122 protein-coding genes, 1 tRNA gene and 2 pseudogenes (1 of these 125 running past the window's edge) are annotated in these 115,343 nt (G+C 34.0%); 100 read left to right on the forward strand and 25 right to left on the reverse strand.

All coding sequences use genetic code 11. From position 1 onward, the window contains the following. The 7 genes from ABS764_RS13345 to ABS764_RS13375 all read right to left on the reverse strand — a co-directional run. Window positions 1–1,079: hypothetical protein (locus ABS764_RS13345; RefSeq protein WP_408082305.1), on the reverse strand; the 1,079-nt coding region annotated here is incomplete at its 3' end. Between the two features lie 250 nt (window positions 1,080–1,329). Further along, window positions 1,330–1,407, reverse strand: a tRNA-Val gene (locus ABS764_RS13350). Between the two features lie 85 nt (window positions 1,408–1,492). Further along, window positions 1,493–2,713 carry a bifunctional folylpolyglutamate synthase/dihydrofolate synthase gene (locus ABS764_RS13355; protein WP_408082306.1) on the reverse strand — a complete coding sequence of 407 codons (1,221 nt, stop codon included), beginning with the start codon at window positions 2,711–2,713 and terminating at the stop codon, window positions 1,493–1,495. A 25-nt stretch (window positions 2,714–2,738) separates the two neighbouring features. Continuing rightward, window positions 2,739–3,536 carry an energy transducer TonB family protein gene (locus tag ABS764_RS13360; RefSeq protein ID WP_408082307.1) on the reverse strand — a complete coding sequence of 266 codons (798 nt, stop codon included), beginning with the start codon at window positions 3,534–3,536 and terminating at the stop codon, window positions 2,739–2,741. Window positions 3,537–3,574: 38 nt separating this feature from the next. Beyond that, entirely contained in the window at window positions 3,575–3,967 is a 393-nt protein-coding gene (locus ABS764_RS13365; protein ID WP_408082308.1) for an ExbD/TolR family protein, read from the reverse strand. 2 nt (window positions 3,968–3,969) lie between these two features. Continuing rightward, window positions 3,970–4,674 carry a MotA/TolQ/ExbB proton channel family protein gene (locus ABS764_RS13370; RefSeq protein WP_408082309.1) on the reverse strand — a complete coding sequence of 235 codons (705 nt, stop codon included), beginning with the start codon at window positions 4,672–4,674 and terminating at the stop codon, window positions 3,970–3,972. Between the two features lie 94 nt (window positions 4,675–4,768). Further along, window positions 4,769–5,833 carry an anhydro-N-acetylmuramic acid kinase gene (locus ABS764_RS13375; protein WP_408082310.1) on the reverse strand — a complete coding sequence of 355 codons (1,065 nt, stop codon included), beginning with the start codon at window positions 5,831–5,833 and terminating at the stop codon, window positions 4,769–4,771. A 183-nt stretch (window positions 5,834–6,016) separates the two neighbouring features. Between ABS764_RS13375 and ABS764_RS13380 the strand changes: the two genes are divergently transcribed. The 10 genes from ABS764_RS13380 to ABS764_RS13425 all read left to right on the forward strand — a co-directional run bounded on the left by ABS764_RS13380 (window position 6,017) and on the right by ABS764_RS13425 (window position 13,298). Next, a complete protein-coding gene (locus tag ABS764_RS13380) occupies window positions 6,017–7,156 on the forward strand; it encodes an acyl-CoA dehydrogenase (protein WP_408082311.1) in 1,140 nt (379 codons plus the stop codon). Window positions 7,157–7,190: 34 nt separating this feature from the next. Further along, on the forward strand, window positions 7,191–7,868 hold the full coding sequence (locus ABS764_RS13385; protein ID WP_408082312.1) for a Crp/Fnr family transcriptional regulator: 678 nt from the start codon (window positions 7,191–7,193) through the stop codon (window positions 7,866–7,868). Between the two features lie 79 nt (window positions 7,869–7,947). Then, the gene (locus tag ABS764_RS13390) at window positions 7,948–8,547 is read left to right on the forward strand and encodes a peroxiredoxin-like family protein (protein ID WP_408082313.1); all 600 of its coding nucleotides are present in this window, start codon (window positions 7,948–7,950) and stop codon (window positions 8,545–8,547) included. Window positions 8,548–8,549: 2 nt separating this feature from the next. Beyond that, on the forward strand, window positions 8,550–8,939 hold the full coding sequence (locus tag ABS764_RS13395; protein ID WP_408082314.1) for a DoxX family protein: 390 nt from the start codon (window positions 8,550–8,552) through the stop codon (window positions 8,937–8,939). Window position 8,940: 1 nt separating this feature from the next. Then, complete coding sequence (locus ABS764_RS13400) at window positions 8,941–9,429, forward strand: DinB family protein (protein ID WP_408082315.1); 489 nt, start codon at window positions 8,941–8,943, stop codon at window positions 9,427–9,429. Further along, window positions 9,417–10,127, forward strand: a complete 711-nt coding sequence (locus tag ABS764_RS13405) for an NRDE family protein (RefSeq protein WP_408082316.1) — start codon at window positions 9,417–9,419, stop codon at window positions 10,125–10,127. The genes ABS764_RS13400 and ABS764_RS13405 overlap by 13 nt, the downstream gene beginning before the upstream one ends. A 28-nt stretch (window positions 10,128–10,155) precedes the next feature. Continuing rightward, the gene (locus ABS764_RS13410; protein ID WP_408082317.1) at window positions 10,156–11,190 is read left to right on the forward strand and encodes an ATP-grasp domain-containing protein; all 1,035 of its coding nucleotides are present in this window, start codon (window positions 10,156–10,158) and stop codon (window positions 11,188–11,190) included. Then, on the forward strand, window positions 11,190–11,864 hold the full coding sequence (locus ABS764_RS13415; protein WP_408082318.1) for a hypothetical protein: 675 nt from the start codon (window positions 11,190–11,192) through the stop codon (window positions 11,862–11,864). Before ABS764_RS13410 ends, ABS764_RS13415 begins: the two co-directional genes overlap by 1 nt. Before the next feature lie 28 nt (window positions 11,865–11,892). Further along, complete coding sequence (locus ABS764_RS13420; protein ID WP_408082319.1) at window positions 11,893–12,570, forward strand: SDR family NAD(P)-dependent oxidoreductase; 678 nt, start codon at window positions 11,893–11,895, stop codon at window positions 12,568–12,570. A 122-nt stretch (window positions 12,571–12,692) separates the two neighbouring features. Continuing rightward, entirely contained in the window at window positions 12,693–13,298 is a 606-nt protein-coding gene (locus ABS764_RS13425) for a SprT-like domain-containing protein (protein WP_408082320.1), read from the forward strand. A 66-nt stretch (window positions 13,299–13,364) separates the two neighbouring features. Here ABS764_RS13425 and ABS764_RS13430 read toward each other — a convergent pair whose 3' ends face one another. The 6 genes from ABS764_RS13430 to gcvP all read right to left on the reverse strand — a co-directional run bounded on the left by ABS764_RS13430 (window position 13,365) and on the right by gcvP (window position 20,760). Beyond that, window positions 13,365–14,129, reverse strand: coding sequence for an ABC transporter ATP-binding protein (locus ABS764_RS13430; protein ID WP_408082321.1), 765 nt, complete (start codon window positions 14,127–14,129; stop codon window positions 13,365–13,367). Next, the gene (locus ABS764_RS13435) at window positions 14,126–14,875 is read right to left on the reverse strand and encodes an MlaE family ABC transporter permease (RefSeq protein WP_408082322.1); all 750 of its coding nucleotides are present in this window, start codon (window positions 14,873–14,875) and stop codon (window positions 14,126–14,128) included. The genes ABS764_RS13430 and ABS764_RS13435 overlap by 4 nt, the downstream gene beginning before the upstream one ends. A 69-nt stretch (window positions 14,876–14,944) precedes the next feature. Next, window positions 14,945–15,793 carry a glycosyltransferase gene (locus ABS764_RS13440; RefSeq protein WP_408082323.1) on the reverse strand — a complete coding sequence of 283 codons (849 nt, stop codon included), beginning with the start codon at window positions 15,791–15,793 and terminating at the stop codon, window positions 14,945–14,947. Window positions 15,794–15,866: 73 nt separating this feature from the next. Then, window positions 15,867–16,394: a methyltransferase gene (locus ABS764_RS13445; protein WP_408082324.1), complete on the reverse strand. Its 528-nt coding sequence runs from the start codon at window positions 16,392–16,394 to the stop codon at window positions 15,867–15,869. 215 nt (window positions 16,395–16,609) lie between these two features. Then, entirely contained in the window at window positions 16,610–17,668 is a 1,059-nt protein-coding gene (locus tag ABS764_RS13450; RefSeq protein WP_408082325.1) for a 3-oxoacyl-ACP synthase III family protein, read from the reverse strand. A gap of 242 nt (window positions 17,669–17,910) precedes the next feature. After that, on the reverse strand, window positions 17,911–20,760 hold the full coding sequence (gene gcvP / locus ABS764_RS13455; RefSeq protein WP_408082326.1) for an aminomethyl-transferring glycine dehydrogenase: 2,850 nt from the start codon (window positions 20,758–20,760) through the stop codon (window positions 17,911–17,913). Between the two features lie 273 nt (window positions 20,761–21,033). Here gcvP and ABS764_RS13460 point away from each other — a divergent pair, with 273 nt between their 5' ends. Beyond that, window positions 21,034–21,846: a UbiA prenyltransferase family protein gene (locus ABS764_RS13460; protein ID WP_408082327.1), complete on the forward strand. Its 813-nt coding sequence runs from the start codon at window positions 21,034–21,036 to the stop codon at window positions 21,844–21,846. 126 nt (window positions 21,847–21,972) lie between these two features. Further along, window positions 21,973–23,085 (forward strand): ATP-binding protein, encoded by a 1,113-nt coding sequence (locus ABS764_RS13465; protein ID WP_408082328.1) that lies wholly within the window; start codon window positions 21,973–21,975, stop codon window positions 23,083–23,085. 54 nt (window positions 23,086–23,139) lie between these two features. On the opposite strand, the gene ABS764_RS13470 is transcribed toward ABS764_RS13465, so the two are convergent. From ABS764_RS13470 to ABS764_RS13490, 5 genes are all read right to left on the reverse strand, one after another. Beyond that, window positions 23,140–25,167 carry a M3 family metallopeptidase gene (locus ABS764_RS13470; protein ID WP_408082456.1) on the reverse strand — a complete coding sequence of 676 codons (2,028 nt, stop codon included), beginning with the start codon at window positions 25,165–25,167 and terminating at the stop codon, window positions 23,140–23,142. A 110-nt stretch (window positions 25,168–25,277) separates the two neighbouring features. Next, the gene (gene purE / locus ABS764_RS13475) at window positions 25,278–25,760 is read right to left on the reverse strand and encodes a 5-(carboxyamino)imidazole ribonucleotide mutase (protein WP_408082329.1); all 483 of its coding nucleotides are present in this window, start codon (window positions 25,758–25,760) and stop codon (window positions 25,278–25,280) included. An 88-nt stretch (window positions 25,761–25,848) separates the two neighbouring features. Further along, window positions 25,849–27,003, reverse strand: a complete 1,155-nt coding sequence (locus ABS764_RS13480; protein WP_408082330.1) for a 5-(carboxyamino)imidazole ribonucleotide synthase — start codon at window positions 27,001–27,003, stop codon at window positions 25,849–25,851. A 55-nt stretch (window positions 27,004–27,058) separates the two neighbouring features. Then, entirely contained in the window at window positions 27,059–27,610 is a 552-nt protein-coding gene (locus tag ABS764_RS13485) for a hypothetical protein (RefSeq protein WP_408082331.1), read from the reverse strand. Window positions 27,611–27,645: 35 nt separating this feature from the next. After that, the gene (locus tag ABS764_RS13490; RefSeq protein ID WP_408082332.1) at window positions 27,646–28,920 is read right to left on the reverse strand and encodes a PQQ-dependent sugar dehydrogenase; all 1,275 of its coding nucleotides are present in this window, start codon (window positions 28,918–28,920) and stop codon (window positions 27,646–27,648) included. Between the two features lie 180 nt (window positions 28,921–29,100). Between ABS764_RS13490 and hpt the strand changes: the two genes are divergently transcribed. From hpt to obgE, 4 genes are all read left to right on the forward strand, one after another. Then, window positions 29,101–29,631 carry a hypoxanthine phosphoribosyltransferase gene (gene hpt / locus ABS764_RS13495; RefSeq protein WP_408082333.1) on the forward strand — a complete coding sequence of 177 codons (531 nt, stop codon included), beginning with the start codon at window positions 29,101–29,103 and terminating at the stop codon, window positions 29,629–29,631. Between the two features lie 108 nt (window positions 29,632–29,739). After that, a complete protein-coding gene (locus tag ABS764_RS13500; protein WP_408082334.1) occupies window positions 29,740–30,312 on the forward strand; it encodes an adenylate kinase in 573 nt (190 codons plus the stop codon). A gap of 88 nt (window positions 30,313–30,400) precedes the next feature. Beyond that, complete coding sequence (locus tag ABS764_RS13505) at window positions 30,401–31,672, forward strand: hemolysin family protein (protein WP_408082335.1); 1,272 nt, start codon at window positions 30,401–30,403, stop codon at window positions 31,670–31,672. Window positions 31,673–31,755: 83 nt separating this feature from the next. Beyond that, complete coding sequence (gene obgE, locus ABS764_RS13510; RefSeq protein ID WP_408082336.1) at window positions 31,756–32,757, forward strand: GTPase ObgE; 1,002 nt, start codon at window positions 31,756–31,758, stop codon at window positions 32,755–32,757. An 83-nt stretch (window positions 32,758–32,840) separates the two neighbouring features. On the opposite strand, the gene ABS764_RS13515 is transcribed toward obgE, so the two are convergent. Further along, entirely contained in the window at window positions 32,841–33,830 is a 990-nt protein-coding gene (locus tag ABS764_RS13515) for a glycosyltransferase family protein (RefSeq protein WP_408082337.1), read from the reverse strand. A gap of 165 nt (window positions 33,831–33,995) precedes the next feature. On the opposite strand from ABS764_RS13515, the gene ABS764_RS13520 reads away from it, so the two are divergent. The 5 genes from ABS764_RS13520 (at window position 33,996) to ABS764_RS13540 (ending at window position 38,299) form a co-directional block, all read left to right on the forward strand. After that, window positions 33,996–34,709, forward strand: a complete 714-nt coding sequence (locus ABS764_RS13520; RefSeq protein WP_408082338.1) for a tetratricopeptide repeat protein — start codon at window positions 33,996–33,998, stop codon at window positions 34,707–34,709. Next, a complete protein-coding gene (locus tag ABS764_RS13525) occupies window positions 34,706–36,061 on the forward strand; it encodes a UDP-N-acetylmuramate--L-alanine ligase (RefSeq protein ID WP_408082339.1) in 1,356 nt (451 codons plus the stop codon). Before ABS764_RS13520 ends, ABS764_RS13525 begins: the two co-directional genes overlap by 4 nt. A gap of 86 nt (window positions 36,062–36,147) precedes the next feature. Further along, window positions 36,148–36,840, forward strand: coding sequence for a RadC family protein (gene radC, locus ABS764_RS13530; RefSeq protein ID WP_408082340.1), 693 nt, complete (start codon window positions 36,148–36,150; stop codon window positions 36,838–36,840). A gap of 8 nt (window positions 36,841–36,848) precedes the next feature. Beyond that, complete coding sequence (locus ABS764_RS13535) at window positions 36,849–37,538, forward strand: YjjG family noncanonical pyrimidine nucleotidase (RefSeq protein WP_408082341.1); 690 nt, start codon at window positions 36,849–36,851, stop codon at window positions 37,536–37,538. Between the two features lie 2 nt (window positions 37,539–37,540). Then, complete coding sequence (locus ABS764_RS13540; RefSeq protein ID WP_408082342.1) at window positions 37,541–38,299, forward strand: hypothetical protein; 759 nt, start codon at window positions 37,541–37,543, stop codon at window positions 38,297–38,299. 39 nt (window positions 38,300–38,338) lie between these two features. Here the strand turns inward: ABS764_RS13540 and ABS764_RS13545 are convergent, their stop codons facing one another. Further along, window positions 38,339–39,616 carry a replication-associated recombination protein A gene (locus ABS764_RS13545; protein WP_408082343.1) on the reverse strand — a complete coding sequence of 426 codons (1,278 nt, stop codon included), beginning with the start codon at window positions 39,614–39,616 and terminating at the stop codon, window positions 38,339–38,341. A 161-nt stretch (window positions 39,617–39,777) separates the two neighbouring features. On the opposite strand from ABS764_RS13545, the gene ABS764_RS13550 reads away from it, so the two are divergent. Next, complete coding sequence (locus ABS764_RS13550) at window positions 39,778–40,545, forward strand: rhomboid family intramembrane serine protease (protein WP_408082344.1); 768 nt, start codon at window positions 39,778–39,780, stop codon at window positions 40,543–40,545. Between the two features lie 54 nt (window positions 40,546–40,599). Here ABS764_RS13550 and rlmB read toward each other — a convergent pair whose 3' ends face one another. The 3 genes from rlmB to ABS764_RS13565 form a co-directional block, all read right to left on the reverse strand. After that, window positions 40,600–41,334: a 23S rRNA (guanosine(2251)-2'-O)-methyltransferase RlmB gene (gene rlmB / locus ABS764_RS13555; protein ID WP_408082345.1), complete on the reverse strand. Its 735-nt coding sequence runs from the start codon at window positions 41,332–41,334 to the stop codon at window positions 40,600–40,602. A gap of 119 nt (window positions 41,335–41,453) precedes the next feature. After that, the gene (locus ABS764_RS13560) at window positions 41,454–42,944 is read right to left on the reverse strand and encodes a RagB/SusD family nutrient uptake outer membrane protein (RefSeq protein ID WP_408082346.1); all 1,491 of its coding nucleotides are present in this window, start codon (window positions 42,942–42,944) and stop codon (window positions 41,454–41,456) included. Window positions 42,945–42,951: 7 nt separating this feature from the next. Next, window positions 42,952–46,161 carry a SusC/RagA family TonB-linked outer membrane protein gene (locus ABS764_RS13565; protein ID WP_408082347.1) on the reverse strand — a complete coding sequence of 1,070 codons (3,210 nt, stop codon included), beginning with the start codon at window positions 46,159–46,161 and terminating at the stop codon, window positions 42,952–42,954. 289 nt (window positions 46,162–46,450) lie between these two features. Between ABS764_RS13565 and rpsL the strand changes: the two genes are divergently transcribed. The 63 genes and pseudogenes from rpsL (at window position 46,451) to ABS764_RS13880 (ending at window position 98,013) form a co-directional block, all read left to right on the forward strand. Continuing rightward, complete coding sequence (gene rpsL / locus ABS764_RS13570; protein ID WP_007136570.1) at window positions 46,451–46,834, forward strand: 30S ribosomal protein S12; 384 nt, start codon at window positions 46,451–46,453, stop codon at window positions 46,832–46,834. Window positions 46,835–46,951: 117 nt separating this feature from the next. Next, complete coding sequence (gene rpsG / locus ABS764_RS13575) at window positions 46,952–47,428, forward strand: 30S ribosomal protein S7 (protein ID WP_026727879.1); 477 nt, start codon at window positions 46,952–46,954, stop codon at window positions 47,426–47,428. A gap of 10 nt (window positions 47,429–47,438) precedes the next feature. Continuing rightward, on the forward strand, window positions 47,439–49,595 hold the full coding sequence (gene fusA, locus ABS764_RS13580) for an elongation factor G (RefSeq protein ID WP_408082348.1): 2,157 nt from the start codon (window positions 47,439–47,441) through the stop codon (window positions 49,593–49,595). 11 nt (window positions 49,596–49,606) lie between these two features. Next, a complete protein-coding gene (gene rpsJ, locus ABS764_RS13585; protein ID WP_007803605.1) occupies window positions 49,607–49,912 on the forward strand; it encodes a 30S ribosomal protein S10 in 306 nt (101 codons plus the stop codon). 155 nt (window positions 49,913–50,067) lie between these two features. Further along, window positions 50,068–50,685 (forward strand): 50S ribosomal protein L3, encoded by a 618-nt coding sequence (gene rplC, locus ABS764_RS13590; RefSeq protein ID WP_408082349.1) that lies wholly within the window; start codon window positions 50,068–50,070, stop codon window positions 50,683–50,685. After that, window positions 50,685–51,314 carry a 50S ribosomal protein L4 gene (gene rplD / locus ABS764_RS13595; RefSeq protein WP_408082350.1) on the forward strand — a complete coding sequence of 210 codons (630 nt, stop codon included), beginning with the start codon at window positions 50,685–50,687 and terminating at the stop codon, window positions 51,312–51,314. Before rplC ends, rplD begins: the two co-directional genes overlap by 1 nt. Before the next feature lie 7 nt (window positions 51,315–51,321). After that, window positions 51,322–51,612 (forward strand): 50S ribosomal protein L23, encoded by a 291-nt coding sequence (gene rplW, locus ABS764_RS13600; RefSeq protein ID WP_035659234.1) that lies wholly within the window; start codon window positions 51,322–51,324, stop codon window positions 51,610–51,612. 9 nt (window positions 51,613–51,621) lie between these two features. Continuing rightward, window positions 51,622–52,446, forward strand: a complete 825-nt coding sequence (gene rplB / locus ABS764_RS13605; RefSeq protein WP_408082351.1) for a 50S ribosomal protein L2 — start codon at window positions 51,622–51,624, stop codon at window positions 52,444–52,446. A gap of 7 nt (window positions 52,447–52,453) precedes the next feature. Then, a complete protein-coding gene (rpsS, locus tag ABS764_RS13610; RefSeq protein WP_024981511.1) occupies window positions 52,454–52,732 on the forward strand; it encodes a 30S ribosomal protein S19 in 279 nt (92 codons plus the stop codon). Between the two features lie 5 nt (window positions 52,733–52,737). Next, a complete protein-coding gene (gene rplV / locus ABS764_RS13615; protein WP_408082352.1) occupies window positions 52,738–53,151 on the forward strand; it encodes a 50S ribosomal protein L22 in 414 nt (137 codons plus the stop codon). Window positions 53,152–53,155: 4 nt separating this feature from the next. Then, entirely contained in the window at window positions 53,156–53,905 is a 750-nt protein-coding gene (gene rpsC, locus ABS764_RS13620; RefSeq protein ID WP_073245931.1) for a 30S ribosomal protein S3, read from the forward strand. A gap of 18 nt (window positions 53,906–53,923) precedes the next feature. Further along, window positions 53,924–54,349 (forward strand): 50S ribosomal protein L16, encoded by a 426-nt coding sequence (gene rplP / locus ABS764_RS13625; protein WP_008464295.1) that lies wholly within the window; start codon window positions 53,924–53,926, stop codon window positions 54,347–54,349. 11 nt (window positions 54,350–54,360) lie between these two features. Continuing rightward, entirely contained in the window at window positions 54,361–54,552 is a 192-nt protein-coding gene (gene rpmC, locus ABS764_RS13630) for a 50S ribosomal protein L29 (protein WP_073245933.1), read from the forward strand. A 16-nt stretch (window positions 54,553–54,568) separates the two neighbouring features. Further along, window positions 54,569–54,826, forward strand: coding sequence for a 30S ribosomal protein S17 (gene rpsQ / locus ABS764_RS13635; protein ID WP_024981515.1), 258 nt, complete (start codon window positions 54,569–54,571; stop codon window positions 54,824–54,826). A 2-nt stretch (window positions 54,827–54,828) separates the two neighbouring features. Then, on the forward strand, window positions 54,829–55,197 hold the full coding sequence (gene rplN, locus ABS764_RS13640; RefSeq protein ID WP_026714640.1) for a 50S ribosomal protein L14: 369 nt from the start codon (window positions 54,829–54,831) through the stop codon (window positions 55,195–55,197). Between the two features lie 12 nt (window positions 55,198–55,209). Further along, entirely contained in the window at window positions 55,210–55,524 is a 315-nt protein-coding gene (gene rplX, locus ABS764_RS13645; protein ID WP_073245935.1) for a 50S ribosomal protein L24, read from the forward strand. Between the two features lie 2 nt (window positions 55,525–55,526). Then, window positions 55,527–56,078 carry a 50S ribosomal protein L5 gene (rplE, locus tag ABS764_RS13650; protein WP_073245937.1) on the forward strand — a complete coding sequence of 184 codons (552 nt, stop codon included), beginning with the start codon at window positions 55,527–55,529 and terminating at the stop codon, window positions 56,076–56,078. Window positions 56,079–56,081: 3 nt separating this feature from the next. Further along, window positions 56,082–56,351, forward strand: coding sequence for a 30S ribosomal protein S14 (gene rpsN / locus ABS764_RS13655; protein ID WP_026707007.1), 270 nt, complete (start codon window positions 56,082–56,084; stop codon window positions 56,349–56,351). A 75-nt stretch (window positions 56,352–56,426) separates the two neighbouring features. Next, window positions 56,427–56,825, forward strand: a complete 399-nt coding sequence (rpsH, locus tag ABS764_RS13660; protein WP_408082353.1) for a 30S ribosomal protein S8 — start codon at window positions 56,427–56,429, stop codon at window positions 56,823–56,825. A 20-nt stretch (window positions 56,826–56,845) separates the two neighbouring features. Continuing rightward, a complete protein-coding gene (gene rplF, locus ABS764_RS13665; RefSeq protein WP_408082354.1) occupies window positions 56,846–57,388 on the forward strand; it encodes a 50S ribosomal protein L6 in 543 nt (180 codons plus the stop codon). An 11-nt stretch (window positions 57,389–57,399) separates the two neighbouring features. After that, window positions 57,400–57,750 (forward strand): 50S ribosomal protein L18, encoded by a 351-nt coding sequence (rplR, locus tag ABS764_RS13670; RefSeq protein WP_035659219.1) that lies wholly within the window; start codon window positions 57,400–57,402, stop codon window positions 57,748–57,750. Window positions 57,751–57,753: 3 nt separating this feature from the next. Then, a complete protein-coding gene (gene rpsE, locus ABS764_RS13675; protein WP_085950926.1) occupies window positions 57,754–58,278 on the forward strand; it encodes a 30S ribosomal protein S5 in 525 nt (174 codons plus the stop codon). A 12-nt stretch (window positions 58,279–58,290) separates the two neighbouring features. Beyond that, window positions 58,291–58,473: a 50S ribosomal protein L30 gene (gene rpmD / locus ABS764_RS13680; protein ID WP_026707002.1), complete on the forward strand. Its 183-nt coding sequence runs from the start codon at window positions 58,291–58,293 to the stop codon at window positions 58,471–58,473. A gap of 13 nt (window positions 58,474–58,486) precedes the next feature. Further along, entirely contained in the window at window positions 58,487–58,939 is a 453-nt protein-coding gene (gene rplO / locus ABS764_RS13685) for a 50S ribosomal protein L15 (RefSeq protein WP_408082355.1), read from the forward strand. A 14-nt stretch (window positions 58,940–58,953) separates the two neighbouring features. Continuing rightward, a complete protein-coding gene (gene secY / locus ABS764_RS13690) occupies window positions 58,954–60,300 on the forward strand; it encodes a preprotein translocase subunit SecY (RefSeq protein WP_408082356.1) in 1,347 nt (448 codons plus the stop codon). Window positions 60,301–60,304: 4 nt separating this feature from the next. Further along, complete coding sequence (gene infA, locus ABS764_RS13695; protein ID WP_026714631.1) at window positions 60,305–60,520, forward strand: translation initiation factor IF-1; 216 nt, start codon at window positions 60,305–60,307, stop codon at window positions 60,518–60,520. Window positions 60,521–60,531: 11 nt separating this feature from the next. After that, entirely contained in the window at window positions 60,532–60,648 is a 117-nt protein-coding gene (ykgO, locus tag ABS764_RS13700) for a type B 50S ribosomal protein L36 (RefSeq protein ID WP_002987490.1), read from the forward strand. Between the two features lie 2 nt (window positions 60,649–60,650). After that, window positions 60,651–61,025, forward strand: coding sequence for a 30S ribosomal protein S13 (rpsM, locus tag ABS764_RS13705; protein ID WP_035659214.1), 375 nt, complete (start codon window positions 60,651–60,653; stop codon window positions 61,023–61,025). An 8-nt stretch (window positions 61,026–61,033) separates the two neighbouring features. Next, the gene (gene rpsK, locus ABS764_RS13710; RefSeq protein ID WP_026714629.1) at window positions 61,034–61,417 is read left to right on the forward strand and encodes a 30S ribosomal protein S11; all 384 of its coding nucleotides are present in this window, start codon (window positions 61,034–61,036) and stop codon (window positions 61,415–61,417) included. Between the two features lie 90 nt (window positions 61,418–61,507). After that, window positions 61,508–62,113 (forward strand): 30S ribosomal protein S4, encoded by a 606-nt coding sequence (rpsD, locus tag ABS764_RS13715; RefSeq protein ID WP_073245948.1) that lies wholly within the window; start codon window positions 61,508–61,510, stop codon window positions 62,111–62,113. A gap of 21 nt (window positions 62,114–62,134) precedes the next feature. Next, a complete protein-coding gene (locus ABS764_RS13720; protein ID WP_408082357.1) occupies window positions 62,135–63,127 on the forward strand; it encodes a DNA-directed RNA polymerase subunit alpha in 993 nt (330 codons plus the stop codon). Between the two features lie 62 nt (window positions 63,128–63,189). Beyond that, window positions 63,190–63,687, forward strand: a complete 498-nt coding sequence (gene rplQ / locus ABS764_RS13725) for a 50S ribosomal protein L17 (RefSeq protein ID WP_408082358.1) — start codon at window positions 63,190–63,192, stop codon at window positions 63,685–63,687. Window positions 63,688–63,875: 188 nt separating this feature from the next. Next, window positions 63,876–64,976 carry a glutamine-hydrolyzing carbamoyl-phosphate synthase small subunit gene (carA, locus tag ABS764_RS13730; protein WP_408082359.1) on the forward strand — a complete coding sequence of 367 codons (1,101 nt, stop codon included), beginning with the start codon at window positions 63,876–63,878 and terminating at the stop codon, window positions 64,974–64,976. Between the two features lie 212 nt (window positions 64,977–65,188). Beyond that, window positions 65,189–66,481 carry a phosphopyruvate hydratase gene (gene eno / locus ABS764_RS13735; RefSeq protein WP_408082360.1) on the forward strand — a complete coding sequence of 431 codons (1,293 nt, stop codon included), beginning with the start codon at window positions 65,189–65,191 and terminating at the stop codon, window positions 66,479–66,481. A gap of 157 nt (window positions 66,482–66,638) precedes the next feature. Next, a complete protein-coding gene (locus tag ABS764_RS13740) occupies window positions 66,639–67,916 on the forward strand; it encodes a citrate synthase (RefSeq protein ID WP_408082361.1) in 1,278 nt (425 codons plus the stop codon). A gap of 78 nt (window positions 67,917–67,994) precedes the next feature. Continuing rightward, entirely contained in the window at window positions 67,995–68,939 is a 945-nt protein-coding gene (ctlX, locus tag ABS764_RS13745) for a citrulline utilization hydrolase CtlX (RefSeq protein ID WP_408082362.1), read from the forward strand. 65 nt (window positions 68,940–69,004) lie between these two features. Beyond that, on the forward strand, window positions 69,005–69,370 hold the full coding sequence (locus tag ABS764_RS13750) for a CoA-binding protein (protein ID WP_408082363.1): 366 nt from the start codon (window positions 69,005–69,007) through the stop codon (window positions 69,368–69,370). Window positions 69,371–69,539: 169 nt separating this feature from the next. Further along, window positions 69,540–70,160, forward strand: coding sequence for a recombination mediator RecR (recR, locus tag ABS764_RS13755; RefSeq protein WP_408082457.1), 621 nt, complete (start codon window positions 69,540–69,542; stop codon window positions 70,158–70,160). Between the two features lie 68 nt (window positions 70,161–70,228). Beyond that, window positions 70,229–71,017: a polysaccharide biosynthesis/export family protein gene (locus ABS764_RS13760; protein ID WP_408082364.1), complete on the forward strand. Its 789-nt coding sequence runs from the start codon at window positions 70,229–70,231 to the stop codon at window positions 71,015–71,017. A gap of 16 nt (window positions 71,018–71,033) precedes the next feature. Further along, window positions 71,034–73,481: a polysaccharide biosynthesis tyrosine autokinase gene (locus ABS764_RS13765; RefSeq protein ID WP_408082365.1), complete on the forward strand. Its 2,448-nt coding sequence runs from the start codon at window positions 71,034–71,036 to the stop codon at window positions 73,479–73,481. A 94-nt stretch (window positions 73,482–73,575) separates the two neighbouring features. After that, window positions 73,576–74,571, forward strand: a complete 996-nt coding sequence (locus ABS764_RS13770) for an SDR family oxidoreductase (RefSeq protein WP_408082366.1) — start codon at window positions 73,576–73,578, stop codon at window positions 74,569–74,571. A gap of 4 nt (window positions 74,572–74,575) precedes the next feature. Next, window positions 74,576–75,967, forward strand: coding sequence for a UDP-glucose 6-dehydrogenase (locus ABS764_RS13775; RefSeq protein WP_408082367.1), 1,392 nt, complete (start codon window positions 74,576–74,578; stop codon window positions 75,965–75,967). A gap of 126 nt (window positions 75,968–76,093) precedes the next feature. After that, window positions 76,094–76,558, forward strand: a complete 465-nt coding sequence (locus ABS764_RS13780; RefSeq protein WP_408082368.1) for a UpxY family transcription antiterminator — start codon at window positions 76,094–76,096, stop codon at window positions 76,556–76,558. Between the two features lie 282 nt (window positions 76,559–76,840). Further along, complete coding sequence (locus ABS764_RS13785) at window positions 76,841–78,127, forward strand: nucleotide sugar dehydrogenase (RefSeq protein WP_408082369.1); 1,287 nt, start codon at window positions 76,841–76,843, stop codon at window positions 78,125–78,127. 89 nt (window positions 78,128–78,216) lie between these two features. Then, the gene (locus ABS764_RS13790) at window positions 78,217–78,564 is read left to right on the forward strand and encodes a four helix bundle protein (protein WP_408082370.1); all 348 of its coding nucleotides are present in this window, start codon (window positions 78,217–78,219) and stop codon (window positions 78,562–78,564) included. Window positions 78,565–78,613: 49 nt separating this feature from the next. Then, window positions 78,614–79,621: a mannose-1-phosphate guanylyltransferase gene (locus ABS764_RS13795; RefSeq protein WP_408082371.1), complete on the forward strand. Its 1,008-nt coding sequence runs from the start codon at window positions 78,614–78,616 to the stop codon at window positions 79,619–79,621. Window positions 79,622–79,646: 25 nt separating this feature from the next. Beyond that, a complete protein-coding gene (locus ABS764_RS13800; protein WP_408082372.1) occupies window positions 79,647–82,058 on the forward strand; it encodes an SLBB domain-containing protein in 2,412 nt (803 codons plus the stop codon). A gap of 86 nt (window positions 82,059–82,144) precedes the next feature. Continuing rightward, window positions 82,145–83,209, forward strand: coding sequence for a Wzz/FepE/Etk N-terminal domain-containing protein (locus ABS764_RS13805; RefSeq protein ID WP_408082373.1), 1,065 nt, complete (start codon window positions 82,145–82,147; stop codon window positions 83,207–83,209). Between the two features lie 9 nt (window positions 83,210–83,218). Continuing rightward, on the forward strand, window positions 83,219–83,383 hold the full coding sequence (locus ABS764_RS13810) for a hypothetical protein (protein ID WP_408082374.1): 165 nt from the start codon (window positions 83,219–83,221) through the stop codon (window positions 83,381–83,383). Window positions 83,384–83,427: 44 nt separating this feature from the next. After that, window positions 83,428–84,963 (forward strand): aldolase catalytic domain-containing protein, encoded by a 1,536-nt coding sequence (locus ABS764_RS13815; RefSeq protein WP_408082375.1) that lies wholly within the window; start codon window positions 83,428–83,430, stop codon window positions 84,961–84,963. Between the two features lie 6 nt (window positions 84,964–84,969). Continuing rightward, window positions 84,970–85,659, forward strand: coding sequence for an acylneuraminate cytidylyltransferase family protein (locus ABS764_RS13820; RefSeq protein ID WP_408082376.1), 690 nt, complete (start codon window positions 84,970–84,972; stop codon window positions 85,657–85,659). A gap of 7 nt (window positions 85,660–85,666) precedes the next feature. Then, window positions 85,667–86,290, forward strand: a complete 624-nt coding sequence (locus tag ABS764_RS13825; RefSeq protein ID WP_408082377.1) for an HAD family hydrolase — start codon at window positions 85,667–85,669, stop codon at window positions 86,288–86,290. Further along, on the forward strand, window positions 86,287–87,549 hold the full coding sequence (locus tag ABS764_RS13830) for a hypothetical protein (protein ID WP_408082378.1): 1,263 nt from the start codon (window positions 86,287–86,289) through the stop codon (window positions 87,547–87,549). The genes ABS764_RS13825 and ABS764_RS13830 overlap by 4 nt, the downstream gene beginning before the upstream one ends. Before the next feature lie 80 nt (window positions 87,550–87,629). Beyond that, window positions 87,630–89,183 (forward strand): lipopolysaccharide biosynthesis protein, encoded by a 1,554-nt coding sequence (locus ABS764_RS13835; RefSeq protein ID WP_408082379.1) that lies wholly within the window; start codon window positions 87,630–87,632, stop codon window positions 89,181–89,183. Between the two features lie 404 nt (window positions 89,184–89,587). Further along, window positions 89,588–89,677 (forward strand): annotated as a pseudogene (locus ABS764_RS13840) (hypothetical protein); the annotation flags it as partial. Between the two features lie 310 nt (window positions 89,678–89,987). Further along, entirely contained in the window at window positions 89,988–90,620 is a 633-nt protein-coding gene (locus tag ABS764_RS13845; RefSeq protein ID WP_408082380.1) for an acyltransferase, read from the forward strand. Between the two features lies 1 nt (window position 90,621). Then, on the forward strand, window positions 90,622–91,503 hold the full coding sequence (locus ABS764_RS13850; protein WP_408082381.1) for a glycosyltransferase family 2 protein: 882 nt from the start codon (window positions 90,622–90,624) through the stop codon (window positions 91,501–91,503). A gap of 69 nt (window positions 91,504–91,572) precedes the next feature. Then, window positions 91,573–92,904, forward strand: coding sequence for an O-antigen ligase family protein (locus tag ABS764_RS13855; RefSeq protein WP_408082382.1), 1,332 nt, complete (start codon window positions 91,573–91,575; stop codon window positions 92,902–92,904). After that, on the forward strand, window positions 92,876–94,114 hold the full coding sequence (locus ABS764_RS13860; protein WP_408082383.1) for a glycosyltransferase: 1,239 nt from the start codon (window positions 92,876–92,878) through the stop codon (window positions 94,112–94,114). Before ABS764_RS13855 ends, ABS764_RS13860 begins: the two co-directional genes overlap by 29 nt. Then, window positions 94,095–95,306 (forward strand): glycosyltransferase, encoded by a 1,212-nt coding sequence (locus ABS764_RS13865; RefSeq protein ID WP_408082384.1) that lies wholly within the window; start codon window positions 94,095–94,097, stop codon window positions 95,304–95,306. Before ABS764_RS13860 ends, ABS764_RS13865 begins: the two co-directional genes overlap by 20 nt. Next, window positions 95,306–96,316 (forward strand): glycosyltransferase, encoded by a 1,011-nt coding sequence (locus ABS764_RS13870; RefSeq protein ID WP_408082385.1) that lies wholly within the window; start codon window positions 95,306–95,308, stop codon window positions 96,314–96,316. The genes ABS764_RS13865 and ABS764_RS13870 overlap by 1 nt, the downstream gene beginning before the upstream one ends. Next, window positions 96,309–96,806: an acyltransferase gene (locus tag ABS764_RS13875; RefSeq protein WP_408082386.1), complete on the forward strand. Its 498-nt coding sequence runs from the start codon at window positions 96,309–96,311 to the stop codon at window positions 96,804–96,806. The genes ABS764_RS13870 and ABS764_RS13875 overlap by 8 nt, the downstream gene beginning before the upstream one ends. 136 nt (window positions 96,807–96,942) lie before the next feature. Then, a complete protein-coding gene (locus tag ABS764_RS13880; protein WP_408082387.1) occupies window positions 96,943–98,013 on the forward strand; it encodes a glycosyltransferase in 1,071 nt (356 codons plus the stop codon). Between the two features lie 44 nt (window positions 98,014–98,057). On the opposite strand, the gene ABS764_RS13885 is transcribed toward ABS764_RS13880, so the two are convergent. Continuing rightward, window positions 98,058–99,089 (reverse strand): acyltransferase, encoded by a 1,032-nt coding sequence (locus tag ABS764_RS13885; protein ID WP_408082388.1) that lies wholly within the window; start codon window positions 99,087–99,089, stop codon window positions 98,058–98,060. A 96-nt stretch (window positions 99,090–99,185) separates the two neighbouring features. On the opposite strand from ABS764_RS13885, the gene ABS764_RS13890 reads away from it, so the two are divergent. The 12 genes and pseudogenes from ABS764_RS13890 to ABS764_RS13945 all read left to right on the forward strand — a co-directional run bounded on the left by ABS764_RS13890 (window position 99,186) and on the right by ABS764_RS13945 (window position 111,641). Beyond that, window positions 99,186–99,929: a glycosyltransferase family 2 protein gene (locus ABS764_RS13890; protein WP_408082389.1), complete on the forward strand. Its 744-nt coding sequence runs from the start codon at window positions 99,186–99,188 to the stop codon at window positions 99,927–99,929. After that, a complete protein-coding gene (locus ABS764_RS13895) occupies window positions 99,926–100,819 on the forward strand; it encodes an NAD-dependent epimerase/dehydratase family protein (RefSeq protein ID WP_408082390.1) in 894 nt (297 codons plus the stop codon). The genes ABS764_RS13890 and ABS764_RS13895 overlap by 4 nt, the downstream gene beginning before the upstream one ends. A 46-nt stretch (window positions 100,820–100,865) precedes the next feature. After that, window positions 100,866–101,984 (forward strand): GDP-mannose 4,6-dehydratase, encoded by a 1,119-nt coding sequence (gene gmd, locus ABS764_RS13900; protein ID WP_408082391.1) that lies wholly within the window; start codon window positions 100,866–100,868, stop codon window positions 101,982–101,984. Between the two features lie 139 nt (window positions 101,985–102,123). Beyond that, on the forward strand, window positions 102,124–103,056 hold the full coding sequence (locus tag ABS764_RS13905) for a GDP-L-fucose synthase family protein (RefSeq protein ID WP_408082392.1): 933 nt from the start codon (window positions 102,124–102,126) through the stop codon (window positions 103,054–103,056). A gap of 59 nt (window positions 103,057–103,115) precedes the next feature. Then, window positions 103,116–103,664, forward strand: coding sequence for a dTDP-4-dehydrorhamnose 3,5-epimerase (gene rfbC, locus ABS764_RS13910; RefSeq protein ID WP_408082393.1), 549 nt, complete (start codon window positions 103,116–103,118; stop codon window positions 103,662–103,664). 491 nt (window positions 103,665–104,155) lie between these two features. Continuing rightward, window positions 104,156–105,019 (forward strand): dTDP-4-dehydrorhamnose reductase, encoded by an 864-nt coding sequence (gene rfbD, locus ABS764_RS13915; RefSeq protein ID WP_408082394.1) that lies wholly within the window; start codon window positions 104,156–104,158, stop codon window positions 105,017–105,019. A 31-nt stretch (window positions 105,020–105,050) separates the two neighbouring features. Next, on the forward strand, window positions 105,051–106,097 hold the full coding sequence (rfbB, locus tag ABS764_RS13920; protein ID WP_408082395.1) for a dTDP-glucose 4,6-dehydratase: 1,047 nt from the start codon (window positions 105,051–105,053) through the stop codon (window positions 106,095–106,097). A gap of 148 nt (window positions 106,098–106,245) precedes the next feature. Further along, window positions 106,246–106,494 (forward strand): annotated as a pseudogene (locus ABS764_RS13925) (four helix bundle protein); the annotation flags it as partial. A gap of 49 nt (window positions 106,495–106,543) precedes the next feature. Continuing rightward, a complete protein-coding gene (rfbA, locus tag ABS764_RS13930) occupies window positions 106,544–107,416 on the forward strand; it encodes a glucose-1-phosphate thymidylyltransferase RfbA (RefSeq protein ID WP_408082396.1) in 873 nt (290 codons plus the stop codon). A 72-nt stretch (window positions 107,417–107,488) separates the two neighbouring features. Continuing rightward, window positions 107,489–108,442, forward strand: a complete 954-nt coding sequence (locus ABS764_RS13935; RefSeq protein ID WP_408082397.1) for an MraY family glycosyltransferase — start codon at window positions 107,489–107,491, stop codon at window positions 108,440–108,442. A 14-nt stretch (window positions 108,443–108,456) separates the two neighbouring features. Beyond that, a complete protein-coding gene (locus ABS764_RS13940) occupies window positions 108,457–109,608 on the forward strand; it encodes a DegT/DnrJ/EryC1/StrS family aminotransferase (protein WP_408082398.1) in 1,152 nt (383 codons plus the stop codon). Window positions 109,609–109,706: 98 nt separating this feature from the next. Beyond that, window positions 109,707–111,641: a polysaccharide biosynthesis protein gene (locus tag ABS764_RS13945; RefSeq protein ID WP_408082458.1), complete on the forward strand. Its 1,935-nt coding sequence runs from the start codon at window positions 109,707–109,709 to the stop codon at window positions 111,639–111,641. Window positions 111,642–111,901: 260 nt separating this feature from the next. Here ABS764_RS13945 and ABS764_RS13950 read toward each other — a convergent pair whose 3' ends face one another. Further along, window positions 111,902–112,642, reverse strand: a complete 741-nt coding sequence (locus ABS764_RS13950) for a tyrosine-protein phosphatase (RefSeq protein ID WP_408082399.1) — start codon at window positions 112,640–112,642, stop codon at window positions 111,902–111,904. A 335-nt stretch (window positions 112,643–112,977) separates the two neighbouring features. Here ABS764_RS13950 and ABS764_RS13955 point away from each other — a divergent pair, with 335 nt between their 5' ends. From ABS764_RS13955 to ABS764_RS13965, 3 genes are all read left to right on the forward strand, one after another. Beyond that, window positions 112,978–113,847: an ABC transporter permease gene (locus ABS764_RS13955; protein ID WP_408082400.1), complete on the forward strand. Its 870-nt coding sequence runs from the start codon at window positions 112,978–112,980 to the stop codon at window positions 113,845–113,847. Between the two features lie 216 nt (window positions 113,848–114,063). Next, complete coding sequence (locus tag ABS764_RS13960; RefSeq protein ID WP_408082401.1) at window positions 114,064–115,329, forward strand: ABC transporter ATP-binding protein; 1,266 nt, start codon at window positions 114,064–114,066, stop codon at window positions 115,327–115,329. Window positions 115,330–115,331: 2 nt separating this feature from the next. Beyond that, window positions 115,332–115,343, forward strand: the 5' portion of a protein-coding gene (locus ABS764_RS13965) for a TylF/MycF/NovP-related O-methyltransferase (protein ID WP_408082402.1). It continues 756 nt past the right edge of the window; only the first 12 of its 768 coding nucleotides appear in the window; the start codon lies at window positions 115,332–115,334; its stop codon lies beyond the right edge, outside the window.

A 115,343-nucleotide genomic window follows, 5' to 3' on the forward strand; every position in this document is an offset into this window, starting at 1 on the left:
GTGTCATCAAACCAATAAACTTTTTCACCAATAGCGTCTACAGTAATACCTATGGCGCCATAGTTTGTTGCCGAAGTATTCAATACAACATCTTGCCGACTTCCTCCCGAAAGACTTTTTGATTCTATCTTTCTTGCTTCATAGTTTGGCCAGTATAACTGTTGGTATAAAGAAACTGGAATTGAAGAAAGTGTAGTAAAACTAACCTCATTTCCATAGGCTGTTCCTACGCTATTAATGGCATAGGCTCTTACATAATAAGTCGTTCCAGCAGTTAGTCCGGTAATAGCCTCTGAGAAAGTCCCTGTTCCGGTTCCGTCTTGTATTTTTGTATTCGAAGTGGTTGGATTAGTAGAAGTTCCATACACAAAACCTCGTTCTGTTACCGTTGCACCACCATCGGCTGTTACATTACCACTAAAAGTAGCACCAGTTGCGGTGATGGTAGTTGCTGCTGAAGTAGTTACAGTAGGAGAAGTACTAGTCAAAATTGTACCAGCATTTTTAACCCATGTAAAAGCATCAACTCCAAGATATTGAAAATTTCCACCTCCTGTAATCTGCAATTCATCAATTACAATATTACTGTAATTTTGCCCATCTAAATTTGTAAGATCTATTAAAGTATATCCATTTGTAGAACCTAAAGACGTGACAAATCCAGTTGTTTTTGTATGAGTAAATTTAGTTACGCCATCAAGCTTTCCTGTAATTGTAAGAGTTCCGCTTACATTTAAGTTCAGGTTACTAGCAGAGGCATAAACCCAAAATCTATTTACAGTAAATAGATTTGAAGTTGTTTTGATACTAAATGAAGTTCCTACAGATTGATTTGCAGATCCTGTGTTATCAATGTACCTGTTATCATTTGCAGTACCATTCCACCCTGTGTTAGGGTAAGCCCCCTGAATATCGTAGGTATTAACATTTGAAATGATATTAAATATCACTCCGTTATCCGTGAAACTTGAACTTGCATTAGATTCATCTTCAAATTGTTCTATGGAAGTTTGTGCTCTAATATTTAATGAAAATACACAAAGCAACCACAATAAAATAAAAGTAAAGTTGTTTTTCATAAGCAGGTGGGGGTATTTATTAATAAAAATTGTAGCCAAATATACAATAAACAAAATATAAAATTTAAAAAACACTATTGCTGTTTTGGCTTTTTTTATTGCTTCTTAATATTTTAATAACAATCATTTTTGAATTGATTGATTTTAGACAGAAAAATGAATTCAAGTTCAGAAAAAAACGGCTCCCTTTTGAACTTGGTCCATAAAAAAAAACCTCTAAAATCAATGACTTTAGAGGTTTGTAAAAATTTGGTGGGCGATGAGGGGTTCGAACCCCCGACCCCCTCGGTGTAAACGAGGTGCTCTGAACCAGCTGAGCTAATCGCCCTGTTTTATTAGGTTGCTATCAGTTTGTGATTGCGAGTGCAAATATACAATGCTTTTTTGAATGTGCAAACAAAAAAGTAAAATAATTATAAAATTTCTGCAACTACAAATGTGCTTCCGCCTACATAAATAAAATCATTTTTCATGGCTTTATTTTGTGCGGTTGCATAAGCATCTGAAACAGAGTTGAATGTTTGTCCGGTTAGTCTGAATTCATGTGCTTTTGTAGCTAAAACAGATGCTTCTAGTCCGCGCGGAATATCAGGCTTACAGAAATAATAAATTGCATCTTTAGGAAATAAAGGAAGCACTTCGTCTAAATCTTTGTCGTTTACTACACCTAAAACAATGTGTAATTTTTCAAATTTCTCTTTTTGAATTTGATTCAGTACAATCTCAAGTCCGTTTTTATTATGTGCGGTATCGCAAATTACTTTTGGGTTTTCATTGAGCTGTTGCCATCTTCCCAGAAGTCCTGTGTTCTTGACTACGTTTAATAAACCTGATTCGATATTGTCTTGATTAATGCTAAAATCAGTTTGCTCATTCAGAACTTTAATAGTTTGAAGTACTGTTTTTTTATTGTGAATTTGATAATCACCAATTAAATCTGATGGATAATTATTCGAAATTAAATCGGAAGCAAAATAGATTGCAGCATTATTTTCTTTGGCTTTTGCCAAAAAAACATTTTTTGTTTCGGCTGTATATTCTCCAATAATAACCGGGATTTCTTTTTTGATAATTCCAGCTTTTTCAGCGGCTATTAATTCTATAGTGTTTCCTAAAAATTGAGTATGATCTAAGCCGATATTAGTGATTACTGAAGCTAGGGGAGTGATGATATTGGTAGCGTCCAGTCTTCCACCCATACCAACTTCAATAACGGCAATATCTACTTTTTCTTTTTCGAAATAAGCAAAAGCTAATCCAACGCTCATTTCGAAAAAACTGATGTCATTGGCTTCAAAAAAAGTTTTGTTGGAATTAATGAAATCACAAACAAAAACCTCGGTAATTTCTGTTCCGTTTATTTTAATACGTTCTCTAAAATCTTTTAAATGGGGAGAGGTATAAAGACCTACTTTGTAGCCTGCTTCTTGAAGTATTGAAGCTAGCATGTGCGAAGTAGAACCTTTTCCATTAGTGCCCGCAACGTGTATGAAATTTAAATTTTGATGGGGATTACTAAGGTGATTTATCAGTAAATGGGTGTTTGTTAAATCTTTTTTGTATGCAGAAGCTCCCTGTAATTGGTACATTGGAAGTTGGTTAAACATCCAGGCTGTAGTTTCTTGATAATTCATTTTTTAGTGTAAAATTGTTCCAATATTATTCACCCAATTTGAAATTCACTGTGATGAAACCTATTTGGGTTTCCGGAGCATTAGCATCTGGTTGCCATTTGTATTTTCTGGCTGTAGCCAATGCCGGTTCTATTAAACAAGGATTAGTATTGGTAGTTCCTTTAGTGTATTTAGCAGCAATTACATTACCATTACGGTTTACGGTAATTTGAACTACTACGGTACCAAATTCGTTACACTGTTGAACTACTTTCCCCCGGCTGCTAATTTTTCTTCCATTTAATCCCCAACCGCTTCCTGTTCCGCTTCCGCTTCCTGAACCATAGTAAGTGTTTGCATAAGGGTTACCGTTTAAACTGCCTTTGTCTCCGGCTTTATCATCGTTTCCTTCACCGCCTTTAGCTGTTCCGTCTGATTTTGGACCATTAATTAAGCTTGATAAAGCATCCGTAGTGCTTTTGGAAGGTTTTGGACTTTCTTTGGGTTTTTCTTTTACCTCTTCTTTAGCGATTTGTTTGGTCGGCTGAACTTTTTTAGCCTGTTTCATTACGACCGCTTCTTCAATATCCTGCGATAATACATCGTCATTGCTGGCTGTGGCTTGTTTGGCCGCAGTAGCTTTTGGTGCTGATTGGATGGCTTCTGTTGGTTGTATGTTTCCGCTGCCAAATTCGGTTGTACCAAAGTTAATGGCTATTCCGTTTTCTGGTGGAGGATCTAAAGAAGTAAGCCCGAGATATAAAAACAAAACAAATAGTATCACAAAAATGATAGTTGTGATAGCAAATGATTTTTTTTCTTCTTCTGTTTCTAAATATTTCATGTAGAATAAATCTGTTTTTTCTTGAAAGCCAGGTTGAATTATTTAGGTCTTACGGCTAAAACAACTTTAATTTGATTTCTGTTTGCAATGTCTAAAACGTTAACTGCTTTTTCTATTGGAACACCTTCTTCAGCTCTTAGAATAATAGCTTTGTTTTGGTCAGCAGCAACTATTGCTAATAATTTTGCCTCCAATTCGTTTTCCGGAACAGCTTCTTTGTCAATAAAAAACTCTAATTTTTTATTAATACTTACCGCAATATTTTTGTTACTGTCCGTTTTTCCTTTTGCTTTTGGTAACACTAAATCAAGTGCATTAGTGGTTACCATTGTCGAAGTCAGCATGAAAAATATCAATAACAGAAAGACTATATCTGTCATGGATGACATGTTGAATTCGGCGCTAACTTTATTTCTTCCTCTTAAATTCATAATTATGCAGGGTCATTTAATAAGTCTAAAAAGTCAACCGCATTGGCTTCCATTTGGTGTACAATTTTATCGGTTTTTACTACTAGGTGGTTGTAACCTACATAAGCAATAATTCCTATTACAAGTCCAACAACAGTAGTGGTCATTGCTGTATAAATTCCTTCAGAAAGTGCGCCAACTTCAATCTGACCACCGGCAGTAGCCATTTTGTGGAAAGCCTGAATCATTCCCACAACTGTTCCTAAGAAACCTGTCATAGGTCCGGCACCTGAAATAGTAGCCAGTAAACTTACATTTTTTTCCAGCTTGTTTATTTCCAGTTTCCCCGCGTTCTCAATAGCAGTATTGATGTCGTTTAAAGGTTTGCCAATTCGGGAAATTCCTTTTTCAATTAATCGTGCTACAGGAGATTTAGAATGAGCACAAGCCATTTTAGCATTGTCAATACGTCCGTTTTTAATGTTATCTTTAACAAGGCTCATGAAATTGGTGTCGATTTTTGAGGCTGCATTGATGGCCATCAGACGTTCGAAATAAAGATATAAGGCAACAAAAAGCATTAGGAATAATGCTGCCATTATTATTTGACCTGCTAATCCTCCGCTGGTTAGGAGTTCGATGATCGATATGGTTTTTTCAACTGGAACCGCTTCGGCTAAATTTTCACCTGCAACAGATAAGGTATCTGCTTGTAACAATATACTCATATAATTTTTCTTTGTTATTGAAACGCTAAGATATTATAAAAATTGCGATTCTATTGGATAAAATTCGAAACAAATAACACTAAGTTTTTGTTTATTAAGGATAAATATATCCTGCGCTATGGTCTTTTTGGGCACCGGTAACACTGCTCAGAGTATTGATTTCGTTTCTTAATTTTAAAATACCAAGCAGAGCAAAAATCAAAGCTTCCTTAAATTCCAGCATTTTCTTTTCAGGAATGATTAATTTCATTTCAGGTAAATAATGTTGAATTCTCGAAATTAGAAAATCATTATAAGCGCCTCCACCTGTAATTAGAATACTTCCTCTTTTCGCAGGCAAAGCCAATGCTGTTTGAAAAGCAATGTGTTCTGTAAAAGTTCTTAATTTGTCTTCGATAGAAATTGCATAACTTTCGATTATGGGTAAAACCGTTTCTTTTACAAATTCAAATCCCAAGGATTTTGGGTGTTGTTGTTGGTAAAAATCCAATTGATTTAAGGCTTTAAATAATGTGTTATTGATTTTTCCTGTTTTCGAAATGATTCCTTTATCGTCATAATTCAATCCCAATTGATTGGCATAAAAATTCAAAACGGTATTTACTGGCGAGATGTCGAAAGCAATTCTTTGATTGTTTTCTTCGAAAGATACATTCGAAAATCCGCCTAAATTCATGCAGTAATCATAATTAGAAAATAAAATCCGATCGCCAATAGGTACTAACGGAGCGCCTTGTCCTCCTAATTGTACGTCCTGAACTCTAAAGTCGCACACGACTTTTTGATGGGTTAAAGCGGCTATTTTCGGAAGATTTCCTATTTGAAGAGTAAATCCGTTTTGGGGTTGGTGTAAAATGGTATGACCATGAGAACAAACGGCATCCAAATCTTTGATTTGGTGTTTTTCAATAAAATCAACAATAATTTCAGAGAGCAGTTGGGTGTAATTCCGGTTTAGTTTTTCTAATGTTTCCGTAGAGAAATCAACAGCACTTTTTAATTGATTAATCCAATCATTACTGTAAGCTACGGTTTCACACTCCAGAATTTTAAAATGCCATTGATTGTTTTTTATTTCAAAATGGATGTGAGCTAGATCAACTCCGTCAAGCGAAGTGCCTGACATAACACCAATTACATTGTAGAAATCTTTTTTCATCGACAGAGAATCGTAAGCAATTAAAATATTAAAAACTTAAATTGTATTTTTTAAATAAAAGTAAGTAAATTTAGAAAACACAAAATCAATAAACGAAGATTAGGTGTTGAATATTAAAATATTTTTTGGACCCAAATAGTTTTTCAAAACCGATTGAAATAGCTGTTTATAAAAAGTGTTGTTATGGATTTTAATTTGACCGAAGAACAAAAAATGATTCAGCAAGCTGCCAGGGATTTTGCACAAAACGAATTATTGCCGGGAGTTATAGAAAGAGATGAGTTTTCTAAATTCCCAACCGAGCAGGTAAAAAAAATGGCCGAACTGGGTTTTCTGGGAATGATGGTCGATCCTAAATATGGCGGTTCGGGAATGGACAATGTTTCTTATGTTTTAGTGTTGAGCGAAATTGCAAAAGTGGATGCTTCGGCTGCAGTGATTATGTCTGTAAACAATTCACTAGTTTGTGCGGGTATGGAAAAATATTGTAGCGAAGAGCAAAAACAAAAATATTTAGTTCCGCTGGCCAAAGGGGATATTATTGGTGCTTTTTGTCTTTCGGAGCCTAATGCAGGTTCTGATGCTACTTCGCAAAAAACAACCGCCATTGATAAAGGAGATTACTATTTGTTAAATGGAACAAAAAATTGGATAACTAATGGCTCGACAGCTTCTACTTATATTGTTATGGCGCAAACGCATCCTGAAAAAGGACATAAAGGAATCAATGCATTTCTGGTAGAAAAAGGATGGGAAGGTTTTACCATTGGTCCTAAAGAAAAGAAAATGGGAATTCGAGGTTCAGATACGCATTCTTTACATTTTAATGATGTGAAAATTCCCAAAGAAAATCGAATAGGAGAGGATGGTTTTGGATTTCATTTTGCGATGGCGGTTTTAAATGGCGGTCGGATTGGGATTGCTTCTCAGGCTTTAGGAATTGCTACAGGTGCTTATGAATTGGCTCTGAAATATTCGCATGTGCGTGAATCTTTTGGGAAAGAAATTTTTCAACATCAGGCTATCGCATTTAAGTTGGCTGATATGGCTACTCAAATCATGGCTGCCAAAATGCTTTGTTTGAAAGCGGCTTCCGAAAAAGACGAAGGAAAAGATATTACCCAATCCGGAGCGATGGCTAAATTATATGCTTCTCAAACCGCAATGGATGTTACTATTGAAGCCGTGCAAATTCATGGTGGAAATGGGTATGTGTCTGAATATCATGTGGAACGTATGATGCGCGATGCAAAAATTACCCAGATTTATGAAGGTACATCAGAAATTCAGCGAATTGTCATCTCGCGGACATTAACTTCTTAAAATAGCAATTACTTTTATCCCAAAGTTGTCTTTTATGTATGAAGATTTAAAATATTGGTACCTGCGTGATCATAAGTTGTTTCGGACTTTGAGTTTTTCTCAAATCAAACAATTGTGTATCATTACAGGTTTCAGGAAAGCCAGTAAGGGAGAAATTATTTATTTTTCTTCATCAGATGTACCGAGAATATTTTTGCTTAAAAAAGGAAATATCAAAATTGTTGCTGTAGATGAAGAAGGCAATGAAGTCCTAAAAGATATTATCCAGAAAGGAGATTTGTTTGGTGAATTGACTTTAGAAAATGATTCTGAATCTAATGAATATGCTAAAGTGCTCTCTGATGATGTAGTAATTTGTAGTTTTCTAATGTCTGATTTTGAAAATTTATTACTTCAGCATCCTTCTTTAGCGCTTTCTTATACCAAATTTGTTGGTTTAAAAATGAAACGCATTAAAAATAGTTATGCCAATTTGGTTTCTAAAGATGCTAAAACAAGATTGTATCAGTTTCTAAAAGATTGGGCAGAGAAAGAAGGTAAGCAGGAAGGGAATGTGGTGACTCTTGAAAATTATCTTACTCAAAATGAAATCGCTCAGATTATATGTACTTCCAGACAAACGGCAACCCAATTGCTCAATGAAATGGAGTCTCAGGGAATGTTACTGTATAATAGAAGAGAAATAGTGATTACTGATATCAGGCAATTGTAGTTTTTTAATAGAACTGTAAACTAGCCGACAATACGCAGTTCAAAACGATATTACCTTTACATTAAATAAAAATAATATCATGAAAAAAATAATCAGCTTAGTTTTGTTAGTTATCGGATTTGCAGGGAATGCTCAAAGCGGTTTGCCACAAGAAGCAACCGATATTGCTCCTTTATTGATAGGAGAAAAAATCCCAAATAGTACTTTGAAATCCATTGATGGAAATGCTGTTTCTTTAAAAACAGTATTGGGTAGAAAAAGAACCATTTTAGTTTTTTATCGTGGCGGTTGGTGTCCGTATTGTAATTTGCATTTGGCAGCTTTGGGCGAAGCCGAAAAAGAATTATTGGATTTAGGATACCAAATTGTTGCTATAAGTCCTGATGCTCCAAAAAATTTAAAAGTGACAGAAGAAAAAGACAAAGTAAATTATCTTTTGTTATCTGACAGTAATGGAGATCTGGCAAAAGCTATGGGAATTGCTTTTCAGGCACCAGATAAATACAAATCCATTTTGACCAAAGGTTCTGATGGTGTTAATACTAATTTCTTGCCTGTTCCTTCGGTTTTTATTGTAAATTTAGATGGCGAAATTGAATTTGAGCACATTACGCCAGATTATAAGCATCGTATTTCGAATGATTTATTGGTTGCTGCTGCAAAATCTTTAATAAAGTAGTCGTGAAAACTTCGGTAGTTATTTGGGTATTGCGTGTAGTTGTCGCTGTAATTTTATTGCAAACGCTCTATTTTAAATTTACAGCTGCACCAGAGAGTGTGTGTATTTTTTCGAAATTAGGTGTAGAACCTTATGGACGAATTGCAACCGGAATTTTGGAACTCATTGCAGCCGTTTTAATTCTAGTGCCTCGAACGAGTTGGATTGGAGCGCTGTTGGGGTTCGGATTAATGAGTGGTGCTATTGTTTCTCATATTTTTGTTTTGGGAATTGAAGTCCAAAACGATGGCGGGACTCTTTTTCTGTTAGCACTTTTCGTTTGGATAAGTTGTATTGTTTTAATTTATAAAGATAAAAGTAAGTGGTCTAATTTGTTGAATTTAAAATTCTAATATGCTTTTACCATCCATAAATAAAAGTTTAAATGAATTGGTCAATTTGTTACGGCAATTGTCAACTGATGAATTTACAAATCCATGTGCTGAATTGAGCCATGCCAGTATTGGCGAACATTGCAGACACATTATAGAAATGTTTCAATGTTTAGAAAATCAATTGGATTCAGGAATTATTAATTATGACCATAGGGAACGCAATCAATGCATTCAAACTGATGTGGAATATGCTATAGCACAAATTCTAGCTATCCAAAACGGATTGAGAAATGAAAACAAAAATCTCGAATTACAGCAGTTTGTTGAAGGCGAGGAAATCCGAATTCAAAGCAATTATTTTAGGGAATTGCTCTATAATTTAGAACATTGTATTCATCATCAGGCATTGATAAAAGTGGCAATTTTAAAATTTGAAAATATAAGTGTCGATGCTAATTTTGGCGTGGCTCGTTCTACTATCGAATTCAGAAAAAAATGTGTACAGTAAGTTTTGTAAATAGCAATGGCAGAATTTTTATTACGTCTAATCGGGATGAGAAGATTATAAGACCCAGTGCCATTCCTCCAAGAAATTATACCGTAAATGGGAAGAATGTGATCTTTCCAAAAGACCCAAAAGCAGGTGGCACCTGGTATATTGTAGATGAAACCGGAACGGTACTCGTTTTATTGAATGGTGCAGAAGAAAAACACAAACAAAAATCCTTTTACAGAAAAAGTCGCGGATTGATTGTTTTAGAATTGATTAGCGAAAATTCGCCAAAAGATTTTTGGGAACATATAAATTTAGAAAACATCGAACCTTTTACTTTGGTTTTGTTTCAAAATAATCAGTTGTTTCAGCTACGCTGGAATGGAACAGAAAAAGAAAAATTAGTTTTGGATACCAATGAAAAACATATTTGGTCGTCATCTACGTTGTATTCCAGCCAAATTAGAAAAGAAAGAGCCGATTTGTTTTATGCGTTTTTAGAAAATAAAGGATTACTTTCGGAATCCGATATGTATCAATTTCATCGGTATGCCGATGAGGAAAATACCGAAAACGGTTTGGTGATTAATCGCAATGGAGAAACTAAAACCTTGAGTATTACCCAATCGATAATTGAAAAAAATAAAGTAGCAATTGTGCATTATGATTTACTTACCAATGAAGATTTTACCACTTCATTTATCATTGTTTAATATTGTAGGATTGTTAAGAATTAAGAGAATGAAATTACTGCTGCATAAAATTTTTCATTGGGAATATTGGCCTTTTCAAGTGGTTTATATTCCCATTTACTTTCTTTGGGGCTATTATGCCATTAGAGCCAAATCGCTTTTTTTCTTTAATGCATCCAATCCGAGTATAAAAAATGGAGGGTTTATTATGGAATCTAAAAAAGCCATCTACAACTTAATTCCACAACAATATTATCCTAAAACCGAATTGGTAAAAGAAGGAACTTCTATTGCAGAAATTGAAAGCCAATTGGAGCAATCAGGGATTCAATTTCCATTAATTGCTAAACCGGATATAGGTTTGCGTGGTTCCGGCGTGAAAAAAATTAACAGTATTACCGAGTTGAATCAGTATGCACAAAAAGCTAATTTTGATTTTTTATTACAGGATTTGATTCCATATGAAAATGAAGTCGGGATTTTTTATGTGCGTTATCCCAATGAAAATAAAGGCAGAATTACTGGAATTGTTTCTAAGGAATTTTTAATCGTAGTAGGCGATGGAATCTCAACGATTGAAACTTTAATAAAAAAGAATCCACGATTCGAATTGCAATTAGCTACTTTGCAAAAAGAATATGGAACCCAGCTTTTAGAGGTTTTAAAAATAGGAGAGAAGCGCAATTTAGTTCCTTATGGTAATCATGCCCGTGGTGCTAAATTTATCGATGGAAGCCATTGGATTTCTCCAAAATTAGAAGCTACTATTGATGCTATTTGTGTACAAATACCCGAATTCTTTTTTGGAAGATTAGATGTAATGTATACTACTATGGAAGAATTAGAATCGGGTAAAAACTTTGCTATTGTGGAGTTGAACGGTGCTGCCAGCGAGCCTACGCATATTTATGATCCTGTTCATTCGGTGTTTTTTGCCTGGAAAGAATTAGCCCGACATATCACCTATATGTATGAAATTAGTTTGTTGAATAACAAAAAAGGCGTTCCGTTTTTATCACATAAAGAAGGAATGAAAGAATATCGAATGCATTTGGCGCAAAGTCAAAAAATTGTCAATTTCTAATGATGAAGATAATTCAAAATATTGCGGTTGGATTTATAGTTAGCTTTTTAGGTTCCTTACCATTGGGTTATCTTAATATTGTTGGGCTTGAAGTGTATTCTAAATTGGGCTTGGAACCTTTAGTGTTTTATATTTTAGGAGTTGTTTGCATAGAAGCTTTTGTTGCTTATTATACTTTAATATTTGCGCATCAATTGGTTCAAAATAAAAAGCTCATGAAAGGGATTGAGGTTTTTGGAGTATTCTTTTTGTTGCTTGTTGCTTTTATTTTTTACCAAAAATCATCGCACACAGTTCATGGCGAAGGATATTTAAATGCCTATTTGCAATGGCCTGTTTTTGCAGTGGGTGTTTTCTTGAGCTGTCTTAATTTTTTACAAATTCCTTTTTGGCTGGCTTGGAACCTGTATTTTCTTAATGGCAATTATATCAGTATTTATAAGCGATTGAAATTTCATTATGTAGGTGGAACTATGGTGGGGGTTTTCTTTGGAATGCTGTTTATCATTTATTTTTTGGATAAAATTCATAAGCAAATTGCCTTTTTAACTGATTATATGGTACCCGTAATTATTCCTGTTTTCTTTGTTTGTATGTCTGGATTGCAAGGGTATAAAGTGTACAAAAAGTACTTTTATAACAAAATAACATTAGAAGAAAAGGAATCTGAATAGGTTCATTGATTTTGTTTATTTTTGTGGTATGAAGAAAATTATTATCACAGGAACCAGCAGAGGAATCGGATTTGAATTGGCTTTAAAGTTCGCCAATGCAGGACATCAGGTTTTGGCCATTTCGAGAAAAATACCTCAGGAATTAATTGCAAATGAAAATATTACTTGCCTTTCAGTAGATTTAGCAAACGAATCCGATTTAGTGCAAGTAGAACAATTTCTTTCTTCCACCTGGAAACAAGTAGATGCTGTGGTTCATAATGCAGGGAGTTTAATTTGTAAACCCTTCGAAACTCTAACTCAAACTGATTTTGAAAATGTATATAAAGTCAATGTTTTTGCTGTTGCAAATTTGACTCGCATTTGTATTCCGTTTTTGCAAAAAGGAAGCCATGTGGTTACTATCAGTTCTATGGGAGGCGTTCAGGGAAGTTTGAAATTTGCGGGTCTTGCCGCTTATAGTTCCAGTAAAGGAGCTGTAATTACGCTTTCGGAATTATTAGCCGAAGAGTACAAAGAACGCGGTATTGCTTTTAATGTTTTGGCACTTGGAGCCGTACAAACCGAAATGTTAGAAGAAGCTTTCCCAGGTTATCAGGCACCTATTTCGGCGGAAGGAATGGCAACTTATATTTATGATTTTACACTAAATGGAAATAACTATTTTAACGGAAAAGTATTAGAAGTTTCAACGACAAACCCTTAAAGAAGTTATAAGTTAAACGTTAAGAGTTAAGTGAGATTTGATTAATTTTTTTATAGTATTTATTGTTTGAATTTTACTGATACCCCATAACCCATAACTCACAACCCATAACTTAAAAAGAATTGAGCGATACATTAGCTAAATATATTCCAGAACATGCAGTCAAACCTGTTTTTGAATTGATTGTAGAGAACAGGGTGCATTTAAAAATCGTTAACGAACGTTTGACACGTCATGGTGATTATAGAAAAGCGGTGAACGGAAAACATGAAATTACCGTAAACGGAAGTTTGAATAAATACCGTTTTTTAATTACGCTTATTCATGAAATTGCGCATTTAGTGGCTTTTGAAAAATTTGGTCGCAACATCAAACCACATGGAAACGAATGGAAGTATGTTTTTCAGCAACTGATGGTTCCTTACATTCGACCTGAAATTTTTCCCAATCAATTACTTCCTTTATTGGCAAGACATTTTAGAAATCCTAGTGCTAGTAGTGATACAGATACCACTTTGTCGCTTGCTTTAAAACAATTTGATCCCCAAAACGATAAGAATTATGTTTTTGAAATTCCTTATGGAAGTATATTTCGAATCAAAAACGGAAAGGTTTTTAAGAAAATAGCGGTGCGTACCAAGCGTTTTGAATGCTTAGAAATTAGTTCCGGAAAGCTATATTTATTTAACCCAAATGCTGAGGTGGAGTTGCTGAAAAATTCAAATTAAAAAATCCCAAATTCCACTTTATAATAAAACTGGAATTTGGGATTTTTTATTCTGTAAAAGTTGTTTTTAATATCCTTTTAAATAAGCTTCTCTTACTTTTCTAAATAAATTAGATGAATAGACAAAATCAACTACAGCTTGGTTATCTGTTTTGAAAATTTCTTCTTTGCTACCTTGCCATTCTTTAAGTCCATTTTTTAAGAAAACAATATTGTCTCCTATTTCCATAACTGAGTTCATGTCATGGGTGTTGATTACAGTGGTAATGTCGTATTCCTCGGTAATTTCCCTGATTAGGTTGTCAATTAATATGGATGTATTGGGATCTAATCCCGAGTTAGGCTCATCACAAAATAAATATTTGGGCTTGTTTACAATGGCACGGGCAATAGCTACACGTTTTTGCATTCCGCCTGAAATTTCAGAAGGTAATTTATTATGGGCATCTGTCAGCGCAACTCTTTTTAAAACAAAATCCACACGTTCTTTAATTTGTGCTTTGCTGTTATTGGTGAACATTCGGAGAGGAAAAGCTACGTTTTCTGCTACTGTCATGGAGTCAAACAGAGCGCTTCCCTGAAATACCATTCCAATTTCAGTTCGGAGTTCTCTTTTTTCATCGTCGTCCAGATTCGAATAAATCCGGCCGTCAAACTCAATAGTGCCAACTTCAGGATGGTGAATTCCTAATAAACTTTTTAATAAAACCGTTTTTCCGGAACCACTTTGTCCTATGATTAAGTTGGTTTTTCCTGTTTCAAAAACAGTACTTATTCCTTTCAGAATTTTACTGTCTCCAAATGATTTTTCTATGTTTTTTACTTCTATCATGATCCTAATAACAACTGAGTTAATATATAATTAAAAAGTATGATGGATACTGATGTCCAGACAAAAGATACGGTACTTGCTTTTCCTACTTCTAATGCTCCACCTTTCATATAATAGCCGTGAAACGATGGTATGGTTGCCAGTAACATTGCAAAAATGAACGTTTTTATAAAAGCATAAGTAATATGAAACGGAATAAACTGCATTTGGGCACCGGTAATAAAATCATTACTGGTAGTAAAACCCCCGTAAACTCCGGCAAGCCATCCTCCAAAAATTCCTAAGAACATACTGATTCCAATGACAAATGGATATAATAATAAAGCGATGATTTTAGGGAAAACTAAATAATTTAAAGAGTTTACTCCCATCACTTCCAGAGCATCTATTTGTTCCGTAACACGCATAGTTCCTATACTGGAGGTAATAAATGACCCCATTTTTCCAGCCATAATTACCGAAATAAAAGTAGGAGCAAATTCAAGAATTACCGATTGTCGGGTTGCAAAACCAATAAGGTATTTTGGAATTAAAGGATTTGTTAAATTTAAAGCTGTCTGAATTGAAACAACTCCACCAACGAAAAAAGAAATAAAAGCAACAATACCAAGTGAATCTATAATTAAATCGTCTATTTCTTTAAAAATAAGATTGCGCATTACAGACCATTTAGTCTGTTTATTAAAAATTTCTTTCAGCATCAGGAAGTATCTCCCTAGTTGTGATATATAGCGGATAAGCATCATAGTTTTTTGATTATGGGCTAATTTACGAAATTAGTTATAAGTTATGGGGTATGAATTACGGGTTTTTGTTTAGAAAAGCTTCTCTTTCATTTTTTTTAAGCGATAATTTCGAATAAATTTTGCTTGTTCTGTATTGACCATTAATGGTTTTTTTTCTGATTTTGCTTTTAGAAAACCATTGATATAATCAAAAAACAATAAAGGTCTCTTTTTCATAAACGATAATTTTGCCGAAGCGATTGCTGTAATCCAGAATCCGTAACCTAAAGTGTAAAAAGCTTCGCCTTGTTTGTAACGGGCTGTTTTGTTATAATTAGCGCCGGTAGGTTTTAAGTGTTTTACATGTAAGCTTTCATCTGTGACAATTTTCCAATTATAGAATTTACAAAGTAATTCGTCTACAGTGTCCCAGCCCATCTGTGGTTTTAAACCGCCAATTTGTTTAAAAGTTTCTTTTCGGTACGCTTTTAATGCACCGCGAATGTGATCTTTATCGGTTAAGTTTTCCAGAACCCAGTCGCCATTTTTTTCGATATAACAAAATCCTCCCACCATCCCGATAGTTGGATCAGAATTAAAATGTTTGGTAATAGTTTCGAAATAATTAGCGGGAAAAATTAAGTCAGCGTCTAATTTTAGAATAACATCATAATCTTCATCCAGAGTTTCAAAACCTTTCTGAAATGCCTGAATTACTTTGCTTCCGGGTAAATGAATGGCGCTTGATTTTTTTTCTACCAGTGTAATAAACGGATTTTCTTTGGCGAAAGCCAAAACAATTTCAGCAGTTCGGTCGGTAGAATTATCATTTACAATTACCACTTTTTTAGGTAAAAGCGTTTGCGAAACCAAGGATTCTAAAGTCTGGGCAATAAATTCTTCTTCGTTGTGAGCAGGAATAACTAGGTAGTAGTTCATTGTGATAATTATGAATTATAAATTGTAAATTCCAATAACATAATTTGTGACAATTTTTGAATCATTCAATCTTTTAATCATTCAATTTTTCAGCAAAAACAATGTAGTATCTGGGTGTGAAATAACGTAATAAGGGTCTGAAACCTAATTTTTTTACAGGATGAGTGAATTTTTCTCTCGCTGTGATTGTCCAGCCAGTTTTTTCTAAAAGCCAGTCTAATTGCCAGTCTTCAAATTCATGATAATGTCTGTCCCACATATCAGTTTTACTTCTGTAAGCAGGAGAAAACCATAGTCGTAACGGGATTGAAATTACTAACTTATCGCATGTTACATTTTCTAAAACGGTATAAGGATTTAATAAATGTTCGAAAATTTCAAAAGCAGTAAAAACAGTGTAGGATTCCATTTGTAAAGCCGTTTGGTCTTTGTCTAAATCTTCACCTTTAGTGTTTTTTACCTGATATCCGTTTTCTTCCATGATTTTTGAAAATGGATTTGGAACCCCTAAATCAAAAATGGTTTCAGAAACGGAAACGTGTTTCTTTAAAAAATTTAAAGTGTGCCTGAATCTTTTATTAGGAAATGTTTTTTCGTACATTGTTTACAGCGTTATAATAGCAACGGCAAATGTACGAAGATATATTGCTTCTATAGTGTTTTTTATACCGCAAATTCGCAAATTAGAAAACACTTAAGGGATGAAATAATTTGCGAATTTGCGGTTGAATTTTTATGTTTTTGCTTCTAATTAATGAAAAATCCGCAACTTAAATAATTTCAGGTTGCGGATTTAATTATAATTGATTCTCAAGACTAGTAGCGGTAAACAAAAGCATTAATGTTCATTCCGGCACCTACAGATGCAAAAATAAGAATATCTCCTTTGTTGATTTCGTGGTCTTTAATTTGTCCGTTTAATATCAAATCAAAAAGTGTTGGAACTGTAGCTACACTACTGTTTCCTAAATCATGAATACTCATAGGCATAATATTATCCGGAGCAGTTTTGTCATATAATTTGTAAAAACGGTCAATGATAGCTTCATCCATTTTTTCATTAGCCTGATGAATCAGGATTTTTTTAACGTCTTCTATTGCAATACCACTTTTATCCAGGCAGCTTTTCATAGCTGTAGGAACGTTGCTTAGTGCAAATTCATAAATTTTTCTACCATACATTTTGATGTATTTGGTATTTTGGTCTAAGCCTGGGTGGTATGATTTTCCGTAGAATAAAAATCCCGCTTCTTCTTCAGTATAAGAGGCAGTTTCATACGAAAGCATTCCGGTTTCGTTATCAGAAGCTTCGATAATTGTTGCTCCGGCACCGTCAGAATAAATCATCGAATCACGGTCGTGATCGTCTACTACTCTCGAAAGCGTTTCAGCACCTATAACCAAACAACGTTTTGCCATTCCGGATTTTATAAAAGCATTCGCTTGTAAAACCCCTTCAACCCATCCGGGACAACCAAAAATAAGGTCATAAGCCACGCATTTTGGATTTTTAATCTGTAATTTATGTTTCACACGACTGGCTAAACTTGGAATCATATCCGATTGTACACTCCCAAATTTCACATCGCCAAAATTGTGAGCAAAAATGATATAATCAATGGTTTCCGGATCGATTCCTGCATTTTTAATTGCTTTCTGTGAAGCTAGGAAAGCCAGATCAGATGTGTTGTAATGACTTTCTGAATAACGCCTTTCTTCAATTCCGGTTATTGCTTTGAATTTTTTTATAATAACTTCATTCGATTGTTTGATAGGTGTTCCATCTTCATTTAAAAATTGATGAAGTTCAAAGTATTTGTCGGAAATCACTCTTTCGGGAATGTAACTTCCTGTTCCAGTTATTTTTATTTTCATTAGGCTGTTTCCATTAAAAATAATAGCGATAATTTAATATTTTCAAAACAAAGAGAAAATAGTAAATGCTATACATTTGGCAAAATTACTGATATTTTTTAAAGAATTTTCAAAATCAGCTGCTTTTAATTTCTGATTTAAGAAAGTTGTTTGGATAAAAAATATTTAGTTGTATAATTTTCTGTGAGTTATAAAAATGCCCCGAAATAAACGAGGCACCTTTTTAATTATGATTTTTCGAACTAGCTTTCCATATACGCTTCAATAGGAGCACAAGAACAAACTAAGTTTCTGTCTCCAAAAGCATCATCGGCTCTGCGAACACTAGGCCAGAATTTGTTTTCAGCGATATATTCTAATGGGAATGCCGCTTCCTGACGGCTGTATGGGAAATCCCAAATCTCATTAGTGAGCATGGCTAAAGTATGTGGTGCATTTTTCAATACATTGTTTTTGTCTTCAATCGTAGCAGCTTCAATTTCTTTTCTGATTGAAATCATCGCTTCGCAAAAACGATCTAATTCTTCTAAGTTTTCACTCTCTGTTGGTTCAATCATTAAAGTTCCGGCAACCGGGAAAGAAACAGTAGGAGCGTGGAAACCATAATCCATCAAACGTTTAGCTATATCTGTTACTTCAATTCCTTTTTGTTTGAATGGACGGCATTCTAAAATCATTTCGTGAGCTGCACGACCCATTTCTCCGGAATATAAAGTGTCGTAATGACCGCTTAATTTTTCTTTGATATAATTTGCATTCAAGATAGCGTGTTCTGTAGCCGATTTTAAACCTTCAGCACCTAACATTCTAATATATCCGTAAGAAATCAAACAAACTAAAGCGGAACCCCATGGTGCTGCAGAAATAGCAGTAATGGCGTTTTCTCCTCCGGTAGCTACCACTGGATTAGTAGGTAAGAACGGAGCTAATTGAGGTGCCACACAAATTGGTCCTACACCTGGTCCACCACCACCGTGAGGGATAGCGAATGTTTTGTGTAAGTTCAGGTGACAAACGTCAGCGCCAATAGTTGCTGGATTCGTCAATCCTACTTGTGCATTCATGTTCGCACCATCCATATAAACCTGTCCGCCGTTATCGTGAATGATTTGAGTAATTTCTTTAATAGCACTTTCGTAAACTCCGTGAGTGGATGGATACGTAATCATAACGCAAGATAAATTGTCTTTGTGTAAAATGGCTTTTTCACGTAAATCTTCAACGTCAATGTTTCCGTTTTCAAGGGTTTTTGTAACGACCACTTTCATTCCTGCCATTGCCGCAGAAGCAGGATTGGTTCCATGAGCTGATGAAGGAATTAAAGCAATGTTTCTGTGGTGGTCACCACGAGATTCATGATAAGCCTGGATAACCATTAAACCGGCATATTCTCCCTGAGCACCAGAGTTAGGTTGTAAAGTAGTAGCCGCAAAACCGGTAATTTCGTTTAAGTATTCTTCCAGTTTAGTAAGCATCTCCTGGTATCCTTGTGCTTGATCTAAAGGCGCAAATGGGTGAATACTGTTCCAGCTTGGAGCACTTAATGGCAACATTTCGGCTGCAGCATTCAATTTCATCGTACAAGAACCTAAGGAAATCATCGAGTGATTTAAGGCTAAATCTTTGCGCTCTAACATTTTGATGTAACGCATCAAAGCGGTTTCAGAATGGTATTTGTTGAATACTTCGTGTTGTAAGAATGTTGAAGTTCTTACCAGACTTTCAGGAAAATGATTTGTATTTGATAATTCATCAATTCTGATGGTAGCTAATCCTTTTGCAGCAGCAAAAATAGAAACTACTTTATTCAAATCAGCAAAACCTATTGTTTCATTCAATGAAATAGAAACTGAATTTTCATTTGGATAAAAGAAATTCACTTCGTTAGCTTCCGCAATTTCTCTTACTTTTTTAGCATCTGCTTTGATTACAATGGTGTCAAAGAAAGCAGTATTGGTTTGTTCGAAACCTAATTTGGCTAAAGTATTTGTCAAAGTCACTGCCGAAGCATGTACTTTGTTAGCAATATATCTTAAACCTCTTGGTCCGTGATAAACCGCATACATACTCGCCATTACCGATAATAAAACCTGAGCTGTACAAATGTTTGAGGTTGCTTTATCACGTTTGATGTGTTGTTCACGTGTTTGTAATGCCATACGCAAAGCACGGTTACCATTAGTGTCTACGGTAACTCCGATAATTCTGCCTGGCATCGAACGTTTGTATTCGTCTTTAGTAGCAAAGTAAGCCGCATGAGGACCACCATAACCCAACGGAATTCCGAAACGTTGCGTAGTTCCAAGAACCACCGCAGCACCCATTTCTCCCGGAGGCGTTAATTTAGCTAAACTTAAAATATCAGCAGCAACGGCTACTTTGATATTGTTTTCGGCAGCTTTTGCAATAAAATCAGTATAATCATTTACTTGTCCAAATTTACCCGGGTATTGTAAAATAGCTCCGTAGAATTCTTCAGAAAAGTCAAAATCTTCGTGATTTCCAACTACTAATTCTACGCCTATTGGAGTAGAACGCGTTTGTAAAACAGATAATGTTTGGGGTAAAATTTCTTCAGAAACGAAAAATTTACAAACATTGGCTTTCTTTTGTTCTCTGGTTCTTACGTCAAATAATAATGCCATGGCTTCCGCAGCAGCAGTTCCTTCGTCAAGAAGAGATGCATTAGCGATTTCCATTCCGGTTAATTCAATAACCATGGTTTGGAAATTCAAAATTGCCTCCAATCGTCCTTGTGCAATTTCCGCTTGATAAGGTGTGTAAGCAGTGTACCAACCCGGGTTTTCAAAAACATTTCGTTGAATAACTGCAGGAACAATAGCCTGGTTGTACCCTAAACCAATGTAGGTTTTGAACATTTTATTTTTATTTCCTAAAAGAGTAATATGTTTTAAATACTCATATTCGGTCATTTCAGGATCCAAATTTAGAGGTGCTTTTAGACGAATGTCATCTGGAAGTGTCTCATAGATGAGTTGTTCTATGGAATCAACTCCAATTGTTTTTAACATCTGTTGTAGGTCGGATTCCTCCGGGCCTATGTGTCTTAGAGCAAAAGCGTCTGTTTTCATTTGTAGATAAATATCTGTTTTAAATCGGAAAATGGAATTAACTCCTTATTTAATAATTACATTTTGGAGACGTTGAACTTCATTTCACATAAATCAGAATTTGTAGGATAACAAATTTAAGTTTATGCTCCTTTCCTGTAGCTATAAAAAAGTTTGTTTTTTCGTGGCGCAAAAATAAACATAATTCCGTTTTAAATCATTGTTTTTTAGGATTCATTTTATTTGAATAAAAGGATTTTGTAAATATTCTGACTAAATGTTTATTTTTGTTAGATGATTCGCATTCAGGCCCTTTTTGATTTTTACCTCAAATCCAGTATTCATGTGGCTTTGTCGGTCTATGCTTTGGTGCGAATGACTCAATTTATGTTTGCTATTCCGTATGATGAACCCATAGCTTTATTTGCTTTTTTTGGAACTATTGTGGGGTATAACTTTGTGAAATACGATGCTTTGGCCAGAGCCAAAAAAAGAATGATGCGCAATGAGTTGAAACTAATTGCCGGTTTGAGCTTTTTTTCGTTTTTGGCGGTGGGCTTTTATTTCTTCCAATTGCAGCTGGTGACTCAAGCTGTTGCTGTAGGTGTTTTGATTTTGACTCTTTTGTACACGCTGCCTTTTTTTCCTAATCGAAAAAATGCCCGTAACTGGGCTGGTGTAAAAATTTATATTGTTTCGCTGTGCTGGGTAGGAGTCACGCTGATGTTGCCATTGGTCAATGCACATCAGAATTTAGGTTTGGATTTCTTCATCAAATGCATCCAGCGTTTTATATTGGTTTTTGATTTGATATTAGTTTTCGAAATCATTGATTTGGCCAATGACGATCCGCATCTTAAAACCGTTCCGCAGCAAATAGGAGTAAAGCGAACTAAATTGTTAGGTTTGTTATTACTGATTCCTTTTTATTTTTTAGAGCTTTTTAAAAATAATTTTATCGAAAAGCAACTGTGGGTGAACTTGGCTTTAGTAGCGATATTGTCGTTGTTTTTAGTTTTTTCCAATGAAAAACGATCTAAATATTATTCTTCTTTTTGGGTTGAAAGTGTGCCGATTTTGTGGTGGTTGATGGTGGTTTTATTTTAAAAATTCTAATTTTGGTGATTATAATCACCAAAAACAACCTTAAATTGGTGAATATGTTCACTGAAAAACACTTTAAATTGGTGAATATAGTGTTTTTTATGTATCTTTGTTGAAAATTATACGGAGATGATAAATCGATTTCTGCTATCAAACATAACCGCAAGACTCAATAAAGGAAAGGTAATTGTGCTTGTTGGACCACGTCAGGTGGGGAAAACAACTCTCGTTCAAAATTTGTTGAAGGGGATTCCTTTTTTGTTTCTTGATGGAGATGACTCTGTTGTGGTTGAAACCTTATCGAATGCCAATACTGAAACGCTTAAGAATATTATTGGTGACAATAAATATGTTTTTATAGATGAAGTACAGCGCATTCCTAATATTGGTTTGAAATTAAAAATCATCGTAGATCAAATTAAAGATGTTCAGGTTATCGTGAGTGGTTCTTCGGCTTTTGATATTAATCATGTTACTCAGGAACCACTTACAGGGCGAAAATTTGAATATCATTTGTATCCAATTTCTTGGAACGAATTCGAGAAAAATATGGGTTATATGAAAGCCCAACAGCAATTGGAATTACGCTTGTTATACGGAATGTATCCTGATGTGATTAATAATTTAGGGAACGAATATGAAATTCTGAAAAATCTCGTATCGAGTTATTTGTATAAAGATATTTTGAGTTTAGCCGGGATTCGAAAATCAGAAGTTTTAGAGAAAATTTTGCAGGCTTTGGCTTTTCAAATTGGAAGTGAGGTGAGTTATAATGAAATTGCCCAACTGGTAGGTGTAGATAAAAATACGGTCAGTAATTATATTGATTTGCTTGAAAAAAGTTTTGTGATTTTTAGATTAAACAGCTTTAGTCGCAATCATCGAAATGAAATTAAAGCCAATAAAAAAATCTATTTTTATGACAATGGTGTTCGAAATATGTTGATTGGGAATTTTAATTTTTTAGAATTCCGTCAGGACAAAGGAGCACTTTGGGAAAATTTTTTAATTTCCGAAAGAATGAAATTATTAAGTTATGAAAATCGGAATGCCAAACCTTATTTTTGGCGCACAACTCAACAACAAGAAGTAGATTATATAGAAGTTGTTGCTGACGAAGTAAATGCTTTTGAAATTAAATGGAAAGTAAAAAAAGCCAAACTACCCAAACCTTTTTCAGATAATTATAAAGGTAGTTTTACTATCGTGACTGCCGATAATTTCAGGGAGTTTTTGAAATAAAAAAAACCGAAGCATCACTACTTCGGTTTGTATTTGAAATCTTATATCTGAAATCTAAATCAATCCTGCTCTTTTTAACAAAGCATCTGGTTTTGGTTCCTGACCTCTAAAACGTTTGTACAAAGTCATTGGATGTTCAGTGCCACCTTTAGACAATACATTGTCTTTGAATTTGGTAGCGACCTCTTTGTTGAAAATACCGTTTTCTTTGAAATATTCAAAAGCATCAGCATCTAAAACTTCAGCCCATTTGTAACTGTAATATCCGGAAGAATAACCACCTTGAAAAATATGAGAGAATGCCGTACTCATAGCATTTTCGGGAACGTCAGGATACAATTGAGTATTTTTAAATTGCTCGGTTTCAAAAGCTTTTAAATTAGTAATATTTGTTGGATCCTGTCCGTGCCAAGCCATATCTAACAATCCAAAACTCAATTGGCGTAAGGTTGCAATTCCTTCCTGAAAACTAGCACTTTCTTTGATTTTTTCTACATATTCCTGCGGAATCACTTCTCCAGTTTGGTAATGGGTAGCAAATAAAGCTAAGGCCTCTGGCTCGTAACACCAGTTTTCCATCACCTGACTAGGCAATTCTACAAAGTCCCAAAAAACGGAAGTTCCGGATAAACTTGGGTAAGTAGTGTTAGCCAACATGCCGTGTAATCCGTGACCAAATTCATGAAACAAAGTCGTTACTTCGTTAAAAGTTAATAAAGATGGTTTGGTTTCGGTAGGTTTTGTAAAGTTGCAAACGTTCGAAATATGTGGTCTTTCATTAACGCCGTCTTTTACATATTGCGATTTAAACGAAGTCATCCAGGCACCATTTCGTTTTCCTTTTCTTGGAAAAAAATCGGCATAAAAAATAGAAACTAAGTTGTTGTTTTCGTCGGTAACTTCATAAGTCATTACTTCTTCGTGGTATTTGTCAATATCAAATACTTCGGTAAAAGTCAATCCGTATAATTTTCCAGCAATGGTAAACGCTCCGTTTAAAACCTTTTCTAATTGGAAATATGGTTTTAGTTTTTCGTCGTCTAAATTAAATAATTGCTGTTTTAATTTTTCTGAATAATAAGCACCATCCCATTTTTCAAGTTGCTCAATGCCGTCTAATTCTTTTGCGAAAGCAGTTAATTGTTCGAATTCTTTTAGTGCTGCTGGTTTGGCTTTTGCCAATAAATCATTTTCAAAAGCCATTACTTTTTCAGGACTTTCGGCCATACGTTCTTCCAAAACAAAATTAGCGTGCGTTGCATAACCTAATAAATTAGCTCTTTGCTGACGCAGTTTTACAATCTTCAAAACAATTTCTTCATTGTTGAATTCATTGTCTTGAAAACTTCTGGCACCAAAAGCAATTGCCATTTTTTTACGCAATTCTCTGTTGTCAGCATAAGTCATAAACGGAAGATAACTTGGATGGTCTAAGGTGAAAATCCAACCTTCTTTTTCCTGGGCTTTCGCCAATGAGCGAGCGGCTTCAATAGTTCCTTCTGGTAATCCCGCCAAATCATTTTCATCCGTTAAATGCAATTCGAAAGCATTGGTTTCAGCCAAAACATTTTCGCCAAATTGCAAACTCAACTTCGATAATTGTTTGTCAATTTCTCGTAATTGGTCTTTTTTATCTTCAGGAAGATTGGCTCCGTTGCGGGAAAAACTTTTATATTTTTTATCTAAAAGTGTTGCTTGTTCAGTGCTTAAGTTCAGTGTGTCTTTTTGCTCGTAAACGGCTTTTACACGTGCAAACAAATCAGCGTTTAAGGTAATGTCATTTCCGAATTCAGATAACATAGGCGAAACTTCCTGTGCGATTTTTTGCATTTCGTCATTGGTTTCAGCCGAATTCAGATTAAAAAAGATACTGGACAGCCGATCCAGAATAGCACCTGAATAGTCCATAGCTTCAATGGTGTTTTCAAAAGTTGGTGCTTCCGGATTTTTTACAATGGTATCAATTTCGGCCTTTGCCAAAGCAATGGCTTCCTGAAAAGCAGGGAAATAATCTTCGATATTGATTTGCGAAAAAGGAGCGGTGTTGTGTTTGGTGTCGAAATGTTGGGTAAGGACACTCATTATTTTGTTATTCATAATTATTGAAAATATTATATTGTATTAATAAAGAAAACCATTAAGAGTTAAATGTATTAAGTCTTAATGGTTTTAAAAATTATTTTGTCAAAAAATTATTTTAAACTTTCCGAAGCTTTAATAACGGCTTCTTTTAAGCTTAGTTTGTAAGCGATGATTTTGTTTAAAACGTCTGCATTAGCACTTCCAATGATTTGTGCGGCAAGAATTCCAGCATTTTTAGCTCCGTTTAAAGCAACTGTAGCTACAGGAACTCCGCCCGGCATTTGCAAAATCGATAAAACAGAATCCCAGCCGTCAATAGAGTTACTTGATTTTACAGGAACACCAATTACAGGAAGTGGCGACATAGAAGCAACCATTCCTGGTAAATGTGCAGCGCCACCGGCACCTGCAATAATCACCGAAATGCCACGTGTATGCGCATTGTTGCTGAAATCGAATAATTTTTCCGGAGTTCTGTGAGCTGAAACAATATCAACTTCTGTTTCGATTCCAAATTCTTTTAATATGTTAATCGCATCCTGCATGACTGGCATGTCAGAGATACTTCCCATGATTACGGCTACTTTGCTCATTATATTTTTATTTAAAGATTAAATGATTGAAAGATTTAAAAATTATTATATCACAATCTTTAAATTTTTCAATCTTTAAATTTTTTAATTATTTTGAAATTACTCTAATGGTATTCTTTACATCCTCGGCAATTTTTCTTGCTTCAGCCATGTTTTCATTTACAATAGTTACGTGTCCCATTTTTCTAAACGGGCGTGTTTCTTTTTTACCGTAAATGTGTGGTGTTACGCCATTCCATCCTAATATTTTTTCGATATTCTGATAAACAACATTTCCGGAGAAACCTTCTTCGCCTACTAAATTTACCATAATTCCGGCCACTTTACTGTCTGTTTTTCCTAAAGGTAAATCTAAAATAGCGCGTAAGTGGTTTTCAAATTGAGAGGTATAACTTGCTTCAATGGAATAGTGACCAGAGTTGTGAGGACGCGGAGCCACTTCGTTTACAATAACTTCATCGTCCTGAGTCTGAAACATTTCTACAGCTAACAGTCCTACATGGTTGAAATTTTGAGACACATCCAGGGCAATTGCTCTTGCTTTTTCGGCTACTTTTTCGTCTATTCGGGCTGGACAAATAACATATTCTACCTGATTGGCTTCGGGATGAAATTCCATTTCGACCACTGGGTAGGTTTTGATTTCGCCCGAAGGATTGCGACAAACAATGACTGCCAATTCGTTCTTGAACGGAATCATTTCTTCGGCAATACATTCTACAGTGGCAAGATTATCCAGATCCGCCATTTCACGAATGATTTTTACGCCATTTCCGTCGTATCCAAATTCAGTGCATTTCCAGACAAAAGGCATTTTTACTTTAGCATCTAAAAGTGCTACCACCAGACTTTTTAAATCAGGAAAACGCTTGTAAGGTGCAGTAGGAATATTGTTTTGAGTGTAAAAATCTTTTTGTGTTCCTTTATTTTGAATTTTTCTTAATGTTTTAGGAGAAGGATAGACTTTTAGACCTTCGCTTTCCAGTTTTTCTAAGGCTTCAAGATTGACCAATTCAATTTCGAAAGTAAGTACATCAACCTTTTTTCCAAAATTATAAACCGTTTCAAAATCCATTAAATCTCCTTTAAAAAACTGATTGCACGCCATACGGGAAGGTGCTTCGTCACTTGGATCTAAAACGTAAGTTTGTATGTCAAATTTTCTGGTGTCAAATAACAGCATTTTTCCTAATTGTCCGCCTCCCAGAATTCCTAATTTAAAATCAGAAGAAAAATAATTCATTGTGTTGAAAGTTTATTGGCGCAAAGATACTTTTAAATGATTGAATTGGAAAATGCTATTTTATTTTCTTCAAAACTTCCCGTGCCACTGCTTTGTAAGCAGCAGAATGGTTTGCATAATCTTTGCTCAGGATGATCTGAAGTTCTGGATGAATCCAGTCATACTGATTTCCCAAAACATATAAAGTTCTTATTGAATAAGCTTTCGTGGCCACTTTTGTGTCATTTATAAGCCAGTCAAAAGAAGTCTCAATAATATCCTGCAGGTTTTCTTCGGAAAGAAAAATATTGTTTTTTGTTTTTTTGAAATGGGAAAATACTAATAGCTGAATAATTTTAGCAATGGGTCTCATTGCGCTTTCATCTGTTAAATCTTTAAGATTTTTGCATAAAAAATCAAGATAGGGCTGAAGCCAGTTTAACTTTTTATAGGAAACAAATTCTAAAACCCAGCAGGCTTTATGATTGTTTTTATCTTCAGCAGAAAGGCAAATCGAAATTAATTCATCCAAATCATTTTTGTTTTCTAAAATGTATTCAGCTATTAGAAGCCGGTCTTTACGGTACGCTTTTAGGTGTTCCAGCTTGGACTGAAGTTCAGTAATCATTCTTAAGTCAAAATAAATCGTTATACCTCATACTGCTATTTATCAGCAGTAACTTTCCAAACCGTATTTCCGCTGTCATCATTTACTAAAAGGGATCCGTCATTCATAACGGTTACAGCAACAGGGCGCCCATAGACTTTTGCTTTCTCTTTATCATCAATAAATCCGGTCAGGAAATCTTCGGGTTTTCCGGAAGGTTTTCCGTCTTTAAAAGGAACAAAAACTACTTTATAACCACTTATTTTAGCACGGTTCCAGGAGCCATGTTGTCCTACAAAAGCACCGTTTTTGTATTTCGCAGGAAATTTATCTTTATCATAAAATGCCAGTCCTAAAGAAGCGGTGTGAGAACCGACAGGAATATCAGGGACAATTGCCTTTGCGGCCAAATCTTTATGAGCACCTTCCAGTCTCGGGTCCAAATTGTTTCCGTAATAAGAATAAGGCCATCCGTAAAAGCCCTCTTTTTTGACACTGGTAATGTAATCCGGAACCAAATCGTCACCCAGTTCATCACGCTCATTAACAGCTGTCCAAAGTTCATTGTTTGCAGGATTCCAGTCCATTCCTACAGGATTTCTAAGTCCCGAAGCATAAGTTATTTCTCCCGTTCCGTCAGGATTTATTTCTAAAATATTAGCACGTCGGATTTCTTTCTCCATTCCGTGCTCTCCTACATTACTTGCTGAACCCACGGATATATAGATTTTAGTTCCATCAGTATTTGCTAGTAAATTTCTGGTCCAGTGATTGTTATATCCGCCGGCAGGGAGTTCCAGAATTTTTTCGCCTTTTGTTTCCAGTTTTAAAGGGTTATTTTTATAAGGATAGCGATATAATCCGTCTGTGTTAGCAATGTAGAAAAAGTTGTTTAAGACAAGCATTCCAAAAGGTTTGTTAAGACCGGAAATAAAAACATTGCGGGTTTCAAATGTGCCATCTTTATTGCCGTCACGAAAAACAGTTATTTGATTTTTACTTGCTTTTGTGCCGCTTTCAACAACAAAAATGTCATTGTTTGGTGCGATATAAGTCCAACGTGGATTTTCTAAATCATCAGCAAATTTTGTTATTGTAAAACCTTCGGGAGCTATTGGAGTTTTTCCTTCCGGCCATCCCACAACATTACTGTTTTTGGTAACTGATTCTGTGGCATAAGGTGGAGGAAGTGTCAAATCGCCTATTGCGGTTTTGACCACTACTGATGGTTTTTCTGCTAATTTTTCTTTTGTTTCTTCTTTTACCTTACCGTTGCAGGCTGTTAAAAGTAGTATTGAAACTGTTGAGAGTATCTGGATTATTGTTTTCATTTTATTCTGTATTAAAATTTAGGTAGCTACAATTTACTTAAATTTAATTTTTTGAAAAAAATATATGTCGAAAAATAAGTCTTATTTAACATTTTTTATGAAAATTACACTGCGTTTATTTTGATACTCAGGTTTAGTTGGAATTCTGTATCTTTGCGCATTATTTTAAAATAAAAAATAATGATTCAACTTCACGATAAACAATTTGTTCCGTTTATTTCTGCCGAAGAAATTGATTTTTCCCTACGGCAAATGGTGAATCAGATAGAAGTTGATTTTGCTGATGAAATTCCGGTTTTTGTAGGGGTATTGAATGGATCTTTTATGGTGGTTTCTGATTTTGTAAAAAAATATAAAAAACCATGTGAAGTGAGTTTTGTGAAAATGGCTTCTTATGACGGAATGAATTCTACTAATGAAGTGAAAGAATTAATAGGACTGAATCAGGATTTAACAGGACGAACCGTAATTGTAATTGAAGATATTATTGATACGGGCAATACTATTGTAGAACTGAAAGCGCTGTTTAAGAAGCAAAATCCAAAACATTTTAAGATAGCTACTCTTTTTTTAAAACCCGAAGCGTATAAAAAAGAGGTCAAAATTGATTATATCGGAATTCAGATTCCAAATAAGTTTATAGTAGGTTTTGGTTTAGACTATGACGGTTTAGGACGAAATTTACCGGAAGTATATCAATTAAAAGATTGAAAGATTCAAGAATTAAAAGATTAAAAAAAGGAATACATATGAAAGTTTAAGGAGAAAGATTAGAAGTTTCTTAAACCCTTAAATTTTTAAATTTTTAAATTAAATTTTATGACTAACATTGTTTTATTTGGCAAGCCAGGAGCTGGAAAAGGAACTCAGGCAGAGTTTTTAAAAGGGAAATACAATCTGACACATCTTTCAACAGGAGATATTTTTAGATTTAATATAAAAAATGCAACTGAATTAGGGAAACTGGCGCAAACGTATATCAATAACGGTGAATTGGTTCCGGATGAAGTTACCATTAAAATGCTTCAAAGTGAGGTGGAAAACAATCCGCAATCTGCAGGATTTTTATTTGATGGTTTTCCAAGAACAATTGCACAGGCAGATGCTTTAGATGCTTTTTTAGCAACAAAAAATGAAAAAATTACCGCTACTATTGCATTGGAAGCAGATGATGAAATTCTTGTAGCAAGATTGTTAGAAAGAGGAAAAACTTCCGGAAGAGCTGATGATCAGGATGAAGAAAAAATTAGAAACAGATACCAGGAATACAATGAAAAAACAGCGCCTTTAATTGGTTTTTATAAAGAGCAGGGAAAATTTCATGCCGTAAATGGTATCGGTTCTATTGCAGAAATTACGGAGCGTTTAAGTAATGTAATTGACAATTTATAATTAAAATTGTTTGTTTTTTAAAGTTTAAAGTTACTAAAGGTTTTTTTAGCAGCTTTAAACTTTAAATTTTTAAAACGAAAACAAAATAATGGAACTATTAATCATTCTTTTTTTAATCTTATTGAACGGGCTTTTTTCAATGTCTGAAATTGCATTGATTTCAGCAAGAAAATCAAGACTTGAAAATTCGGCTAAAAAAGGAAATTCAAGGGCTCAGGCTGCATTAGATTTAGCTAATTCACCTAATAAGTTTCTGTCAACTGTTCAAATCGGGATTACATTAATCGGGATTCTTACCGGTATTTTTAGTGGCGATAAAATTACAACAGATGTTGAAATTTTTGTGTCAGGTTTTGATTTTTTGAAATCTCAGGCACATTCTGTAGCTGTGGGGATTGTAGTGGTAATTTTGACTTTCTTTTCTTTAGTTTTAGGAGAATTATTGCCTAAAAGAATTGGGCTGAATTATCCGGAAACCATTGCTAAGTCGGTGGCTATGCCTATGAAAATAGTTTCTATTGTTACAGCACCGTTTATCTGGCTGTTAACACATTCGACAGAATTTTTATTAAAAGTGCTTCAAATTAAACCTTCTGCTGATGGAAAAGTAACTGAAGAAGAAATTAAAGCCATTATTAAAGAAGGAACCGAAGTAGGCGAAGTTCAGGAAATAGAACAAGATATTGTGGAGCGGGTTTTTCATATTGGAGACCGTAAAATAAATTCGCTGATGACGCACAGAAAATCGGTAGTGATGTTGCCTTTACTGGCAAATAAAGATCAGGTAAAGGAATTTATGCTTCAGGAGCTGCATTCTTTTTATCCTGTGTATAAGGACGATTTTGATAATATCGTAGGGGTTGTAAGTCTTAAAAATATATTTGCTACTATTGAGAAAGAAAATTTCAATTTAGAAGCAATTATAACTGAAGCACCTTATTTAATGGAACATACTACGGCTTATAATGCATTGGAAGGCTTTAAGAAAACGGGGGTGCATTATGCTATTGTAGCCGATGAATACGGGGTTTTTCAGGGAATGATTACGTTAAATGATATCCTGGAAGCATTAGTAGGAAACGCTTCTGATTTTTATAAAGAAGATTTTCAGTTGATAGAAAGAGAAGACGGAACATGGTTAGTTGACGGTCATTATTCGCTACATGATTTTCTCACTTATTTTGAATTAGATGAATTGCTGAGCGACTATGATGTCACTACTGTGAGCGGACTTATGATGACTGAACTTTCACATATTCCGAAACAGGGGGAAAAATTACATTGGCATAAATTTGAATTGGAAGTAATTGATATGGATGGTGTGAAGATTGATAAAGTAATGGTGAAAGCCTTAAAATAATAGTATTCAGGTTTCAGATTTCGTATTCGGTAAAAAGACCGATTGTGAAAAACTGATAATTGATTGCTGAAATATTAAAAAAAATGACAGAGGGAAATTTTGTAGACTACGTAAAAATATTTGTTTCTTCCGGAAAAGGAGGGAAAGGTTCTACGCATTTACATAGAGAAAAATTTATTGAAAAAGGCGGTCCTGATGGTGGAGATGGTGGTCGCGGCGGACATGTTTATTTAGTGGGTAACAAGGGACTTTGGACTTTATTTCATTTAAAATTTGCCCGTCATATTAAAGCAGGTCACGGTGGAGACGGTGGTGGAGACAGAAGCACAGGAGCTGACGGTGAAGATAAATATATCGAAGTGCCTCTGGGAACTGTTGTGAGAGATAAGGAAACTCAGGAAGTTCTCTTTGAAATTACTGAACATGGAGAGAAAAAAATACTTTGTCAGGGTGGAAAAGGAGGTTTAGGAAACTGGCATTTCAGAAGTTCTACCAATCAAACGCCTCGTTATGCGCAACCAGGATTGCTAGGAGTAGAAATGGATGTGATTTTAGAATTAAAAGTCTTGGCAGATGTAGGTTTAGTTGGTTTTCCAAATGCAGGAAAATCTACTTTGTTGTCTGTTTTGACTTCGGCTAAACCAAAAATAGCAGATTATCCGTTTACCACTTTAAAACCAAATCTGGGAATTGTTGCTTACAGAGATTTTCAATCTTTTGTAATTGCAGATATTCCCGGAATTATTGAAGGTGCAGCTGAGGGAAAAGGCTTAGGTCATTATTTCTTGCGTCATATTGAGCGAAATTCAACTTTGTTGTTTATGGTACCCGTAGATACGCCAGACATCAAAGCGGAATATGATATTCTGGTGAATGAATTGACCAAATACAATCCTGAGATGCTAGATAAAGAACGTCTTTTGATTATTACAAAATGTGATATGCTGGATGACGAATTGAAAGCGGAACTCAAAGTAGAACTCGACAAAGCTTTTAAAGATGTTCCTTATATGTTTATCTCTTCTGTTGCACAGCAGGGATTAACAGAATTGAAAGACAAACTTTGGAAAATGTTGAACGACTAAGAAAAGTTTTTGAAATATAAAAACCACTAAGGAATTGAATTTCTTAGTGGTTTTTTTTGTTTTAAGAAATTCTCATTATATTTTTATTCTTTATACGTATCAAATAAGTATTGTAATGTCTCCGGAATGTTATTGGCTTTCATTTTTGGATAAATGAGGTCTTGATTGAGCCAGTTTTCGATAATTTGTTCGAAATTTTTGCCGACTTCATAAACTACAGGGACGCCCATTTTTTTGAGTGCAGCAGCATTACATTCCTGTTCATAATGATTCATGATAGGTATAGAAAGAACCTTTTTACCCAGATGCAAGGCTTCGGCCGGAGTTTCAAAACCACCTCCTGTGATGATTCCTTCGCAGGAAATTAAGCTTTCATTAAATTTTTGCTGATTTACAGGAAAATACGTAATGTTTCCAATGGTGTGTTTGAATTCAACTCCCTGTAGAAACCAGTGAAAATGAATGTCACTTACTTTATTAAAGGCTTTCTCAAGACAATCTTTATCAAAAGAAGGGAGGTAAACCGTTATATGTTTCAGGTTCGTTGGTTCGGCCTGAACAATTTCGTCTTTAATAATAGGAGGAAGAATAAATGAATCGTATTTTTCAAAATGTAATCCTATGTTTTTAGGAGATGGCGCATAGTGTTTGAGAATCATTTCGCCCATAATACTTTTTCTCTCAGGCCGTGGAGTATTGGCGGAAATAAAACTGGCCTGATGTCCTAATTGCACCGAATGTGCTTTTTGCATTTTGCAGGCTAGCGCAGTAATAGAATCAAAATCATTGATGATAACATCATAATTTTTTAACGGCAATGCATCGGCATCTTTGTAAATTTGTCTGGGTCTGATGTTTTTTGCAATTTCCCAGTAATTTAATCCGCCGCATTTGCTGTAATGCAAACTACAACCGTTACTCTTGTATTTTACAGGTAATTGAATGTCTAAAGTGGCATTGCATCCGCTTAAAAGGAAATCGACTTCACCAAATTTTTGCAGGTAAGGATACAATTGCGTGGCTCTGCTGATGTGTCCGTTTCCTGTTGCCTGAATGGCATAGAATATTTTCATATTTACGACTTAAAATGTAATAATTAACATTTTTATTTTCTTTTACGAAAGTATTCTCCGGATGTTATTATAAGGTTGTTTTAAGATTGCTATTCTGTTATTATTTATGTTTTTTATATGAGATAAAGTTTTTATAATCCTTTTTAATTTCCTTATTTTTGAAAAATGAAACAGCTTTTAATTGTCTTTTTATTTCTGCCTTTATTGGTTTTTTCTCAATCAGATTTTGAGAAAGCGCAACAGTTTTTTCAGGCAGGGAAGTGGAAGGAATCTCAGGAAATTTTTGAAAAAATAGTAAAAACAGAACCTTCTAATATAAATGTTTTAGAAAAACTGGGCGATATCGCAGGACATCTTAAAAACTGGGATGCAGCATTAATGTATTATGGAAAATTAAAAAAAATTAAACCTTCAGAAGCTGATTTTTATTTTAAATACGGAGGGGTTTTAGGAATGAAAGCATTAGAAGTAAATAAATTTAGAGCTTTTGGGATGATTGATGAGATTAAAAGCTCTTTTGAAAAAGCAATTCAACTCGATCCAAAACATATAGAAGCAAGGTGGGCCTTAATTGAGTTGTATCTCAAGCTTCCTGGTATTGCCGGTGGTAGCGAAAGTAAAGCACTGAAGTACTCTAATGAATTAATGCAGCTTTCTCCGGTAGATGGTTATTTATCCAGAGGACATATTGAGGAATATTTTAACCGGTATAAAAATGCCGAACAACAATATAAAAAAGCGATTAATGTTGGGAATTCTAAAAAGGCTTATTTAAAACTGGCTAATTTATACAAGAATAAGATGAATCAACAGGAAAAAGCTTCAGCAATTTTAGAAACTTTAAAAAACAGCAATTCAATTCCCAAAAAAAATATATGAAAACTCATTTTATAGCTATTGGCGGAAGTGCTATGCACAATCTGGCTTTAGCACTACACAACAAAGGATATCAGGTCACAGGAAGTGATGATGCTATCTTTGAACCGTCAAAATCCCGTTTAGAGAAAAAAGGAATACTGCCAGCTGAATTAGGCTGGTTTCCCGAAAAAATAACTGGAGATATTGAGGCAGTGATTCTAGGAATGCATGCTAAAGCAGATAATCCAGAATTACTGAAAGCACAGGAATTAGGATTGAAAATTTATTCTTATCCGGAGTTTTTATACGAGCAGTCTAAAAATAAAACCCGTGTTGTTATTGGAGGTTCTCATGGGAAAACCACTATTACTTCTATGATTTTACATGTTATGCATTATCATAATATTGAAGTAGATTACATGGTTGGTGCCCAATTGGAAGGTTTTGACACTATGGTGCATCTTACTGAAGAAAATGATTTCATGGTTCTGGAAGGAGATGAATATTTATCTTCACCGATTGACCGACGACCAAAATTTCATTTGTATCAGCCCAATATTGCTCTGATTTCAGGTATAGCCTGGGATCATATCAATGTGTTTCCAACCTATGAAAATTATGTGCAGCAATTTGAAATTTTTATTGAAAAAATTACTAATGGCGGAATTTTGGTTTATAATGAAGATGACGCTGAAGTAAGTCGTGTAGCGGAAGCAGCAACCAATCCGATTAGAAAATTACCGTATTCTACACCAAATTATAAAGTAGAAGACGGAACAACTTTGCTGGAAACTCCAGAAGGCGATATGCCCATCGAGGTTTTTGGAGCGCACAATTTGAATAATCTGGCTGGAGCCAAATGGATTTGTCAAAATATGGGTGTAGATGAAGCCGATTTCTATGAAGCTATCGCCAGTTTTAAAGGAGCCTCTAAGCGTTTAGAAAAAATAGCAGAAAGTAAAGCTAAAGTAGCCTATAAAGATTTTGCACATTCTCCAAGTAAAGTGGCAGCAACTACCAAAGCTGTAAAAGAACAATATCCTGATAGAAAAGTGATAGCGTGTTTGGAATTGCATACTTACAGTAGTCTGAATGCCGAATTTTTAAAAGAATATGAAGGAGCATTGGATCATGCAGATGTTGCCGTAGTTTTCTATTCTCCGGATGCTGTAAAAATCAAACAATTGGAAGAAGTAAGCTATGAGCAGATTGCTCATGCCTTTAATCGCAAAGATTTGGTTATTTATACCAATCCAAAAGAATTTAAAGAATATCTTTTTAATTTAAATCTCGATAATACAGCCTTGTTGTTAATGAGTTCAGGTAATTATGGCGGATTGAATTTTGATGAGGTGAAAGGGTTGATAGCGTAGTTTTTATTGTAAGAAAAATTGTTTTCGGTTTAAAGATTAAACGTTATATTTACAAGGTACAATTTGTTGTAAATGAATCTTTTGCTATGGAAAATAATTCCTTCCCGATTACCAATTGGTCTGAAGATGATAAGCCCAGAGAGAAATTAATGCTCAAAGGCAAAAGTGCTTTAAGTGATGCTGAATTAATTGCTATTCTGATAGGGTCAGGAAGCAGAAACGAGTCAGCAGTTGATTTAAGCAAAAGAATCTTAGGCAGTGTGGATGCTAATTTGAATGCCTTAGGTAAATTGACAATGACACAGTTAATCAATTTTAAAGGGATCGGTGAAGCTAAAGCAATTTCTATAATCGCTGCGATGGAATTAGGACGGCGAAGAAGAGGAGAGGAAGTGATTGAATTAACTAAGATTACATCAAGTAAGACAGTTTTTGACATTATGCAACCCATTATTGGCGAATTACCACATGAGGAATTTTGGATTTTGTATTTAAATAATTCCAATAAAGTAATTTCGAAAGCACAGCTCAGTATTGGTGGTATTACAGGAACGCTGGTCGATGTTCGTCTGGTTTTTAAAATGGCACTTGAAAAAGGCGCAACCGCATTAATATTATGTCATAATCACCCATCAGGAGCTTTATTACCCAGTGATGCCGATAAGCAAATTACCCGGAAATTAAAACTTGCCGGAGACAGCTTAGATGTTAAAGTTTTGGATCATTTGATTGTGACTGAAACAAAATATTATAGTTTTGTAGATGAAGGAATATTTTAAAAGCAAAAATGAGAATTGAGAATATAAAAGATGTTTTTTTTGACTTAGATCATACACTTTGGGATTTTGATAAAAATTCCAAAATTACCTTTGAAAATATCTTTGCCCGAAATCATCCCACTGTTCTTATTGATACCTTTATCACTCATTATATTCCTATCAATCAAGCCTGCTGGAAATTGTATCAGTATGATAAAATTACGCATCAGCAATTGCGGTATGACAGACTAAAGCTGTCTTTTGATGCTATAGGATATGAAATTACAGATGATGCTATTGCACTTATTTCAGAAGAATACATCGAGTTGCTTACTGAAAATAATCATCTTTTTGATGGTACTTTAGAGATATTAAATTATTTGAGTCAAAAATATAAACTGCATGTAATAACCAATGGATTTGCGAATGTTCAGGTTAAAAAAATAAATAATGCCAAACTTAATACTTATTTTGCCACCATTACTAATTCGGAAATGGCAGGGGTAAAGAAACCAAATCCTATTATTTTTGAGTATGCTCTGGATTTGGCAAAAGCCAGAAAGGAAAGCAGTATAATGATTGGTGATTCTATAGACGCAGATGTTTTAGGAGCATTAGATGCCGGAATTGATGCTATTTATTTTAATGAAAGCAGACAGAATGTAACGCATGCGGTTAAACAAATTAATCATTTATTAGAACTTAAAAACTATTTATAATTATGAAAAATATTTTTCTATTCCTTTTGTTATTATTATCCGGTGTTGGATTTTCACAATCTTTAAATGACTATAAAACAGTTGTTGTTCCATTAAAATATGAGTTTTTAAAATCCGAGAATCAATACAGAATGTCTACTTTATCTAAATTTAATTTGAACAAAGTAGGCTTTGATGTCTATTATTCTAATGAAGTGGTTCCCGATAATATAAACAGATGCTCAGTTTTGAACTATGATATTGTTAAGGAAGGCGGTTTTTTAGTAACCAAATTGTATGTTACTTTTAAAGATTGTTATGGTAAAATAGTTTATCAATCCGAAATTGGATTAAGTAGAGAAAAGGACTTTCAGGTAGCTTATAATGATGCACTGAATAAAGCTTTTAATTCAATTTATGAATTAGAATACCAGTATAATGGCGGAACAAATGTTGTGGTGGAAGAAAAACCTGAAAAATTGCAAAAACCTGAAAAATTGCAAAAGCCCGAAAAAGCAGAGAAGGTTGAAACAGCAGCTCCGTCAGTAGCTCTTGATCCGGACGAATTGCTTTTTGCTCAGCCACTTGCAGGAGGGAACTATCAGTTAATTAATAGTAAACCAAGTGTTGTGATTAAACTTTATAAAACTTCGGATGCTAATTCATTTTTGGCTCAAAAGGGAAGTCAGCAAGGTGTTTTAGTTAAGAAAGATAATCAATGGTTTTTTGAGTATTTTAAAAATGATCAATTGATTTCCGAAAAAATAAACGTTAAATTCTAATAAAAAACGGCTTTCAAATTATTTTGAAAGCCGTTTTTTTTAATATCCGTATTTGTCTTTCCATCGGTTTTTAAGAAACTCGCGGGTAGTTTTTTCTCTGGCATTTTCTCCGGGAACATAAATGGGGGTGTTTTCTATTTCTTTGGGTAAATATTCCTGTTCAGCAAAATTATTAGCGAATTCATGGGAGTATTTATATTCCTCCCCATATCCTAATTCTTTCATTAATTTTGTGGGGGCATTTCGCAAATGAATTGGAACCGATAAATCACCGGTTTGTTTTACAATTTGCTGTGCTGTATTAATAGCCACATATGAAGCATTGCTTTTTGGCGACGTCGCCAGATAAATAGCGCATTGGCTTAATAAAATCCGGCTTTCGGGATAACCAATGGTGGTTACGGCCTGAAAGGTATTATTGGCCATAATTAAAGCGGTAGGATTGGCATTCCCAATATCTTCACTTGCCGAAATAAGCAATCGCCGGGCAATAAATTTTACGTCTTCTCCACCTTCAATCATTCTTGCCAGCCAATAAACGGCACCATTCGGATCACTTCCGCGAATGGATTTTATAAAAGCCGAAATAATGTCATAATGCTGCTCACCACTTTTGTCATATAAAACGGTGTTTTGTTGTACTAATTCCAATACACGTTCATTGGTAATGGTAATTTCGTCTCCGGCTGAAGCATTAACAACCAATTCAAAAATATTCAATAGTTTGCGTCCATCTCCACCTGAAAGGCGTAATAAAGCTTCCGTTTCTTTTAATTGAATTTTTTTAGTTTTCAGATAAGTATCCGTTTGCATAGCACGCTCCAAAAGCGATTCTAAATCGGCTTTTGTAAAGGCATTCAAAACATATACCTGGCAACGGGATAATAGTGCGGGAATGACCTCGAAGCTTGGATTTTCGGTGGTAGCTCCAATTAAGGTAATCCAGCCTTTTTCTACTGCAGCTAATAAGGAATCCTGTTGCGATTTGCTAAAACGATGAATCTCATCTATAAATAAGATAGGGTTTTTGGCAGTAAAAAGTCCGCCACTTTGTTTGGCTTTTTCAATTACATCCCGAATATCCTTTACCCCTGAATTGATAGCACTCAATATAAAAAAAGGACGTTGTGATTCCTGCGCAATAATTTGAGCCAAAGTGGTTTTTCCTGTTCCCGGTGGTCCCCAGAAAATTAATGACGGAATAATTCCTTTTGCTATTTGTTGTGTCAAAGATCCATTGGGTCCGACCAAATGCAATTGGCTGATGTATTCGTCTAATTTTTGTGGGCGTATGCGTTCTGCCAGTGGTGCTTCCATTTTTAATCGTAATTCAGCTATTATCTGATTTAAAAACCAAATTTAGAACATTATAACTACCTAATCAATAATTATTCGAAATACCGAATTAACTTTATGACAAAATAGCATAATATTCTGTTTGGTTACAAAATTGATTGAATTGTTTTAAAGAAAACAAAATGGATAAGAATTTTAAATTTACAAACGCAGTTATAGGACTGCCACTTTTTTTTGTGTTGTTCCTGTGGTTTGTGTATTGGCTCGAAATCCGTTTCGATTTTGACTTTGTGGAAAACGGAATCTATCCCCGCACTTTTTCAGGATTACAGGGCGTATTTTTCAGTCCGTTTATTCATTCTGATTTGGAGCATCTGTATAATAATTCTATTCCACTTTTAGTTTTGCTGGCCGCTATACAATTTTTTTATTCTAAACAATCGATGCGGGTAGTAGGTTATGGTATTTTATTTTCTGGGATTTTAACCTGGCTGATTGGAAGAGAAAGTTATCATATTGGTGCTAGCGGCTTTATATATGTATTGTTTGCTTTTATTTTTTTTAAAGGAATATTCACTAAATATTATCGATTAGTAGCTTTGTCTTTATCGGTTATTATGATGTATGGAGGTATGATATGGTATATTTTCCCAAAAGTGGATGATAGGATTTCCTGGGAAGGGCATTTGGCAGGATTGATAACGGGCTTTGCTTTGGCAGTTTTATATCAAACGCCTGAATTTAAAAAAGTACCCAAATACGATTGGGAAATGTCTGACTACGATCCTGCAAAAGATAAATTCATGCAGCGTTTTGATGAAAATGGTAATTTTGTAAATCCTCCTATCGTAGAGCCCGAAGAGGAAATACAAGCATATTATTCTTCTAATTATGATATTAATTACAATCTTGTTGAAAATAAAAAAAACGAATCAGAGCCTGAGTCCTAATTCGTTTTGATATTTTCTGAAATCTGAAATCTAAGTTCTGCTTTTTAAAATTGCCTAGCTTCTTTGTCTTACTGCTTCGTACAAGAAAGCACCGCAGGCAACTGAAACGTTCAAAGAACCAATTGTTCCAAACATAGGAAGTTTTGCTTTCTCATCCACAATTTTTAATACTGAAGGATTTACTCCTCGGTCTTCAGAACCCATAATAATTGCGACAGCTTCGTTTAGATTTACATTATAGATAGTGTCTTCTGTCTTTTCAGTCGCTGCAACAGTTTTGATTCCGCTTCCCTGCAAAAGAAAAATAGCATCTTTAATGTGCTCTACTTTACAAATAGGAATGTTGAAAACTGCGCCGGCTGAAGTTTTCACAGTGTCGCCATTTACAGGAGCAGACCCTGATTTTTGGATGATGATTCCGTTTACTCCTGTACATTCGGCAGTTCTGATAATTGCACCAAAATTACGGGCATCTGAAATTTGATCTAAGATTAGGAATAATGGTTTTTTACCATTTTCAACAACAGTTTCAATCAATGTTTCTAAATCAAAAAACGAAATAGGAGAGATGGTTGCTACTGCACCCTGATGGTTGTTAGGAGTGAGTTTGTTTAATTTTTCAACAGGAACATAAGAAAAATTGATATTCGCTCGTTTCATTACCTTCATCAGGTCTTTCATCAATTCGCCTGAGGCTTCTTTTTGAATGTACACTTTATCTATTGTTGTACCTGCCTGAATTGCTTCAATAATAGCTCTAATCCCGAATATTTGATGTTCTTTTTCCATGGCGCAAATATATAAAAAAAAACCATCCTATTTTAGGATGGTTTTTAGTGTGTTTTAATTTTATTTAAGTCAATTGATGTATAAATAATTAAAAAAATCTACTTTTTTATTTTATATTTTTAGTTATTTATGTTTGGATTAGCATCAATTTCTGATAAGGGTATAGCGTAAATCATTCTTTTATCTAATGCGGGAATTACTAAATCAGCACCGGGCATTACAGGATTTAATCTGCCGTCTTTTCTGTTCAAACCAATGCCATTTCTTGCCATATCAAAAGAAGCTACCCCATCACCCCATAATTCAACTCTTCTATACATCAAAATTTCATCTATAAGCGCTTGTCCAGTTTTACTAGATTTAATGTAGTTATCATCTCTAATAGAGTTTAAATCAAATAATACCTGCTGTGCTTCAGAATTTTTATTTTGTCTAGCTAGAGCTTCAGCTTTTGTTAGATAAAACTCTGTGTTTCTTAAATAAATGTAATCTCCAATAAACTCACCTGGCCCTGGCTCTGATATAAACTTTAAGCTTGTATATTTAGGAGTGTCATCGTAATGAGCCCATGTGCCAGGAATTATAACGGTATTGGCTGGATAAAGTTGATCCGCAAACCATTTTTTTCTTTTGTCTGTAGATGGTATAAAATCATATAAATTAGAATTAATCGTTTTGACATGATCCCAACCACTATAACCGTCATTTATTTGACTGGAATGAGCAAAGAAAGAAGCATATATTTCAGATGTAGCTGGTGTTACATCTGCTCCCCATAAAACTTCGGAAAGAGAAATGTCGTCGAATCCGTGTAGGACATCACTACTGATACTTCCAACTTGCATAGCAATATCTGAATATTTTTCGGCTTCAGCCCAATTTTTGTAAGTTAAATGATATCTTGCTAAAAATGCGGCTACTACATTTGCATCAACTTCCTCTTTAGATGCTCTTTGGTATGATTCCAACCCTTCATATGCTGTGTTTAAATCATCAAGTATCAACTTTTTAACATCGCTAACATTGGATTTAGGCTGGCCCACAAAATCCCCTTTGTCTATAGGAATAGCTAATGTCGAATCATCTGCTGTTGTGTGCTGATATATTCTTAATAAATAAAAATATGCGATGGCTCTATAAGCGTGTGATTTATATTTGAAAACCAAACTTTCTTCTGGTGCGGTAGATGGAACTAAATTAATTATGGCATTTGAATTGTTGATAATTTTATAGAAGAATTTCCAAATAAATGCATTATCATTTGAAGTTAAGATAACATTATCATAATTATTATAGAAGCCAAACCATGTATTGTCACTCATGTCCATATCATTACTTCGTAAATCCATTCCGAGATCAACAGCTTTAATTCCAAATTCATCGTCATCAGATTCACCATCTCTGATATAAGCTAAAATAGCACCATCTAGAGCTTTTAATCCTTGTGTACTGCCGGAATTTATAACTGCTGTAGCGTGTGAATCTGTATATAACTCCTGTTTGTCAAATTCTTGATCTAAATCGGTACAAGATGTTAAATTCGACAAAATTAGGATCAAGAACGTATAATTGATTATTTTCTTGTACGGATATTTTTCAATTTTTTTCATGATAATTTTAATTTAATTTAACATTGATTCCCAATACAATTGTTCTATTAGCTCCATATTCACTTGAAGACGAACCAACCAAACTAAGACGGGGATCGTAGCCTTGTCTAGCACTGTATAATAAAAATCCATTATTTACAATTCCGTAAATCTTAACACTTTCGATATGGTTTCTTTTTAAAGCATCATTTTTTAACAGATAACCTATATTAATATTAGATAGACTTAAATAGCTTTGGTCTACAAGATATAAATCAGAAATTCTATATTGATTAGGGGACAACGGATCTACTCTGGGTAAGCTTGCTGTTGTATTTTCTATAGTCCATGTTTTATGATAATCTGGAAAATTAGTAACGTCTTGAGTGGCACCTAGAAGTGCAAAATACTCGTTATCTAAACCGTAGCCACCAAATTGATATGCAAATTGAAGTCCTAAAGAAAAATTACCTAGCTGTAAGTCTGCCCCAAAACCTCCAGTAATATCTGGAATTGCTTTTTTGTTCAGAAATTCTCTTCCAGATGTAACAGCACTTGCATAATCTTCGGTTATGATTTCTTCACCTGTACTATCATCTTTTGTGAAGTATTGTGCATTACCATTTTCAGGATTAACACCAGCAAACTTTACCATGTAATAGTCATAAATACTTCGTCCAACAGTTCTTCTAAAACTCCCAACTTGTATATTATCCCTTGGGAGTTCTTTAATTACATTGTTAAGCGTGGATAGGTTCGCATTAAAGGTTAAATTAGTTTTTTCTCTTTTTATTGCATTCCATGATATTTCGGTCTCAATGCCGCTATTTACCATTGTGCCAAAGTTTTGAGGACTGGTAGCTTGTCCAGTTGAAAGTGGTATAGGATTGTTAAACAAAAGATCTTTTGAAGTTTTTCTAAAATAGCCTAAATTAATATTCAACCTATCAAATAAACTCATATTATATGCGATGTCAAAACTTGCTGCTTTTTCCCAAGTGATATCTTTATTTCCTAAATGTTTTAAAGTTTGAGTTAATTGGCCATTGCTTTCACCTATCTCATATTGGTTTTCATATACAGTAAAGTTTCTTGTTTGAAATCCGTCTGGATATAAAATTCGGTCATTACCAGTAGTTCCATAGTTAACAGATAATTTGGCATAATTTATAATTTTAGATTCATTCATAAACTTTTCTTTGCTCATTATCCAGGATCCACCTGCTGACCAAAAGGCACCCCATCGTGCATCAGGATGGAATACAGAAGAAGCATCGTATCTCCCAGATAAATTCAGATAATATTTGTTGTCTAATCCGTAAACAAATCTTGAGAAGTAGCCTTCGGTAACATATCTTGTATTATAATTACTCGCATCAATATAAACAGAAGTGTTGTCTAATATGGGGCTAAAATCTCCTATTATATTATATTTAGTTAAGCCCAATGTGCTAAAATTCTCTTCATAAGTTTCATGACCAAGAAGAAAGTCTACTTCATGTATTCCAAAATCTTTTTTCCATGTTAGCAATTGTTGATTAGTAAATGCGGAATAATTATCTTTAGTGTTTGTTAAAAGGCCATTTTGTGCCAATGCAAATGCTCCTGCGCCTGGTTTGGTAAAGTCAATGTTTTGATCAACTTCTACAAGGTAATTCATTACATATTCAAATTTTAAACCAAAAGGCAAATCTATCTTGGTTCTAAATGCAGCATTAAAATTATCTTTAGCATTTGTTTGTTGAGTATTTTCTATGACAGCAAGAGGGTGTTCGCCAGGGGCATAATTTCTAGGGCCTCTTACTATTCCACCGCCAAAATTTTGTGTGAATCCAAAATCATAGGCATATCCACCGGGATTATTGGTGTTAATTATTGGATTCCAGTTGGCATCGTATTGATAAACTGGAAATATAGGCGCAATTCTTCTTGTCCATGCGAAAGCATTAGAGAAATCTGTTGATGGAGTACCATCTGTTAGACTAAAAGTAGCCGGTATTGCCTGGCTATTAGATTTAGCATACGATACATCACCACTCAAAGAAATTATGTTTACAATATTAGCAGCGTTTACTTTTAATCTTGCGGTGCTTCTTTTAAAATTACTTCTTACCGTGTAACCATTATTTTGTTCGTTCCCTAAAGAGAAGTAATAATCTATATCTTGATTACCACCAGAGATATTTAAGTTTGTTGAAGTAAAGTTTGCTGAATCCCTGAATAATGCTTCTTCCCAACTGTCATTTACTAATAAACTTGCAGAACTATTAAGTTTGCCAGTAATTGGATCAATCAAGACATTGTCAGCAACATTATAAACATTGTAGCCTAGTCTGTCAATCAAATTATCACTGGCAAATTGTCTCGCTTGTTGTAAAGTAATTGGAGTTCCATTAGCATTTTGTCTATAATATTCAGAGTTTGTTAATACACTATGGTATGCTTCATAAAAATCTTTAGGATTCTTAATAATATTGTATTCTTTTGAACCTCTCTGTGTTATACCATACCTAGTATCAAAGTTTATTTGAGGCTTATTATTTCTTTTCCCTTTTTTTGTTGTAATTAATAATACGCCATTTGATGCTTTATTACCATACAAAGAAGTAGAAGATGCATCTTTCAAAACAGTGGTTGACTCAATATCCTGCGGATTTATACTACTTAAACTTCCTGAATAAGGTACTCCATCTAAAACAATTAAGGGAGAGCTATCAGCATTTATTGAGCCAAACCCTCTGATTCTGATAATTGGATCTGCTCCTGGGTTACCGTCAGCTTGTGTTATTCTTAAACCTGATACTAAGCCCTCTAAACTTTGGACTGCATTAGAGAAAGTTGCGTTTTCTATCTTATCCGATTTTATAACACTAATTGATCCTGTAATTGCCTCTTTTTTCTGTGAGCCGTAAGCTACAATTACGACTTCGTCTAGATCTCGTGCACTTTCTTGCATTGTAATATCTATTTTTGTTGAAATTGCTTTGTATTCTTCAGTTTTCATACCTATAAAACTAAAGATAAGGACTTGGTCTGATTTTGCTTTGATGCTGAATTTTCCATCAAAATCTGTTTGGGTACCTGATTGTGTCCCTTTTATTAAAACACTGGCGCCTGGCAGTGGAAGTCCTGTATTATCTAATACAGTACCGGTTACTGTTCTTTCTTGTGAATAAGAAAGTTGGGTGATTATCATTAATAATAATAATGACAAAAATACATTAAGTTTTCGTTTCATTGATTGTAGCTTTTGGGTTCCAGAAACAAATCTCTTAATTTTTTGTTAAACAACCTAATTGTTGTGTGTTGTTTTTTTGTTTCAAAGGCTTTTTTGAGAATGTGTTTAAAATATCACTTTTTTTTAAGTTAATGTTATAAAATTATTGTCTTTTTTTTAATTTTTAATAGTGTAAGATGATGTTATTGAAAATTAATGAATTAACATTTGTAGAGTAAAAAATAATTTATACATTTGCAGCCCGTAAAAAGCGGGATTTAAATTTACATAATAATTTTTAGTATTAATTATGCCAACAATTCAACAATTAGTAAGAACAGGAAGAACTCAGATAACTAAGAAGAGTAAATCGGTTGCTTTAGATTCTTGCCCTCAACGAAGAGGAGTTTGTACGCGTGTTTACACTACTACACCAAAAAAACCAAACTCAGCGATGCGTAAAGTAGCGCGTGTACGTTTGACAAATGGTAATGAGGTAAATGCTTACATTCCTGGTGAAGGTCACAATCTACAAGAGCACTCGATAGTATTAGTTAGGGGTGGAAGGGTAAAAGATTTACCAGGAGTTAGATATCACATCGTTCGTGGTGCGCTTGATACATCAGGTGTGGCTGGAAGAACGCAAAGAAGATCTAAGTATGGTGCTAAACGCCCAAAAGAAGCAAAAAAGTAATTTAAAACGTTAAGAGTTAAAGGTTAGGAGTTGAGGGTTGATGATTGCTGTTGTTGATAGCGTCTATAACACATGACATTTAACGGATAACCCATAACTTTTTATTAAAAAAAAGACATGAGAAAAAGAGCGGCAAAAAAGAGACCCCTTTTACCAGATCCAAGATTTAATGATCAATTGGTAACGCGTTTTGTGAACAACTTAATGTGGGATGGTAAGAAATCTACAGCTTTTAAAGTTTTTTATGATGCAATTGATATCATTGAAACTAAAAAGCAAAATGACGAAAAAACTTCGTTAGAAATTTGGAAAGATGCTTTAACTAACGTTATGCCTCACGTAGAAGTACGTAGCCGTAGAGTAGGTGGAGCTACATTTCAAATTCCAATGCAAATTCGTCCAGACAGAAAAATTTCTATGGCAATGAAGTGGTTGATACTTTATTCCAGAAGAAGAAACGAAAAGTCAATGGCGCAAAGGTTGGCTTCAGAATGTTTAGCTGCGGCTAAAGAAGAAGGAGCGGCTGTTAAGAAAAGAATGGATACTCACAAAATGGCAGAAGCTAATAAAGCTTTCTCTCACTTTAGATTTTAATTCGTAAGAAATGGCTAGAGACTTAAAATATACAAGAAATATAGGAATTGCGGCTCACATTGATGCTGGTAAAACAACAACAACGGAGCGTATTCTTTTTTATACAGGTAAATCACATAAGATTGGTGAGGTGCACGATGGTGCTGCAACAATGGACTGGATGGCACAAGAGCAAGAAAGAGGTATTACTATTACTTCTGCTGCTACAACTTGTGAGTGGAATTTTCCAACTGAGCAAGGTAAGTTGTTGCCAGAATCGTTACCATATCACTTTAATATTATTGATACTCCTGGACACGTTGACTTTACTGTAGAGGTAAACCGTTCGTTACGTGTATTGGATGGATTAGTTTTCTTGTTTTCTGCAGTTGATGGTGTTGAGCCTCAATCGGAAACAAACTGGAGACTTGCTGATCAATACAAAGTTCCACGTATGGGGTTTGTTAATAAAATGGACCGTCAAGGATCTAACTTTTTGGCAGTTTGTCAACAAGTTAAAGATATGTTGAAATCAAATGCTGTTGCTATTACTTTGCCAATTGGTGAAGAGAATGATTTCAAAGGAGTTGTTGATTTAGTGAAAAACCAAGCGATTGTTTGGCATGACGCTACTCAGGGGGCAACTTTTGATATTGTTGATATCCCGGCTGATATGGTTGATGATGTGAAGCATTATCGTTCTATTCTTATCGAAGAAATCGCTACTTATGACGAGAATCTTTTAGATAAGTACATGGAAGATGAAAACTCTATTACAGAAGAAGAAATTAACACTGCTTTAAGAGCTGCTGTTATGGATATGGCTATCATTCCTATGATTGCTGGTTCTTCTTTTAAAAACAAAGGGGTTCAGTTCATGTTAGATGCAGTATGTAAATATTTGCCATCTCCATTAGATAAAGAAGGTATTCAGGGGATTCATCCTGATGACGCTGAGTTATTGGAAGAGGATCAAACTAAAATCTTGCGTAAGCCAGATGTAAAAGAGCCTTTTGCTGCTTTGGCGTTTAAAATTGCTACTGACCCATTCGTTGGTCGTTTAGCGTTCTTCCGTGCTTATTCAGGAAGATTAGATGCGGGTTCTTATGTATTGAACACTCGTTCAGGAAATAAAGAAAGAATTTCTCGTATTTATCAAATGCATGCTAACAAACAAAATCCAATCGAATATATTGAGGCTGGAGATATTGGAGCTGCTGTTGGATTTAAAGATATTAAGACTGGAGATACATTGTGTGATGAAAAACACCCAATTATTCTTGAATCTATGAAATTCCCTGCACCGGTAATTGGTATTGCTATTGAGCCTAAAACTAAGGCTGACGTAGATAAAATGGGTATGGCTTTGGCTAAATTAGCTGAAGAGGATCCTACGTTTACAGTTAGAACTGATGAGGCTTCAGGGCAAACCATTATCTCTGGTATGGGTGAGCTTCACTTAGATATCTTGGTGGATCGTATGAAGCGTGAGTTTAAAGTTGAGGTGAATCAAGGAGAGCCTCAGGTAGAGTATAAAGAAGCGTTTACAAAATCTGCTCAACACAGAGAGGTTTATAAAAAACAATCTGGAGGTCGTGGTAAATTCGGTGATATCGTATTTAGAGTTGAACCTGCTGATGAAGTTGATGGTAAAGTTCCTGTGGGATTACAGTTTGTGAATGAAGTAAAAGGTGGTAACGTTCCTAAGGAATATATTCCTGCTGTTGAAAAAGGTTTCAGAGAAGCTATGAAAACTGGTCCTTTAGCTGGTTATCAGGTTGATAGTTTGAAAGTGACTTTGTTAGATGGGTCTTTCCATCCTGTGGATTCAGATGCGCTTTCTTTTGAATTAGCAGCTAGAATGGGTTACAGAGAAGTAGCTAAAGCTGCCGGAGCTGTGATTCTTGAGCCAATTATGAAAATGGAAGTTATTACACCGGAAGAAAATATGGGAGATATCGTAGGAGATATTAACCGTCGTAGAGGTCAGGTAAATGATATGGGTGACAGAAATGGAGCTAAGACTATCAAAGCTGATGTGCCTTTATCAGAAATGTTTGGTTATGTAACAACATTAAGAACATTGTCTTCTGGTAGAGCTACTTCAACAATGGAATTCTCTCACTATTCAGAAACGCCTTCTAATATTTCAGAAGCAGTAATCAAAAAAGCAAAAGGAAACGCTTAATCTTTAAGAAAATGAGTCAAAAAATCAGAATAAAATTAAAATCTTACGATCATATGTTGGTAGATAAGTCTGCTGAAAAGATTGTAAAAACGGTTAAGACTACCGGAGCAGTGGTAACGGGACCAATTCCTTTGCCAACTCATAAAAAATTGTTTACTGTATTGCGTTCTCCGCACGTAAACAAAAAAGCAAGAGAACAATTTGAAGTAATGTCATACAAGAGATTGATTGATATTTATTCATCTTCATCTAAAACTATCGATGCTTTGATGAAATTAGAATTACCTAGTGGAGTTGAAGTAGAAATTAAAGTTTAAGTTTTTTTTCAAGAGTAAATTAGAGCACTTCGTTTAAGTGAAAAGTTTTTTTGGTTTGTGTGTAAATAAGTTATACTTTTGCACCACTTTTAAAAACAGCTTCACTTAAACGAATGTGTTCTGTTTTTATATTTAATAATTAATAATTAATATTTATGTCTGGGTTAATTGGTAGAAAAATCGGCATGACTAGTCTTTTTGATGAGAACGGGAAGAATATTCCTTGTACTGTTATTGAGGCTGGACCATGTGTTGTTACCCAAGTCAGAACCAATGAGGTTGACGGGTATGAAGCGTTGCAACTTGGTTTCGATGACAAAAACGAGAAACATTCCACAAAAGCGGCTTTAGGTCACTTTAAAAAAGCGGGAACTGTAGCTAAGAAAAAAGTCGTTGAATTCAAAGAATTTGCAACTGAACAAAAATTAGGAGATCTTATCGATGTTTCTATTTTTGAAGAAGGAGAATTTGTAGATGTACAAGGTGTGTCTAAAGGTAAAGGTTTTCAGGGTGTTGTAAAACGTCACGGTTTTGGTGGTGTTGGACAAGCAACTCATGGTCAGCACAACCGTTTAAGAGCGCCAGGTTCTGTGGGAGCTTCTTCTTATCCATCTAGAGTATTCAAAGGAATGCGTATGGCTGGAAGAATGGGAGGAGATAATGTAAAAGTACAAAACCTTAGAGTTTTAAAAGTGGTTTCTGAAAAGAATCTGCTTGTTGTAAAAGGATGTGTTCCTGGTCATAACAACTCTTATGTAATCATTCAGAAGTAATGGAAGTAAAAGTATTAGATTTCAACGGAAAAGATACTGGGAGAAAAGTTCAACTTTCTGATTCAGTATTCGCAATTGAACCAAATAATCACGCTGTGTATCTTGATGTAAAGCAATATCTTGCTAATCAAAGACAAGGAACTCATAAGGCTAAAGAAAGAGCTGAGGTTGCAGGAAGTACGCGTAAGATTAAAAAACAAAAAGGAACAGGTACTGCTCGTGCGGGTAGTGCAAAAAATCCTTTGTTTAAAGGTGGGGGAACTGTTTTTGGACCTAGACCAAGAAGTTATTCATTTAAATTGAATAAAAACTTGAAGCGTTTAGCTAGAAAATCAGCATTCTCTATTAAGGCAAAAGAATCAAGTATTATCGTCTTGGAAGACTTTAATTTTGAAGTTCCAAACACTAAAAATTTCATTAACGTTTTGAAAGCTTTAGAGTTAGAAAATAAAAAATCATTATTTGTGTTGGGTGATACTAATAAAAATGTATATTTGTCGTCACGCAATTTAAAAGCGTCTAATGTTGTAAGTAGCTCAGAATTAAGTACTTATGATATTTTAAATGCTAATAATTTAGTGCTTTTGGAGAGTTCTTTGGAGGTAATTGAAGAAAATTTAAGTAAATAATAGGAGTATGAGTATCATAATTAAACCTATAGTAACGGAAAAAGTAACCAAAGAAAGTGAAGTTTTAAACCGTTTTGGATTTGTGGTTAACAAAAAAGCAAACAAAGTTGAGATTAAGAAAGCTGTTGAAGCTGCTTATGGAGTAACTGTTTTGAGTGTTAACACCATTAATGTAAGACCAGACAGAACTACAAAATACACTAAAAGTGGTTTAATCAGTGGAAAGACAAATGCTATTAAAAAAGCAATTGTACAAGTACAAGAAGGAGAAACAATTGATTTTTACAACAATATCTAAGATATAACAATGTCAGTAAGAAAATTAAAACCTATTACCGCAGGTCAGCGATTTAGAGTTGTGAATGGTTATGACGCCATTACAACTGATAAGCCGGAACGCTCTTTGATAGCGCCGATAAAAAACTCTGGAGGTAGAAATAGTCAAGGAAAGATGACCATGCGTTATACGGGTGGTGGTCACAAGCAAAGATATCGTATTATTGATTTCAAAAGAACTAAAGATGGGATTCCAGCTACAGTGAAATCAATTGAGTACGATCCAAACAGAACTGCATTTATCGCTTTGTTAGCTTACGCTGATGGAGAGAAAACTTATGTAATTGCTCAAAATGGTTTGAAAGTAGGTCAGAAATTAGTTTCTGGTGCTGAAGCTCAACCGGAAATTGGTAATACATTACCTTTAAGTAGAGTTCCTCTAGGAACTGTGATTTCTTGTATTGAATTGAGACCTGGTCAGGGAGCTGTAATTGCTCGTTCGGCAGGAACATTTGCTCAATTAATGGCAAGAGATGGAAAGTATGCTACAATTAAAATGCCATCTGGTGAAACAAGATTAATCTTGTTGACTTGTTCGGCTACAATTGGAGCAGTTTCTAATTCTGATCACCAATTAGTTGTGTCTGGAAAAGCAGGTAGAACTAGATGGTTAGGAAGAAGACCAAGAACAAGACCAGTAGCGATGAACCCTGTTGATCACCCTATGGGAGGTGGTGAAGGACGTTCTTCTGGAGGTCATCCACGTTCAAGAAACGGAGTACCGGCTAAAGGTTATAGAACTCGTTCTCCGAAAAACCCGAGTAGTAAGTATATCGTAGAACGTAGAAAGAAATAATTAAGATATGGCACGTTCATTAAAAAAAGGACCTTTCGTTCATTATAAGTTAGAAAAGAAAGTTGAAGAGAACATTGCAGGTGGAAATAAAGGAGTGGTTAAGACTTGGTCTAGAGCTTCTATGATTACTCCTGACTTTGTTGGACAGACTATCGCAGTTCATAACGGTCGTCAGTTTGTACCGGTTTACGTAACAGAGAACATGGTAGGTCACAAATTAGGAGAGTTTTCACCAACTAGATCTTTTAGAGGTCATGCTGGAGCAAAAAATAAAGGTAAAAAATAGAAGCAATGGGAGTTCGTAAAAGAGAAACAGCAGATGCGAGAAAAGAGGCTAATAAGTCTATTGCTTTCGCAAAATTGAATAACTGCCCTACTTCACCTAGAAAAATGCGCTTAGTAGCGGACTTGGTAAGAGGTCAGAAGGTAGAAAGAGCACTTAACATTTTAAGATTCAGTTCTAAAGAAGCATCAAGAAAATTAGAAAAACTATTATTATCTGCAATCAACAACTGGGAGCAAAAAAATAGTGAAGGTAATTTAGAAGAAGCTGGATTATTTGTTAAAGAGATCAGAGTAGATGGTGGAATGATGTTAAAAAGACTTCGTCCAGCTCCTCAAGGTCGCGCACATAGAATTAGAAAACGTTCAAATCACGTAACAATCGTGTTAGGAGCTATTAATAATAACACACAAGCAAATTAATAAGATGGGACAAAAGACAAATCCAATTGGAAATAGACTTGGTATCATCAGAGGATGGGACTCTAACTGGTATGGTGGAAATGATTACGGCGATAAATTAGCTGAAGATCACAAAATCAGAAAGTATGTACATGCTCGTTTATCAAAAGCTAGTGTATCAAAAGTAATCATTGAGAGAACTTTAAAACTTGTAACCGTTACTATCACTACTGCCAGACCTGGTATCATTATCGGAAAAGGTGGTCAAGAGGTAGACAAGTTGAAAGAAGAACTTAAAAAGATTACAGACAAAGAGGTTCAGATTAATATCTTTGAAATCAAAAGACCTGAGTTAGATGCTTATCTTGTGGCGACAAGCATCGCTCGTCAAATCGAAAGCCGTATTTCTTACAGACGTGCAATCAAAATGGCTATTGCTGCTTCTATGCGTATGAACGCTGAAGGTATCAAAGTTTTGATTTCTGGTCGTTTAAATGGTGCTGAGATGGCGCGTTCAGAAGGTTTCAAAGAAGGAAGAATTCCTTTGTCAACTTTCAGAGCTGATATTGATTATGCGCTTGCTGAAGCTCATACTACTTATGGTAGAATGGGAATTAAAGTGTGGATCATGAAAGGTGAAGTTTACGGAAAGAGAGATCTTTCTCCGCTTGCTGGAATGGATAAAAAACAATCTGGTGGAAAAGGTGGAGATGCTCCTCGTGGTAAATCTAACTTTAACAAAGGTGGTAAACCAGACGCTCGTAAAAGAAAGTAATTTTTAAATTAAAGAAAAATGTTACAGCCTAAAAGAACAAAATACCGTAAGGTACAAAAAGGTAGAATGAAAGGGAACTCTCAAAGAGGGCATGAACTTTCAAATGGAATGTTTGGTATTAAATCTGTTCATGAAGATGGTATGTTTCTTACTTCACGTCAAATCGAGGCTGCGCGTATTGCTGCAACTCGTTACATGAAAAGAGAGGGACAATTATGGATTAAAATATTTCCAGACAAACCTATTACTAAGAAACCATTAGAGGTACGTATGGGTAAAGGTAAAGGTGCCGTTGAATATTGGGCAGCTGTTGTTAAACCCGGAAGAATTATGTTTGAAGTTGGTGGAGTTCCATTGTCAGTTGCAAAAGAGGCTTTACGTCTTGCAGCTCAAAAACTACCAGTAAAAACTAAGTTCGTCGTTGCTAGAGATTTCGAAGCATAATCTATATTATTATGAAACAATCAGAAATAAAAGATCTTTCTGCAGCACAGTTGCAAGAAAATCTTAGCCAGGCTAAGAAAACATATGCTGACCTAAAATTGGCTCATGCAATATCTCCAATTGAGAATCCGCTTCAAATCAGAAGTATGAGAAGAACAGTTGCTAGATTAGCTACAGAGCTTACAAAAAGAGAGTTGCAATAATTGTAATCTGCGAAAGATGGAAAAAAGAAATTTAAGAAAAGAAAGAATTGGTGTGGTAACTTCAAACAAAATGGATAAATCTATTGTTGTTGCTCAGGTTACTAAAGTAAAGCACCCATTATACGGTAAATTCGTATTGAAAACAAAGAAATTTGTTGCACATGACGAAACAAACGACTGTAACATTGGAGATACTGTAAGAATTAGCGAAACGCGTCCTTTAAGTAAATCTAAATGTTGGAGATTAGTTGAAATCCTAGAAAGAGCTAAATAATTATGGTACAACAAGAATCAAGACTAAAAGTAGCAGATAACACAGGAGCTAAAGAAGTTTTAACTATCCGTGTTTTAGGAGGTACCAAAAGAAGGTATGCTTCTGTAGGTGATAAGATTGTAGTGTCTATAAAAGATTCAACTCCGAACGGAAACGTGAAAAAAGGAGCTGTTTCAACTGCAGTTGTTGTACGTACCAAAAAAGAAGTGAGAAGAGCTGATGGTTCTTATATCCGTTTCGATGATAATGCATGTGTTCTTTTGAATGCTGCAGGTGAAATGAGAGGAACTCGTGTTTTTGGTCCGGTAGCAAGAGAACTTCGTGAAAAACAATTCATGAAAATTGTATCATTAGCACCAGAAGTGCTTTAATTCGTTTTTAAGATGATAAAGCTAAAAATAAAATCAGGTGACATTGTAAGAGTAATTGCCGGAGATCACAAAGGTGCTGAAGGTAAAGTATTACGTGTTGACCGTGAGAAAAACAAAGCGATTGTTGAAGGTGTAAACATGGTTTCAAAACACACGAAACCAAGTGCGAAAAACCCTCAAGGTGGTATCGTAAAGAAAGAAGCTCCTATTCAAATTTCTAATATCTCTTTGATTGATCCTAAAACTAAGGAAACAACAAGAGTAGGTGTAAGAGTTGAAGGAGATAAGAAAGTAAGATTTTCAAAAAAATCTAATCAAGTACTATAGTAATGGCGTATATACCTAGATTAAAAGAGGAATATAAGAGTAGAGTAATCTCTGCTCTTAAAGAAGAATTCGGATACACAAACGTAATGCAAGTTCCTAAATTGGAAAAAATCGTTTTAAGCCGAGGAGTTGGTGCAGCAGTATCTGATAAAAAATTAATTGACTATGCAGTTGATGAATTGACTAAGATCACTGGACAAAAGGCAGTTTCTACAATCTCTAAGAAAGACGTTGCGTCTTTTAAATTGAGAAAAGGAATGCCAATTGGAGCAAAAGTTACTTTGCGTGGAGAAAGAATGTATGAGTTTTTAGACAGACTTATTACTTCAGCATTACCACGTGTAAGAGATTTTAGTGGTATCAAAGCTACTGGATTCGATGGTAGAGGTAACTATAACCTTGGAGTTTTAGAGCAAATCATTTTCCCTGAAATTGATATTGATAAAGTGAACAAAATTTCAGGAATGGATATCACTTTTGTTACAACTGCTCAAACAGACAAAGAAGCAAAGTCATTATTGGCTGAATTAGGTTTACCTTTTAAAAAGAATTAAGATATGGCTAAAGAATCAATGAAAGCCCGTGAGGTTAAGAGAGAGAAAACGGTAGCTAAATATGCTGAGAAAAGAAAAGCTTTGTTAGAAGCCGGAGATTTCGTAGGTTTGCAAAAATTACCGAAAAATGCTTCACCTGTTCGTTTACACAATCGTTGTAAATTAACAGGAAGACCAAGAGGGTACATGCGTCAATTCGGTATTTCACGTGTAACTTTCCGTGAGATGGCTAATAATGGATTGATACCAGGAGTTAAAAAAGCCAGCTGGTAAAAAAAAAAGAATTTTAATTGGTTAAAGGTTCAATGAGAAAGACTCAGAGAAAACCATAACCGCAAATTAATAAATATGAATACAGATCCTATTGCAGATTATTTGACGCGAGTTAGAAACGCTGTGGCTGCAAACCACAAAGTTGTTGAAATTCCGGCATCTAATCTAAAAAAAGAAATTACCAAGATCTTATTTGATCAGGGTTATATCTTAAGTTACAAATTTGAAGACAACACTGTTCAGGGTTCTATCAAAATTGCTTTAAAGTATGATAAAGATACTAAAGAGCCAGTTATTAAAGATATCCAGAGAATTAGTAAACCAGGTTTACGTAAGTATTCAAGTTCTTCAAATATTCCTAGAATCCTTAACGGATTGGGTATTGCTATTGTTTCTACTTCAAAAGGTTTGATGACAGGAAAGAAAGCTAAGCAATTAAATGTAGGTGGTGAAGTAATTTGCTACGTATACTAATTTAAAAAGACTTATAAGAGATGTCAAGAATAGGAAAGAGTCCAATTGTAATCCCTGCTGGAGTAACTATAGAAGTTAAAGATGGTATCATTACAGTAAAAGGAAAAAACGGTCAACTAACACAGGAGTTTTCGGATGTAACTGTAACAGTTGAAGGTGATCAGGTTCAAGTAGAAAGATCATCTGATCATAAAGATCAAAGAGCAAAACACGGTTTATACAGATCATTAATCAATAACATGATTATTGGTGTGACTGAAGGTTTTACAAAATCTTTAGAGTTGGTAGGAGTAGGTTACAGAGCTTCAAACCAAGGACAAAAATTAGATTTAGCACTTGGATTTTCTCACAATATTATTTTGGAAGTTGCTCCTGAAGTAACTGTTGAAACTATATCTGAAAAAGGTAAAAACCCAATTGTAAAGTTAACATCATTAGATAAACAACTTTTAGGTGCTGTTGCTGCGAAAATCAGAGGTTTCCGTAAGCCAGAGCCATATAAAGGAAAAGGTGTTAAATTTGTAGGTGAAGTATTAAGAAGAAAAGCAGGTAAATCAGCTTAAAAAATAAGATTATGTCATTAACAAAACCTGAAAGAAGACAGAGAATCAGATTCAGAATCAGAAAAACGATAAGCGGTACTGCTGCTAATCCAAGATTGTCTGTATTTAGAAGTAACAAAGAAATTTATGCTCAACTTATTGATGACGTAAATGGTGTTACATTATTATCTGCTTCTTCAAGAGAAAAAGAAATAGGAAAAGGTACTAACGTTGAAGTTGCAGCTGCAGTTGGAAAACTTGTTGCAGAAAAAGCGTTAAAAGCTGGGGTTGAAACAGTAAAATTCGATAGAGGAGGATACTTATACCACGGTCGTATTAAATCATTAGCAGAAGGCGCAAGAGCGGCTGGACTTAAATTCTAATATATTATGTCTAAATACAAAAATGTAGAATTGGTAAAACCAAGTGGTCTTGAACTTAAAGATCGTCTGGTAAGTGTTAATCGTGTTACTAAGGTTACAAAAGGAGGTAGAGCTTTTGGTTTTTCTGCGATTGTAGTTGTAGGTGATGAAAATGGAGTAGTTGGTCACGGATTAGGAAAATCTAAAGACGTTTCTGAAGCAATTGCGAAAGCAGTAGAAGATGCTAAGAAAAATTTAGTAAAAATTCCTTTGAATGGTCAGTCAGTTCCTCACGAACAAAAAGGTAAATTTGGTGGTGCACGTGTATTCTTAATTCCTGCCTCTCATGGTACAGGAGTTATTGCTGGTGGAGCTGTTCGTTCAGTTCTTGAATCAGTAGGTATTCACGATGTATTGTCTAAATCTCAAGGATCATCAAATCCTCACAACGTAGTGAAAGCAACTTTTGATGCATTATTACAAATGAGAAGTGCTCATACTGTTGCAAAACAAAGAGGAGTATCTTTAGAGAAAGTTTTTAAAGGTTAATTCAAGGAAATTATGGCTAAATTATTAGTAAAACAAGTTAGAAGTAAAATCAACTGTCCACTTGATCAAAAAAGAGGATTAGAGGCTTTAGGTCTACGTAAAATGGGTCAGGTTGTAGAACATGATTCAAACCCTGCAATCCTTGGGATGATAAACAAAGTTAAACACTTAGTTTCTGTAGAAGAAGCTAAATAACAAAAATATTGTTATGAATTTAAGTAACTTACAACCAGCTGAAGGGTCAACACACAATCAAAATAAAAGATTAGGTAGAGGAGAAGGTTCTGGAAAAGGTGGTACCGCTGCACGTGGACACAAAGGAGCAAAATCTCGTTCTGGATATTCTAAGAAGATTGGTTTTGAAGGAGGTCAAATGCCGCTTCAAAGACGTGTTCCTAAGTTTGGTTTTACAAACATCAATCGTAAAGAATACGAAGGTGTAAATCTTGATACGCTTCAATTATTAGTTGATAATGGTGTGGTTACAGATACTGTTGATATGACAGTTTTTGTTGCAAACCGCTTAGCTACTAAGAATGAAATTGTTAAGATTTTAGGAAGAGGAGAATTGAAAGCTAAATTAAAAGTAACTGCTCACAAATTTACTGCTACTGCAAAAGCTGCTATTGAAGCTGCTGGCGGAGAGGCTGTAACAATATAATTTTTCAATTAACTATGAAGAAATTTATTGAATCAATAAGCAATGTTTGGAAAATCGAAGAGCTAAAAAACAGGATTCTAATCACTTTAGGATTACTTTTAGTTTATCGTTTTGGAGCACATGTTACGCTACCAGGAATTGACGCTACACAATTAAACAGTTTAGCAGGCCAGACCGAAAATGGTATAGGGTCTATTTTAGATATGTTTACTGGAGGAGCTTTTTCTAAAGCGTCAGTTTTTGCTTTAGGAATTATGCCTTATATTTCTGCATCTATCGTTGTACAGCTTATGGGAATTGCTATTCCTTATTTGCAAAAATTACAAAGTGATGGAGAAAGTGGTAGAAAGAAGATTAACCAAATTACTCGTTGGCTTACTATTGTTATTACTTTAGTTCAAGGGCCTACGTATATTTATAATCTTTACAGAACTTTACCAGGAAGTGCATTTTTATTAGGTTTTAGTTCTTTTGAATTCTTATTTTCTTCGGTAATTATCTTAGTTACAGGTACAATTTTTGCCATGTGGTTAGGAGAAAAGATAACTGATAAAGGGATTGGAAACGGAATTTCACTATTAATTATGGTGGGTATCCTTGCAAGATTTCCTCAAGCATTTATTCAGGAATTTACAACTAGAGTTACTAATAACAACGGAGGTCCAATGTTGTTAGTGATTGAAATAATTATTTGGCTTTTAGTTATCATTGCTTGTGTATTGTTAACTATGGCTATTCGAAAAATACCAGTTCAGTATGCACGTCGTACTGCTTCTGGTGATTTTGAACAAGATATGTTAGGAGGAAATAGACAATGGATTCCTTTAAAGCTGAATGCTTCAGGGGTTATGCCAATTATTTTTGCGCAAGCAATTATGTTTATTCCTGCTGCTTTAGCAGGATTGTCAAAGTCCGATACTTCACAGTCTATTGTAGGTACATTTAGTAATATGTTTGGGTTTTGGTATAATTTTGTATTTGCTACATTAATTGTAGTATTTACTTTCTTTTACACAGCAATTACAGTTCCTACTAATAAGATGTCAGATGATCTAAAAAGAAGTGGTGGTTTTATTCCGGGTGTAAGACCTGGAGCTGAAACTTCTGATTTTCTTGACAAAGTAATGTCTTTGATAACTTTTCCAGGTTCTTTATTTCTTGCTCTAATAGCTGTGTTCCCAGCCATAGTTGTAAGTCTTATGGATGTTCAGCAATCTTGGGCAATGTTTTTTGGAGGTACTTCATTGATAATTATGGTAGGTGTTGCAATTGACACAATTCAGCAAATCAATTCGTATTTGTTGAATAAACATTATGATGGTTTAATGAAAAGCGGAAAAAATAGAAAAGCAGTAGCTTAATTTTATGGCAAAACAATCAGCAATAGAACAGGACGGATCAATCATTGAAGCATTATCAAATGCAATGTTCCGTGTAGAATTAGAGAATGGACATGTTGTAATTGCTCATATTTCAGGAAAAATGCGCATGCATTATATCAAATTATTACCTGGTGATAAAGTGAAATTGGAGATGAGCCCTTACGATTTGTCTAAAGCAAGAATTACTTATAGATATTAAAGATATTCACAATGAAAGTAAGAGCATCAGTAAAAAAGAGAAGTGCCGAGTGCATTATCGTACGTAGAAAAGGTAGATTATACGTAATAAACAAAAAGAATCCTAGATTTAAACAAAGACAAGGATAATTATGGCAAGAATAGCAGGGGTAGATATCCCAAAAAACAAGAGAGGTGTTATTGCACTTACCTACATCTTCGGATTAGGAAAAAGTAGAGCTATAGAGATTTTAGAGAAAGCTCAGGTTAGCCAGGACAAAAAAGTTCAAGATTGGAATGATGACGAGATCGGAGCAATTCGTGAGGCTGTTGGAGCATTCAAAATTGAAGGAGAATTGCGTTCAGAAGTTTCTTTGAATATCAAACGTTTAATGGATATTGGATGTTACAGAGGTATTCGTCACAGAACTGGTCTTCCGTTAAGAGGACAAAGAACTAAAAACAACTCTAGAACTAGAAAAGGTAAAAGAAAAACTGTTGCTAACAAGAAAAAAGCAACTAAATAATAAGTAATATGGCTAAAGCAACTACAAAAAAACGTAAAGTTATCGTTGAATCAACGGGAGAAGCTCATATTTCTGCTACCTTCAATAACATCATCATTTCTTTGACAAACAAAAAAGGTGAAGTTATTTCTTGGTCTTCAGCTGGTAAAATGGGTTTTAGAGGTTCTAAAAAGAACACTCCATACGCAGCTCAGATGGCCGCAGAAGATTGTAGTAAAGTAGCTCTTGAAGCTGGATTGAAAAAAGTTAAGGTTTATGTAAAAGGACCAGGAAACGGACGTGAGTCTGCTATCCGTTCTATTCATAACGGAGGAATCGAAGTAACTGAAATCATTGATGTTACTCCAATGCCTCACAACGGATGTCGTCCTCCAAAGAGACGTAGAGTTTAATAATATAATTTAAGTATAACTAGGTAGAAAATACGATTATCGAAGGATATGACCTGAATTCATAATCTCTACCTTAATTAATTCATTGAAATGGCAAGATATACTGGTCCTAAAACTAGAATTGCTCGTAAATTTGGCGAAGCAATCTTCGGAGATGACAAATCTTTCGAAAAAAGAAATTACCCTCCTGGACAACACGGGATGGCTAAAAAAAGAGGTAAAAAATCTGAATATGCTATCCAGTTAATGGAAAAGCAAAAAGCTAAATATTCTTACGGAATTTTAGAGAAACAATTCAGAGGTTTATTTAAAAAAGCATCAGCTACTAAAGGTGTTACTGGTGAAGTTCTTTTACAATTATGTGAGGCAAGATTGGATAATGTAGTTTTTAGAATGGGGGTTGCTCCATCTCGAAGAGGTGCAAGACAATTAGTTTCTCACAGACACATTACTGTTAATGGTGAAGTTGTAAATATTCCTTCTTACCACCTTAAACCTGGTGATAAAGTTGCTGTTCGTGAGAAATCTAAATCTTTAGAAGCAATCGAACGTTCTTTATCTAATTCAAGTCAAGTTTATGAATGGATTACCTGGAACAATGACGTTAAAGAAGGTACTTTTGTAAGTGTACCTGCAAGACTTCAAATTCCAGAAAACATTAAAGAACAATTAATCGTAGAGTTGTACAACAAATAATAATTGACTTAGTCGAAATTTATGGCAATATTTAATTTTCAAAAGCCCGATAAAGTTATCATGATCGATTCAACCGATTTTGAAGGTAAATTCGAATTTAGACCTTTAGAACCTGGTTATGGATTGACTGTTGGTAATGCACTTAGAAGAGTTTTGCTTTCAGCATTGGAAGGGTATGCAATTACATCTGTTCGCATAGAAGGTGTAGATCATGAGTTTTCTACTATTTCAGGGGTTGTTGAAGATGTTACCGAAATTATCCTTAATCTAAAACAAGTACGTTTCAAACGTCAGATTGAAGATATCGATAATGAATCAGTTTCTGTTTCTGTTTCTGGTAAAGATCAATTAACAGCTGGTGATTTTCAAAAATTTATTTCAGGTTTTCAAGTTTTGAACCCAGAACTTGTTATCTGTAATTTAGATCCAAAAATCAAATTGAGTCTTGATTTAACAATCGAGAAAGGTAGAGGATATGTTCCTGCTGAGGAGAACAAAAAACAAAATGCTGCAATTGGAACCATATTTACAGATTCTATTTTTACTCCGGTAAAAAATGTAAAATATGCAATAGAAAACTTCCGTGTGGAGCAAAAAACAGATTATGAAAAATTAGTTTTTGAAATAAAAACTGATGGTTCTATTAATCCTAAAGATGCACTAACTGAAGCTGCTAAAGTTCTAATTCACCATTTCATGTTGTTCTCTGACGAAAGAATTACACTTGAGGCTGATGAAATTGCACAAACAGAATCCTATGATGAGGAATCATTACATATGAGACAATTGCTTAAAACTAAGCTTGTTGATATGGATTTATCTGTGAGAGCCTTAAATTGTTTGAAAGCGGCTGAAGTTGATACACTTGGTGATTTAGTATCGTTCAATAAAAATGACCTAATGAAATTCCGTAATTTTGGTAAAAAATCTTTAACAGAGCTAGATGAACTTGTAGCAGTTAAGAATTTGACTTTCGGAATGGATTTAGCAAAATACAAACTAGATAAAGAATAATTTACTTCATATTTTGCTCTCCATAGTGGATTGTAGCAAGATGAAGTTAAAATAAATTGGTCATGAGACACGGAAAAAAATTCAATCACTTAAGCAGACAGACTGCGCATAGAAAATCTATGTTAGCTAATATGGCTTGTTCTCTAATTGAGCACAAACGTATTAACACTACTGTTGCTAAAGCAAAAGCACTTAAACAATTTGTTGAGCCGCTTATAACAAAATCTAAAAATGATACGACTCACAATCGTCGTATTGTTTTTGCTAACTTACGTAGCAAATATGCTGTAACTGATTTATTCAGAGATGTAGCTGCTAAAGTTGGTGACCGTCCGGGAGGATATACTCGTATCATTAAAGTTGGAAATCGTTTAGGAGATAATGCTGATATGGCAATGATCGAATTAGTAGATTTTAACGAGCTTTACAACGGAGGTAAAAAAGAAGTTAAAAAAGCAAAAAGCCGTCGTGGTGGTAAAGCTAAGAAAACAGAAGATGCTCCGGTTGCCGAAGCTCCTGCTGCAGAAACTGAAGCTACTGACGAAACTGCTGCCGAATAATTATGAAGATAATCATTCTATAGAATCAAGGATAAACTATTTTTTTAGTTTATCCTTTTTTTTTGACTTTTTACTGATGAGTTTGTGTTGGCTGAGAATTACATAATTAATTACAATTCTAAAATAAATTTTAAAATTGTTGCTTTCACTGCTTTAATGAATTAAATTTGCATCATATTTAACAACAAATGAAATACACAACACGAAAAAGCGCCATCCTTTTATTAAGTGATGGAACTATATTCCACGGAAAATCTATCGGAATCAGCGGAACCACTTTTGGTGAAGTATGTTTTAATACTGGTATGACAGGATATCAGGAAATTTTTACAGACCCATCCTATTTTGGACAAATTATGGTCGCGACTAATCCACACATTGGAAATTATGGCGTTAACGATAAAGAAGTAGAGTCAAACGGTATTAAAATTGCCGGTTTGGTTTGTAAAAATTTTAGCTTTAATTATTCCAGAGAAGATGCTTCAGGGAGTTTGGAAGATTATTTTACAAAACATAATTTAATCTGTATTTCTGATGTCGATACTAGAGCTTTAGTAAGCTATATTAGAGAGAATGGAGCGATGAATGCTGTTATTTGTACAGATGATACTCCTGTTGAGGAACTAAAAGCGGCTTTAGCTCAAGTGCCGGATATGAAAGGCTTAGAGTTGGCTTCACAAGTCTCAACTAAAGAACCTTATTTTTACGGAGATGAAAGTGCCACTTACAGAGTTTCCGCTTTAGACTTAGGGATTAAAACAAATATTTTACGTAATCTGGCTAAAAGAGATTGTTATATTAAAGTTTATCCGTATGATTCTTCTTTTGCGGAGTTAAATTCTTTTAACCCTGATGGGTTCTTCCTGTCAAATGGACCTGGTGATCCGGAGCCTTTGGAAAATGCCATTGAAGTTGCCGGAGAAATTCTTGCCAGCAATAAACCTTTATTTGGGATATGTTTAGGACATCAGGTGATAGGATTGGCAAATGGGATTTCAACGTATAAGATGTTTAACGGTCACCGCGGAATTAATCATCCTGTTATGAATTTGGTTTCAGGAAAAGGAGAAATTACTTCTCAAAATCATGGTTTTGCTGTGAATAGAGAAGAAGTTGAAGCTCATTCAGGATTAGAAATTACACATCTTCATCTTAATGACGGAACAGTGGCAGGTATGCGAGTGAAAGGTACGAACTGCTTTTCTGTTCAATATCATCCGGAAGCAAGTCCGGGACCACATGATTCCTCTTATTTATTTGATCAGTTTATTGAGAGTTTAAAAAAATAATTTTCTTTCAAAAAAATAAGTAAAGGCTAAGCAATTCTTTTGTTTAGCCTTTTTTTTTAAATCTTTTGAAGGCTGTTTATTTGTAAAATTTATTTTAAATTATGTTTAAAAAATAGATTTATAACGTTTTCGTTGATAAGATTGAAAAAATAAATACGGTGTTTGAAAAACTTAGAATATATTTGTATTTTAAAATTTAAAAACTAAGTAATATGAGTATTATTATCAAAATTCATGCAAGACAAATTTTCGATTCAAGAGGTAATCCTACAGTAGAGGTAGATGTAATTACAGAAAACGGTGTTTTAGGAAGAGCGGCAGTTCCATCTGGAGCTTCAACCGGTGAACACGAAGCTGTAGAATTACGTGATGGTGGAAAAGCTTTTTTAGGAAAAGGAGTTTTAAATGCAGTGAACAATGTTAATACTGTAATTGCTGAAGAACTTGTAGGTACTTCTGTTTTTGAACAAAATCTTATTGATCAAATGATGATTGATTTAGATGGTACTGCTAATAAATCTAAACTGGGAGCTAATGCAATTTTAGGAGTTTCTTTAGCTGTTGCTAAAGCTGCTGCTGCTGAATTAGGATTACCTTTATACAGATATGTAGGTGGAGTTTCTGCTAATACATTGCCTGTTCCAATGATGAATATCATCAATGGTGGTTCTCACTCTGATGCTCCGATAGCTTTTCAGGAATTTATGATTTTCCCTGTAAAAGCAACTTCTTTTTCTCATTCGATGCAAATGGGAACTGAAATTTTTCACAGCTTGAAAAAAGTGTTACACGATAGAGGTCTTTCTACTGCTGTAGGTGACGAAGGAGGTTTTGCTCCTAACTTAGCCGGTGGTACTGAAGATGCTTTAGATACTATCAAATTGGCAGTTGAGAAAGCAGGTTATACTTTTGGTGACGAAATTATGATTGCTTTAGACTGTGCTTCTGCAGAATTTTATGTAAACGGAAAATACGATTACACTAAATTTGAAGGAGAAACAGGAAAAGTAAGAACTTCTGCTGAACAAGCTGAGTATTTAGCTGAGTTGACAACTAAATACCCAATTATCTCTATCGAAGATGGTATGGATGAGAATGACTGGGAAGGTTGGAAATTGTTAACTGAAAAAATTGGAGATAAAGTTCAATTAGTAGGTGATGATTTGTTTGTAACGAATGTGGAGCGTTTGTCAACTGGAATCGAGAAAGGGATTGCTAACTCAATTCTTATTAAAGTAAACCAAATTGGTACTTTAACTGAAACGATAGCTGCAGTTAACATGGCTAAAAATGCAGGGTATACTTCTGTAATGTCTCACCGCTCAGGAGAAACTGAAGATAATACAATTGCTGACTTAGCTGTGGCTTTAAATTGTGGACAAATTAAAACAGGTTCAGCTTCCCGTTCAGATCGTATGGCTAAATACAATCAATTGATTAGAATTGAAGAAGAATTAGGAAATACAGCTTATTTTCCCGGAAAAAAAGCATTCAAAATAAAATAAGAATAACAAATTGTTATTTTTTTAAAGCCATTCATTTTAAAATGAATGGCTTTTTTTATCAAATTTAACAATATCGCTGTTTTTTTCTCTTTTTAATTAACGTTATTATCCTTAGATTTGGTAAATTATTAAGTGTAAAGATTTATTTCAAATTATTATGTCAAAAACAGCTATATTAGAGATTGATGGTCAGAAGTATGAGTTTCCTGTTATTAAAGGAAGTGAGAACGAAGAAGCTATCAATATTAACAAATTAAGAGATTTAACAGGAGCAATTACAATTGATCCTGGTTTTAAGAATTCAGGTTCTTGCACTAGTGCAATTACTTTTCTGGATGGAGAATTAGGAATTTTACGCTATAGAGGCTATGCTATTGAAGATTTAGCCGATCAGGCAAACTTTTTAGAAGTTTCTTATCTTTTAATTTTTGGAGAACTACCAACAGCTGCACAATTAGAGCAATTTGAAACAGATATCAGAAAACATACCTTAGTAAATGAGGAAATGAAAAACATTATTGATGGCTTCCCAAAAACAGCGCATCCAATGGGTGTTTTAGCTGCTTTAACGAGTGCATTGACAGCTTTCAATCCAAAATCGGTAAATGTTGAGAATGAAAAAGAATTGTATCAGGCGGTTTGTAAAACCATGGGTAAATTCTTGGTAATTGCAACCTGGACTTATAGAAAAGCAATGGGATATCCTTTGAATTATTATGATAATACAAAAGGATATGTAGAGAATTTTATGAATTTGATGTTTGCTTTACCTACCGAGCCTTATAAAGTAAATCCTGTTGTTATTGAGGCCTTAGATAAATTATTTATTCTGCATGCTGATCATGAGCAAAACTGTTCTACTTCTACAGTAAGAATGGTAGGTTCTTCTCATGCTGGTTTATTTGCATCTATTTCTGCCGGAGTATCTGCGCTTTGGGGACCTTTACACGGAGGTGCTAATCAGGCTGTGTTAGAAATGTTAGAAGAAATTCATCAGAATGGTGGAGATACAGAAAAGTATCTGGCTAAAGCAAAAGATAAAAATGATCCGTTCCGATTAATGGGATTTGGACACAGAGTTTACAAAAACTTCGACCCGCGTGCTAAAATTATCAAAAAAGCAGCCAATGAAGTTTTAGGAACTTTAGGAGTTGATGATCCAATTTTAGAAATTGCTAAAAAATTAGAGGCAGCTGCTTTAGAAGACGAATACTTCAAAGCCAGAAATCTATATCCAAACGTTGATTTCTACTCAGGAATTATCTATAGAGCATTAGGAATTCCTACTGATATGTTTACTGTTATGTTTGCTATAGGAAGATTACCGGGATGGATTGCTCAATGGAAAGAAATGCGTGAAAATAAAGAGCCAATTGGAAGACCAAGACAAATTTATACAGGATCTGCGTTAAGAGAATTTAAAAGACCCGTATAATCTTTAAATTAAATCAAACTGAAGCTTCACTGAAAAGTGAGGCTTTTTTTTATCTTTGATAAATAATAACAGATTCAGATGAAACAAGTAACTAATTCGGTTTTAATGATACGTCCGGTAGCTTTTCGGATGAATGAGCAAACCACGGAAAACAATCATTTTCAAAAAGAAATAAACGGAATGTTGCCTTCGGCTATAAATGCTAAAGCCCGGCAGGAGTTTGATGGTTTAGTGAGCCGGCTTCAGGGAAACGGTGTGCAGGTAGTGGTTATAGAAGATACTTTAGATACAGATACTCCGGATAGTATTTTTCCAAATAACTGGATTTCTTTTCATGAAAACGGGGATGTGGTTTTGTATCCTATGTTTGCTGAAAACCGTCGGGATGAGCGTCGGGAGGATGTTTTGGATATCCTTGAAGAAAAAGGTTTTGTGATTGAAAATAGTGTTGATTTTACATCAGCAGAAGAGGATGGGCTTTTTCTGGAAGGTACCGGAAGTTTAGTTTTAGACAGAGCAAATGCAATAGCCTATTGTGCTTTATCACCAAGAGCTGATGAGGAACTCTTTATTGAATTTTGTGAAGATTTTGATTATGCTCCGGTTATTTTTGAAGCTTTTCATACAGTAGACAATAAACTGAAATTGGTTTATCATACGAATGTAATGATGAGTATTGGGGAGCATTTTGCTGTAATTTGTGCAGATATGATTGCAGATAAAAAAGAACGCAAAATGGTTTTAGATAACTTAAGAGCAAGCGGGAAAGAAGTTGTTCTGATTAGTGAAGAACAGCTTAATTATTTTGCCGGGAATATACTGGAAGTTTCAGGTGCTGATGATAAAAGATATATTGTAATGAGTACTACAGCTTTTAAAGCGCTTCGTCAGAATCAAATAACACAATTAGAAAAATACGGTTGTATTTTAACCGCTGATTTAGAAACCATCGAAGCTTGTGGAGGAGGAAGTGCAAGATGTATGATGGCAGAAATTTTTCTGCCTAAAAATAATTCTTTTTGAAGTATTGAAATTTTGTATCCTTCTGTTTAAGTTCTATTTGTCTACCTTTGCAAAAATAAATAATAATGAAAAATAAAAAAACGCTGGTTCTGGGAGCAACTACAAAATCTGACAGATATGCTTTTAGAGCCATAAATATGTTAACACAAAAAGGGCATACTGTGCTGGCTATTGGTCAGCATCAGGGGGAAGTTGCAGGAGTGAAAATACATACTAAGGCTATTCCTGTTAAGGCTATAGATACTGTTACATTGTATTTAAATCCAAAAAATCAACGGCATTATTATAATTATATTATTGAAGCCCAGCCTAAGCGGGTAATATTTAATCCGGGAACAGAAAATCCGGAGTTGTATCAGCTTTTAGAATTGAATAATATCAAAGCCGAAGTTGCCTGTACATTAGTTTTATTAGCTACAAACCAATATTAATTTTTGTTCCGAAAATAAAGTAAGCTGTTTTTCATACGAAAAATGGCTTTTTTAATTAAATATAGTGAACGGAATCAGGTTTCAGACAGATGATTCAAAAGGAATTTATTTTATCAGGCATTTTGGAATAATCAGTTATTTCAATGAACAAATTATTACATTTGCAACTATGGAATTTTCTTCAAAATTATTAGAAAAAGCTGTCAATGAAATATCGCAATTGCCGGGAATAGGGAAAAGAACTGCTTTGCGGCTGGTTTTACATTTGTTAAAACAGCCCAGAGAACAAACGGCTTTCCTGACGCAGGCATTGGTGAATATGAGGGAGGAAATTAAGTTTTGCGAAAGCTGTCATAATATTTCGGACACTGTGATTTGTGAAATATGCAGCAATAAAAACAGAAATCATGAAGTAGTGTGTGTTGTTGAGGATATTCGTGATGTAATGGCAATTGAGAACACAGGACAGTTTAAAGGAATTTATCATGTTTTAGGCGGTAAGATTTCGCCAATTGACGGAGTAGGTCCGAGTCAGTTGAAGATTTCGACTTTGGTAGAAAAAGTAAAGTCAGGAAATTTAACGGAGGTTATTTTTGCCTTGAGTTCAACAATGGAAGGGGATACCACTAACTTTTATATTTACAAGCAGATTGCTGATTCAGATATCGTGATTTCAACTATTGCCAGAGGAATTGCTGTAGGCGACGAATTAGAATATGCTGATGAAGTTACTCTTGGACGCAGTATTTTACAGCGTTTACCATTTGAAAAGGCAATAAAAAATAATTAATGAGTTATTATTAATACGGCTTCTGTTTTCATAAAATGAAAGCTATATTTGTTATATAAAATTATAAAATGACTAAGTATTTATTTGGTTTATTATTAAGTATCAGTGTCTTGTTTTCGTCTTGTATATCAACAAAAGATTTGATTTACCTGCAAAATAAAGACGAAACAAATACTGAAACGACTATTTCGGCAGTTGCTTCAAAGCCGTATCGGTTACAAACAAACGATGTTTTAAGTATTACTATTAAAGCCAATGATCCAAAATTAGTCGAGATTTTCAGTACTACAAATGAGGATGAATCCGGAAAATCTGAATCAGCTTTGTATTTTAACGGCTTTACAGTAGATGATCATGGAAATATCAGGATACCTCTTTTGGGAGAATTCAATGTGACAGGGTATACTTTAGATGAAGTAAGGCAACGAATCGAAAAACAGTTATTAACAGAATATTTTAAAAAAGAAGCTAATATTTTTGTTATCGTAAAGTTGGCAGGATTTAGATATACAATTAATGGCGAAGTAGGTAGTACCGGAACTAAGACCTTGTTTCAGGAACAGGTAAATATCATGGAAGCGATTGCTAATTCAGGTGATATTACACTTACCGGAAACAGAAAGGAAGTAACTATTATCAGAAAAACTCCGACAGGTACTGAAATGCATGATATTGATCTTACTGATCGTAATGTGATACACTCTCCTTATTATTATTTACAGCCTAATGATTATATTTATGTGAAACCTCTGAAACAAAAAAGCTGGGGTACAGGGAAAACAGGTATCGAATCTTTAGGTACAATATTAACGCTGATTTCTTTAGGAACAACTGTTTTGTTATTGTTAAAAAGATAAAATACTTTGTAAAAAAATGCTAGATATAAAAGACTTTTCCATTTTTGAAAACCAGCTAAGCTTTGATTTTAAGGGATTGCTCCTGAAAATAGTGAGTTACTGGAAATGGTTTTTGGTAAGTTTGATAATTGCTTTTACAATTGCCTATCAGGTAAATATTCGTAAGGAGAAGATTTATGAGATGGAGACTTTGATTTCGATTAAGGAAGAAAATAATCCGCTGTTTACTTCCAATACCAGTCTGACATTCAATTGGGGTGGGATTTCTGATCAAATGCAGACTGTTTCCACCACATTACAATCAAGATCCCATAATGAATTAGTGGTTGATAAATTAGAATTTTATATTGATTATTTACAGCAGGAAAAGTACAATATGGTTGATGCTTATGGAGCTGTACCGTTTTATGTATCGATTGATAAAAACAAAGGACAATTAGCAGGTAGTTTAATCCAAATTACTTTTTTAAGCGAGTCCCAATACCAGATAAAAATTCCTTTTCAAAACAATTCTGCTTCCTTAATTAGCTATTCTGATAATTCGTATAGCAGTACGAATGTTGCAATAGGCGATTTCATTAAGCAATATAAGGTTGGAGAGCCAGTCTCGTTGCCGTTTTTAAATTGGAAATTAGAGATAAAAGAGAATCCTGGTTTTTATAAAGGAAAAGTATATTTCGTTCGATTTAATGATTTTAACGGGGCAGTATCCCGTTACAAAGGAGTGAGTGTTATTTCTGATAATAAGGGCGCTTCTATTTTAACCTTAAAGATGACCGGTACCAATAAGGCCCGAATGGTCGAATATCTTAATGCAACGGTTAAGATGCTTATTAAAAGGCAGCTTGATAATAAGAATCGATTTGCAACCAATACGATTTCTTTTATTGATAGTACGCTTGTTGCTATGGAATCGCAATTGAAAACAGCAGGGGAAGAACTGAAATCTTTTAAGAAAGATAAAGATGTTTTTAATCTGGAAGATGGGGGAGCCCGGTTTTCGGATAAAATTCTTGAGTATGATGTTGAAAAAGATGCTATCGTTCGGAAAATTGCTTATTACAATTCCCTTAAATCGTATTTAAAAAGCAGTGTAGATTATTCTAAACTTCCGGCGCCATCTGTTGCCGGAATTGAAGATCCTAATATTGTAACGAATGTCTCTAAGCTTATTGCACTTTCTACACAGCGTTCTGAAATGGCTTATGCGGTAAAAAGCGATAAATTATTTCGGGATTTCGACAATCAAATGGAAGCGGTAAAAAGCGTTCTGCTTGAAAATATTGCTAGTGCAAAATCGGCATTACAGTTTGATTTAGGATTGGTGAATAGTAAAATTAATCAGGCAGAAGGAAGTATTAAACAATTGCCTGATGACCAACAAGAATTGGTGAAAATCAAAAGGAAATACGATTTAAGCGATAATATTTACAGCACGTTTTTGCAAAAAAGGAGCGAAGCTGATATCGTAAAGGCAGCCAATTTATCTGACATTCATTTTATTGATCCCGCTAAAGATGTGGGTGGAGGACTGATAGGACCTAAAACATCCGTGAATTATGTTTTAGCGTCTTTCTTAGGAATCCTGATTCCGTTAATGTTTATATTTATTATCTTTTTTATTAATAATTCTGTTCAAAATGCAGAAGATGTGAGTAAACAGACTCAGATTCCTTTGATAGGTGTTGTTGGGGTGTATAAGGAAAAAGGTGAACTGGCGGTTTTTGATAAGCCCAAATCAGCATTGTCAGAATCCTTTCGGGCGATTCGTTCTTCGTTACAGTTTTTATATAAAAAGCAAAATCTGGAAGGAGGGAAAACCTTAATGATTACATCTTCTATCAGTGGTGAAGGAAAAACATTTTGTTCGATAAACATCGCTACTGTTTTTGCTTTAAGCGAAAAGAAAACAGTAATTGTAGGTTTGGATTTAAGAAAACCCAAACTGGCTGATGAGTTTGGTTTGTCTAATGACTCAGGGGTTGTAAATTATCTCATCAGACAAAAAAAACTGGAAGAAATAGTAAATAAAACAGCAGTTCCTTATTTAGATGTTATTCTTTCGGGTCCTGTTCCGCCCAATCCTTCTGAATTAATTATCGGAGAAACAATGGCTGAATTTGTTGAAGAATTAAAAACAAAATACGATTACATTATTCTCGATACACCGCCTGTAGGTTTAGTTGCAGATTCATTGGAGTTAGGCCAGTATGCCGATGTAACCTTGTATATTGTAAGACAGAATGTAACCAAAAAGGAGATGATTCCATTGTTAAATAATCGTGTGAAGAGAGGTGAAATGACCAATGTAAGTATTATTCTGAATGGTTTTGAAAACAAAGCAAAGTACGGTACGTCTTATGCTTACGGTTATGGCTATGGAGATTATTCCAGCGGTTATCATGAGGATGAAAAACCCAAAAGTTTTTTGGGAAAAATAAGAGATAAGATTAGAAAAGCGTAGGAACCGTTAGATTAAAAAATAGAAATTTTCTTTTTCCTCGCTAAAGATGAAAAATTTCTTAAATACAGTTCTACAGCAAATTTTGAATAAAAAGATGAGAGAAATAACAAATTATACTATTTTAATTACCGGAGGAGCAGGTTTTATTGGTTCTAATCTGTGTGAGTACTTTTTAGCAAAAGGGAATAAGGTGATTTGTCTGGACAATTTTGCTACGGGACACCGTCATAATTTAAAAGTATGCTTGGATAATCCTGAATTTTCTCTGATTGAGGGTGATATCCGTAATTTTGAAGATTGTAAAAAAGCAATGTCAGGGGTTGATTATGTTTTGCATCAGGCGGCTTTGGGTTCTGTACCACGTTCTATAAATGATCCTCTTACTACTAATGAGGTGAATGTATCCGGTTTTTTGAACGTATTACAAGCAGCTTCGCAGGCTAATGTAAAACGCTTTGTATATGCTGCGAGTTCTTCCACTTATGGAGATTCTGCCGGATTACCAAAGGTAGAAGATGTGATTGGAAAACCGCTTTCGCCTTATGCTATTACCAAATATGTAAATGAACTGTATGCTGAAATATTCAGTAAGACCTATGGAATAGAAACGATTGGTTTGCGTTATTTTAATGTTTTTGGAAGAAAACAGGATCCGAACGGTGCTTATGCGGCTGTGATTCCTAAATTTGTGATGCAGTTAATGAATCATGAAAGTATCACTATAAATGGGGATGGTAATTATTCCCGAGACTTCACTTATATAGATAATGTAATTCAGATGAACGAGCGGGCTATGGCAACAGATAATCCTGAGGCCGTTAACACGGTTTACAATACTGCTTTTGGAGATAGAAATACGCTGAATGATTTAGTACTTTATTTGAAAGAATATTTGAGTATATATGATGCAGAAATAACGAATGTTAAAGTGATTCACGGTTCTAACCGGGCGGGAGATATTCCACATTCTTTAGCCAGTATTGATAAGGCAAAAGAACTTCTGGGGTATAATCCTGGATATTCTTTGCAGCAAGGACTTAAGATTGCAGTGGATTGGTATTGGAATAATTTAGGAGAAAAAAGAAAATAGGAAAATGAAAATTACAAAAATTTGTTGCATTGGTGCGGGCTATGTTGGAGGGCCTACAATGGCAATTATAGCACAGAAATGTCCGCAGATACAAGTCACAGTGGTAGATTTAAATCACGAAAGAATAGCCGCCTGGAATGATGCCGATGTAAATAATATCCCTATTTATGAGCCTGGACTTTCTGAAATTGTAAAAGAAGCGAGAGGGCGTAATTTGTTTTTTTCTACTGAAGTAGATCAGGCTATAGAGGAAGCTGAAATGATTTTTATTTCGGTAAATACCCCTACAAAGACCTATGGGAAAGGAAAAGGAATGGCAGCCGACTTAAAATTTATTGAATTGTGTGCCAGACAGATTGCTAAAGTATCCCAATCCGATAAAATAGTTGTGGAAAAATCTACTTTGCCGGTACGTACTGCTGAAGCGATAAAAAGCATTCTGGATAATACCGGAAACGGAGTGAAATTCCAAATTCTTTCTAATCCGGAATTTTTAGCAGAAGGTACTGCTGTTCAGGATTTATTGCATCCGGATCGAATTTTAATAGGCGGTGATACTACTGTAGAAGGGCAGAAAGCTATCGAAGCATTAGTAGGTGTTTATGAGAACTGGGTGTCAAAGGACAGAATTCTGACGACTAATGTCTGGTCTTCAGAATTATCAAAGCTAACAGCCAATGCTTTTCTGGCACAAAGAATTTCTTCTATTAATGCTATGTCTGAACTTTGTGAGAAAACAGGAGCAAATATCAATGAAGTGGCTAAGGCTATTGGGATGGACAGCAGGATTGGTTCTAAATTTTTAAAAGCTTCTGTAGGTTTTGGAGGTTCTTGCTTTCAGAAAGACATTTTGAATTTGGTTTATATAGCTAAATCTTATGGTTTGCAGGAAGTAGCCGATTATTGGGAGCAGGTAATCATTATGAATGACCATCAAAAAAGACGTTTTTCTGATAAAATAGTGAAAACTTTATACAATACGGTTTCCGGTAAAAAGATTGTTTTTTTAGGCTGGGCATTTAAAAAAGATACTAATGATACCAGAGAATCTGCTGCTATTTATGTTGCAGATGATTTGATAAGTGAAAACGCTCAAATTGCAGTATATGATCCTAAGGTTGCCCGAAAAAAGGTTTTGGCTGATTTGGATTATTTAGAGTCAAGAAGCGCTGAAAATAATGCAAGCAGTGTTTTGTCGTTTGAAAATCCTTACGAAGCTTGTGCCGGAGCTCATGCAATTGCGGTTCTTACGGAATGGGATGAGTTTATTTCTTATGACTGGCAAAAAATATACAATGCTATGCAGAAACCTGCGTTTGTATTTGACGGAAGAAATATTTTAGACGGTTCTGCGTTAGAAAAAATAGGATTTGTTTATCAGGCTATCGGATCATAATGTAAAAATGATATTGTTATAGACTCATTTCTTTAATCAGGGATGAGTTTGTTTTTTTAGAAGAAAAACATACTATTTGCTTAAACAGGCAGAACAGAAATAAATGTAGTACTAAAATTTAGAGGTATGAACTGGTATGTAGTGTATACAAAACCAAAATGGGAAAAGAAAGTTGCGGAACAATTAACTCAAAAAGGAATTGAATGTTATTGCCCTTTAATGACACAAGTAAGGCAGTGGACGGATAGAAAAAAGAAAGTAGAGGTTCCTCTTTTTAATTCTTATGTTTTTGTTCATCTGGACGAAGCGGACAGAAACTTGGTTTTTCAGGTTACAGGAGTCGTGCGTTATCTTTTTTGGTTAGGAAAACCTGCTGTTGTACTGGATCAGGAAATCAATACCATCAAAGAATGGCTTGGCGCTTCTGATCAATATGAGGTTTCCTTAACTCCTTTGCAGGTGGGAGACAGAATTAAAGTAGCATCAGGGCCTTTCAAATCACAGTCAGCCATAGTTCAGGAAGTGGGTAAATCACATTACATGCTGATTTTGGAATCAATTGGTTGTGTTTTAAAAATGAAATTAAAGTAACATATAGAACTTTTAAACCTTTTGAGTAGTAGTATTTCGACGTAAGAAAGTTTTTATATTGCTAAATAACTGGTTTTTAACTTTTTTGAGTTAGTCATTTTTGATAAATAAACATTAGGTTCTTCTTACTGTTTCGATTTTGAAGATTTTTATAGGAATTCCGCTTATAGTCTGTTATATTTGCGCACTGAAAAAAAACGGATTTTCAACCTATTTATGTGGGTTGGAGTCGCGAAGCGGTGGAAGAAAAACAATAAAAGAAGTTCATACAAAAGTAAATTAATGAATTCTGATTCTAAAATAGCAATTATTGGTCTTGGTTATGTAGGTTTGCCTTTGGCTCGCTTATTTGCTACAAAATTTGCTGTTGTTGGCTTTGATATTAACGCATCAAGAGTCGGGCAGTTACAATCAGGAGTTGATGTAACGCTGGAGATTGATTCCGCTACATTGAATTCAGTACTAGTGGATAAAAAACCCGAGGAAAAAGGCTTGTATTGCACTTCTGATATAAATGATATAGCGCATTGTAATTATTATATTGTAACCGTTCCTACACCTGTAGATAAAAACAGCCGTCCTGATTTAACACCTTTGTATAAAGCAAGTGAAACGGTAGCTAAGGTTTTGAAAAAAGAAGATATCGTCATTTATGAATCTACTGTTTATCCCGGAGTTACAGAGGAGGAATGTGTTCCTGTTTTAGAACGAATATCAGGATTAAAATTCAATAGTGATTTTTTTGCCGGTTATTCGCCGGAACGAATTAATCCCGGGGATAAAGAGCATACCGTAGATAAAATTTTGAAAGTTACGGCCGGTTCTACTGCTGAAACAGCACAAAAAGTAAATCAGCTATACCAATCGGTTATTACAGCCGGAACCTATCTCGCTCCATCGATAAAAGTAGCCGAAGCTGCTAAAGTAATCGAGAATTCGCAGCGTGATATTAATATTGCTTTTGTAAATGAACTGGCTAAAATATTCAATCTGATGGATATTGACACTCAGGATGTTTTAGAAGCTGCGGGAACAAAATGGAATTTTTTACCCTTTAAACCAGGATTGGTAGGAGGACATTGCATAGGGGTAGATCCTTATTATTTAGCTCAAAAAGCACAGGAATTAGGATACCACCCTGAAATAATTCTGGCAGGACGACGTTTGAATGACAGTATGGGCGAATACGTGGCTTCTCAGGTGGTGAAACTCATGATTAAAAAAGGAATTTCTGTTAGTGGAGCTGAGCTGTTGATGCTAGGGATCACTTTTAAAGAAAATTGTCCTGATGTTCGCAATACTAAAATAGTAGATGTTATTAAGGCATTAAAAGAGTATGGAATAAGTGTTACCCTTTTTGATCCTTTGGCTAACCCTGCTGAAGTAAAAAAAGAATACGAATTGGTTTGTCATCCTGAGATTGCCGAAGGGCAAAAATTTGATGCCGTTGTTTTAGGAGTTGCTCATGCTCATTTCCTGACCATGGATTTGTCAAAACTCCGGAAAACAACAAGTGTCATCTATGATGTAAAAGGTGTTTTGGGTGATTGCGTAGATGGCAGACTGTGAGTAAGCGTTAATCGTTGACCGTTTATCGTCCATCGAAAAAAGCGAATATCAACAATGAACATCGAAAATCAAATAACAAATAATAAAAAATGGAAATCAATTTAGATGTTTGTAAAGTTTCTCATCAATTGGTGTTAGAAGTTTATAAGATAACTAAGTGTTTCCCAAAATCGGAACAATTTACTTTGACTAGTCAGCTTAGAAGAAGTGTGTCCAGTGTTCCAACTAATATAATCGAAGGGCAAGCCCGACAATACAAAAAGGAATTTGTTCAGTTTTTGTACATATCAAAAGGCTCGTTAGAAGAAACCAATTATCATTTGTTTTTGTCTAAAGAACTGGGATATATTACAGATGATGATTATAAGATGTTATTAGATTTGTGCAACAGGATTAAAATGATGTTGTATAAGTTAATTAAATCTCTGCAACAGTGAACGTTCATCGAACATCGAACATCGAAAATCGAACAACGAATATTAAATTATGAATAAAAAACATACAATCATACACGTCATTCTTACCGGAGGGGTAGGAAGTCGTTTGTGGCCTTTATCCAGAAAAAGCAGACCCAAACAATATTTAGAGATTTTTGAAGGAAAATCGTTGTTTGAATTAACAGTAGACCGTAACCGAGAAATTGCAGATCAGGTTATCGTGGTAGGAAATGTCGATAACTGTCATTTGAGCAGGCATATTTTAGAAAAAAACAATATCCCTTATTTGGATATTGTGGAGTCAACGCCACGTAATACGGCTGCAGCTATTGCATTTGCCGCGTTTGCTGCTGATCCGGAAGCCATTTTGATTGTTACTCCGATGGATCATATCATTGAAAAGAAAGATTTGTATGATCAGGCTGTAGCTGATGCAATTGCAAAAGCGGCTAATGACCATATTGTTACATTCGGAATTGTTCCTACTAAGCCGGAAACAGGATACGGTTATATAGAATCTAAAGGGGAAAATGTACTGTCATTCAGAGAAAAACCAAACCTTGAAACGGCAAAAACCTTTATCGCTAAAAAGAATTTCTTATGGAACAGCGGAATGTTTTGTTTCAAAGCGGGAGTTTTTCTGGACGAGTTAAAACATTTTAAACCCAAAGTATATAAGAAATCCAAAATTGCATGGGAAAATAATACCGATGGGAAACTGGATTTGGCATTATCTCTAGACATTCCTTCTATTAGTATTGATTATGCTGTAATGGAAAGAAGTAAAAAAATTAAGGTAGTTCCTTCGCAATTTTTATGGTCTGATTTAGGATCGTTTGAATCGGTTTATGACTATTTGGTTTCTAAAGGACATGCGGTAGATGAAAATGGCAATATGACCATTGGAACACAAAATTATACCGCTTTTATTGGCATGAAAAACACGATTTTAATAGCTACGGATAATGCAAATCTGGTGTTGCAAAAAGAACATTCTCAGGATGTAAAGGATTTGTATAATGAATTGGAAAGAATAAAACCGGAGCTGTTAGAATAAAATACAGTTTAACAATAAACAAGACATGAAAAAGAGATATACATTCATTTTATTATTAGTTACTTTTTTACAATTTTCAACCGGATTCGCTCAGGATTTATTGAAAAGTACAGATTTAAGTACGCTGAAGGTGGATAATTTGACAGAAGCTGATCTGTCAAAAATTAAAGCACAGCTGCAATCGAATAATATGACGTTAGATCAGGCTGAGCCAATGGCTTTGGCCAAAGGGATGTCTGCTGCAGAATTTTCAAAACTGCGTGCCCGTCTGGCCACTACAACCATAAGTGGAGGAAGTTCGGATACTAATCCGCAACTTCAAAACAGTGGAAGAACACAGGAAAAAATAAGTAATAGCAAAGTAAAAGGTACTAGTAATACTTTGGTTTTTGGTTCGGAATTGTTTGATAATCCCACACTAAATTTTGAACCCGATTTAAAGTTGGCAACTCCTGTAAATTATGTTTTAGGACCAGGTGATGAATTGCAGGTGAGTGTATATGGTGTCCAGGAGTTTAACGCCTCCATTCCTGTGAGTATTGAAGGAAAAATTAGTATTCCATATGTGGGACAGCTTGCTGTTTCAGGTATGACCATAGAAGCAGCTTCTCAAAAAATAAAAAATGCAATTGCCGGAGTCTATAGTACGGTAGCTTCAGGACAGTCTCAGGTGGATATTAGTCTGAGTCGTATTCGTACTATTAAGGTAACTATTATAGGAAGTAAACAACCCGGTAATTATTCGGTTTCCTCTTTGGCTACGGTCTATAATGCGTTGTTTTTAGGAGGTGGGCCTGCTCTTAATGGCAGTTACCGTAATATTGAATTATTACGTAATAATAAAGTATATCGTGTGATTGATTTATATCGTTTTCTGGTTAAAGGTGATCAATCAGACAATGTTGGTTTGAAAGATAATGATGTTATTCGCATTCCGTCTTATACGCAGCGTGTTACTATAACGGGAGAGGTTAAGCGTCCCGGTATTTTTGAAATGAAAAAAGGGGAAACTTTTTCTGATTTAGTTAGCTTCGCTTCGGGTTTCAATGAGATAGCTTATACAGCATCAGTCAGTGTAACCCAAAAAACCAATAAGGAATTTAAAGTTCGTGATATTCTTAAAAGTGAATTCAACAGCTATCTTCCGCAGGCAGGAGACGTGTTTCAGGTGACAAAAATATTAAATCGTTTTGAAAACCGTATCAGTATTGAAGGAGCCGTTTTCAGACCTAATACTTATTCTTTTTACGAAGGCATGCGAATTTCTGATCTGGTAGCTAAAGCCGAAGGTTTAAAGGAAGATGCTTATACACAAAGAGCTCGTATTGTGCGTTTAAAAAGTGATTTGAGCACCGAAATCATCAATGCCAATTTAGCAGCGGCACTTTCAGGAGACGCGAATGCTGATATTTTATTGCAAAGAGAAGATATTGTGACGGTTTATTCTGTCCTGGATTTCAGAGAAGAATACAATGTTACGATAGCTGGTGAAGTGAGAAATCCCGGAGAATATACCTATTTAGATAATTTAACTTTAAATGACCTGTTGGTACAGGCAGGTGGTTTAACAGGTTCAGCCTCTAAACGTGTTGAAATAGCAAGAATGATAAAATCAGATAATATCTACGCTGGTAATCCCAATCGTATCGAACTGATTCATTTAGAGTTGACACCGGAAAATAATGAACAGCTTAAAAATTATGCTTTAATGCCTTTTGATGTCATTAGTATTCGAAGAGTAGCGGTGTATGAAAAACCACAAATGGTAAGCATTAGCGGAGCAGTGGTGTATCCGGGTAGTTATGTGTTAGAGAATAAAAAAGAAACGATTTTTAATATAGTTTCCCGTGCCGGTGGATTGAAGGATATCGCCAACACTCATGGTGTTAAAATCAAAAGACCTGTTAAAGCCGATCAAATTGAGCAATTACAAAGTATTGATTTAAATTTGCCTCTTTCCGATTCAAGTGTTGTGAATTCGAATGAAAAATTAAAGAATCAATTGCAGTATGCTACGATACCGGTAGATTGGAACAAAATCGAAAAAGACCCGGGGCATTACTCTAACGTAACCTTGTTTCCCGGAGATCAGATTGAAGTGGCTGAATTGAATGAAGGTGTAAGAGTTTCCGGAAATGTATTACTGAACTCTGAAATTCCGTATCGCAAGGGCAAATCTTTCCGATACTATTTAAGTTCAGTAGGAGGTGTGGATGCCAAAGGCTGGAAAAAGAAAGCCTACATTATCTATCCTAACGGAAAAGCAGATGTGACCGGTTCTTTCCTGTTTTTTAGATCCTATCCTAAAGTATTACCCGATTCTCAAATTATAGTGCCTGAAAAACCGGAACGTAAAAAACTAAGTGCCGGAGAGGTTGTTGGATTTGGTAGCGTAATTTCCAGTTTGGCATTATTGATTATTACGGCATTTAAATAGATGCGATAACGAATATTCTCTGCGGATTTTCGTTGACGGTCCATCGTCAACGACCATCGAACAACGATCATCGAATAACAATACATATGAACGAACAATATCCAAACGACGAAATATCCCTTAAAGAACTAATTGAAAAGGGAAAAGAATGGTATCAATACCTGCTTTCACAATGGAAAGTGATTGTGTTAGCAGGAATTATTGGAGCAGCTTTGGGGCTTACTTATTCCTTTATTAAAAAACCAGTCTATACGGCTACCTTATCTTTCGCATTAGAAGATGAAAAATCCGGTGGATTAGGTGGCGCATTAGGATTAGCCAGTTCTTTCGGACTCGATTTAGGAGGCAGTGGCGGTGGTGCTTTTTCAGCATCTAACTTAATTGAATTGTTCAAATCGCGCTCTATGGTCGAGAAAACCTTACTAAGTCCTGTAGTAGTAGATGGAAACACTATTTCTCTGGCACAAATGTATATTCAAAATAAGGAATGGGGTGATAATTGGAAAGAAAAACCAGCTCTCGCTAAATTAGAATTTGCACCTAATGCCAACCGTCAACAATTCACACGGGTTCAGGATAGTATTTTAGGTTTGATTTACAAAGATTTATCCAAATCTGCTTTATCTGTTGCTCAAAAGGATAAAAAGATTGCTATAATTAGTATAGATGTCGCATCTACAAATGAATTGTTTTCAAAATATTTTTGCGAAGCCCTGGTAGATGAAGTATCCGATTTTTATGTGGAGACGAAAAGCAAAAAGGCCAAAGAAAATATGCTGATTTTAGAACGGCAAACCGATTCTGTCCGTCGGGAATTAAATAGTGCCATAACAGGTGTAGCGGTGGCTAATGACAATACCTTTAATTTGAATCCCGCTTTGAATGTCCGCCGTGCTCCTTCTGCCCGTAGGCAGGTAGATGTACAGGCGAATACAGCTATATTGACAGAATTAGTTAAGCAAAGTGAATTAGCAAAAGTGACGCTGCGTAAAGAAACGCCTTTAATTCAGGTAATTGATAGACCTATTTTGCCTTTAGCTAAAGAACGTTTTGGTAAAGCTAAAGGAATAGTTTTGGGTGGATTTTTAGCGGGATTTTTGATTGTTTTTTATTTGATTATTAAACGATTGCTAAAGGAATTGTCCGTGTAGTATAATTATGTGGGATTAGGGAAAGAGGTATTAGCTGTTGATTCTGAATATTTCATGCCTACTGAAGTTGTTTTGTTAATTGGAGATACTACTAATAAAGCAAAAACTAAGCTGGGATGTCAACCTAAATATGACCTTGCCGGATTGATGAAAGAAATGCAAGCAATGATTTGATAAATATTTCAAATGAATAAAATTAAAATAACATATAAAAATATATGAAAATATTAGACTGTACTCTTCGTGATGGTGGCTATTACACCAACTGGGATTTTAATCGTAAATTAGTAGACACCTATATAAAAGCTTGTAATGATTTACCCATTGATTATATCGAAGTAGGTTATCGTTCCATACCTTTAGAAGGATATTTAGGTGAATATTTTTATTTACCAGTTTATGTAATGGAACGTTTGAAAACACAAACTAACAAAAAATTAGTAATCATTCTAAATGAAAAAGACATTCGTCCAGAACATGTTCCTGTGCTTTTAGCTCCTTGTATTGGACTCATAGAAATGGTACGTATAGCCATAGATCCAAATAAATTTGGAAGAGCATTAAAATTGGCAGAAGCAGTTAAAAAAATGGGTTTTGAAGTTGGGTTCAATGTCATGTATATGTCCAAATGGAAACAACAAAAAGATTTTCTAAAACTTTTACCAGAAGTAAAAGGAATCGCTGACTATTTTTATATGGTAGATTCCTATGGGGGAGTTTATCCTAATGATGTGAAAGAAACCATACAATTGGTGAAAAATTATGTAGATGATGTTCCTTTAGGATTTCATGGGCATAATAACATGGAGTTGGCTTTGATTAACACACTTACAGCCATAGAAGAAGGTTGTGAAATTGTAGACGCAACTATAACTGGAATGGGAAGAGGAGCAGGTAATTTAAAAACAGAATTGCTTTTTACAGCCTTAAATGCGCAAGAAAAATTAGAAGTTGATTTTAGCCCATTGTCGAAAGTTGTGGATGGATTTTCAGAGCTTCAAAAATCGTATGAATGGGGTACTAATTTACCTTATATGGTATCTGGTGCATATTCTTTACCCCAAAAAGATGTCATGGATTGGGTAGGTAAGCGTTATTATTCTTTTAATTCTATTATTAGGGCTTTGCAGAATAAGGCAAATGGAGTTTTTGATAATATTAAATATGCATCGTTTAAAGCGAATCATGAAAAAAAAGCTATTCTTATTGGTGGTGGTCAATCTGTGGCAGATCATTCTGAAGCAATTCATAAATTTTTAGAAAGCAATTCAGATATAATTGTAGTTCATTCTAGTGCAAAGAATGCATTGTCAATTAAAAGTAGTAATTGTCGTCAAATATTTTGTTTAGTGGGAAATGAAGGTCATAGGATGGAAGACGTTTTTGGGGAGAATATACCATTAAATGCAATTTGTGTTTTACCACCATTTCCAAGAAAAATGGGGACATATGTGCCTGAAAAATTGACCAGTAATACGTTTGAACTTGAAAATAATAGTTTGCTTCAGCCCTATTCTGATTCACATACTGGAATTGCATTAAATCTAATTTTGAGTATAGGTATAGAAGAATTGTATATTGTAGGCTATGATGGTTATAAAGATACAATGTCCACTAAAGAGCAAGAGTTGTTTTATGAAAATAGTTTCTTATTTAATGTACTTAGTAAACAAATAAAAATGAAATTTTATTCACTTACTGAAACTAAATATGATATTAAAACTAATTCAATATTTTCAATAATTTCAAAATAACTGGATATGAAAGACTTTGTGTTTTTTTTGCCGACTAGAAAAGGAAGCGAAAGAGTTTTATCTAAAAATACTAGAAAATTTTCTAATTTTGAAGGTGGAATATTAGAGCTAAAAATTAAACAATTATTAAATTTAAATCTTGATATTCCAATTATATTATCTACTAACGATGAATTATCAATTGATGTTGCTCTAAAGTTTAAAGATGATAGAATAAAAATTATAGAAAGACCTGAGCATTTATGTCAATCATCAACAAATATAAATGATTTCATAAATTACATTCCCACTATTTTTAGTGAAGATAAGCATGTTTTTTGGCTTCATGCCACATCGCCTTTTGTTGATGAGTCTACATATTTGAAAGCTATTGAAATCTATAATAAATTAGACTATAATTTTGATAGTTTAATGAGTGTGACAAAAATCCAACAGTTTTTATGGAATCCAATTAATAATTCTTGTGTTAATTATGATAGATCTATTGTTAAATGGCCAAGAACACAAGATTTACAAGTATTATATGAGATCAATCATGCATTTTATATTAATAGTATAAAAAACTACTTAAAACTAAATGATAGAATAGGATTAAAACCCTATTATTTTGAGCTTGATAAGTTGAAATCTTTTGATATTGACTGGGAGGATGATTTTGTTGTAGCAGATAAGATCCATAAATCGCTTTTTAAATAATTTTATGATGTCAAAGGATTTAAAATTAATTAAAGTAATTTTCTGGGATTTTGATGGGGTGCTTATGGATTCTAATGCAGTTCGTGATTTAGGTTTTGAAAAGGTTTTAGAAGAGTTTCCTAAAGAACAAGTAGAAAGGCTTTTAAATTTTCATAAAGCTAATGGTGGTTTGTCAAGGTATGTTAAATTTAGGTATTTTTTTGAAGAAATCAGAAACGAAGCAATCACAGAGGACCAAATACTCCTATGGGCAGAACGGTTTTCAATAATAATGAAAAATTTATTAGTAAATCCTAATTTATTAATAAATGAAACTTTAGATTTTGTGCGGCAAAACCAAGAAAAGTATAGAATGCATATTACATCTGGTTCAGATCAAGAAGAATTAAGATATCTCTGTAAGTCCATGAGTATTGAAAATCTTTTTGAATCTATTCATGGTTCTCCAAAGCCGAAAAAACAGTGGGTAAAGGAATTAATTGATAGCCATGACTATAATATTAATGAGTGTGTTTTGATTGGAGATAGTGTAAATGACTTGGAAGCTGCTCAGTTTAATGGTATTCACTTTTATGGTTACAATAACAATAATCTGACAGTATACAATACTAATTTATTTAAATTTTTATGAGTTGGGATAAATTCATACAAATAAACAATTCGTTTAAATTAATTAAAAATAATGTTGATTTTAACAAAGCAATTGCGCATGATATTTTGATTGTCGCTTATTTTAAACCTCCCTCATATTATGCCATATTTAAATCTTTTATAAAGACTTTAAATGTTAAGGATTTTGTTAAACATTTTAATTTATATACTAATATTTATACATGCTTTGTTGATAGAATGGATCATATCAAATTAGTAGAAAATTGTAGATCAGACATTCCTAATTCTATTCTCCTTCAATCAGAAATCATTCAACCTAAACTAAAAATCAGCATAATAAATATTTTCATCTCAATTCATACACTAATAAATGCTCGACAACTAAAAATAGATATTAAATCAAAATTATATTTAGCATCACAACTTTGTTTTAACCTAAACATAGAAAAGGACTTGAGAAATGAATTAATAAAGCGAAGAAATAGATTTACAAACCATAGCTATATTTCATTGATTAGTTCTTATGGAATAGAAAATTTACTTTGTCAAGTTATTAATCATAATTCAACCATAAGGACATATTCATTATCTCATGGTGTAAGTTATATTAATTTCAAACAACAAAAACCGCTAGATTATATTAATGGCTTTAATATTAGTTCACAATATGTAATTGTATGGGGGAAATCATCAAAGAGGGATTTAAATAAAAATTTTGATTTTCCTCAAGAAAAAATACTAGTTGGGGGAAATCCCAAATATCCTGCAAAAAAAATAAACTTAAAAATCGAATTCAAAAATTGCATTGTTTTGTTGCCTAGGGAAATCTACGATAAATCGAATCTAGAACTTTTAGACTTAATTGCTGAGTATAAAAAAAATAATTCAGTTAAAGTTAGTGTAAAATTACATCCAAGTTTAAACTATCAAAAATATGAGGGTATTGCAAATCAACTTGGGTTTGAAATATGTTCAAAAAATAATAGCTTAATTAATGAGTTAAGCTCCGATAAGTATGATTTTGCGATTGCGTATAACACAACAGCGTATTATGAAGCAATGTATTTTAATTTGTTTTGTCTAAGATATGACAAGAATGAAAATGAATTATTTGATGGTTTAGAAGATAAGTTTTCAACGGTATCTGATTTGGAATATATAATTAAACAGTTTAAAAGTATAGATACAAATATAGTTGACAAACAAGCAATAAAATTACTTGAAGAAACCTTGGGAATGGGCATAAATAATTATGCCGAAATTTTAAATTCCCAATAGTGTTCAGTTAAAGAATTTCTGATTACAGAAAAAATATTTAATAATTTATTTTTTTCGATTTTAAAATAACAACAATAAATTTGAGAAATACAATATTCATCAATATAGCTGGGAAGGGAAAGAAATTGGAATCGCATAGTACTGCAAAATATGTTGCTAAATCATTTATTTGGGGCACAATTTCTAAAATTATAAGTGCTGCTATTCAATTTATTTCAGTGCCATTATTATTATCAAATTTCGGGCAAGTTGATTTTGGATTGATTGCACTTGCATCTTCTATAAATGCCTATATGACACTTTTAGATATGGGAGTAGGTACAGGAGCCGTTAAATATTTTTCTGAATGGATCGGAACAAAGGATTATAATATTTTAGATTCAGTGGCAAGAACCAGTATTAGCTTTTATGGGATTGTTGGTCTAATAAATGCATTGGTACTAATTATAATAGCATTTTGGGGTTTATCTATGTTTTCTCTTGAACATGATCAGATTCCTGTAATACGTACTATGTTTTTAATCTTAGCCTTTTTTTCGGTTATAAATTGGAGTTCCTCTGTATTTAATCAACTTCTTATCGCAAATGAACAGATGTTTTTGGTGCAACAAGTAAATATTATTAGAAGCTTCATTGGTTTTGCAGTAGTTGGAATTACTCTTTGGTTGAACTGGTCAATTACATACTATTTTTTCGCTTACACTTTGGTAAATACCTTAATTTTAGTCCCTTTTTATTTACAATCAAAAAAACACAAACTTGTCCAGTCTTTTGTGCCAGCAAGTGATTGGAAAAATTTTGGTATTATTTTTAAATACAGTTTGGCAATTATTACGATGGGTTTATTTCAAATGTCTGCCGTACATTTACGCCCCATTGTTCTTAGTATTTATTCTACTGAGGGCATTCAAATTGTGACAGATTACCGAATTCTTGAAACTATTACATTGTTTGTTATTTCTGTCGGAGGAAGTTTTACCTCTATTTTTATGCCAAAAACAACAAAGTTATTGATAGAAAATAATATAGAGAATATTTCTAATTTTATATGTACTGCAACTAAATACACTACTATAGTAGTTGTTTCTCTATGTATCCCTATAATTTTAAACAGTAGAGAATTGCTTGTTTTTTATGTTGGCAAGGATTTTATAGATTTAAGTGTATGGCTAGAATTATGGATATTTATAATAATATTTGGATTGCATAGTAGTCCAGTTGCAAGTCTGGTTTTATCTACAGGAAAGACGAAGATGTTGGTATTTAGCTCTGCTATTGCATGTGTTATTTCATTAATTATAAATGCAGTTCTAACTCCTCATTTTGGTGTGGGGGCTGCTGTAATTGGCTATGTTGTTTATATTGTGATTCAAATGTCTTTCTATTATTTTTATTTTAACAACCATGTTTTAGGATTAAGTTCGATGAAAATATTTAAATCATTTTTTGTGCCAGCGGTGTTTAGTTTTATTTCTGCTTTCATAATATGGTATTTAGACCTTAGTTTTAATAATTTATTATTTCAAATATTTGTAAAAACAATAATTTGGTTTATTTTGTATGGAGGTTTTTTGTATTTCTTTAAAGTAATAACTTTAGAAAATATTAAATCGTTTCAGAAAAATACATTGTAAGTTAGAAATTTGAAGTTGCGAAAAATTCAAAGCATAATTATTTAACAGTTGTCGATGTTTTAAACGAAACTTTATGGTCTAAACCTTCAGAAGATAGCATTTCAGATATTATTTATATTCAAACAAAAGGAGTTTTTATATTTGAACAGTAATTGATTTTATATGATCGAAAATTAATTTACAAAATTTTGAATAATACCCTGAGCATCAATGGAATATAGACAGTTCGTTGGTGTGACAATAACAATCAGAGTTGTCATAAAATGATTAATATTCCATTCCGACCAAGGATTCCAATACACAACCAAAAAACTTGTTAATAACATTGAATTTTATGGAGCAGTAATCTGAAATATAGGTAGAAAAGAAATTCTTGCGACAGTGCAGTTGCTGAAAGTCTTTTTAATTTTTTTAAAACAGAACTTATCTACAGAAATAAGTTATTATCAAATAAACAAATGAAACTTGAAATATTTGAGTATCTTGAAATATAGTATAACAGAAAAAGAAGGCGTCGTACACTAAATAACAAAACAATATGAGTTAGTTTAATAATTAATCTCTATTTATAAAAATTTAGCTTAACTAAAACAGTAATTTTTTGCATATCCATTCAACATTTATAGACAAAAAAAATACCGACTTTGCAAGAATTTTGTATTTCCGTGGATTCTAAAAATATGTATTTAAAAATGATAAATATTTTCAAACAGATGGAGTATTCAAGATACTTTTTAGCAAATATTGGTATGAGCCTTATTTTTATATCATTTGGCTGCGTTTTTTTATTCATAAAATTAGATCATGAAGAAACTACTGAGAAGTTTTGTTAGGCAGTTTGTAAAATTTCTTTCAAGCATTTTTACATTTCAATTTTTTCAAAATTTGAATGTGAGAAAAAATAGTTACTATACAATATGGATATCAGAACAATTTAAAAAAATTGGTGATAATGCAGGGATTAATAAACCTATATATTTGACTGGAGGCAAATATATAACTATAGGAAATAACTTTCATTGTGATCATAGATTGCGAATGGATGCTATCGATTCATACAATAATCAAGTTTTTATTCCAAGCATTGTAATTGGGGATAATGTTACTATACAAAAGGACTGCCATATTGGAGCAATTGATAAGATTGTGATTGGTGATAATGTATTGATGGGAAGTAAAATTTTTATATCAGATCATTCACATGGTGATATATCACTGTCTTCTATTCTTTTGCCTCCTGTCGATCGTCCTTTAGTTAGTAAAGGGCCAATTTACATTGAGAAGAATGTTTGGCTAGGAGAAGGGGTCGTTATTTTATCTGGTGTTACAATTGGAGAAAACAGTATTATTGGAGCCAATTCAGTAGTAACAAAGTCAGTTCCTAAGAATTGTGTTGTTGCCGGTAATCCAGCCCAAATAATTAAAGAATTAATATAATATGGATGTTTCTATAATAATTGTAAATTATAATACAATTTCTTTATTGATAAACGCTGTCGACAGTGTTTTGGAAAAAACGAAAGATATTATGTATGAGATAATTGTTGTTGATAATAATTCAGATGACAATTCACAATTTATAATCAGCCAAAAGTACAACAATCAGGTTAATTACATAGCATTGGCAGATAATATTGGATTTGGGAGAGCAAATAATAAAGGAATTGAGGTTGCAAAAGGAAGAAATATTTTTTTATTAAACCCCGATACCATTTTGCAAAATAATGCAATAAAAACTTTATCTGATTTTCTAGATGATAATTCTTCTGTAGGAGTTGCTGGAGCAAATCTGTATAATGATGATGGAACATTTCAACCTTCTTTTTCTCAAATGTATCCTTCATTGGGAGTAGAATTAAGCAATTTATTTCATCTAATGTTTCTTCAAAATAAGCAATGCGTAAATGAAAGCGAAAAGGCCATTGAAGCAAAAAGTGTTGTCGGAGCCGCAATGATGATTAAAAAAGAAGTGATAGAAAAAGCAGGTGTTTTTAATCCCGAATTTTTTATGTACAGTGAAGAAGAAGAGTGGTGTTATAGAATAAGAAAAAAAGGGTTTAATATTTTTAATGTTCCTTTAGCAAAAATTACACATTTGGATGGAAAAAGTTTCCAGTTTTCGGAGAATAGGCAAAAAAGACGTTTGGATGGTGTAAGAACATTGTATAAAGTATCATATAATGGACTTTATTGTACTTTATTAAAAATAGTTGAATATATAACCATTGTAAGTCGATTAATAATATTTAAGATACTCAAAAAAGATCAAAAAATTAATTATTGGTTATTTATGTACAAAAACCGAAAATGGCATATTTAATAATTTCAAAATTAAATATTAAAGTCCAAATATATTCTGCATTATTAATCATTACTAGAATTTATTAAGTTGAAAGATCTGCTGGCTGATTTAAAAAAATACAGCGTCCTTTATTTTCTTATAGTATTGCATCTTTGTGGTGGTATAATAGCCAATTTCGCAATTATTGTTAGTTCCTGTTATGCCTTTTATTATTTTTGTTTTAAGAAAGAAGTAGATCTGTATGTGGTTTTTTTACTTCTATACACAGGTATCTGTATGGGGCAAAATTCAGAAGCCGAAAATGTATCCAATATTAATGTAGGATTGTATACATTGTTTAAAAATGTATTAATAATTGGTCCAATAGCCTTGTCAACTAAATTTGCTTTTGCACTAGCTACACCTGTACGTGCACTTTTAAATTTAGGAAAAACAAAATCTTATTGGATGCTAGCACTTTGGTATCTTGTTATTTTGTTTTCTATAATTGGCTTGTTTGTTTCATTTTTTTCTGGACAAGAAAATAAAGCTGGTCTTACAATAGGATTTAGGATTGCCTTGACAATGGGGGTGGTATTGATCCCTCAGCTTGTTTCATCAAAAGAAGAATTTTTAAAGCAATTTGACAAAATTTTTATTTTATCAGCAATTTCTTTGTCTCTTGGTTTAATGAATGCTCATTGGCTTTTTATAACTTTTGGCTTTTTACCATACTTATGGTTTAGGTATAAATCAATTTCTTTAAAAGTTGTAATCCTTTTATGCTTAGGACGAACATTGATCGGTCTTGAAGCAACGATTACAATTATAGCAATGATATTACTTAGTTTTATTTTTTTATTTTTTACTAAATTTAAAATTTTTAATCAAAAAAATTTAAAATATTTAGGCTTGATTTTTGTTCTTGTGCCTATTTTAATAACTATTTATGTTGTTCTATTACCTGTAGACAAACTTGGTTACGATTTTACAAGTATAATGGGGTATGTCAAATTTAAATTGATAGGTGACAGAAAACCAATTTGGGATGCTTCCTTTCTTCAAATAATTACTCAAAACTTTTTTATTGCTCCCGCGGGTAGTTCACTCGAAGTTTATTTCGACTATATTGATAAATGGAGAGAATGGTCTGAAGGATCACATAATATCTTTTTAGAAATTGGACGTCAGATTAATGGTTTTTCAATGCTTTTTTTTACTGTTTTAATTTCTAAAACGCTATATACTAGTTATAAAGTCTTATCAAATAAAATAGAATGTTTTATAATTCTATCTTTTACTTCAATTTATCTAGCATTTGGACTTTCTGGCCAACACCTTGTTTATGATGGTGTAGGCTTTATGTACTGGCTGCTAATTGCTCAGTTTGCTCAATTTAACTCTAAGAAAAATGAAAATATTACATATCTCGGCAGCTAATTCTTCGGCAGGGGCTGGGATAGCCTGTGTTAAGTTACATGAGGCATTAATAAACGAAAGCGTACAGTCAAGGATATTGTTTTTAAATAAACAATCTAAAAATATTATCAATACATCCTTTTACGAAACAACCAAAGTAAGAAAGATAAAACGAATTTTGTTAACTTTTGCAGATAGAATTCTTCTTAAATATTACACTAAAAGGAAACCAGAAATATTTTCTCCGGGGTTGTTTGGAATAGATCTTTCAACAAATGAAGAAGTAAAACAAGCCGATGTTATTCACCTTCATTGGATTAATCATGCCTTTATTGATATTAAAGATTTACTTAAACTCAATAAGCCAATTGTATGGACCATGCATGACTGTTGGATTTTTACTGGAGGCTGTCACTACTTTTCTTCTTGTGACAATTTTAAAAATGATTGCGGTAAATGCCAAGTGTTAAATAGTACAAATACTAATGATTTGTCTAATTATCTATTTAAGAGAAAAAGAAAATACTACTCAAAATTAAATATTCAATTTTTGGCTATAAGTACTTGGATGAAAGAACAAGCAAGACAAGGAAGTCTTCTTAAGAACGAATTAATAGACGTAATACCAAGTGGTATAGATTGTAATGTGTATAATTTTGAGGTTGAAGATAAAGGATTACGTGAGAGCTTTAATTTAAAAGTTGACGATACAGTAGTGCTAATGGGCGCACAACATTTAAATTCACCATTTAAAGGAGTTTATTTAAGTGTAGATGCATTAAATAAATACAATGAAAAGAAGCTAAAAATAATAACTTTTGGTGGAGGAGAAATTGTATTGTCAAATTCTCTTCATGAAGTAATAAATTTTGGTTTTGTTTCAAACCCACGAGAAATGGCTAATTTATATAATGTCGCAGATTTGTTTTTATGCACATCAGTAGCAGAGGGTTTTGGAATGACGGTAGCTGAAGCACAATGTTGCGGTACACCAGCAATTGCATTTGAAGAAACTGGACCAAGTGATATTATCAATCACAAAACAACTGGATATCTTGCAAAATTTAAAGATGTTCATGATGTGGTAAGTGGAATATCATATTGTTTAAGTAATAAGTTTGATAGAAAAAGTATTTCCGTAGAGTCAGAGAAGAAATTTTCTATAAAAAATTGCGCGATTAAATATAATACTATTTATAAAGAGATTTTAAGTGAAGAAAAGAAAGAATAAAACAAACACTTCAGTTTTTATTGGTAATTATTTAGACGAAAAAATAATAAAAGAAAGAGGTTTACTTGCTCCTAATCCAGCTGGTTCAAACCGAATGTGGAGATTGTCAAAAGCAGTTCAAACCCAAGGATTTTTGCCCTATATAATTTCACCTGCTTGTAGTGCTAGAATTAAATTTAACTCTAAAATTATTCATCCTACACATATAGTGCGAAAAAATGGAATTATCATTGTTTATGCTCCAGCTTTAGCAATTCCTTATTTAAGTATTTTATTTGAATTTTTTTCAATGTCTTGGATTTTTCTAAGATTAAATTTTTTGCGAAATATCAAATTGACAATACTTTATTGTTATTATCCATCAACAATTTTTGTTGCATTTATTGCTAAAATTTTAAGAATAAAAATAATTGAAGATTTAGAAGATATTGTTACACCTAAAGCAAGTGACTGGTTTAGTACATCAATAATGTTTGCAATACAGCAGTCAGTTGGTAGCTTTTTAATGAGAACATCAATAGCGTTGTCAGATTTAATTATTATTCCATCTTCAAAATTTTTATTTAAAAAAATTGAGAGTAAAAGCTTTCTTATTGTAAATGGATGTATCGATGTTTCAGGTGATACAAACCTAGTTTTTGAAGATGAGAGAATCAATGTTCTATTAGCAGGCATGCTAGATGAAGAACAAGGAATAGGTTTATATTTGCAAACGTTAGATATTATAAATAGGGAAGAAAAACTTTCAAAAAAAATTAGATTCGATATATGCGGTCTTTCACTTAATGAAGAAGAATTAAAAGTTTCTTTAGAAAAGTTTAGCAATTTAGATATAAACTACTACGGATTTGTTAGTTCACAAGAATTTAATGCTATATTAAAGAAGACACATATATGCTTAGTATTACAAAACCCAACTGGTAGAAATTCACAACAGAAAACACCCTCTAAAGGTTACGAATATATGGCTTTTGGGAAGCCCATAATTGTTACCGCTATAGGAGACTATGTTAATTTACCTGAAAATGTATGTTTCTTAATAAAAGACTACTTACCTAGCAATATCATCAATATTCTAAATGAAATTAAGAAAGAAAGTATTGTTGAGATTGGTGAAAATGCAAAAACGTTTGCTAGAGCAAATTGGGGATTTGAAAATGTTGGAGAAAAAATTATTAATGGTCTAATATAATGAAGCAACTTATAGTAACCTGTCTGCCTAGCTTTTATAAAAATCTAGCTTTTAAAAGAATAGCACAGCATACTAGCCTAAAGGTATTTTTTACATATGACTCTAAAATAAAGAGAGAAGGAGATTTTTTTCGATATGAATTGAATGAGGAAAATATTGTAAAGAATACTAGTAAATTTTATAATATAAAAAATCTTTACCTAGAGAGCAAAAAATCGGATTACGTTACTTTAGGAGGCTGGGATGATTTGTATTTCTGGTTTTTGCGATTTGTGGTTCCAAAACATAAACTAAGATTAATCGTTGAATCAAGTATTTATGAGTTTAGACATTCTAAACTCCTAACTCCAATAAAAAGAATTTTTATCAGTGGTATTGCGGAATGTATCGTAAGTGGTCAGCCTCATTCTCGATTAGTTAAAAAATTAGGTTTTAAGGGTAAAATAACAATTTCGAGAGGAGTTGGGGTTTTAGATTTTGATTATAAACCAAAAATAAAATCCAAACCAGACGAAATAATAAATTTTCTATATGTTGGTAGAGTATCTGAAGACAAAGGGTTAGATTTATTATTTACTTTTTTTAAAAAAAATCAAGATCTTCATTTAAATATTGTTGGAAGTATTGAGAACGAAAAATATCTAGATGTAATCAATAAAAATCATAATATAACATTTCATGGATATAAAAATCGACATGAATTAAAGGATATCTATGATTCTAATGATGTTTTTGTTTTGGCCTCGTTGGTTGAACCATGGGGGCTTGTAGTAGAAGAGGCATTGTATCATGGGTTACCTGTTATGCTTTCCGATAAGGTAGGTTGCAATGAAGATTTGGTAAAGTTCTACAATGTAGGTGAGGTTTTCGAAACAAATAATTTAGAGGATTTATCAGAGAAAATGCTAAACATGAGAAATGTTGATCAATATATAAAGTATTGCTCAAATATCAATTCAATTGACTTTAATGATATTTCTAATAATTATGTGAAAAGTTTTTATGATTAGAAGAATGAAAATGTTTTTGGGTAGAATAATATTGAAATTGCTTCCCTTACAGGCTTTTCCTGAAATTAACAGATTATGTTATTTATTGATGGGACATAAACTAGGTGATGGCGTGGTAATTTATAGCTCAGTTGAAATGCTTGGTATAACTAAAATAAAAATTGGAAATAATTCTTTTGTGGGACATAAGACCCTTTTTATGGGTGGGGATTCTTCTATAGCAATAGGAAGTAATTGTGATATTTCATCAAATGTTAGTCTAATATGTGGATCACATGAAATAGGTGATAGCAATAGAAGAGCAGGAAAAGGAATAAGTAAAGATATAACCATCGGTAACGGAGTGTGGATAGGATATGGAAGCTTAATCTTAGGAGGAGTGACAATAGGGGATGGGGCAATTATAGCTGCAGGAAGCTTAGTTAATAAGTCTGTTCCTAAAGATACAATCTACGGTGGTGTTCCAGCAAAAGAGATTAGAAAATTATAATTCAGCCGTTAATAATTCCAAAAAAGGTGTTCATATTTAATTACGATTTTTCACAATTTAAATTAATGGCTTTTATTGAGTTATTTAAAAAGATAAATATCGGAGTAGCTGATAAACTTTGCAATGGATAAAAAAAATGGATAAAAAAAAAATACAAATACATGCCACTAATATAAACGGCTTGGGCGCTTCTCAGGTTGTTATTTCTTTTCTGGAAGCTTCTTCTTCTTTGGGATTTTTACAAAACACAACAGTATTTCTACCAAGTGATAGTTTTAATTTTAATGCTGAAAATACTAAAATTAGAATATATAAAAGATTTTTACCAAATCCCATTTCAAGATTTGTAGAGTGTTTTTTTTCAAGTTTTATTTTTTCAAATGTGCCTACAATTGTTTTAGGAGATATACCTCTAAGGGGAATTCATAATCAAGTTGTCTTGGTGCATCAGCCAAATTTAGTATATCCAAAAATTAATAAGTTTTCAGGAAAAAGTCTTAAATTCAGAATAAATAGATTCTTGTTTTCGATTAATCAGGTTTATGCTAAAAAAATAATAGTTCAGACTGGGGCTATTGCTGAGGAAATGATTAAATCTTATCCAGCTATAAAGGATAAGGTAGTTGTTATCCCTCAACCAGTACCTAATTGGCTAGATAAAAATAAAACTGCTATTTCAGTAAAGGAATCTAAAATAAAACTATTTTATCCTTCGGCTTTTTACCCACATAAAAAGCATGAGTTTTTATTGAAAATTAATGAATATTTGTGCAAAGAAAATATTCAAGATTATGATTTTGAGATTTGGTTGACACTAAAAGAAGAAGAATTTCAGTCATTTAAGCATGTTGGCTTTCTGAAAAATTTAGGACAATTAAGTACATCAGAAATGAATGATTATTATAAAAAAGCGGATGCGCTCCTTTTTATATCATCAATGGAAAGTTATGGATTGCCTTTAATTGAATCTTTAACTATTGATTTACCAATTATTGTTGCAGATTTTAACTATTCAAGATGGATGTGTGAAAATTCGGCTTATTATTTCGATCCTTATGATGAAAAATCTCTTTTAAAAGCAATTTATGATTTCACAAATGATTATAGGCTAGGACATAAAGTTAACTATATTAAAGTTTTAGAAAAGTTTCCAGATAATTGGGAAGATGTAGCTAATAGTTTTAATCATTTATTACTTAATAAGTAATCAAAATTGTAATTTTTTAAATAAATGAAATTAAAATTAAGATTTTAGCCTGAAACATATTTCCCATAAGGAAGTTTATTTATGATGTACACTATTAAGACTGAGAATGACAAACACAATAAAGAGGTTACCGGAACTCCAATTAGAGGATGAATAAAGAAACAAGTAATGCCGGCTTTGGTGAGAAATGTTAAAACTAATACATGTACTAAATAAATACCATAACTAAATCTATTCATCAAATTTAAAAACTTAAGAATGTATTGATTCTTTACATTTTTATCCTTAATATACATATACATACCAATTGAGCACATTAATACATTCAATGTTAGATATTCATAGAAAAGTTCATCCATTTCTCCTTTAAGCTTATATAACAAGAATGTTCCTGTCATTGTTATTATAAGGCCGGTCAAAAACATAGCAATTGCAATAAAATCTTTTTTGTTAGAATTTTCAAAGCTTATCATTCTTAAATAATATCCTAAGATAGTATATCCTAAAAAGCCAGTAAAATGAGACAGATCAATTTTAGTGTCAAAAATTGATAAAACAGGATAAGTATACAAGACTGTAAGTGACCAGATAATTAAAAAGTATAAGATTTCCTTATTAGAACTGTTACGAATCCATTTGCTAATGATCGGGGTGAAAAGATAAATTCCTAATAGTGTATATACAAACCATAAATGGTAGGAACTTCCGTTTTTAAATTGATCAATAACAAAGTTTAATACGTTAAAAAAATGTAATTCTTCGTTATGTAGTACTTTTAGAGTTAAACTAAATGAGATGTAGACAATGCTCCAAAAAAGAAAAGGAATTATAACTCTAAAAAATCTTTTTTTAAGAAAAGTATTAAGAGGATATTCTTTATCAAACAGCAAGGCACCTGTTAACATAAAAAAAACTGGGACACTAAATCTAACTGAACTTTCTATAATATTGCCAATCCACCAATTAGTTAAAGATTCCATACTGGTTAATAATGGTGCTGTAACATGTAAAATAATAACAGCAATAGTAGCTATTGTTCTTAAAATATCAGCCCATTGTAATTTAGTTTCTTTCATTTCTTTTTTTTTTTGCGAAGTTATGGAAGTTGGACGAAATTATTTTTAGAACAATTAGAAAATATCTTTAAATAAATTACAACAATTTAATAATAAATGAAAGTTACAATAATAACAGTTTGTTATAATAGTTCAAATACTATTGAAAAAACAATTTTATCAATTCAAAATCAGTCCTATAAAAACATAGAATACATCGTTGTTGATGGAAATTCAAAAGATAATACCCTTGAGATTATAAAAAAGCACGAGGATAAAATCACAAAATGGATATCGGAGCCAGACAAAGGCCTTTATGACGCCATGAATAAGGGGATTTCCATGGCAACTGGGGATTTAATAGGGATTTTGAATTCAGATGATATTTTTAATTCAGAATCCGTAATTGAAGAAATAGTTGATTTTCATAAAAGATATGATATCGATGCTTCTGTTGGAAATATCGTTCAGCATAAAGAAAATGGAAAGATTATAAGATTGTATTCTTCTAAATATTGGAATCCGGAAAAGCTTAAAATTGGTTTTATGCCGCCGCATCCCTCTATTTTTTTCAAGAAAGAACTTTTTGATAAATTTGGCAATTATGATTTAGGTTTTAAAATTGGTGCAGATTATGAGTTAATTACCAGATTTTTTTTAAAAAATAAAATAATCTGGAAATATTCGGGTATTATCACTACTGCAATGTTAGTGGGAGGTTTAAGCAGTTCTGGATCCTCGTCATATAACTTAATTACAAAAGAAATCCAAAAAGCATTATCTATGAATGGAATTGAATTTTCTCCTTTAAAAATTAAGATGCGCTTTTTTTGGAAAATAATAGGTTTTTTGAAAAAATGAAAGTAACAATTACAGGAGCAAACGGTTTTGTAGGCTCTAATCTTCAAAAATACCTAAAGCAGGATTATACAATCAAGGCGTTAAGTACTCGCTATACTTTTGGTCAAATATTTAATTTAGATGGAGATGCAGTAATTCATTTAGCAGGTAAGGCCCATGATTTGAAAAAAGTCTCAAAACCATCTGATTATTATGAAGCCAATTTTGAGTTAACCAAACAACTCTTCGATGCTTTTTTACAATCAGAGGCACAGGTTTTCATATTCATGAGTACGGTAAAAGCAGTGGCTGATGAAGTAAAGGGAGTATTGACTGAAGAAACTATTCCAAATCCTAAAACGCATTACGGGATTGCTAAACTACAGGCAGAACAATATATTTTATCTAAGGACTTGCCTGAAGGGAAGCGGGTATATATTATAAGACCATGTATGATTCACGGTCCGGGAAACAAAGGAAACTTAAATTTATTGTATCAATTGGTTGCTAAAGGTTTGCCTTGGCCACTAGGCGCTTTTGAAAATAAAAGATCTTTTTTGAGTATCGAAAATCTTTGTTTTGTTATTAAAGAGTTGTTGGATAATGCAACTATTACTTCAGGTGTTTACCAAATTGCTGATGACAAATCCCTATCTACGAATGAATTAATTCAATTATTAGGTGATAGTTTAGATAAAACAACCAGAATTATGAAAATTCGGTCCAATTGGATTAGAGGAATTGCTAAAATAGGAGATTATTTATCTTTGCCTCTTAATTCAGAGCGTTTGCAAAAATTAACGGAGGATTATGTAATAAGTAATGAAAAAATAAAAAAGGTTATTAATAAAGAATTGCCAATCTCAACAAAAGAAGGTTTAATGAAAACATTTCGTTCCTTTTCAAATTAAAATAATGTTCAATAATAGATAAATAAAGTACATAAATATAGCACACATGAAAACAGCCCTTATAACAGGAATTACAGGTCAGGACGGTTCATATCTGGCAGAATTATTATTAGAAAAAGGATATATGGTTCATGGGGTAAAGCGAAGAGCTTCTTCATTTAATACCCAAAGAATCGATCATATCTATCAGGATTTACATCAGGATCATGTGAATTTTAAATTACATTATGGCGATTTGACGGATTCTACTAATATTATTCGAATCATTCAGGAAGTACAACCCGATGAAATCTATAATTTAGGAGCGATGAGCCATGTAAAGGTGTCTTTTGATTCCCCGGAGTATGTGGCTAATGTAGATGGAATAGGTACTCTTCGTATTCTGGAAGCGGTACGTATTTTAGGACTGGAAAAGAAAACCAGAATTTATCAGGCTTCTACATCAGAATTATATGGTGGTTTAGCAGAAAATAAAAATGAAAAAGGACTGTATGACGAGCATTCTCCTTTTTACCCACGTTCTCCTTATGGAGCAGCTAAAATATATGGTTTCTGGATTACTAAAAATTATCGTGAAGCGTATAATATGTTTGCCTGTAACGGAATTTTATTTAATCATGAATCGCCTCGCAGAGGAGAAACTTTTGTGACGCGAAAAATTACGATGGCTACCGCTGCTATCGCTTTAGGAGAACAAGATTGCCTGTATTTAGGAAATTTAGATGCCCAACGTGACTGGGGACATGCGAAAGATTATGTGGAAGCAATGTGGCGTATTTTACAACAGGAAAAACCGGAAGATTATGTAATTGCTATGGGTGAAACGACTTATGTACGTGATTTTGTTCGTATGGCTTTTGCAGAAGTAGGAATTGCTATTGAGTTTAAAGGCGAAGGAGTAGCTGAGAAAGGATATGTAGCGGCCTGCTCTAATCCTGCTTACCAACTGGAAATAGGGAAACAAGTGATTGCAGTTGATCCGCAATATTTCCGTCCAACAGAAGTTGATTTATTGATTGGAGACCCAACAAAATCGAAAACACAACTAGGATGGGTACCTCAATATGATTTAAAAGGATTGGTTTCGGAAATGATTGCTTCTGATTTGATCTATGTGCAAAAAGAGAAGATGTTAAAGGAAGTGCGTTCGGCTGTTAAATATTAATTGGAATAGTTGGTTGTGAGTTGTGAGTATCGATAGCTATCGAGATGGATATTAGATTATATTTTGTAATAATTTTAATATAATTTTAGTTTCACTCTCTAAAGTACTTTTATTCCAAGATTTAATTTGATTATAGAAAATGAATAAACAAGATAAAATATACATAGCAGGTCACCGGGGAATGGTAGGTTCTGCTATTTTAAGAGCTTTACAGGCTCAAGGATATAGTAACTTTTTGTTACGTACTTCTTCTGAGTTAGATTTAAGAAATCAGCAGGCGGTAGCTGATTTTTTTGCAGCAGAAAAACCGGATTATGTTTTTTTGGCAGCTGCCAAAGTAGGTGGAATTGTAGCTAATAATACGTTTAGAGGTGATTTTATCTATGAGAATCTAATGATACAAAATAACGTGATTCATCAGGCTTATGAGAATAAAGTAAAAAAACTGATGTTTTTAGGTTCAAGCTGTATTTATCCTAAAATGGCTCCACAACCCTTAAAAGAGGAATACTTGTTGACAGGTCTTTTGGAACCCACAAACGAACCGTATGCTATTGCAAAAATTGCCGGGATTAAAATGTGTGATGGTTACAGAGACCAGTTTGGATGTGATTTTATTTCGGTGATGCCAACTAATTTATACGGTCCTAATGATAATTACGATTTAAAAAATTCTCATGTACTGCCGGCAATGCTTAGAAAATTCATTACTGCCAAACGCAATAATGATGCATCGGTAACGATTTGGGGAACAGGAAGCCCTAAAAGAGAGTTTTTACATGCGGATGATTTGGCAGCAGCCTGTTTGTTCCTAATGGAAAACTACAGTGATTCCGGACTGGTTAATATTGGGATTGGTGAAGATATATCGATATTAGATTTAGCTGTTTTGGTAAAAAAAATAGTAGGCTTCGAAGGGGATATTCTTACGGATCCAAGCAAGCCTGATGGAACTCCACGTAAACTGATGGATGTTTCTAAATTATCTGATTTAGGCTGGAAAGCGAAGATAGATTTAGAAAAAGGAATCCAAAAAGTATACGACGAAATTAAAGATACAGTGTGGGATTAAGCATGTAAAATCTTTTTTCCTAAGTAATAAGTTATAAATATTGAAAATATATTATTCCAATGACAATTGAAAAAACTGCCATACAAGATTTAGTTATCATTAACCCAACCGTGTTTCCTGACGAACGCGGTTATTTTTTTGAGGCCTACAATCAGGCGAAATTTGCAGAAAACGGAATTCATTACAAATTTATTCAGGACAATCAGTCTTTTTCTAAAAGAGGGGTAGTCCGTGGTTTGCATTTACAGATAAACCCTTTTGCACAGGCAAAATTAGTGCGTGTTTTAGAAGGTGAAATTCTGGATGTAGCGGTGGATTTGCGAAAAAATTCTCCTACTTATGGACAGCATGTAAGTGTAGTACTGAGTGCCGAGAATAAAAAACAATTGATGGTGCCTCATGGTTTTGCCCATGGTTTTTCGGTGTTGAGTGAAACGGCATCAGTATTGTATAAAGTGGATCAGGTGTATCACAAAGACAGCGAAAGAGGTATTCGTTATGATGATCCTGTTTTAAATATTGACTGGCAGCTGAACCCTAAAGATGTTATTGTTTCGGAAAAAGATTTGATACTTCCAACGTTTAAAGATATTGACTGGGAGTTTTAGATGTTCGTTATCGGTTCTCAGTTATATAGTCGACTGAAGATATAATTGAGTTAATTCTTTTTTGCACCCTTTAGGGAGGGGGAAACAAAAAAGAATGCAATGGTTGTGAAAAGATTTGATACTTCCAACGTTTAAAGATATTGACTGGGAGTTTTAGAATCGTGATTGGTGAGTCGTGAATGGTGGGGTGTAATTTGTAAAAACGTCAGTTCGAGTGTTTTTTGTGCAGTCCCGACACTTCGGGACGAACCAAAAAATGTATCGAGAACCGTTTTTAATAAAATTTTTCTTATTCTCGATACAATCCCGCCCGAAAGCGGGATTACTCGAACTGACGAAAAATTATCATCAAAAACTAATTACACCCAACGGATTTAGTTAATTAAAGTATATAATTTGGTAGTTCTTTTTTGCACCCTTAGGGAGGGGAAAACAAAAAAGAATGCAATTGGATTAATTCGTGTTAATTCGTAAAATTAGAAAAGAAAAAAATGAAAAAAATACTTGTCACCGGAGGAAACGGTCAGTTAGGCTCTGAATTGCGGGTTTTGTCAAAAGTATATACGCAATTTGAATGGGTTTTTACGGATTATCAGGAACTGGATTTGTGCGATTTGGAGAATTTAGAAATTGCATTAAATACCATTAATCCAAAGATTATTATTAATTGTGCGGCACATACTGCTGTGGATAAAGCAGAAACGGAAACGGAATTATCGGATGTGCTGAATCATCGCTCCGTAGCGGTTTTGGCCAAATGGAGCCATGCCAACAATTGCCGAATGATTCATGTTTCTACGGATTATGTTTTTGATGGTACCGCATCAACAGCACTGACTGAAACAGCATTGCCTAATCCGATTAATGTTTACGGAGTTACAAAATTAGCAGGAGAACAGATTTGTTTGCAAAACAATCCGAATGCTGTTATTATCAGAACTTCATGGGTGTATTCCAGTTTTGGTAACAACTTTGTAAAAACCATGTCCCGCCTGATGCAGGAACGCGACAGCTTAAATGTGGTGAACGACCAGATAGGAAGTCCTACCTATGCAGCTGATCTGGCAAGGGCGATTATGACGATATTGACTCACAAAAACTGGCAAGCCGGAATTTATAACTTTTCTAACGAAGGTGAAATCAGTTGGTATGAATTTGCATTAGCTATTCAGGAAATTGGCGGTTTTGACTGCGCTGTTAGTGGTATTCCATCCTCAGCTTATCCTACTCCGGCTAAGCGGCCTCAGTATTCATTATTAGATAAAACTAAAATAAAAACAACTTTTGGTGTGGAAGTTCCTGATTATAAAGAAAGTCTGAGGCTTTGTATGCAATTACTTCAGACTAAGGACTAAGCACTAATTACTAAGGACTAAAAAGAAACAAATGAAAAAAATACTAATCACCGGTGGTGCCGGATTCATAGGTTCGCATGTGGTGCGACGATTTGTAAATCAATATCCGGACTATCAGATTTTTAATCTGGATGCACTGACTTATGCTGGAAATTTAGAAAATATAGCAGATATTGAAAAAGCACCTAATTACACTTTTATCAAAGGAGATATTACAGATGCTCCGTTTTTAGATGCCTTGTTTGCCCAACATCAGTTTGACGGCGTATTGCATTTAGCAGCCGAATCACACGTAGATCGTTCGATAACGGATCCATTGGCTTTTGTGAAAACAAACGTTATCGGAACGGTAAACCTGCTGAATGCTGCTAAGGCTATCTGGCATGGAAATTACGAAGGCAAGCGTTTTTACCATATCAGTACTGATGAGGTTTACGGAAGTTTAGGTGCTGAAGGATTGTTTACCGAAACAACCGCTTATGATCCTAATTCACCTTATTCAGCGTCTAAAGCAAGCTCTGATCATTTTGTAAGAGCTTATGGTGAGACTTACGGACTGCCGTATGTGCTGACCAATTGTTCGAATAATTATGGTCCGTTTCATTTTCCTGAAAAACTGATTCCGTTATTCATCAACAATATCATTCATAATAAACCTTTACCGGTTTATGGGGATGGAAAATATACACGCGACTGGCTTTTTGTAGAAGATCATGCGGTAGCAATTGATTTGGTTTTTCATGAAGGTACAAACCATGATACGTATAATATTGGCGGTTTTAACGAATGGCAGAATATTGATTTGGTGAAGTTGCTTTGCAAAATCATGGATGAAAAATTAGGAAGAGCTGAAGGCACTTCAGAGCAGTTGATTTCGTATGTCAAAGACCGTCCGGGTCATGATTTGCGTTATGCCATAGATGCTAATAAAATAAACAAGGAATTGGGGTGGAAACCTTCGGTTACTTTTGAACAGGGATTAGAAAGAACGATTAATTGGTATCTGGAGAATCAAACCTGGCTGAATAATGTAACTTCAGGAGCTTATGCGAGCTATTATGAGAAACAGTACCAGTAATTCGTGCATCGTAATCCGTAATTCGAAACTAAGCATATAAGGGAACATGAAAGATTATAAAGATTTAGATGTATGGAAACAATCTATGTTACTTGCGGAAGATGTGTATACATTAACAAAAGAATTTCCGTCATAAGAGAAGTACGGATTATCAAGTCAAATTAAGAGAGCAGTAGTTTCTATTCCCAGCAATATTGCTGAAGGAGCCGGAAAAAAAGGTGATAAAGAATTTATACAATTTTTATATATTGCGATGGGGTCTTTATCTGAACTGGAAACACAATTGATTTTATCTGAGCGCTTACAATTTGTAAATTCGATTGAAATTCATTTAAATCAGATTGAAAAAATTAGAAAAATGCTTTTTGGTTTTATCAGATATTTGAATAATAAATAAGAATGTAATTCGAATCACGCTATTCGAATCACGAATAACTAAATAAAAAATGAAAGGAATTATATTAGCCGGTGGATCCGGTACCCGTTTGCATCCGTTAACACTGGCCATGAGTAAACAAATGATGCCTGTTTATGACAAACCCATGATTTATTATCCGTTGTCAACATTAATGATGGCTGGGATTAATGAGGTTTTGATTATTTCTACACCGCATGATTTACCTAATTTTAAAAAATTATTGGGGGATGGTTCTAACATTGGTTGTCAGTTTACCTACGCTGAACAGCCTGTTCCTAATGGTTTAGCTCAGGCTTTTGTAATTGGTGAAGAATTTATTGGAGAGGACAGCGTGGCATTGGTCTTAGGAGATAATATTTTCTTTGGTTCTAATATGCACCAATTATTACAATCGAATACAAATCCGGATGGAGGGGTAGTATTTGCATACCATGTTTCCGATCCGGAGCGCTATGGTGTAGTAGAATTTGATAAAGACTTAACGGCTGTTTCTATCGAAGAAAAGCCATTAGAACCTAAGTCAAATTACGCTGTACCGGGATTGTATTTTTATGATAATTCAGTGGTGGAAATTGCTAAGAATATCAAACCAAGTGCACGTGGTGAATATGAAATCACCGATGTGAATAAAGTATATTTAGAAAAAGGAAAGTTAAAAGTAGGGATTTTAAGCAGAGGGACTGCCTGGCTGGATACAGGGACTTTTAACAGCCTGATGCAGGCAGGACAATTTGTTCAGGTCATAGAAGAACGTCAGGGGCTTAAAGTAGGTTGTATTGAAGAAGTTGCCTGGAGACAGGGATTTATTAGCACGCAACAACTGAAAGATCTTGCTGAACCATTAAAGAAATCAGGATATGGAGACTATCTTTTAAGTTTGTTAAAGCATAAAACATATTAGCGGTAAATTATCTCATGGATTATAAATTATCAGTTTTCGCTAAAACGGAAAAACCTCATTCATTTTTATAGTATGCAGTACCTTATTTTATTTTTATTGTTTTTAGTTCTGGAGCTGCTTTATTTTAAAATAGCAGATCAATATAATATTATTGATAAACCAAACAGCCGATCTTCTCATACCGCCATTACTTTGCGGGGCGGAGGAATTATTTTTCCTGTTGCTGTCATTATCGCTTTCTTAATGGGATATGCAGATTGGTCTGTGACATTGGCAGTAGTATTGGTTGCAGTAGTCAGTTTTATTGATGATATCAGACCCTTGTCCCAGTCGCCACGGTTTCTTTCGCACCTCATTGCCGCAGTTTTAATTTTTTATGAATTAAATTTCTTTTCAGAACCGCTGTGGTTACTTCCGATACTTTTGGTGTTACTCATTGGCTGGGTAAACGCCTTCAATTTTATGGATGGTATCAACGGTATTACGGTATTATATGCACTTTCAGCAATTGCAGGGTTTTCATTACTGGAATTTAATCAGGATTATTTACCATTATTAATTACGATGGGCTTGTCCTGCATAGTCTTCGGAATTTTTAATATTCGAAAAAAAGCCAAAACTTTCGCCGGAGATGTTGGTAGTATCAGTATGGCACTGTTTTTAGGTTATTTTATGATAAAAACAATTATTGAATCGGGGCAGCCGGCTTTTATTTTGTTTTTCTCCATTTACGGTATTGATGCCGGAATCACCATCTTTACCCGTATAAAGAAGAGAGAAAATGTATTTCAACCCCACCGCTCTCATTTGTATCAGTATTTGGCTAATGAAATGGGATTGTCTCATATTTTAGTTTCGGTTATTTATGCTGTTTTGCAAACGGGACTAAATATTTTTCTGGTTTATAGCTATGCCAGCGGTAAGCTGACACTTTCTTTAGCCTTTGGGATTTTAATCATTTTGTCAGTTATTTACATAGTTTGCCGTCAGTTGATTATTCGCCGTATAGCTTTGAATAATTCTTAATTTATTTCTTAAATGTGAATAAAAAAAAGATTTGGCTCTCGACTCCTCATATGGGAGGAAATGAAATCAAATACATCCAACAGGCATTTGATACCAACGGGATTGCTCCAGTAGGGGATAATCTCGTTAATTTAGAGCAGGATTTAGAGCAGTTTTTACAATCATCGGCTCAGGTTACGCTGTTAAATTCGGGAACTGCTGCGATTCATCTGGGATTAATACTTTTAGGTGTCGAAGCCGGAGATGAGGTTATTTGTCAGTCGCTTACCTTTTCTGCTTCTGCGAATCCTATTTTGTATCTGGGAGCCATTCCGGTGTTTATAGACAGTGAATTGGAGACTTGGAATCTGTGTCCAATAGTGTTAGAAGAAGCTATTGTTGATCGAATCAGTAAAGGAAAAAAACCAAAAGCAATCATAGCGGTAGACTTATACGGAATGCCGTACCAGGTTGAGGCTGTAAGAGCCGTAGCAGACAAATATTCAATTCCAATTTTAGAAGATAGTGCAGAAGCTCTAGGAAGTACTTATAAAGGGAAAAAGTGTGGTACTTTTGGAGATATTGCTGTTTTTTCCTTTAATGGAAATAAAATAATAACTACTTCGGGAGGCGGAGCAATAATTACAAAGAAAAAGAGTTTAAAAGAAAAAGCACTCTTTTTAGCAACTCAATCACAGGATAAAGGGGTCCCGCATTATCAACATTCTGAAATAGGTTATAATTACAGAATGAATAATATTAGTGCGGGTATTGGCCGGGGACAAATGGAAGTTCTGGATATAAATTTAGTCTTGCGAAAAAAGATACATCAATTTTATTTAAATTTGTTTAAGGATATTGCAGGAGTATCTGTTTTCGATGCTCCTCCGGATGATTATAGTTCTAATTACTGGTTGACAACTATTTTAATTGAACCGGATTTAACGGAAGGAATATCCAGAGAAGATGTAAGACTGGCTTTATTGGAAGAAAATATTGAGTCCCGTCCGGTTATGAAGCCAATGCATTTACAGCCTCTATTTGAAAAATTTCCCTATTATGGAGGGCAAAATGCCAGAGAGATTTTTGAGAATGGATTGTGTTTGCCTTCCGGTTCTAATCTTTCAGATGAAGAATGTGAGCGTATTAAAACAGTAATTTTAGATTTATTTAAAGAAGCGTCATAAAAAAGCTTTTTAAATGTTTTTATATGCTATTTTTGCTGTTTAAAAAGTAATAAAAAGAAGATATTTTGAATAAGTATACGAAACAAGATGTAACACGTATGGTGTTGGGATTTCTTTCCCGAAAAGATTTATTGTCGAGTATTCGGAATTTAAGCTATTTACCCCGATGGATTGTGGTGGGAATAGATGTAGTGGTTTTAATAATCAGTTTTTTATTCACCAAATTGGTGATTAATGGAATTGGATTACGGTTTATAGGATTTGAGAATAAAATACCTTATATTTTTTTATTATTGGGTGTGAATGTGCTTTCATTCTGGATATTCAGGACTTATTCCGGAATTATCAGGCATTCGTCTTATACAGATGCCATCAAACTGCTTTTTTCCCAGATTTCGGTACTTGTTTTCTTTGTGGTTTTAAATACGGTATTTGAAGTTGTATATGGATACAAAATTTATTTAAACACTGCACTTTTTATTAATATGGTGCTTTCCTTTTGCGGTTTGTTTCTATATCGGGTAGTGGTTAAACAGGTTTTTGAACATTTCTTCTCTGAAAAAAACGACTTAAAACTACCCCGTACTATAATCTATGGGACTGATGCTAATGCACTTTCTGTAGCAAAGGCTTTAAAACTGGAAGTGCCAAGCCGTTTTAAAATCGTAGGTTTTGTCGATAAAAACAGCCAGAATTCTTCTAAAAGGATGATGGATTTGCCTATCTTGATTTTAAAGAAAAAGTTACCGACACTTATGCGTTCTGTAAATGCAGAGGGCGTTATTATAGCTGATAAAAGTTTGTCTAAAGAAGAGCGTCTGGTAATAGTAGAACAATGTCTGGAATTCAATTACAAAGTATATATTGTTCCCTTAATTACTGACTGGGAAAACCAGAAAGAAATTTCCCAAAAAGTTAAAAGCATCCAAATTGAAGACTTATTGGATAGAAAACCAATTGTGCTCGATGGTAAAGCCATTTCGAAACAATTAAAAGATAAAACCATTCTGATAACAGGAGCTGCAGGTTCTATAGGAAGCGAAATAGTCCGACAGGTACTGTTCTTTAAACCCAAAAGAATTATTGCGTTGGATCAGGCAGAGACACCGCTCCATAATTTATGTCTGGAACTGATAAATGGAGGTGTAGCCGATAAAATAACTACTGTAGTGGCTGATATACGGAATAAAGACATGATGAATGCTGTCTTTAAAATCCATAAACCGGAAGTAGTATTCCATGCTGCGGCTTATAAGCATGTGCCACTAATGGAAGAAAATCCCTCTCAGGCTATTTTGACAAATGTGGAAGGAACTAAAAACTTAGCCGATTTGTCCTGTACCTTTAAGGTAAAAAACTTTGTGATGGTTTCTACTGATAAAGCGGTAAATCCCAGCAATGTTATGGGAGCAAGCAAGCGAATCGCTGAAAAATATGTACAGTCTTTACAGTTAAAAGCCAATGCCGAGAGAGATGCTAAAAGCACTAAATTTATTACTACCCGTTTTGGAAATGTTTTAGGTTCTAATGGATCGGTGGTACCTTTATTTACTAAACAAATTGCAGCCGGAGGACCTTTGACGATTACACATCCGGACATTATCCGGTATTTTATGACGATACCTGAAGCTTGTCAGCTGGTGTTAGAAGCAGGAGCTATGGGTAAGGGAGGCGAGATTTATATTTTTGATATGGGCAAGCCCGTAAAAATTATCGATTTAGCCCGAAAAATGATTAAACTGGCCGGATTCATACCCGAGCAGGATATCAAAATTAAAATTGTAGGTTTACGACCTGGAGAAAAATTATACGAAGAATTATTGAATGATACCTCCAAAACAATTCCTACGCATCATCACAAAATCATGATTGCCGAAGAAATTCAGGAAGAGTTTGAAATCCTGCATGATGAAATTGAAGAGCTGATTACCATTGCTAATTTTCATAAAAAAGAAGCTATTGTATCTAAAATGAAGAAAATTGTTCCCGAATTTAAAAGTATGAATTCTGCTTTTGAAGCATTGGATAAATAAATTTATAAGAATAAAGAATAAAGAATAAAGAATAAAGAATAAAGAATAAAGAATAAAGAATAAAGAATAAAGAATAAAGAATAAAGAATTTAATTAATAGCTCAAAAAGACTTTTAATTATAAAGTAAAAAAGTGATTTTATCCAAAAGAAGTGTAAAAATAATCTGCTAATCTGCGGTAAGGTATTCAATCATAAAGATTTTAAAATAATTTGAAACCCGAGCGATAGCGAACAGGCGAAGCAATTCGTGGTTTATCTTTTAATCCAGCTTAAAAAACTGATTATTTCCAATCACCTCTTGAAGCGGACTCCAGTCTTTTAATTTTACTTTTTGGTCAAAAGCTGCTATATGATTATCATGATGCACATCAGTACCTACAAAATCATACATTCCTTTTTGAAGAAGCTGTTCAGCAATTTTAGTAATACCTTCACCATAATAACCTGTTACGGCCAATAAATTAAGTTGAAACAGGCAACCTGCTTTTTTGAGTTTGGTATATTCGTCAAAATTTTTATGGTAAAATAAATAACGCTCGGGATGTGCTAAAACAGGAATATAGCCCGCTACTTGCAAATCAAACAAAATCGAATACAATTGAATAGGCGCATTGATGTATGACATTTCTACTAAAACGTAATTGTCTTTCAGTGTCAGTAAATCCTGAGACTGAAACAAACGTACAAATTGATCGTCCATCAGATATTCAGCAGCCGCCTGAAAAGGAAAGCTAAAATTGTTATTTTGCAGCTCAGCAACAGTACTGTTTTTAGTAGCAAGAATTTGTTCTCGGGTATTTTCCCAGATATGCTGAATAATATGTGGAGTGGTGACAAATTGGCGTACCCCAAAACTTTCTAAAGCGCGGATTAGCCTTAACGAATCTTCAAAAGTTTTGGCTCCGTCATCAATACCGGGTAAAAGATGAGAGTGGATATCAACATGGTTATCGGGAATTAAATCCTTTAAAACCGGCTTCGATTTGAATAGTGTAAACATATTGCAAATATAAGAAAAAGAAGTCATAAAAAGAAATTAGAAAAAAGAAGTTACAAGGCATAATTTTCGTTTTCCCTTCCCGAAACTTTGGGACTAAAGAGAACCGAAAATTCCGAACGTTCTTTATTAATAACAACATTCTATTTCTTTTTCTCCCTTTAGGGGTAGGGGTAGAAAAAGAAATAAGTTTATTCACAACACACAACACACAACACACAACACACCACTCACCACCGACAACGAACATCTCTTTTTGAGATCAATAATCGTATTTATTTGGATATTGTAATAATCGATTAGTATATTTACCTGAAAAGAAAAGATAAATAGCATAAATGAATCCAGCTGATAATAGTAAAGAAAATTGGTTGTTTGAAATTACGCCAAAAAATAAATTCTTCTCGTTCAATCTTAAAGAAGTCTGGCAATACCGGGATTTACTGTTTCTTTTTGTAAAAAGAGATGTGGTAACAGTCTACAAACAAACTGTTTTAGGACCGCTTTGGTATTTGATTCAGCCTTTGTTTACTTCTATAACTTTCACTATTATTTTCAACAATGTAGCCGGAATTGAAACCGGTACAGTACCTCCGTTTTTATTTAATCTTGCCGGCATTACAGTCTGGAATTATTTCACAGCCTGTCTTAATGGTACCTCAAATACCTTTGCATCGAATGCCGGGATATTCGGAAAAGTCTATTTTCCAAGACTGATTGTACCTCTGTCAGTAGTGATTTCCAATTTGTTAAAATTTGGAATTCAGTTTTGTATTTTCATCGTTTTCTACCTTTATTTTTATTGTAGTGGTGCTGCTGTCAGTGTAAATTCTCTGGTGGTGTTTTTCCCGGTGTTAGTGATCATGATGGGAATGCTGGGTTTAGCATTAGGAATGATTATTTCTTCACTGGTAACTAAATACCGTGACTTCAGTTACCTGATCGGATTTGGTGTCCAACTGCTGATGTACCTTTCAGCGGTAGTGTACCCCATGGCACTGATACAGGAAAAAATGCCTCAGTATGCCTGGCTGGTACAATACAATCCGCTGGCCTACATTATTGAAACCACCCGGTATTTGCTGCTGGATGTAGGACAAATTTCGATTACAGGATTACTCTATACATTTATACTCATCATTTTGTTATTTTTCGCAGGATTACTTATTTTTAATCGAACAGAAAAAAGTTTTATTGATACGGTGTAAGATTTCGTAAATTTTCGTTTTTCCCCAGCCCTAAAGGGAGCCGAAAATTTCAAGAAATTACTATATTTTTGATAGATAAAGACATTCCATTTCTTTTTTCCACCCTTTAGGGCTGGGGAAATAAAAAAGAAATAATAAAAAACGTTCTTATTTCTTTTTACTTTTAAGGGCGGGAGTAAAAAAAATCTGAAATTTATTTTATAACCTAAACCCACTATGAAAGACGTCATCTTAAAAGCCGAAAATATCTCAAAGCAATACCGCTTAGGAACGGTGGGTACAGGTACGCTCAGTCACGACTTAAATCGTTGGTGGCATCGCATTCGGGGCAAGGAAGACCCGTATTTAAAGATTGGAGAAACCAACGACCGTTCTGTTAAAGGTGAAAGTGATTACGTTTGGGCTTTGCAGGATATTAATTTCGAAGTAGAGCGTGGAAAGGTTTTAGGAATCATTGGTAAAAATGGAGCGGGAAAATCAACCTTATTAAAGATACTCTCTAAGGTTACCGCACCCACAACAGGAACCATCAAATCCCGTGGTCGTATTGCCTCATTACTGGAAGTAGGTACAGGTTTTAATGGCGAATTAACAGGCAGAGAAAATGTGTATCTTAATGGCGCAATCCTCGGAATGACCAAAAAAGAAATCACAGCAAAACTGGACGAAATTATTGATTTCTCAGGCTGTGAGCGGTATATTGATACTCCCGTTAAAAGGTACAGTTCTGGAATGACGGTGCGTTTGGCTTTTGCCGTAGCTGCTTTCTTAGAACCTGAAATTTTAGTGATTGATGAGGTTTTGGCCGTAGGCGATGCCGAATTCCAGAAAAAAGCCATTGGCAAGATGCAGGATATTTCTAAAGGAGAAGGGAGAACGGTGCTGTTTGTGAGTCATGATATGAATGCTATATCAATTTTAACAACTAACTTGATTATTTTAAAAAATGGGAATATATGTTTTAAAGGAGATACAACTGAAGGTATAAAGAAATATTTAAATGATGGATCAAATGAACTTAGTTATATGGCTAAAGGAGATAATTTTATTCCTAAAATTATTCAGATAGATTTGCTTACTAGTTTACCTGGAAGTGTTCATGAATTTGGTAAAGAGTTAAAAGTTGAATTTACTGTTAATTGTCCGGTAGATGTTGAAAATTTAGCATTGTCTTTTCAAATTATTGACGAATTTGAAAATCCAATTGTACATACTTGGCAAATTGACTCTGAACATCAAATAAATAGAAATAAAGGTACCTATAGATTTAGTTGTACTTATGAAAAGTTAAGACTTTATATAGGAACATACTCAATACGGGCTTATCTTTCTGAATCTAAAAGTAAAGAAAGATTTGATTATATTAATTCTACATGTAACTTTAAAGTAGAAATGATGAAAAATATTAGAGGAGATTATAAATGGCAAAAAGGAACTTGTAGATATATTGAGGATTCAATATGGGAAATATCAGAATTTTAATCATGAACAAGATA

This window comes from Flavobacterium plantiphilum, assembly GCF_046000495.1.
Classification (GTDB): Bacteria; Bacteroidota; Bacteroidia; order Flavobacteriales; family Flavobacteriaceae; genus Flavobacterium; species Flavobacterium plantiphilum.

Bases quoted from the DNA above. Each gene is read 5' to 3' on its own strand.
- ABS764_RS13355 (WP_408082306.1), bottom strand. From the start codon at position 2,713: ATGAATTATCAAGAAACTACAGCCTGGATGTTTAACCAACTTCCAATG.
- ABS764_RS13360 (WP_408082307.1), bottom strand. From the start codon at position 3,536: ATGAAATATTTAGAAACAGAAGAAGAAAAAAAATCATTTGCTATCACA.
- ABS764_RS13365 (WP_408082308.1), bottom strand. From the start codon at position 3,967: ATGAATTTAAGAGGAAGAAATAAAGTTAGCGCCGAATTCAACATGTCA.
- ABS764_RS13370 (WP_408082309.1), bottom strand. From the start codon at position 4,674: ATGAGTATATTGTTACAAGCAGATACCTTATCTGTTGCAGGTGAAAAT.
- ABS764_RS13375 (WP_408082310.1), bottom strand. From the start codon at position 5,833: ATGAAAAAAGATTTCTACAATGTAATTGGTGTTATGTCAGGCACTTCG.
- ABS764_RS13380 (WP_408082311.1), top strand. From the start codon at position 6,017: ATGGATTTTAATTTGACCGAAGAACAAAAAATGATTCAGCAAGCTGCC.
- ABS764_RS13385 (WP_408082312.1), top strand. From the start codon at position 7,191: ATGTATGAAGATTTAAAATATTGGTACCTGCGTGATCATAAGTTGTTT.
- ABS764_RS13390 (WP_408082313.1), top strand. From the start codon at position 7,948: ATGAAAAAAATAATCAGCTTAGTTTTGTTAGTTATCGGATTTGCAGGG.
- ABS764_RS13400 (WP_408082315.1), top strand. From the start codon at position 8,941: ATGCTTTTACCATCCATAAATAAAAGTTTAAATGAATTGGTCAATTTG.
- ABS764_RS13405 (WP_408082316.1), top strand. From the start codon at position 9,417: ATGTGTACAGTAAGTTTTGTAAATAGCAATGGCAGAATTTTTATTACG.
- ABS764_RS13410 (WP_408082317.1), top strand. From the start codon at position 10,156: ATGAAATTACTGCTGCATAAAATTTTTCATTGGGAATATTGGCCTTTT.
- ABS764_RS13415 (WP_408082318.1), top strand. From the start codon at position 11,190: ATGATGAAGATAATTCAAAATATTGCGGTTGGATTTATAGTTAGCTTT.
- ABS764_RS13420 (WP_408082319.1), top strand. From the start codon at position 11,893: ATGAAGAAAATTATTATCACAGGAACCAGCAGAGGAATCGGATTTGAA.
- ABS764_RS13430 (WP_408082321.1), bottom strand. From the start codon at position 14,129: ATGATAGAAGTAAAAAACATAGAAAAATCATTTGGAGACAGTAAAATT.
- ABS764_RS13435 (WP_408082322.1), bottom strand. From the start codon at position 14,875: ATGATGCTTATCCGCTATATATCACAACTAGGGAGATACTTCCTGATG.
- ABS764_RS13440 (WP_408082323.1), bottom strand. From the start codon at position 15,793: ATGAACTACTACCTAGTTATTCCTGCTCACAACGAAGAAGAATTTATT.
- ABS764_RS13445 (WP_408082324.1), bottom strand. From the start codon at position 16,394: ATGTACGAAAAAACATTTCCTAATAAAAGATTCAGGCACACTTTAAAT.
- ABS764_RS13450 (WP_408082325.1), bottom strand. From the start codon at position 17,668: ATGAAAATAAAAATAACTGGAACAGGAAGTTACATTCCCGAAAGAGTG.
- gcvP (WP_408082326.1), bottom strand. From the start codon at position 20,760: ATGAAAACAGACGCTTTTGCTCTAAGACACATAGGCCCGGAGGAATCC.
- ABS764_RS13460 (WP_408082327.1), top strand. From the start codon at position 21,034: ATGATTCGCATTCAGGCCCTTTTTGATTTTTACCTCAAATCCAGTATT.
- ABS764_RS13465 (WP_408082328.1), top strand. From the start codon at position 21,973: ATGATAAATCGATTTCTGCTATCAAACATAACCGCAAGACTCAATAAA.
- ABS764_RS13470 (WP_408082456.1), bottom strand. From the start codon at position 25,167: ATGAGTGTCCTTACCCAACATTTCGACACCAAACACAACACCGCTCCT.
- purE (WP_408082329.1), bottom strand. From the start codon at position 25,760: ATGAGCAAAGTAGCCGTAATCATGGGAAGTATCTCTGACATGCCAGTC.
- ABS764_RS13480 (WP_408082330.1), bottom strand. From the start codon at position 27,003: ATGAATTATTTTTCTTCTGATTTTAAATTAGGAATTCTGGGAGGCGGA.
- ABS764_RS13485 (WP_408082331.1), bottom strand. From the start codon at position 27,610: ATGATTACTGAACTTCAGTCCAAGCTGGAACACCTAAAAGCGTACCGT.
- ABS764_RS13490 (WP_408082332.1), bottom strand. From the start codon at position 28,920: ATGAAAACAATAATCCAGATACTCTCAACAGTTTCAATACTACTTTTA.
- hpt (WP_408082333.1), top strand. From the start codon at position 29,101: ATGATTCAACTTCACGATAAACAATTTGTTCCGTTTATTTCTGCCGAA.
- ABS764_RS13500 (WP_408082334.1), top strand. From the start codon at position 29,740: ATGACTAACATTGTTTTATTTGGCAAGCCAGGAGCTGGAAAAGGAACT.
- ABS764_RS13505 (WP_408082335.1), top strand. From the start codon at position 30,401: ATGGAACTATTAATCATTCTTTTTTTAATCTTATTGAACGGGCTTTTT.
- obgE (WP_408082336.1), top strand. From the start codon at position 31,756: ATGACAGAGGGAAATTTTGTAGACTACGTAAAAATATTTGTTTCTTCC.
- ABS764_RS13515 (WP_408082337.1), bottom strand. From the start codon at position 33,830: ATGAAAATATTCTATGCCATTCAGGCAACAGGAAACGGACACATCAGC.
- ABS764_RS13520 (WP_408082338.1), top strand. From the start codon at position 33,996: ATGAAACAGCTTTTAATTGTCTTTTTATTTCTGCCTTTATTGGTTTTT.
- ABS764_RS13525 (WP_408082339.1), top strand. From the start codon at position 34,706: ATGAAAACTCATTTTATAGCTATTGGCGGAAGTGCTATGCACAATCTG.
- radC (WP_408082340.1), top strand. From the start codon at position 36,148: ATGGAAAATAATTCCTTCCCGATTACCAATTGGTCTGAAGATGATAAG.
- ABS764_RS13535 (WP_408082341.1), top strand. From the start codon at position 36,849: ATGAGAATTGAGAATATAAAAGATGTTTTTTTTGACTTAGATCATACA.
- ABS764_RS13540 (WP_408082342.1), top strand. From the start codon at position 37,541: ATGAAAAATATTTTTCTATTCCTTTTGTTATTATTATCCGGTGTTGGA.
- ABS764_RS13545 (WP_408082343.1), bottom strand. From the start codon at position 39,616: ATGGAAGCACCACTGGCAGAACGCATACGCCCACAAAAATTAGACGAA.
- ABS764_RS13550 (WP_408082344.1), top strand. From the start codon at position 39,778: ATGGATAAGAATTTTAAATTTACAAACGCAGTTATAGGACTGCCACTT.
- rlmB (WP_408082345.1), bottom strand. From the start codon at position 41,334: ATGGAAAAAGAACATCAAATATTCGGGATTAGAGCTATTATTGAAGCA.
- ABS764_RS13560 (WP_408082346.1), bottom strand. From the start codon at position 42,944: ATGAAAAAAATTGAAAAATATCCGTACAAGAAAATAATCAATTATACG.
- ABS764_RS13565 (WP_408082347.1), bottom strand. From the start codon at position 46,161: ATGAAACGAAAACTTAATGTATTTTTGTCATTATTATTATTAATGATA.
- rpsL (WP_007136570.1), top strand. From the start codon at position 46,451: ATGCCAACAATTCAACAATTAGTAAGAACAGGAAGAACTCAGATAACT.
- rpsG (WP_026727879.1), top strand. From the start codon at position 46,952: ATGAGAAAAAGAGCGGCAAAAAAGAGACCCCTTTTACCAGATCCAAGA.
- fusA (WP_408082348.1), top strand. From the start codon at position 47,439: ATGGCTAGAGACTTAAAATATACAAGAAATATAGGAATTGCGGCTCAC.
- rpsJ (WP_007803605.1), top strand. From the start codon at position 49,607: ATGAGTCAAAAAATCAGAATAAAATTAAAATCTTACGATCATATGTTG.
- rplC (WP_408082349.1), top strand. From the start codon at position 50,068: ATGTCTGGGTTAATTGGTAGAAAAATCGGCATGACTAGTCTTTTTGAT.
- rplD (WP_408082350.1), top strand. From the start codon at position 50,685: ATGGAAGTAAAAGTATTAGATTTCAACGGAAAAGATACTGGGAGAAAA.
- rplW (WP_035659234.1), top strand. From the start codon at position 51,322: ATGAGTATCATAATTAAACCTATAGTAACGGAAAAAGTAACCAAAGAA.
- rplB (WP_408082351.1), top strand. From the start codon at position 51,622: ATGTCAGTAAGAAAATTAAAACCTATTACCGCAGGTCAGCGATTTAGA.
- rpsS (WP_024981511.1), top strand. From the start codon at position 52,454: ATGGCACGTTCATTAAAAAAAGGACCTTTCGTTCATTATAAGTTAGAA.
- rplV (WP_408082352.1), top strand. From the start codon at position 52,738: ATGGGAGTTCGTAAAAGAGAAACAGCAGATGCGAGAAAAGAGGCTAAT.
- rpsC (WP_073245931.1), top strand. From the start codon at position 53,156: ATGGGACAAAAGACAAATCCAATTGGAAATAGACTTGGTATCATCAGA.
- rplP (WP_008464295.1), top strand. From the start codon at position 53,924: ATGTTACAGCCTAAAAGAACAAAATACCGTAAGGTACAAAAAGGTAGA.
- rpmC (WP_073245933.1), top strand. From the start codon at position 54,361: ATGAAACAATCAGAAATAAAAGATCTTTCTGCAGCACAGTTGCAAGAA.
- rpsQ (WP_024981515.1), top strand. From the start codon at position 54,569: ATGGAAAAAAGAAATTTAAGAAAAGAAAGAATTGGTGTGGTAACTTCA.
- rplN (WP_026714640.1), top strand. From the start codon at position 54,829: ATGGTACAACAAGAATCAAGACTAAAAGTAGCAGATAACACAGGAGCT.
- rplX (WP_073245935.1), top strand. From the start codon at position 55,210: ATGATAAAGCTAAAAATAAAATCAGGTGACATTGTAAGAGTAATTGCC.
- rplE (WP_073245937.1), top strand. From the start codon at position 55,527: ATGGCGTATATACCTAGATTAAAAGAGGAATATAAGAGTAGAGTAATC.
- rpsN (WP_026707007.1), top strand. From the start codon at position 56,082: ATGGCTAAAGAATCAATGAAAGCCCGTGAGGTTAAGAGAGAGAAAACG.
- rpsH (WP_408082353.1), top strand. From the start codon at position 56,427: ATGAATACAGATCCTATTGCAGATTATTTGACGCGAGTTAGAAACGCT.
- rplF (WP_408082354.1), top strand. From the start codon at position 56,846: ATGTCAAGAATAGGAAAGAGTCCAATTGTAATCCCTGCTGGAGTAACT.
- rplR (WP_035659219.1), top strand. From the start codon at position 57,400: ATGTCATTAACAAAACCTGAAAGAAGACAGAGAATCAGATTCAGAATC.
- rpmD (WP_026707002.1), top strand. From the start codon at position 58,291: ATGGCTAAATTATTAGTAAAACAAGTTAGAAGTAAAATCAACTGTCCA.
- rplO (WP_408082355.1), top strand. From the start codon at position 58,487: ATGAATTTAAGTAACTTACAACCAGCTGAAGGGTCAACACACAATCAA.
- secY (WP_408082356.1), top strand. From the start codon at position 58,954: ATGAAGAAATTTATTGAATCAATAAGCAATGTTTGGAAAATCGAAGAG.
- infA (WP_026714631.1), top strand. From the start codon at position 60,305: ATGGCAAAACAATCAGCAATAGAACAGGACGGATCAATCATTGAAGCA.
- ykgO (WP_002987490.1), top strand. From the start codon at position 60,532: ATGAAAGTAAGAGCATCAGTAAAAAAGAGAAGTGCCGAGTGCATTATC.
- rpsM (WP_035659214.1), top strand. From the start codon at position 60,651: ATGGCAAGAATAGCAGGGGTAGATATCCCAAAAAACAAGAGAGGTGTT.
- rpsK (WP_026714629.1), top strand. From the start codon at position 61,034: ATGGCTAAAGCAACTACAAAAAAACGTAAAGTTATCGTTGAATCAACG.
- rpsD (WP_073245948.1), top strand. From the start codon at position 61,508: ATGGCAAGATATACTGGTCCTAAAACTAGAATTGCTCGTAAATTTGGC.
- ABS764_RS13720 (WP_408082357.1), top strand. From the start codon at position 62,135: ATGGCAATATTTAATTTTCAAAAGCCCGATAAAGTTATCATGATCGAT.
- rplQ (WP_408082358.1), top strand. From the start codon at position 63,190: ATGAGACACGGAAAAAAATTCAATCACTTAAGCAGACAGACTGCGCAT.
- carA (WP_408082359.1), top strand. From the start codon at position 63,876: ATGAAATACACAACACGAAAAAGCGCCATCCTTTTATTAAGTGATGGA.
- eno (WP_408082360.1), top strand. From the start codon at position 65,189: ATGAGTATTATTATCAAAATTCATGCAAGACAAATTTTCGATTCAAGA.
- ABS764_RS13740 (WP_408082361.1), top strand. From the start codon at position 66,639: ATGTCAAAAACAGCTATATTAGAGATTGATGGTCAGAAGTATGAGTTT.
- ctlX (WP_408082362.1), top strand. From the start codon at position 67,995: ATGAAACAAGTAACTAATTCGGTTTTAATGATACGTCCGGTAGCTTTT.
- ABS764_RS13750 (WP_408082363.1), top strand. From the start codon at position 69,005: ATGAAAAATAAAAAAACGCTGGTTCTGGGAGCAACTACAAAATCTGAC.
- recR (WP_408082457.1), top strand. From the start codon at position 69,540: ATGGAATTTTCTTCAAAATTATTAGAAAAAGCTGTCAATGAAATATCG.
- ABS764_RS13760 (WP_408082364.1), top strand. From the start codon at position 70,229: ATGACTAAGTATTTATTTGGTTTATTATTAAGTATCAGTGTCTTGTTT.
- ABS764_RS13765 (WP_408082365.1), top strand. From the start codon at position 71,034: ATGCTAGATATAAAAGACTTTTCCATTTTTGAAAACCAGCTAAGCTTT.
- ABS764_RS13770 (WP_408082366.1), top strand. From the start codon at position 73,576: ATGAGAGAAATAACAAATTATACTATTTTAATTACCGGAGGAGCAGGT.
- ABS764_RS13775 (WP_408082367.1), top strand. From the start codon at position 74,576: ATGAAAATTACAAAAATTTGTTGCATTGGTGCGGGCTATGTTGGAGGG.
- ABS764_RS13780 (WP_408082368.1), top strand. From the start codon at position 76,094: ATGAACTGGTATGTAGTGTATACAAAACCAAAATGGGAAAAGAAAGTT.
- ABS764_RS13785 (WP_408082369.1), top strand. From the start codon at position 76,841: ATGAATTCTGATTCTAAAATAGCAATTATTGGTCTTGGTTATGTAGGT.
- ABS764_RS13790 (WP_408082370.1), top strand. From the start codon at position 78,217: ATGGAAATCAATTTAGATGTTTGTAAAGTTTCTCATCAATTGGTGTTA.
- ABS764_RS13795 (WP_408082371.1), top strand. From the start codon at position 78,614: ATGAATAAAAAACATACAATCATACACGTCATTCTTACCGGAGGGGTA.
- ABS764_RS13800 (WP_408082372.1), top strand. From the start codon at position 79,647: ATGAAAAAGAGATATACATTCATTTTATTATTAGTTACTTTTTTACAA.
- ABS764_RS13805 (WP_408082373.1), top strand. From the start codon at position 82,145: ATGAACGAACAATATCCAAACGACGAAATATCCCTTAAAGAACTAATT.
- ABS764_RS13815 (WP_408082375.1), top strand. From the start codon at position 83,428: ATGAAAATATTAGACTGTACTCTTCGTGATGGTGGCTATTACACCAAC.
- ABS764_RS13820 (WP_408082376.1), top strand. From the start codon at position 84,970: ATGAAAGACTTTGTGTTTTTTTTGCCGACTAGAAAAGGAAGCGAAAGA.
- ABS764_RS13825 (WP_408082377.1), top strand. From the start codon at position 85,667: ATGTCAAAGGATTTAAAATTAATTAAAGTAATTTTCTGGGATTTTGAT.
- ABS764_RS13830 (WP_408082378.1), top strand. From the start codon at position 86,287: ATGAGTTGGGATAAATTCATACAAATAAACAATTCGTTTAAATTAATT.
- ABS764_RS13845 (WP_408082380.1), top strand. From the start codon at position 89,988: ATGAAGAAACTACTGAGAAGTTTTGTTAGGCAGTTTGTAAAATTTCTT.
- ABS764_RS13850 (WP_408082381.1), top strand. From the start codon at position 90,622: ATGGATGTTTCTATAATAATTGTAAATTATAATACAATTTCTTTATTG.
- ABS764_RS13860 (WP_408082383.1), top strand. From the start codon at position 92,876: ATGAAAATATTACATATCTCGGCAGCTAATTCTTCGGCAGGGGCTGGG.
- ABS764_RS13870 (WP_408082385.1), top strand. From the start codon at position 95,306: ATGAAGCAACTTATAGTAACCTGTCTGCCTAGCTTTTATAAAAATCTA.
- ABS764_RS13875 (WP_408082386.1), top strand. From the start codon at position 96,309: ATGATTAGAAGAATGAAAATGTTTTTGGGTAGAATAATATTGAAATTG.
- ABS764_RS13880 (WP_408082387.1), top strand. From the start codon at position 96,943: ATGGATAAAAAAAAAATACAAATACATGCCACTAATATAAACGGCTTG.
- ABS764_RS13885 (WP_408082388.1), bottom strand. From the start codon at position 99,089: ATGAAAGAAACTAAATTACAATGGGCTGATATTTTAAGAACAATAGCT.
- ABS764_RS13890 (WP_408082389.1), top strand. From the start codon at position 99,186: ATGAAAGTTACAATAATAACAGTTTGTTATAATAGTTCAAATACTATT.
- ABS764_RS13895 (WP_408082390.1), top strand. From the start codon at position 99,926: ATGAAAGTAACAATTACAGGAGCAAACGGTTTTGTAGGCTCTAATCTT.
- gmd (WP_408082391.1), top strand. From the start codon at position 100,866: ATGAAAACAGCCCTTATAACAGGAATTACAGGTCAGGACGGTTCATAT.
- ABS764_RS13905 (WP_408082392.1), top strand. From the start codon at position 102,124: ATGAATAAACAAGATAAAATATACATAGCAGGTCACCGGGGAATGGTA.
- rfbC (WP_408082393.1), top strand. From the start codon at position 103,116: ATGACAATTGAAAAAACTGCCATACAAGATTTAGTTATCATTAACCCA.
- rfbD (WP_408082394.1), top strand. From the start codon at position 104,156: ATGAAAAAAATACTTGTCACCGGAGGAAACGGTCAGTTAGGCTCTGAA.
- rfbB (WP_408082395.1), top strand. From the start codon at position 105,051: ATGAAAAAAATACTAATCACCGGTGGTGCCGGATTCATAGGTTCGCAT.
- rfbA (WP_408082396.1), top strand. From the start codon at position 106,544: ATGAAAGGAATTATATTAGCCGGTGGATCCGGTACCCGTTTGCATCCG.
- ABS764_RS13935 (WP_408082397.1), top strand. From the start codon at position 107,489: ATGCAGTACCTTATTTTATTTTTATTGTTTTTAGTTCTGGAGCTGCTT.
- ABS764_RS13945 (WP_408082458.1), top strand. From the start codon at position 109,707: ATGGTGTTGGGATTTCTTTCCCGAAAAGATTTATTGTCGAGTATTCGG.
- ABS764_RS13950 (WP_408082399.1), bottom strand. From the start codon at position 112,642: ATGTTTACACTATTCAAATCGAAGCCGGTTTTAAAGGATTTAATTCCC.
- ABS764_RS13955 (WP_408082400.1), top strand. From the start codon at position 112,978: ATGAATCCAGCTGATAATAGTAAAGAAAATTGGTTGTTTGAAATTACG.
- ABS764_RS13960 (WP_408082401.1), top strand. From the start codon at position 114,064: ATGAAAGACGTCATCTTAAAAGCCGAAAATATCTCAAAGCAATACCGC.